At 38.5% G+C, this 115343-nt stretch carries 97 protein-coding genes, 2 tRNA genes, 5 pseudogenes and 1 riboswitch (1 of these 105 cut by a window edge); of the genes and pseudogenes, 83 read left to right on the forward strand and 21 right to left on the reverse strand.

The features are described 5' to 3' along the window. From ACVIJU_RS09105 to ACVIJU_RS09175, 15 genes are all read left to right on the forward strand, one after another. Nucleotides 1-906, forward strand: the 3' portion of a protein-coding gene (locus ACVIJU_RS09105; protein ID WP_066250280.1) for an MFS transporter. The gene continues 300 nt to the left of window position 1, outside the view; only the last 906 of its 1206 coding nucleotides appear in the window; its start codon lies beyond the left edge, outside the window; it ends in the stop codon at nucleotides 904-906. Between the two features lie 165 nt (nucleotides 907-1071). After that, a complete protein-coding gene (gene msrB, locus ACVIJU_RS09110) occupies nucleotides 1072-2043 on the forward strand; it encodes a peptide-methionine (R)-S-oxide reductase MsrB (RefSeq protein WP_063389685.1) in 972 nt (323 codons plus the stop codon). Between the two features lie 293 nt (nucleotides 2044-2336). Further along, nucleotides 2337-3275, forward strand: a complete 939-nt coding sequence (locus ACVIJU_RS09115; RefSeq protein WP_063389686.1) for a magnesium transporter CorA family protein — start codon at nucleotides 2337-2339, stop codon at nucleotides 3273-3275. A gap of 365 nt (nucleotides 3276-3640) precedes the next feature. Then, nucleotides 3641-3790 carry a YjcZ family sporulation protein gene (locus ACVIJU_RS09120; RefSeq protein WP_082829556.1) on the forward strand — a complete coding sequence of 50 codons (150 nt, stop codon included), beginning with the start codon at nucleotides 3641-3643 and terminating at the stop codon, nucleotides 3788-3790. A gap of 124 nt (nucleotides 3791-3914) precedes the next feature. Next, complete coding sequence (gene bioB / locus ACVIJU_RS09125; protein WP_063389687.1) at nucleotides 3915-4913, forward strand: biotin synthase BioB; 999 nt, start codon at nucleotides 3915-3917, stop codon at nucleotides 4911-4913. 218 nt (nucleotides 4914-5131) lie between these two features. Beyond that, nucleotides 5132-5359, forward strand: a complete 228-nt coding sequence (locus tag ACVIJU_RS09130) for a YozE family protein (protein ID WP_063389688.1) — start codon at nucleotides 5132-5134, stop codon at nucleotides 5357-5359. A gap of 148 nt (nucleotides 5360-5507) precedes the next feature. Beyond that, nucleotides 5508-6122, forward strand: a complete 615-nt coding sequence (locus ACVIJU_RS09135) for a hypothetical protein (protein WP_235600520.1) — start codon at nucleotides 5508-5510, stop codon at nucleotides 6120-6122. A gap of 175 nt (nucleotides 6123-6297) precedes the next feature. Next, entirely contained in the window at nucleotides 6298-6486 is a 189-nt protein-coding gene (locus ACVIJU_RS09140) for a hypothetical protein (protein WP_063389690.1), read from the forward strand. 2 nt (nucleotides 6487-6488) lie between these two features. Further along, complete coding sequence (locus ACVIJU_RS09145; RefSeq protein ID WP_165381931.1) at nucleotides 6489-7298, forward strand: serine/threonine protein kinase; 810 nt, start codon at nucleotides 6489-6491, stop codon at nucleotides 7296-7298. Then, nucleotides 7299-8069, forward strand: coding sequence for a sporulation protein (locus ACVIJU_RS09150; protein ID WP_063389692.1), 771 nt, complete (start codon nucleotides 7299-7301; stop codon nucleotides 8067-8069). 1012 nt (nucleotides 8070-9081) lie between these two features. Continuing rightward, entirely contained in the window at nucleotides 9082-9684 is a 603-nt protein-coding gene (locus ACVIJU_RS09155; RefSeq protein WP_063389693.1) for a phosphatase PAP2 family protein, read from the forward strand. 79 nt (nucleotides 9685-9763) lie between these two features. Then, nucleotides 9764-10072 carry a YodL domain-containing protein gene (locus ACVIJU_RS09160; RefSeq protein ID WP_082829560.1) on the forward strand — a complete coding sequence of 103 codons (309 nt, stop codon included), beginning with the start codon at nucleotides 9764-9766 and terminating at the stop codon, nucleotides 10070-10072. 97 nt (nucleotides 10073-10169) lie between these two features. Further along, nucleotides 10170-10874 (forward strand): purine-nucleoside phosphorylase, encoded by a 705-nt coding sequence (gene deoD, locus ACVIJU_RS09165; RefSeq protein WP_340806494.1) that lies wholly within the window; start codon nucleotides 10170-10172, stop codon nucleotides 10872-10874. Between the two features lie 236 nt (nucleotides 10875-11110). Continuing rightward, nucleotides 11111-11950, forward strand: a complete 840-nt coding sequence (locus ACVIJU_RS09170) for a M15 family metallopeptidase (protein ID WP_456687497.1) — start codon at nucleotides 11111-11113, stop codon at nucleotides 11948-11950. Nucleotides 11951-12133: 183 nt separating this feature from the next. Further along, nucleotides 12134-13519, forward strand: coding sequence for a S41 family peptidase (locus ACVIJU_RS09175; protein ID WP_456687931.1), 1386 nt, complete (start codon nucleotides 12134-12136; stop codon nucleotides 13517-13519). 537 nt (nucleotides 13520-14056) lie between these two features. On the opposite strand, the gene ACVIJU_RS09180 is transcribed toward ACVIJU_RS09175, so the two are convergent. Then, nucleotides 14057-14470 carry an Hsp20/alpha crystallin family protein gene (locus ACVIJU_RS09180; protein ID WP_063389698.1) on the reverse strand — a complete coding sequence of 138 codons (414 nt, stop codon included), beginning with the start codon at nucleotides 14468-14470 and terminating at the stop codon, nucleotides 14057-14059. A 138-nt stretch (nucleotides 14471-14608) separates the two neighbouring features. On the opposite strand from ACVIJU_RS09180, the gene rarD reads away from it, so the two are divergent. The 13 genes and pseudogenes from rarD (at nucleotide 14609) to ACVIJU_RS09245 (ending at nucleotide 31094) form a co-directional block, all read left to right on the forward strand. Beyond that, complete coding sequence (gene rarD / locus ACVIJU_RS09185) at nucleotides 14609-15508, forward strand: EamA family transporter RarD (RefSeq protein ID WP_063389699.1); 900 nt, start codon at nucleotides 14609-14611, stop codon at nucleotides 15506-15508. Nucleotides 15509-15542: 34 nt separating this feature from the next. Next, nucleotides 15543-15809: a hypothetical protein gene (locus ACVIJU_RS09190; protein ID WP_063389700.1), complete on the forward strand. Its 267-nt coding sequence runs from the start codon at nucleotides 15543-15545 to the stop codon at nucleotides 15807-15809. Between the two features lie 14 nt (nucleotides 15810-15823). Continuing rightward, complete coding sequence (locus ACVIJU_RS09195) at nucleotides 15824-16171, forward strand: YojF family protein (protein WP_063389701.1); 348 nt, start codon at nucleotides 15824-15826, stop codon at nucleotides 16169-16171. A gap of 17 nt (nucleotides 16172-16188) precedes the next feature. Continuing rightward, nucleotides 16189-16857 (forward strand): bacillithiol biosynthesis deacetylase BshB2, encoded by a 669-nt coding sequence (gene bshB2 / locus ACVIJU_RS09200; protein ID WP_063389702.1) that lies wholly within the window; start codon nucleotides 16189-16191, stop codon nucleotides 16855-16857. A 183-nt stretch (nucleotides 16858-17040) separates the two neighbouring features. Beyond that, nucleotides 17041-18123 (forward strand): LysM peptidoglycan-binding domain-containing protein, encoded by a 1083-nt coding sequence (locus ACVIJU_RS09205; RefSeq protein ID WP_456687498.1) that lies wholly within the window; start codon nucleotides 17041-17043, stop codon nucleotides 18121-18123. Nucleotides 18124-19097: 974 nt separating this feature from the next. Further along, nucleotides 19098-19290, forward strand: a riboswitch (Lysine riboswitch). A gap of 138 nt (nucleotides 19291-19428) precedes the next feature. Next, nucleotides 19429-19732, forward strand: a pseudogene (locus ACVIJU_RS09210) (group II intron maturase-specific domain-containing protein); the annotation flags it as partial. 119 nt (nucleotides 19733-19851) lie between these two features. After that, nucleotides 19852-21318 (forward strand): amino acid permease, encoded by a 1467-nt coding sequence (locus tag ACVIJU_RS09215; RefSeq protein WP_066250317.1) that lies wholly within the window; start codon nucleotides 19852-19854, stop codon nucleotides 21316-21318. An 800-nt stretch (nucleotides 21319-22118) separates the two neighbouring features. Continuing rightward, nucleotides 22119-23024, forward strand: coding sequence for an ATP-binding protein (locus tag ACVIJU_RS09220; RefSeq protein WP_130157580.1), 906 nt, complete (start codon nucleotides 22119-22121; stop codon nucleotides 23022-23024). A gap of 10 nt (nucleotides 23025-23034) precedes the next feature. Then, entirely contained in the window at nucleotides 23035-24951 is a 1917-nt protein-coding gene (locus ACVIJU_RS09225; protein WP_456687499.1) for a vWA domain-containing protein, read from the forward strand. Between the two features lie 250 nt (nucleotides 24952-25201). Continuing rightward, nucleotides 25202-28045, forward strand: a complete 2844-nt coding sequence (sucA, locus tag ACVIJU_RS09230) for a 2-oxoglutarate dehydrogenase E1 component (RefSeq protein ID WP_063389707.1) — start codon at nucleotides 25202-25204, stop codon at nucleotides 28043-28045. Nucleotides 28046-28061: 16 nt separating this feature from the next. Beyond that, nucleotides 28062-29321, forward strand: a complete 1260-nt coding sequence (odhB, locus tag ACVIJU_RS09235) for a 2-oxoglutarate dehydrogenase complex dihydrolipoyllysine-residue succinyltransferase (protein WP_063389708.1) — start codon at nucleotides 28062-28064, stop codon at nucleotides 29319-29321. A gap of 74 nt (nucleotides 29322-29395) precedes the next feature. After that, nucleotides 29396-29602 carry a DUF6501 family protein gene (locus ACVIJU_RS09240; protein ID WP_063389709.1) on the forward strand — a complete coding sequence of 69 codons (207 nt, stop codon included), beginning with the start codon at nucleotides 29396-29398 and terminating at the stop codon, nucleotides 29600-29602. A 49-nt stretch (nucleotides 29603-29651) separates the two neighbouring features. Next, nucleotides 29652-31094, forward strand: coding sequence for an NAD(P)H-hydrate dehydratase (locus tag ACVIJU_RS09245; protein ID WP_311067247.1), 1443 nt, complete (start codon nucleotides 29652-29654; stop codon nucleotides 31092-31094). 5 nt (nucleotides 31095-31099) lie between these two features. Here ACVIJU_RS09245 and ACVIJU_RS09250 read toward each other — a convergent pair whose 3' ends face one another. Both ACVIJU_RS09250 and ACVIJU_RS09255 read right to left on the reverse strand, forming a co-directional pair. Continuing rightward, the gene (locus ACVIJU_RS09250; RefSeq protein ID WP_082830427.1) at nucleotides 31100-31951 is read right to left on the reverse strand and encodes a superoxide dismutase; all 852 of its coding nucleotides are present in this window, start codon (nucleotides 31949-31951) and stop codon (nucleotides 31100-31102) included. Between the two features lie 1459 nt (nucleotides 31952-33410). Continuing rightward, nucleotides 33411-34895, reverse strand: a complete 1485-nt coding sequence (locus ACVIJU_RS09255; protein ID WP_063389712.1) for an aldehyde dehydrogenase family protein — start codon at nucleotides 34893-34895, stop codon at nucleotides 33411-33413. Nucleotides 34896-35135: 240 nt separating this feature from the next. Here ACVIJU_RS09255 and ACVIJU_RS09260 point away from each other — a divergent pair, with 240 nt between their 5' ends. The 4 genes and pseudogenes from ACVIJU_RS09260 to ACVIJU_RS09275 all read left to right on the forward strand — a co-directional run. Then, a complete protein-coding gene (locus ACVIJU_RS09260) occupies nucleotides 35136-35375 on the forward strand; it encodes a spore coat associated protein CotJA (protein WP_063389713.1) in 240 nt (79 codons plus the stop codon). Nucleotides 35376-35380: 5 nt separating this feature from the next. After that, entirely contained in the window at nucleotides 35381-35641 is a 261-nt protein-coding gene (locus ACVIJU_RS09265; RefSeq protein ID WP_063389714.1) for a spore coat protein CotJB, read from the forward strand. A gap of 45 nt (nucleotides 35642-35686) precedes the next feature. Next, a complete protein-coding gene (gene cotJC, locus ACVIJU_RS09270) occupies nucleotides 35687-36256 on the forward strand; it encodes a spore coat protein CotJC (protein WP_063389715.1) in 570 nt (189 codons plus the stop codon). 831 nt (nucleotides 36257-37087) lie between these two features. Next, nucleotides 37088-37441: pseudogene (locus tag ACVIJU_RS09275) on the forward strand (IS110 family transposase); the annotation flags it as partial. Between the two features lie 347 nt (nucleotides 37442-37788). Here the strand turns inward: ACVIJU_RS09275 and ACVIJU_RS09280 are convergent. The 3 genes from ACVIJU_RS09280 to ACVIJU_RS09290 all read right to left on the reverse strand — a co-directional run bounded on the left by ACVIJU_RS09280 (nucleotide 37789) and on the right by ACVIJU_RS09290 (nucleotide 40449). Continuing rightward, entirely contained in the window at nucleotides 37789-38460 is a 672-nt protein-coding gene (locus ACVIJU_RS09280) for an ABC transporter ATP-binding protein (protein WP_063389717.1), read from the reverse strand. 3 nt (nucleotides 38461-38463) lie between these two features. After that, nucleotides 38464-39753, reverse strand: coding sequence for a hypothetical protein (locus ACVIJU_RS09285; protein ID WP_063389718.1), 1290 nt, complete (start codon nucleotides 39751-39753; stop codon nucleotides 38464-38466). 138 nt (nucleotides 39754-39891) lie between these two features. Further along, complete coding sequence (locus ACVIJU_RS09290; protein ID WP_063389719.1) at nucleotides 39892-40449, reverse strand: hypothetical protein; 558 nt, start codon at nucleotides 40447-40449, stop codon at nucleotides 39892-39894. A gap of 919 nt (nucleotides 40450-41368) precedes the next feature. Between ACVIJU_RS09290 and ACVIJU_RS09295 the strand changes: the two genes are divergently transcribed. Beyond that, nucleotides 41369-41737 carry a helix-turn-helix transcriptional regulator gene (locus ACVIJU_RS09295; RefSeq protein WP_063389720.1) on the forward strand — a complete coding sequence of 123 codons (369 nt, stop codon included), beginning with the start codon at nucleotides 41369-41371 and terminating at the stop codon, nucleotides 41735-41737. Between the two features lie 15 nt (nucleotides 41738-41752). Then, a complete protein-coding gene (locus tag ACVIJU_RS09300; protein WP_327856842.1) occupies nucleotides 41753-43450 on the forward strand; it encodes an ABC-ATPase domain-containing protein in 1698 nt (565 codons plus the stop codon). Nucleotides 43451-43634: 184 nt separating this feature from the next. Here ACVIJU_RS09300 and ACVIJU_RS09305 read toward each other — a convergent pair whose 3' ends face one another. Together ACVIJU_RS09305 and ACVIJU_RS09310 are read right to left on the reverse strand one after the other, a co-directional pair. Beyond that, nucleotides 43635-44870 carry an MFS transporter gene (locus tag ACVIJU_RS09305; RefSeq protein WP_339195475.1) on the reverse strand — a complete coding sequence of 412 codons (1236 nt, stop codon included), beginning with the start codon at nucleotides 44868-44870 and terminating at the stop codon, nucleotides 43635-43637. 260 nt (nucleotides 44871-45130) lie between these two features. Next, nucleotides 45131-45349, reverse strand: a complete 219-nt coding sequence (locus ACVIJU_RS09310; protein WP_066246604.1) for a hypothetical protein — start codon at nucleotides 45347-45349, stop codon at nucleotides 45131-45133. A gap of 164 nt (nucleotides 45350-45513) precedes the next feature. On the opposite strand from ACVIJU_RS09310, the gene yunB reads away from it, so the two are divergent. From yunB to ilvD, 12 genes are all read left to right on the forward strand, one after another. Further along, on the forward strand, nucleotides 45514-46260 hold the full coding sequence (gene yunB / locus ACVIJU_RS09315; RefSeq protein ID WP_063389724.1) for a sporulation protein YunB: 747 nt from the start codon (nucleotides 45514-45516) through the stop codon (nucleotides 46258-46260). 100 nt (nucleotides 46261-46360) lie between these two features. Beyond that, nucleotides 46361-46567 (forward strand): DUF1657 domain-containing protein, encoded by a 207-nt coding sequence (locus tag ACVIJU_RS09320; RefSeq protein ID WP_063389725.1) that lies wholly within the window; start codon nucleotides 46361-46363, stop codon nucleotides 46565-46567. A gap of 56 nt (nucleotides 46568-46623) precedes the next feature. Continuing rightward, nucleotides 46624-46938, forward strand: a complete 315-nt coding sequence (locus tag ACVIJU_RS09325) for a YhcN/YlaJ family sporulation lipoprotein (RefSeq protein WP_456687500.1) — start codon at nucleotides 46624-46626, stop codon at nucleotides 46936-46938. Then, the gene (locus ACVIJU_RS09330; protein WP_456687501.1) at nucleotides 46901-47071 is read left to right on the forward strand and encodes a hypothetical protein; all 171 of its coding nucleotides are present in this window, start codon (nucleotides 46901-46903) and stop codon (nucleotides 47069-47071) included. The genes ACVIJU_RS09325 and ACVIJU_RS09330 overlap by 38 nt, the downstream gene beginning before the upstream one ends. A gap of 13 nt (nucleotides 47072-47084) precedes the next feature. After that, nucleotides 47085-47564: a stage V sporulation protein AC gene (gene spoVAC / locus ACVIJU_RS09335; protein ID WP_063389727.1), complete on the forward strand. Its 480-nt coding sequence runs from the start codon at nucleotides 47085-47087 to the stop codon at nucleotides 47562-47564. Nucleotide 47565: 1 nt separating this feature from the next. After that, a complete protein-coding gene (gene spoVAD, locus ACVIJU_RS09340) occupies nucleotides 47566-48573 on the forward strand; it encodes a stage V sporulation protein AD (RefSeq protein ID WP_063389728.1) in 1008 nt (335 codons plus the stop codon). A gap of 5 nt (nucleotides 48574-48578) precedes the next feature. After that, a complete protein-coding gene (gene spoVAE / locus ACVIJU_RS09345; RefSeq protein ID WP_063389729.1) occupies nucleotides 48579-48935 on the forward strand; it encodes a stage V sporulation protein AE in 357 nt (118 codons plus the stop codon). A gap of 5 nt (nucleotides 48936-48940) precedes the next feature. Beyond that, nucleotides 48941-49147 carry a DUF1657 domain-containing protein gene (locus ACVIJU_RS09350; protein ID WP_063389730.1) on the forward strand — a complete coding sequence of 69 codons (207 nt, stop codon included), beginning with the start codon at nucleotides 48941-48943 and terminating at the stop codon, nucleotides 49145-49147. 14 nt (nucleotides 49148-49161) lie between these two features. Further along, nucleotides 49162-50022, forward strand: coding sequence for a DUF421 domain-containing protein (locus tag ACVIJU_RS09355; protein WP_456687502.1), 861 nt, complete (start codon nucleotides 49162-49164; stop codon nucleotides 50020-50022). 16 nt (nucleotides 50023-50038) lie between these two features. Next, nucleotides 50039-50950: an NAD(P)/FAD-dependent oxidoreductase gene (locus tag ACVIJU_RS09360; RefSeq protein WP_456687503.1), complete on the forward strand. Its 912-nt coding sequence runs from the start codon at nucleotides 50039-50041 to the stop codon at nucleotides 50948-50950. Between the two features lie 1197 nt (nucleotides 50951-52147). After that, a complete protein-coding gene (locus tag ACVIJU_RS09365; protein ID WP_063389744.1) occupies nucleotides 52148-52927 on the forward strand; it encodes a TIGR00266 family protein in 780 nt (259 codons plus the stop codon). Nucleotides 52928-53090: 163 nt separating this feature from the next. Then, nucleotides 53091-54767, forward strand: coding sequence for a dihydroxy-acid dehydratase (ilvD, locus tag ACVIJU_RS09370; RefSeq protein ID WP_063389594.1), 1677 nt, complete (start codon nucleotides 53091-53093; stop codon nucleotides 54765-54767). 481 nt (nucleotides 54768-55248) lie between these two features. On the opposite strand, the gene ACVIJU_RS09375 is transcribed toward ilvD, so the two are convergent. From ACVIJU_RS09375 to ACVIJU_RS09390, 4 genes are all read right to left on the reverse strand, one after another. Next, entirely contained in the window at nucleotides 55249-56787 is a 1539-nt protein-coding gene (locus tag ACVIJU_RS09375; protein ID WP_094245693.1) for a solute symporter family protein, read from the reverse strand. 55 nt (nucleotides 56788-56842) lie between these two features. After that, nucleotides 56843-57136 (reverse strand): DUF485 domain-containing protein, encoded by a 294-nt coding sequence (locus ACVIJU_RS09380; RefSeq protein ID WP_456687504.1) that lies wholly within the window; start codon nucleotides 57134-57136, stop codon nucleotides 56843-56845. Nucleotides 57137-57412: 276 nt separating this feature from the next. Further along, a complete protein-coding gene (msrA, locus tag ACVIJU_RS09385) occupies nucleotides 57413-57940 on the reverse strand; it encodes a peptide-methionine (S)-S-oxide reductase MsrA (RefSeq protein WP_094245694.1) in 528 nt (175 codons plus the stop codon). A gap of 54 nt (nucleotides 57941-57994) precedes the next feature. Further along, the gene (locus tag ACVIJU_RS09390; RefSeq protein WP_456687505.1) at nucleotides 57995-58315 is read right to left on the reverse strand and encodes a hypothetical protein; all 321 of its coding nucleotides are present in this window, start codon (nucleotides 58313-58315) and stop codon (nucleotides 57995-57997) included. 551 nt (nucleotides 58316-58866) lie between these two features. Between ACVIJU_RS09390 and ACVIJU_RS09395 the strand changes: the two genes are divergently transcribed. Continuing rightward, nucleotides 58867-59601: an SDR family NAD(P)-dependent oxidoreductase gene (locus ACVIJU_RS09395; RefSeq protein WP_066246619.1), complete on the forward strand. Its 735-nt coding sequence runs from the start codon at nucleotides 58867-58869 to the stop codon at nucleotides 59599-59601. 147 nt (nucleotides 59602-59748) lie between these two features. Then, on the forward strand, nucleotides 59749-61089 hold the full coding sequence (locus ACVIJU_RS09400; protein WP_311067339.1) for an MATE family efflux transporter: 1341 nt from the start codon (nucleotides 59749-59751) through the stop codon (nucleotides 61087-61089). 21 nt (nucleotides 61090-61110) lie between these two features. Here the strand turns inward: ACVIJU_RS09400 and ACVIJU_RS09405 are convergent, their stop codons facing one another. Further along, entirely contained in the window at nucleotides 61111-61743 is a 633-nt protein-coding gene (locus ACVIJU_RS09405) for an NUDIX hydrolase (RefSeq protein WP_456687506.1), read from the reverse strand. Nucleotides 61744-61894: 151 nt separating this feature from the next. On the opposite strand from ACVIJU_RS09405, the gene ACVIJU_RS09410 reads away from it, so the two are divergent. Together ACVIJU_RS09410 and ACVIJU_RS09415 are read left to right on the forward strand one after the other, a co-directional pair. Continuing rightward, the gene (locus ACVIJU_RS09410; protein ID WP_158640157.1) at nucleotides 61895-62038 is read left to right on the forward strand and encodes a hypothetical protein; all 144 of its coding nucleotides are present in this window, start codon (nucleotides 61895-61897) and stop codon (nucleotides 62036-62038) included. 317 nt (nucleotides 62039-62355) lie between these two features. Continuing rightward, the gene (locus ACVIJU_RS09415; protein WP_063389587.1) at nucleotides 62356-63546 is read left to right on the forward strand and encodes an MFS transporter; all 1191 of its coding nucleotides are present in this window, start codon (nucleotides 62356-62358) and stop codon (nucleotides 63544-63546) included. Nucleotides 63547-63583: 37 nt separating this feature from the next. Here ACVIJU_RS09415 and ACVIJU_RS09420 read toward each other — a convergent pair whose 3' ends face one another. Beyond that, nucleotides 63584-64441, reverse strand: coding sequence for a TetR/AcrR family transcriptional regulator (locus tag ACVIJU_RS09420; RefSeq protein WP_063389586.1), 858 nt, complete (start codon nucleotides 64439-64441; stop codon nucleotides 63584-63586). A 149-nt stretch (nucleotides 64442-64590) separates the two neighbouring features. Here ACVIJU_RS09420 and ACVIJU_RS09425 point away from each other — a divergent pair, with 149 nt between their 5' ends. Next, nucleotides 64591-67737 (forward strand): efflux RND transporter permease subunit, encoded by a 3147-nt coding sequence (locus ACVIJU_RS09425; RefSeq protein WP_456687507.1) that lies wholly within the window; start codon nucleotides 64591-64593, stop codon nucleotides 67735-67737. 169 nt (nucleotides 67738-67906) lie between these two features. Here ACVIJU_RS09425 and ACVIJU_RS09430 read toward each other — a convergent pair. Together ACVIJU_RS09430 and ACVIJU_RS09435 are read right to left on the reverse strand one after the other, a co-directional pair. Next, nucleotides 67907-67994 (reverse strand) — tRNA-Ser (locus ACVIJU_RS09430). Nucleotide 67995: 1 nt separating this feature from the next. After that, a tRNA-Pro gene (locus ACVIJU_RS09435) sits at nucleotides 67996-68072 on the reverse strand. Nucleotides 68073-68213: 141 nt separating this feature from the next. Between ACVIJU_RS09435 and ACVIJU_RS09440 the strand changes: the two genes are divergently transcribed. The 3 genes and pseudogenes from ACVIJU_RS09440 (at nucleotide 68214) to ACVIJU_RS09450 (ending at nucleotide 71640) form a co-directional block, all read left to right on the forward strand. Next, nucleotides 68214-69182: an MBL fold metallo-hydrolase gene (locus ACVIJU_RS09440; protein ID WP_456687932.1), complete on the forward strand. Its 969-nt coding sequence runs from the start codon at nucleotides 68214-68216 to the stop codon at nucleotides 69180-69182. A 10-nt stretch (nucleotides 69183-69192) separates the two neighbouring features. Beyond that, nucleotides 69193-70007 (forward strand): annotated as a pseudogene (locus ACVIJU_RS09445) (pirin family protein). Nucleotides 70008-70260: 253 nt separating this feature from the next. Next, entirely contained in the window at nucleotides 70261-71640 is a 1380-nt protein-coding gene (locus ACVIJU_RS09450) for a methyl-accepting chemotaxis protein (protein WP_456687508.1), read from the forward strand. Between the two features lie 606 nt (nucleotides 71641-72246). On the opposite strand, the gene ACVIJU_RS09455 is transcribed toward ACVIJU_RS09450, so the two are convergent. Then, nucleotides 72247-72522 (reverse strand): hypothetical protein, encoded by a 276-nt coding sequence (locus tag ACVIJU_RS09455; protein WP_327856835.1) that lies wholly within the window; start codon nucleotides 72520-72522, stop codon nucleotides 72247-72249. A gap of 137 nt (nucleotides 72523-72659) precedes the next feature. Here ACVIJU_RS09455 and ACVIJU_RS09460 point away from each other — a divergent pair, with 137 nt between their 5' ends. The 24 genes and pseudogenes from ACVIJU_RS09460 to ACVIJU_RS09575 all read left to right on the forward strand — a co-directional run bounded on the left by ACVIJU_RS09460 (nucleotide 72660) and on the right by ACVIJU_RS09575 (nucleotide 100596). Continuing rightward, nucleotides 72660-72977 (forward strand): helix-turn-helix domain-containing protein, encoded by a 318-nt coding sequence (locus ACVIJU_RS09460; RefSeq protein ID WP_063389580.1) that lies wholly within the window; start codon nucleotides 72660-72662, stop codon nucleotides 72975-72977. A 651-nt stretch (nucleotides 72978-73628) separates the two neighbouring features. After that, nucleotides 73629-75089, forward strand: coding sequence for an aldehyde dehydrogenase family protein (locus tag ACVIJU_RS09465; protein ID WP_066246629.1), 1461 nt, complete (start codon nucleotides 73629-73631; stop codon nucleotides 75087-75089). Between the two features lie 400 nt (nucleotides 75090-75489). Continuing rightward, the gene (locus ACVIJU_RS09470) at nucleotides 75490-75765 is read left to right on the forward strand and encodes a metal-sensing transcriptional repressor (RefSeq protein WP_063389602.1); all 276 of its coding nucleotides are present in this window, start codon (nucleotides 75490-75492) and stop codon (nucleotides 75763-75765) included. Nucleotides 75766-75777: 12 nt separating this feature from the next. After that, on the forward strand, nucleotides 75778-78174 hold the full coding sequence (locus tag ACVIJU_RS09475; RefSeq protein ID WP_063389578.1) for a heavy metal translocating P-type ATPase: 2397 nt from the start codon (nucleotides 75778-75780) through the stop codon (nucleotides 78172-78174). A 57-nt stretch (nucleotides 78175-78231) separates the two neighbouring features. Next, nucleotides 78232-78435 carry a copper chaperone CopZ gene (copZ, locus tag ACVIJU_RS09480; RefSeq protein WP_066246633.1) on the forward strand — a complete coding sequence of 68 codons (204 nt, stop codon included), beginning with the start codon at nucleotides 78232-78234 and terminating at the stop codon, nucleotides 78433-78435. Nucleotides 78436-79136: 701 nt separating this feature from the next. After that, entirely contained in the window at nucleotides 79137-79586 is a 450-nt protein-coding gene (locus tag ACVIJU_RS09485) for a DinB family protein (protein ID WP_063389576.1), read from the forward strand. A 67-nt stretch (nucleotides 79587-79653) separates the two neighbouring features. Beyond that, entirely contained in the window at nucleotides 79654-80019 is a 366-nt protein-coding gene (locus ACVIJU_RS09490; RefSeq protein ID WP_063389575.1) for a PH domain-containing protein, read from the forward strand. A 444-nt stretch (nucleotides 80020-80463) separates the two neighbouring features. After that, nucleotides 80464-83049: a PAS domain S-box protein gene (locus ACVIJU_RS09495; RefSeq protein WP_456687509.1), complete on the forward strand. Its 2586-nt coding sequence runs from the start codon at nucleotides 80464-80466 to the stop codon at nucleotides 83047-83049. A 738-nt stretch (nucleotides 83050-83787) separates the two neighbouring features. Continuing rightward, the gene (locus ACVIJU_RS09500; protein WP_066246638.1) at nucleotides 83788-84516 is read left to right on the forward strand and encodes an EAL domain-containing protein; all 729 of its coding nucleotides are present in this window, start codon (nucleotides 83788-83790) and stop codon (nucleotides 84514-84516) included. A 60-nt stretch (nucleotides 84517-84576) separates the two neighbouring features. After that, nucleotides 84577-85576 (forward strand): annotated as a pseudogene (locus tag ACVIJU_RS09505) (flagellar assembly protein A); the annotation flags it as partial. Nucleotides 85577-85663: 87 nt separating this feature from the next. Then, on the forward strand, nucleotides 85664-86617 hold the full coding sequence (locus ACVIJU_RS09510; protein WP_456687933.1) for a FapA family protein: 954 nt from the start codon (nucleotides 85664-85666) through the stop codon (nucleotides 86615-86617). 91 nt (nucleotides 86618-86708) lie between these two features. Next, nucleotides 86709-87026 carry an STAS domain-containing protein gene (locus tag ACVIJU_RS09515; RefSeq protein WP_066246640.1) on the forward strand — a complete coding sequence of 106 codons (318 nt, stop codon included), beginning with the start codon at nucleotides 86709-86711 and terminating at the stop codon, nucleotides 87024-87026. A 602-nt stretch (nucleotides 87027-87628) separates the two neighbouring features. Continuing rightward, nucleotides 87629-88360, forward strand: coding sequence for a LytR/AlgR family response regulator transcription factor (locus ACVIJU_RS09520; RefSeq protein WP_063389570.1), 732 nt, complete (start codon nucleotides 87629-87631; stop codon nucleotides 88358-88360). 135 nt (nucleotides 88361-88495) lie between these two features. Beyond that, nucleotides 88496-90595, forward strand: a complete 2100-nt coding sequence (locus ACVIJU_RS09525; RefSeq protein WP_066246645.1) for an HD domain-containing phosphohydrolase — start codon at nucleotides 88496-88498, stop codon at nucleotides 90593-90595. 53 nt (nucleotides 90596-90648) lie between these two features. Further along, nucleotides 90649-92268, forward strand: coding sequence for a HAMP domain-containing protein (locus ACVIJU_RS09530; protein ID WP_456687510.1), 1620 nt, complete (start codon nucleotides 90649-90651; stop codon nucleotides 92266-92268). 53 nt (nucleotides 92269-92321) lie between these two features. Next, nucleotides 92322-92639 (forward strand): STAS domain-containing protein, encoded by a 318-nt coding sequence (locus ACVIJU_RS09535; protein ID WP_063389567.1) that lies wholly within the window; start codon nucleotides 92322-92324, stop codon nucleotides 92637-92639. A gap of 68 nt (nucleotides 92640-92707) precedes the next feature. Then, nucleotides 92708-93478 carry a PP2C family protein-serine/threonine phosphatase gene (locus ACVIJU_RS09540; protein ID WP_242009281.1) on the forward strand — a complete coding sequence of 257 codons (771 nt, stop codon included), beginning with the start codon at nucleotides 92708-92710 and terminating at the stop codon, nucleotides 93476-93478. Nucleotides 93479-93903: 425 nt separating this feature from the next. Beyond that, a complete protein-coding gene (locus ACVIJU_RS09545) occupies nucleotides 93904-94548 on the forward strand; it encodes an HlyD family secretion protein (protein WP_063389565.1) in 645 nt (214 codons plus the stop codon). Nucleotides 94549-94634: 86 nt separating this feature from the next. Then, nucleotides 94635-96266 (forward strand): DHA2 family efflux MFS transporter permease subunit, encoded by a 1632-nt coding sequence (locus tag ACVIJU_RS09550; protein WP_375338809.1) that lies wholly within the window; start codon nucleotides 94635-94637, stop codon nucleotides 96264-96266. Nucleotides 96267-96345: 79 nt separating this feature from the next. Beyond that, on the forward strand, nucleotides 96346-96762 hold the full coding sequence (locus ACVIJU_RS09555; RefSeq protein WP_082829330.1) for a MarR family winged helix-turn-helix transcriptional regulator: 417 nt from the start codon (nucleotides 96346-96348) through the stop codon (nucleotides 96760-96762). A gap of 202 nt (nucleotides 96763-96964) precedes the next feature. Then, nucleotides 96965-97885 (forward strand): malate dehydrogenase, encoded by a 921-nt coding sequence (locus ACVIJU_RS09560; RefSeq protein ID WP_063389563.1) that lies wholly within the window; start codon nucleotides 96965-96967, stop codon nucleotides 97883-97885. A gap of 266 nt (nucleotides 97886-98151) precedes the next feature. After that, nucleotides 98152-98805, forward strand: a complete 654-nt coding sequence (locus ACVIJU_RS09565; RefSeq protein WP_063389562.1) for an MOSC domain-containing protein — start codon at nucleotides 98152-98154, stop codon at nucleotides 98803-98805. Between the two features lie 371 nt (nucleotides 98806-99176). After that, the gene (locus ACVIJU_RS09570) at nucleotides 99177-99752 is read left to right on the forward strand and encodes an RNA polymerase sigma factor (RefSeq protein WP_063389561.1); all 576 of its coding nucleotides are present in this window, start codon (nucleotides 99177-99179) and stop codon (nucleotides 99750-99752) included. Beyond that, nucleotides 99724-100596: a hypothetical protein gene (locus ACVIJU_RS09575; RefSeq protein ID WP_066246656.1), complete on the forward strand. Its 873-nt coding sequence runs from the start codon at nucleotides 99724-99726 to the stop codon at nucleotides 100594-100596. Before ACVIJU_RS09570 ends, ACVIJU_RS09575 begins: the two co-directional genes overlap by 29 nt. 84 nt (nucleotides 100597-100680) lie before the next feature. On the opposite strand, the gene prpB is transcribed toward ACVIJU_RS09575, so the two are convergent. The 3 genes and pseudogenes from prpB to mmgD all read right to left on the reverse strand — a co-directional run bounded on the left by prpB (nucleotide 100681) and on the right by mmgD (nucleotide 104579). Next, nucleotides 100681-101586: a methylisocitrate lyase gene (prpB, locus tag ACVIJU_RS09580; protein WP_066246659.1), complete on the reverse strand. Its 906-nt coding sequence runs from the start codon at nucleotides 101584-101586 to the stop codon at nucleotides 100681-100683. A gap of 409 nt (nucleotides 101587-101995) precedes the next feature. Continuing rightward, a pseudogene (locus ACVIJU_RS09585) lies at nucleotides 101996-103445 on the reverse strand (bifunctional 2-methylcitrate dehydratase/aconitate hydratase). A 24-nt stretch (nucleotides 103446-103469) separates the two neighbouring features. After that, nucleotides 103470-104579: a citrate synthase gene (gene mmgD / locus ACVIJU_RS09590; RefSeq protein WP_063389557.1), complete on the reverse strand. Its 1110-nt coding sequence runs from the start codon at nucleotides 104577-104579 to the stop codon at nucleotides 103470-103472. Between the two features lie 514 nt (nucleotides 104580-105093). On the opposite strand from mmgD, the gene ppx reads away from it, so the two are divergent. The 3 genes from ppx to ACVIJU_RS09605 all read left to right on the forward strand — a co-directional run bounded on the left by ppx (nucleotide 105094) and on the right by ACVIJU_RS09605 (nucleotide 109898). Beyond that, complete coding sequence (gene ppx, locus ACVIJU_RS09595) at nucleotides 105094-106626, forward strand: exopolyphosphatase (RefSeq protein WP_063389556.1); 1533 nt, start codon at nucleotides 105094-105096, stop codon at nucleotides 106624-106626. A gap of 33 nt (nucleotides 106627-106659) precedes the next feature. Further along, on the forward strand, nucleotides 106660-108771 hold the full coding sequence (locus ACVIJU_RS09600; protein WP_066246664.1) for an RNA degradosome polyphosphate kinase: 2112 nt from the start codon (nucleotides 106660-106662) through the stop codon (nucleotides 108769-108771). Nucleotides 108772-108950: 179 nt separating this feature from the next. After that, nucleotides 108951-109898, forward strand: a complete 948-nt coding sequence (locus ACVIJU_RS09605; protein ID WP_066246666.1) for an aldo/keto reductase family protein — start codon at nucleotides 108951-108953, stop codon at nucleotides 109896-109898. 127 nt (nucleotides 109899-110025) lie between these two features. Here ACVIJU_RS09605 and ACVIJU_RS09610 read toward each other — a convergent pair whose 3' ends face one another. Continuing rightward, nucleotides 110026-111558 (reverse strand): FAD-dependent oxidoreductase, encoded by a 1533-nt coding sequence (locus ACVIJU_RS09610; RefSeq protein ID WP_066246668.1) that lies wholly within the window; start codon nucleotides 111556-111558, stop codon nucleotides 110026-110028. A 1178-nt stretch (nucleotides 111559-112736) separates the two neighbouring features. Between ACVIJU_RS09610 and ACVIJU_RS09615 the strand changes: the two genes are divergently transcribed. Beyond that, the gene (locus ACVIJU_RS09615; RefSeq protein WP_094245720.1) at nucleotides 112737-114488 is read left to right on the forward strand and encodes a sensor histidine kinase; all 1752 of its coding nucleotides are present in this window, start codon (nucleotides 112737-112739) and stop codon (nucleotides 114486-114488) included. Continuing rightward, nucleotides 114485-115216, forward strand: a complete 732-nt coding sequence (locus tag ACVIJU_RS09620) for a LytR/AlgR family response regulator transcription factor (RefSeq protein ID WP_063389552.1) — start codon at nucleotides 114485-114487, stop codon at nucleotides 115214-115216. Before ACVIJU_RS09615 ends, ACVIJU_RS09620 begins: the two co-directional genes overlap by 4 nt. Nucleotides 115217-115343: the final 127 nt, after the last annotated feature.

Here is a 115343-nt window from a genome sequence, read left to right on the forward strand (position 1 = left end):
TTGATTTCAAGAATAATTGGCGGAATCAGCGCGGCATGTATTATGCCCGCTGTTACTGCGTTTATTACAGATATCACCACTTTAGAGGACAGGCCGAAAGCGCTTGGATATTTGTCTGCCAGCATTAACGCAGGTTTTATTATCGGGCCCGGCATCGGAGGATTTGCGGCAGAATTCGGCATTCGGGTGCCGTTTTTTCTTGCGGCATTTATTGCGCTTGTCGCAGCCGTTTTTTCCATTCTCCTTTTAAAAGAACCGCTTCCAAATGATAACATTCAACAATTAGATGAAAAACAAACTCGTCTTCAATTTTTCAGCGAATTAAGCAAATCGATCAAACCTCCGTATGTTGTACCGCTATTGATCGTGTTTGTTTTAGCATTTGGTCTTTCCGCATATGAAACGATGTTCGGTTTGTTTGTCGATAAAAAATTCGGTTTTTCGCCGAAAGATATTTCCATCGTCATAACAACAGGAACGATTTTTGGACTCATCGCCCAAATCGTTTTCTTTGACAAGCTAGTGAAGTATCTTGGCGAGAAAAGGTTGATTGAAATTTGTTTATTAGGCGCTTCCGTCTTTATTTTTCTGTCAACCTTAGTTGACGGTTACTTTTTCATTATGGCTGTAACGTTTGCTGTATTTTTAGCATGCGATCTTCTTCGACCAGCTGTCACCACTCTATTATCCAATATGGCAGGAGATGAACAAGGGTTTATTGCCGGCATGAACTCTACTTATACAAGTTTAGGAAACATTGTCGGTCCTGCGATTGCAGGAATTTTGTTTGATATCGACGTCGATTTTCCATACGTTTTAGCTTCCATCGTTTTGCTTTTAGCCTTCATGATGGCAGCGTTATGGCCATTTCGTGATAACATGGAGCAAAAAAGGAAAAATTCTTAATGGAACGAATATACTAGTTTTTGCACTTCGCTATGCTTGAGTTGCAAATCAATTGTTTTGTTCTTTTTAATCGTTTTATAATGTATTGTAGGAAGAACAAGTTGATCTTTACTTTTGCGATGAGAATGAGCTGGCAGGAAAATTAGCTAAAGGGAGGGAAAAATGATGAGCAATGAAAAATATGAATTGGCTACTTTTGCGGGTGGCTGCTTCTGGTGCATGGTCCAGCCTTTTGATGAGCTTCCGGGAATTATTAAGGTTGTTTCCGGATATACGGGAGGACATAAGGAAAATCCGACATATGAAGAAGTGTGCTCGCACACGACGGGTCATGTGGAAGCCGTGCAAATTACCTTTGATCCGAACGTGTTTCCATATAAAAAGCTTCTGGATATATTTTGGCAGCAAATTGATCCGACTGATCCGGGCGGACAATTTTATGACAGGGGAGAATCTTACAAAACGGCTATTTTTTATCATTCGGAGGAACAGCGCGAGCTCGCGGAACAATCGAAAGAGCTTTTAGAAAAAAGCGGACGTTTTGAAAAACCGATTGCGACCGAAATATTGCCGGCAAAACCTTTTTACCCAGCCGAAGACTATCATCAAGATTACTACAAAAAAAATCCTTTTCACTACAAACGGTATCGTCAAGCGTCTGGACGGGATGAATTTATACGCAAGCATTGGAGCGACTGGGATAAAGAAGAGCTGAAGAAACGATTGACTCCGATGCAATATGAGGTGACGCAAAACAACGGGACGGAGCCTCCATTTCAAAATGAATATTGGGATCATAAAGAAGAAGGGATTTATGTCGACATCGTCTCGGGAAAACCGCTTTTCAGCTCGCTCGATAAATTTGATTCAGGCTGCGGATGGCCAAGTTTTACAAAACCGCTTCATCAGCATGAGATCGTCGAAAAATTAGATACATCTTACGGCATGATCCGTACAGAGGTTAGAAGCAAAACGGCGGATTCGCACCTTGGACATGTTTTCCCTGACGGTCCAGAACCGACAGGCCTTCGCTACTGCATTAACTCGGCTGCGCTTCGCTTTATCCCGAAAGATCAGCTCGAACAAGAAGGCTATGGTGAATATAAAAAACTGTTTGAAGACGATCAAACAGAGTAAAGATTATATGTAAACGAATGGGCACAAAAACATGTGCCCTTTTTTTATTAAATGTTCAAATTTATGTAAAATTCCGTTAAAACCTATATACATCGTAAAACAAAATTAGTATCATATATTAGGTTGAATTTTTATGGATGAAGGAGGGTGAAAATCGTTTATGAATAGCGGTTCTTTTTTAGATCCGGACGGACCCGAGATAGGTAAGGCAGTATGTATGCGGAAAGAGGCGCTGTTCGTAAGCGATGACACTCTTGCGCGTGCAGACTGCCTCTAGCAAAGGAGGTTAAAGCATGCTGAACATTTATATGTCAAGCGCGAACGGCCAATTGAAGGAAATTGAAGATATTCAAAACGGTTGTTGGATCAACATGGTGGCACCGACTGAGGAAGAAGTTCATTTCGTGTCAGAACGGCTGCAAATTCCAATAGACTTTTTTAAAGATGCACTGGATGATGAGGAAAGATCCCGGATTGAAAAAGAGGACCACAATGTGTTGATTATTGTTGACATTCCGGTTATCACGGTAGATGACATCGGGCAAACGTTTTATGAAACGATCCCGATCGGAATGATCATTACTGACAGTTGTTTTATTACAGTATGTTTGCAAGGAAACCCAATCTTTGAACAGTTTGCCAGAAACAAAGTTAAAGGTTTTTATACGTTTATGAAAACGCGTTTTGCTTTTCAAATTTTATATTTAACTTCAACATATTATTTGCGATATCTGAAACAAATTAATCGCAAAACGAGCGAAGTAGAAAAAGAGCTTCATCAATCGATGAAAAATAAAGAATTTTTTTCATTGCTCAGTCTGGAAAAAAGCTTAGTTTATTTTACGACATCGCTGAAATCCAATAATATTGTCATGGAAAGGCTGCTGCGATTAAATTACTTGAAAATGTATGAGGAAGATCAAGATCTTTTGCAAGATGTCATTATCGAAAACAAACAAGCAATTGAAATGACAGAGGTATATTTAAGTATTTTAAGCGGAATGATGGACGCATTTGCATCAGTCATTTCCAACAATGTCAATATTGTCATGAAATTTTTGACGGCAATTACGATCGTCATCTCTATTCCGACATTAGTAGCGAGCTTGTATGGGATGAATGTGCCGATACCGTTTCAAAATCATCATTTTGCGTTTTTTATTCCCATTTCCATTTCATTGCTCATGTCAAGCTTAACAGCTTATATTTTTTGGAAAAAAAGATATTTTTAAACTTGTACAACCATAACTGGTCAGATGACTCTGAACTAATACTAGCAGCTTATGTCGGAAAAAGACGAATTTGCCCACTCCTTTTCTTTCGTTGACCGCTGCCATGTCTATAGTAATCTCAAATAATCTAAAATTTGTAAAATTGATTTTTTAAGACAATCACAATGCGGTCGCAGATGAAGTTCCTCCTCATGTTTCTTATAGGACGATATCATCTGCCCGCTTGCACAACTGGTGTTTCCAATTTCCAACTGCAGGGCGTTTGTTCCAAAGAATTTGGAAAAATAGGCATGTGCACATACCTGAAAGTCCAAAAAAACATAATGTAAACTGAAACCTAGATTAAAAAATGAGGAGTGGGGCAAATGCATTTTCACCATCACGATTTTCACCATTGTGGACATGGATACGGTTATCCGGTACATGGTGCCGGATATGGCTGCGGATCTTCATTCGTTTTGATCGTAGTATTATTTATACTTTTGATCATTGTCGGCTGCGCTTATGTAAAATAAAAAAATCCTGCCTGTTCGGGCAGGATTTTTATCTGTATTTTATGTAAACTTAATCTAAAAAATAGTTGACATATATCCTTTCTTTTTTTACCATTTAAGTATTACAGAAAAGGGGGATTACGAAATGAGAATCGATTGGGTTGAATTAGCCGAAAACGTACTATTTGGACATAAAATAACTTATGAGGAAGCTGCTGCAATTTTGGACTGTCCTGATGAAGAATTGCTGCTTCTTCTGCATGGTGCTTACAAGATTCGAAAAGCATTTTACGGGAATAAAGTGAAGTTAAATATGATCATGAATGTAAAATCAGGATATTGTCCAGAAAACTGTTCCTACTGTTCCCAATCTTCCGTATCAACGGCTCCGATCAACAAATACCCGCTGCTTTCAAAAGAAGCCATTTTAGAGGGGGCCAAACGGGCACAAGAGTTGAAAGCTGGAACTTTCTGCATCGTTGCAAGCGGAAGAGGGCCGACAAACCATGAGTTAGAAAAAATATGCGAATCTGTACGCGAAATAAAAGATACATACAACTTGACGGTTTGCGCATGTTTAGGAATTTTAAAAGACGAACAGGCGGAACGATTGAAGGAAGCTGGTGTCAATCGATACAATCATAACTTGAACACATCAGAAAGATATCATGAACATATAGTCACTAGTCATACATATGAAGATCGCGTAAACACAGTTGACAAAGTCAAACGTGCAGGGATTTCTCCTTGCTCCGGTGTGATTATCGGGATGGGTGAATCGAAACAAGATGTTATTGAAATGGCTGCTGCTTTAAAGAAGATCGACGCAGATTCTATTCCGGTTAATTTTCTTCATCCTATTGAAGGAACTCCGTTGCAAGGAGAAAATAATCTTAATCCTCGATATTGTTTAAAGGTGCTTGCCTTATTCCGCTACATGCTGCCGACAAAAGAAATACGCATTTCCGGAGGAAGGGAAGTAAACTTGCGCTCGCTACAGCCTTTTGGGTTATATGCGGCTAATTCTATTTTTATCGGAGACTATTTAACAACTGAAGGACAGGAAATGTCAAAAGATCACGAAATGTTAAAAGATTTAGGCTTTGAGATTGACTTAAATCCGCTTCCAGAAACCGTTCAATAAGGAAACGGTGTCTTGGCATAATGGATCGTTGTTTTTTAATCAGTGGAGAATAAATATGGTCCATTCTATAAAACAATAAAAAATCTTTTTCCAGCTGCAGCTGAAGAAAGAGCATTTTTTCTCTTTAAAACCGCTCCATAAAAAGGCGGTTTTTTTATTTTCGAAAATTTATCAAAACGTTATAATGAAACAAGCAAATTTTTTAGGAAGGTGGAAATATGAGTTCTTTTTATCATTATTTGATGACGTTCAGACATCCTAAACCGAAGGACAAAATCAGCAAGTTTGCAAACGATGCTTATCTTGACCACAGCTTTCCGAAAAATTCAACTGATTATGATGAACTCAGCAATTACTTGGAATTAAATGGATCATATTTGGAAAACATGTCTGTTTTTGATGAAGCTTGGGAAAAATATGTTCAATTGATTGAACAAAAACATTGACTGAGCCTTCAAAATAGTCCGCCCAACTCAAACAAGTTGATGATGCATATAATGTGATAATCGAAAGAGTGATGGCATTAAAGGGGGTGCCTTCATACTGAAAAGAAAAAAACCGAAGTTCAATATTGGCGATCAAGTCGTTATTACTTTGTACGGTACTTTGGGGACGATTACAAACATCCATACGATGGACGAAGAGTTTTTATATGAAATCAATTACAGTGAAATTTTATATTTTGAACATTCATTACAGTTTTTATCAGAATATGATGGGACTGTGTTTGAGTCAGAAACGGTTGAAGTGGAACTGATGTTTGGAATTGGCGATCTTGTTTATGTGAAAGGCTACGGTGATGAAATTTTCAAAATTGTCGGGTACCGGACGGAATTGTGGAGGTATAAAGACGATGCGTGGGAGGAAGTGATTTATGAATTAGTGCGGGTGCGCGACGGGGAATGGATGGAATCATCTGCGGATGAATTAAAGCTGGCCGTTTCGAAAAAAGAAGCAGATCAACATTTGCAAAATATTCATATTATCCAACATATTGCTGGGATGGGCGCACAGAAAAATGCTTCTGCTCCGATGAACAGCCAAAAAAACGAAAAGAAAACAAAGCCTATGCAGCAGGAAATCATTGATTCCCTCCTTGATCTGTATAATGATTACAAAGGTCTTTACGATTTATTTGGTGATAAAAAATATAAGGAAATGATGGACGTTGTCATTCAATATTTGAAAAAAATGAGCCGCTTACCATGATCTTTTTTTGAAAAATTTTCTAATGAAAAAACTGCAATGGATGACAAGTAATAGAAATAGAGGAATGGAAGATTACCAGGTCTTCCAATCTTTTTATTCAAAAAATTTTTTAAACTGAAACCAATACAGATTTTTTTCGTAAAAACAAGTAATACAAGAAGGAGGGAAAAGGTGTATGTTGAGAAAATTCATCAAATCGTTTTTAGGTCATCGCCCTTACCATTATTCCAGCAGCAGCCACTACCACAAAAAGCATTATCCTAAGTCAAAATACAAACATGATCCAACTTCTTACGGCCATCATTATTATAAAAGAAAACATCGCTCTGGGTTTGGATTCTTTTCCGGTTCGTATAGCAGCTGATGATGGAAGTATGGAAAAAGTTTTGGAAGCCGTTTCCGCTTTGGGGTGAGCGGCTGCATAAACCAGGATCTGTTATCGAACGATACGTAGTCCAAAAATTTTTAGGAGTAGGGAGCTACGGAATCACGTATCTTGTAGAAGATTTGTCCACACATCAAAAAGTCGTTTTGAAGCAGCTCCGAAAGCGAAGAAAAACAACGGGTGAACGGCCTTTTCAAAAAGAAAGGGAAATATTGCAAAAATTAAGTCATCCTGCCGTTCCAGCTTTATACGCTGAAATCAATGACGGTAGTCATCAATATCTTGTCATGGAATACAAAGAAGGGCTAACATTTGAGCAATTAATCTTTCAATTTGGAAAAAAATATTCCGAAAAAGATGCTTTTCATTATTTAACAAAAATTCTCGAAGTTGTCCAGTATATACATGATCAAAACGTTGTCCACCGTGATTTAAGAATACCGAACATTCTTCTTTACAACGACAGTATTTCCATCATTGATTTTGGCTTGTCCCGTTTGATTACAGATGAAGAAGAGGAGAGTTTTCATAAATGGGAGCCGGAAAAGCAAAGGATGCGTAAAATTAGCTTTCAGACGGATTTTTATGCGCTGGGGCATTTCGTATTGTTTTTGCTTTATTCATCATTTGATCAAAAGGGAAAAAAAGAAAAAAGTTGGGAAGAGGAGCTAGATATTTCCGTAGAATCAAAGAATATTATAAAAAAGCTGTTTGGAATGGATGGTTCATACAGATCAGCAGAGGAGATTCTAGAGGATATTCAGAAAAATTCCGAAATAGGGGGAGAATAAATGTCTCTATTTAATAAAATTTTCGCGGGCATTGGGATTGGAGCGGCAAAAGTAGATACGAAGCTTACCTCCTCAACGTTCTATCCCGGCGAAGAGGTGAAAGGCATTGTTGTCATTAATGGAGGAAACGTTGAACAAAAAATTGACGAAATTTACTTGTCCGTTCTTACGCATTATATAAAAGAAGTAGATGATCGTAGAGAGAAGAGGCAAGCAGAAATCGCTAAAATACAAATCAATAAACCTTTCGTCATACTGCCGAATGAAACGAAAGAAATTCCGTTTTCATTTCAGCTTCCGCTTGATACTCCAATTACTATCGGAGCATCCAAAGTATGGATTCATACCGGATTGGATATTAAAGGAGCGATCGATCCGAAAGATACGGACTATATCGACGTTGTTCCCGGTGGCTTAATGAAGGAAGTATTAAACAGTATAAACCGAATCGGATTTAAGCTCCTTCAAGTTGAAAATGAAGCAGCGCCATATCGTTTAAGAAAAAGGCTACCGTTCATTCAAGAGTTTGAATTTTATCCGACTTCCGGTCCATTTAGAGGCCGTTTAAAGGAGCTTGAAATTGTTTTCTATTCGATAGGCGAACACGATATTGAAATGATTATGGAAATTGACCGAAGAGCAAGAGGACTTTCCGGGTTTCTCGCCGAAGCGCTAGATTTGGATGAAAGCTACGTTCGAGTTCGTGTAAGCAGGCAGGACGTGCCGAATCTTGATAGCAAGCTTATCAATATCATTCGCCAATATAGCTGATAAACAAGGAAAGCCTAGTTTTTTTGTATGAAAATTTTACAATCATGTCCAATTTAAATGGCGTTGTCATAAAATCCGACGGGGAATAGAATCAGTCGGTTATGGCGTAAGTCGGTGTATAACAAAGCTCTCATATTAGCGACAACGGAGAAGACTATTCCGTTTAGAAAAGCTGTCAAAGTAGCTGTGCAGTCAAATTACGCGGCATTTTTAACTAGCTAAATTCGATAAAATCGGACCAACCCAAAATGGGAGGAAGAGGGCACATTAAGGCTGCGAAAATGGAAGGGGTGTTGGACAGCACATATCGTCACCCCTCTGCTTTTGCTGCTCAGAAATAGAAGCCAGCTATCAAAAATTTATGGCGATGAAGGACTTAAAAATCAAAGCTCTCTCTATATATAAAGACGGAAGGAAAGTATCCAGTTCACACACTCTCTTGAAAAGATGAATGAACGGATTTATCAATGCGCGGCAACGAACGTAATTAAGTAAACTTCTTAACTTGAATAAGAAAATACCAGCAGCACGCAAAGGAAATTCTCCTCCACCTTATTAAAAGGCGGCCATCACTACTATTTAACATCAAAAAGAAGCATCATTCTTTTATTGCTTTGCTCGGTTAATTTTACTATTTTTCATGAACCCATAAATAGTTAAGAAAACAAAAAATATACATAAGACTGTAAAAGTGATGCTATAACTTATATTATGTTCGCTGTATTTGTCATAAGCAAACATCCCCAACACGATCGAATTGATCAACAGATTTAATAGTATGAATGGATGTATTTTTTTATCCACTGTTTTCCGCCACCTCCCCAACTATCATTCTATCATAGGTTTCAGCAAAAATTGTTTCGAATATCAGCGATAAAAAGAATAAGACGTTTTAAACGATTTGCGTTTTTCCTATTTTTTACTATACTAAGAAATACAACGAAACGAAGGGAGGAAAAAGCGATTACCTTTCCCACTTTCGCTAAAAAGTGGCATATCTTCGCTGCCTTAGATGAATAAAACATATATATTTTTCATCCTGCTTTTTTATTTGATAACGAGTTCCTTTGCGATTAAAAATGAGACAGTTCGCCATGTTGACGATACAATTGTTCAATCAATCGAAGGGGTTCGAAATGATCCATTCACTTCCATTATGTTCTTTTTCACAGAAATTGGTTCATATCATATTCTTCTCCCTGTCACTATTTTCATAAGTATTTATTATATATTTCGAAAAAAATGGATCACGTTTATTATTCTTTACATAAATTTATACGGCGTTCGTTGGATGAATGAAATGATAAAAGAAATGGTGAAAAGAGAGCGCCCTGATTTTGATCGACTGACCGATATTTCCGGCTACAGTTTTCCAAGCGGTCATACGATGAATTCAACAGCTGTCTACGGTTTGATCGCTTATTTAATCAGCACCCGCATAAAAAAAGGAAAGCGGGTCGTTTTTGCCGTTTCCAGTATTTTATGTCTGTTGATTGGATTAAGCAGAATTTATTTGGGAGTTCACTATTTAACAGATGTTTTGGCGGGATTTGCGGTTGGATTATGCTGGCTTATGTTTATCTTGACAATATCAGAAAAGGTTCGACAAAAGTAGTTGACATTCGCAGCAGGAATTCCCTCCATTGACAGCAAATAAGTTTGGAAAATTGTATTTGGAGGGGACAAGGTTGGCACTGAATCTTCTTAAATTGTCTAATCCATCGACCGATTATGATGTGACGATCTTTCAAACACCAAACATCGGGGAGAAAAAAGGGTATCGACCCGTATACCGCTTAACTGTCCGTGCAAAAAATCATCAGGAAGTGCTCAAAAAAATTTTTCGGAAATTTAATATTTCGGAAGCGATCCCTCCGGATTATAACGGACGTTATATTTGGACAGGAGACATTGTTTTTATTGATGAAGGAAAAAATGGAACAAAGTATTATAAATTAGTGACCGGCGGGTGGGAAAAAATTCACCGCATTCACGTCCGGTGATTGGAGGATGCAAAATATGCTGCACGGATTCTCATGAAAAATCTGCTATGTTATGATAATATTACTTCAATTATTTTAAATGAAGGGGCTTGATAACATGAGCATTCATATTGGTGCGAAAAAAGACGAGATTGCTGACAAAATATTGCTTCCCGGTGATCCCCTTCGGGCCAAATATATTGCGGAAACCTTTTTGGAAAATGCTGTATGCTACAACAAAGTTCGAGGAATGTACGGTTTTACCGGAACTTACAAAGGAAAGCGCATCTCTGTCCAAGGAACAGGAATGGGGGTTCCATCGATTTCGATTTACATTCATGAACTCATGCAAGAGTACGATGTGCAAACGCTTATTCGCGTTGGCTCCTGCGGTTCCATTCAAAAAGACGTCCGCATCAGAGACTGCATTTTAGCTATGAGCGCATCAACGAATTCCCAAATGAACCGCATAACGTTTGGCTCTGTTGATTATGCGCCTACCGCTAATTTTGATTTGTTGAAAAAAGCTTATGATGCTGCAGTATCAAAAGGAATCGACGTCAAAGTCGGAAGCGTGTTCACGACGGATTTATTCTATAATGATCAAGCGGAGCACGAAAAATGGGCTGAATACGGAATTTTGGCAATTGAAATGGAAACGGCTGCTCTTTATACACTTGCTGCGAAATTCGGCAGAAGAGCATTATCTGTTTTAACGGTCAGCGACCATGTCCTGACTGGGGAAGAAACATCTGCTGCCGAAAGGGAATCGACCTTTAACGAAATGGTTGAAATCGCTCTTGAAGCTGCTATACAGGAATAAAACGGCATGTGCGGAGTCATGCCGCTTTTTATTTTTTAAAACATGTTCATAAAAATTGAAGGAAACGGCTTAGCTCCATTTATTACATTCACTCTCTTGTTTTAGTTTTTGAAAGATCGTCATCTGCTCCTTTCTTTTATTGAACGTTATGATAAGTTATAATGTAAGAACCGTTTTTCTTCTGTTTGGACAAGTGTTAAAATAGGAGTGAGAGATTATACAAGGTGGGAATTTTTATGCATAAAATCATCGCAGTCACGATTCTTGCAGCTTTGATGCTTGCCGGATGCTCAATGCCATTTGATAAGCTTCCCTTTTTTCATGGAAGCGACTATGTTGAAGAGAATGAACCGCAAGCAAAAACAGTAGAAAACAAAGAACTCGTCCAAACTACGGAAAAAACCGTCCAAACAGAACAAATTGATCCGGAATTTTTGCTTGAGGAGCAATATTTTAATGTCGTACAAACGGTTAACGGTCAACCCGTTATTCAAAATCCTGACAATATTTTAGTTCTTGTCAATAAAGATTTTTTCCTTCCTGTCGACTATAAACCAAATGATTTGACAGTGCCAAACATACAGTTTTCATTCGGGGACGCGGATGTTCCGAAGCGTTATTTGCGCAAGGAAGCAGCTGCGGCACTTGAACAGCTTTTTGCAGCTGCGAAAAAAGACGGCGTGATTCTTTTCGGAGCCTCAGGCTTTCGTTCGTACGAGCGGCAGGTTGAGCTGTTTGAAGCAGAAAAAAAACAAAAAGGGGAGCAAAAAGCAGTTCAAGCAGTAGCAAAGCCTGGTCAAAGTGAGCATCAGACAGGGTTATCTATTGATGTGACGAGTGAAAGTGTAGATTTTCAAATTACTGAAAAATTTGGGGAAACGAAGGAAGGAAAATGGCTTCAACAAAACGCCCATAAATTTGGCTATATTATCCGCTATCCGAAAGGGAAAGAAGCGATCACAAAATATAAGTATGAGCCTTGGCATATTCGCTACGTTGGAAAGAAAGCTGCAAAAGTCATATATGAAAATAATTTAACACTTGAAGAATATTTCCAAAAAGTAAAGAAAATTTAACCGAAGCTCTCCCGCTGATGCGGGATTGATTTTTTCATAAACAAGAGATGAAGGATGAAAGAGCGTTGATTTAACGTTTTGACTTGTCATTTCTTTGCCGACAGAAACACATAGACCGTTTGACGATATTGTAATTGTCGGACATAATGAAATGGGTGGATTAAAGGGGGAGTTGTGTTGTATATTAAAAAACGAAATTTTTTCATCGCTATTGTACTGACGGTCATAATAACTTGCGGTTTTACGCTCACATTACTCAACTTTACGTCAGCATCTGAAAAAGAAAATGATAGTTTTGAGAAGCTTTATTCAGCATATGATACGTTAAAGCAAGAATATTATAAAAAAATAGATGATGAAAAATTGGTAGAAGGTGCTGTCAAAGGGATGGTAGAATCTCTCGACGACCCGTATACGTCATATATGGATTTGAAAGAATCAGAAGGATTTGAAGAAAATATATCTTCAAGCTTTGAAGGAATCGGTGCAGAAGTAACAGAGACGAACGGCTATATCATGATCGTCTCACCGATAAAAGGCTCGCCCGCCGAGAAAGCAGGGTTGAAGCCGAGAGATAAAATTTTAAAAGTTGACAATAAAAGTGTTGAAGGAATGTCTGTGAATGAAGCGGTATCTCTTATTCGTGGCGAAAAAGGAACGAAAGTAAGCCTTGAAATTGAACGGGATGGCGTCGGCACGCTGACCTTTACGATTACAAGAGATACGATTCCGATTGAAACAGTTTATAGTGAAGTAGTAGAAAATAAAATTGGAAAAATACAAATCACAAAATTTTCCGAGAACACGGGAAAAGAATTGGCAGATGCATTGACAGAGCTGAAGGAGAAAAACGTAAAAGGAATTGTCCTCGATTTAAGACAAAATCCTGGGGGATTGATGGACCAAGCCATAACGATGTCAAATATGTTTGTAGACAAAGGCAAAAAGATTTTGCAAGTTGAAGCAAAAGACGGATCAAAGGATATTTATAAAGCGGAAAATCAACCAATCGTTGATGTTCCGGTCGTGGTCATCACAGATAATGGAACAGCCAGCGCAGCCGAAATTATGGCCGCGGCTTTGAACGAATCGGAGGGAATTCCGATTGTAGGAGAAAAAACGTTCGGAAAAGGAACCGTTCAAAGCGCTAAAACGTTTGAAGACGGTTCGTCGATGAAATATACGATTGCCAAATGGCTGACACCTTCAGGCAAATGGATTCACGAAAAAGGAATAGAACCTCAATATAAAGTGACTTTGCCTGAATATGCTCATTTACCATATTTAAATCCGGAAAAAACGTTGCAGGAAGGCGACGTTTCAACAGAAGTGAAAACAGCTGAGAAAATGCTTCAAGCTTTAGGCTATAAAACAGATGTGGACGGATATTTTGATAAAGCATTAAAAAATACTGTTGTTGCTTTCCAAAGAGACCATCAATTAAAACAAACGGGGAAAATCTCACAAGATACGACAATCAAACTGATGGATTTAGTAAGAGAAAAAATTGAAAAAAATGATACCCAAATGAAAAAAGCAATTGAAGTATTGAAATCGAAGATGGAATAAAATTGACAGCAGCGGCTTGGTCTTCCGGCCGCCTTCTTTATTTTCAGATTTGTTCAAGCATATTGTTGACATTGAAAGGACTTTATTTAAGGAAAGTCCTGTTGCAAAAGCTTTACTTAACTGATTTTTTCTATACGATAAAGCAAGAGGGAATGATTGCTAATACAACTAAGGCATCCAAATATATGTAAAGTGATCGCAAATAAAAAAGGGCAAGTGACAAATATTTTGCTTTTAAATTCTTGCCTACCTTCTCCACTTTTCATTTCATTTTAAAAAATTTAATAATCATAGACCTCCCTATCGTTCTGCCATTTTCATTTCATTTTTGTTGAGCTTTCATATAATGCGGCGAACGTTCGCTTCGATATTTTTGAATTGGTGTTAAGAAAAGGGATTAAAGTAAAATGCGGAATCGGATTTGTCTGCATTTCATCTTCAGTTTCAGGAATATGTTGAAGATCCCTTTTGGCAGTGCGGAGTTTATCCATACGAAAATTGGATGAGTGGAGGCTGGTTAACAAAACCGGCCTCATTTTACTCAGATGGGAAAAGATCAATTTCCGTATAATGATGATCTTTTAATTTCACGAATTTAATTTCAAGAATTCCGTCAGAAAAAACGGCTTTTGTCCCTTTTCTTTTCACAGGTGCAGGAAATACAAATTTTTTTTGTTGATTTTTTTCCGGATAATTCATAAGATGCAAATGGTGTTGGTTATGTTGGATTTTTATCATTTTTTTTAAATCATCATTCATCGGAAGTTTAATATAGATAAATTCATCTGTCTCATAAAATTCAGGTGAAGGAGGAGCTTCTTTATGATTCATAATAGGAAAAGGACTGGTGAATGGGAATTGCTCCGTATAGTGTGAACCAAACGCTTGCTTCATTACTTCCTGAATATATTGTTCAACATGTCCGGCATTCATGTTTTTCCAAAGATTCATTGCTCACACATCCCTCTTCGACCCTAATTGTTACATTGTAATATATGACTGCTGCGGAAAGATCGTTCAAAACAATTTCTTGGAAAAAGCGATCGAAACAGAATATAATGTGTGATATGGGAAGGAAGATGATCTAGCATGAGATCAGGAATCATGTATATTAGTCTATCTTATATTTTATGGGGGATATTCCCTATTTATTGGAAAGTATTAGACCATGTGTCATCTGAGGAAATTTTGGCTCATCGAATCATATGGTCTTTTGTTTTTGTGTTGCTGTTGCTTTTGTTCCAAAAACGATTTGCTGATTTTTTATATGAGTGCACAAAAATCGTTAAATCACCCAAGATTTTGTTAACGTTGGCTCTTTCATCCTTCTTAATCAGCGCCAATTGGTTTGTTTATATTTGGGCGGTGAATCATGACCGTGTACTTGAGACAAGTCTTGGTTATTACATAAATCCATTGGTGAGCGTACTATTAGGAATGATCTTTTTGCATGAAAAATTAAACAAAGGGCAGCAGACCGCGTTTTTGTTTGCGGCTTTCGGAGTGCTCATATCAACTGTCCATTATGGCCATGTCCCGTGGACATCGCTTATTCTTGCGAGTACATTCGGGTTTTATGGACTGGCTAAAAAAGTGATAAAATTAGATTCTGCTTTTGGTCTGGCGCTTGAAACGTTTGTTGTGTTTCCAATTGGAATCATTTATGTGCTATACTTAGAATCGTTAGGAAGCAGTGTTTTTTTTGAATGGGATGCATCGACCAACTTTCTTCTAATGGGAACAGGCGTCATTACGGCGATCCCTTTATTGCTGTTTGCGAAAGGTACGCCTAAAATTCCGATGTATTTTCTCGGAGTCTTGCAATATATTGCGCCAACGATCACTTTTTTTCTCGGCGTTTTTCTTTACCACGAGCCGTTTACTGTTGTAGAATTGATCACCTTTGTTTGCATTTGGACAGGCATCATCATTTTTACAATGAGTGAACCTTCTTTCAAAACGATATGGAAGACTAGACTCTCAAAGTAACCTCATGCAAGCAGGTTCCTCGAGGTGAATAAATGTGAATGATAACGAACTTCTTCATGCATACAGAAAACTTTGGTCAAACCGAACTCTTTCAGTAGGGTCAGATGAGAAAAAAACGTTGGAAGAGGCGATTAAAAAAGAACTCCTCGATGAAATGACTCACCCTAGAGTAAGAAAAAGTCCAGATAAAAAATTACTAGATGCGCTGAAACGCATTATAGCAGCCGACATTTCACCGGAAGAGAAGCTTGAATTAATCAGCAAGCATATGGAGATGTATGAGAAAATCTTAACAAAATAAAGAAGGTGGAAGCTTTGAAACCGATTGATCCGATAAGGGTTCAAAAAATCATTGATTCTTTTTTACATAAAGAGGTGTATATTCATCTTGAAACGACAACCGGTGCTTATACTTCACACCACAATCAAAACAGCATGACTATTGTCGCGTTTGTCCGAAATGCAAAAATTACATTTTCACAAGGTAAAATAAAAGGAACAGGACCATACCGTGTCGGATTAAAAACAGAGGAAGGCTGGGTGTATGCTGAAGGTCTTACCGATTATACCGTTGATGAACAAAATCGCCTGCTCATGGCCGGCCACGATCGAGATGGAAAGCTTGCCATTGCATTACAAATTAGTGAAACTCCATTTTCTTAAAAAGGAGAGAGGAATAAATGGAAGAGAGGTTATTAGTGATCCTGCCTCATCCCGACGATGAATCGTTCGGAGCAGCAGGACTGATCGCTTTAAAACGGAAAGCAAACGTACCTGTCACGTATGCTTGCTGCACTTTAGGCGAAATGGGCCGCAGCATGGGAAAGCCTTTAATCGCCAATAGGGAGACATTAAAAGATATTCGAAAAAAAGAATTGGAGCAGGTCGCAAAAATTTTAAATATAAACGATTTACGAATGCTCGGCTATCGGGATAAAACATTGGAATTTGAAGATGAAGAAAAATTGGCAGACCATTTTGAACAGATCATCCGGGAAGTCAAACCGACCCTTCTTGTCACGTTTTATCCCGGTTATGCTGTTCATCCAGATCACAACGCTTGCGGCGAGGCGGTTATTCGTGCGGTGAAACGCTTGAAAAGGGAGGAGCGTCCAACCGTTTATTGCATAGCTTTTTCAAACGATCGATTTGAACATATAGGCGAGCCGGATGTAGAAATCGATATATCTGAAGTTGCAGATATAAAAATACAGGCATTGAAGGCTCATCGATCGCAAACCTATTCAATCGTAGAAAAAATAGAAGAAGGAGGAAAAGACCTCCCTCAATTTCAACAATTTTTTCATAAAGAAACGTTCTGGATTTACCCATTTGATGATGAAAAATAAACGATCGAATAGGCTGCTTTGAAAATATTTACAATACAGGTCTATCATCCTCTTTTTTGAAAAAATGATGAATTTTATCTTATAATATAGTAAAATATGAAGAAAGTTGTCGATATAATAAGTAAGAAATTTTATTGTACGATAAACGAACATAGGATGTCTCATATGAGGAGGAAAGGCTGTATGAAGAAAAAAGTGTTGGGATTAACGACATCCGCGGTTCTTGGATCTTCGGTTTTCGCAGGAGTCGCCTCCGCTGAAACGATTCGAGTAGAAGCCGGGGATACTCTTTGGGGAATCTCGCAAAGATATAATACTACTGTTGTAAAGTTAAAAGAAGCAAATAGACTTACAAGCGATACAATATACATAGGTCAGGTTTTAAATATTCCTTCAGAAGCATCGTCTTCTCCGAAAGCGAAAGTAACTGCTAATAATAAAACAGAGGCGGCTCCTAAACAAACTGGTTCGACATACACAGTGAAAAAAGGTGATACGTTATGGGGCATTGCCAAAAACAACGGAACGTCTGTCAGCGAATTAAAAAGGCTGAACGGATTAACCAGCGATTTAATTTATCCTGGCCAAGTGTTAAAACTATCTGGATCCAGCCAAACTGTATCTAGCGAAAAGGTTAGCGCCAAAGAACAGGTGCAGGCGCCCAAACAAACCTCACAAACTTCAAATAAAGCAAGTTCACAAAATACATATACTGTCCAAAAAGGCGACTCTCTATGGAAAATTGCTGTAAAATTTAAATTAACCGTCAATCAATTAAAAGCTGCGAATAACCTTTCATCTGACGTTATTTATCCCGGCCAAGTATTGAAGCTGTCAGGCTCTTCAGCTGATAGTGCACGTCAAGTGAATTCCGGTACAAAAACGAATTCTGATTCATCTACTCAAAACGGCAAAGTTTTAGTTATGATTCAAGAAGCCAAAAAATTAGTTGGAGTTCCGTACAGATGGGGCGGAAATACGCCATCTGGTTTTGACTGCAGCGGATTTGTTTACTATGTATTAAACAAAGTGACATCCGTTTCTCGGTTAAGTACAGCCGGTTATTGGAACATGATGAAACCAGTAAGTTCACCAGATGTCGGAGATTTTGTATATTTTTCAACATATAAAGAAGGTCCTTCCCATATGGGAATCTATCTTGGAAATGGAGATTTCATTCATGCCGGATCAAGTGGCGTGCAAATATCGAATTTAAACCAAAAATATTGGAACGATCGATATTTAGGAGCCAGATCTTATTTTTAAAATTATATTTTGCGAGAATGAGAAACATGAAGCAATCAGCCGTTTGTTGGCTGATTGCTTTTTTAATCGGAAGAATGATAGAATCGTCTAATTTGCCGATACATCCATCTTACTGGAGATTGTGTATATGTATGAAATTTAGGGTTGTTAAAAATTTTCCGACATTATTGACAAGAAATACAATTGTATATAAAAATTTATATTTTGCAACGAATTCAGCAAATGACATGGAATAATTTTAGAAAATAAGGCATACTCTGTTGATCTGAAGGAGGTGCTATAGGTATTGATTAGGAGTACGGTCATACAGGATATTACAGATATTGTAAATCTGTTCGGTGGGACGGACTCTACCATGTAAATATATTCAATTAATATCTACTAACATGAGGTGAAGAAGCTATTGGAAGTTAGTGAAATTTAAAGAAAACGTGAGAATTTTGAAGAAAATTAAAGTTTATAGAGGGAGGGTGAAATGATCCCGACACCATTTTATTATTATGCTTTTAGGCTGAGAAGTGATATCCAAGCTGTAAAGAATGCTTTACTTCCCCTAAAACATCGGTCTGCTTGAGGGTCAAATCAATCGCTTACAAATAATAAAACGAGTGACTTGCGGACGACTGGATTATTTTTGTTAGAGAAACAGGTACTTTATCGATTGTGATAACTATTGCGAAATAACAAATATAAACTTGTTTTCAACCCTTACTCGTTTTCATAAAAAATTTCGTAAGAACCATATTTAAAATCATTTCTAAACAAAAGATCGAAGTCATCACGAGAAACCATGTCTTCTATCTACAACAATCATCTGGTAGACCGATTGATCATCTTTTGAAAGCAATGGTTGGATTTTAAAAAATCCTATACGAAAAAATCTTGTCTCAATCGAGGTGCAAATAGATATTGTTTTTGCACAAAAATTGTTTTATAATCATTATGGAATTAAATAAATAGCATCCTCATTCACCCGATGAGGTAGAGGTTGCGGCTTTTATGAGTACTGCGAACGAGATGCAGAGAACATTGAAGACTTCGCTGGAAAGGGAAAGCCGCCGAAGTTCGCACATTTCTCTGGATGTGCGGACTGGGGTTGCCACCGAACAGGGGCAGCACTGTCACGGTTTGCCTGAAGAAAAGCAGCCGTGGAGCGCTATCTTCACGGAAGGGTTGATACGGGTAATGTTTGTATTGCCGCCGAATCACCTTCGGCGGCTTTTTTGGTGCGCCCAGCATGGGTGTAATCTCTAGGGTGAAAGTCCCGAGCTGCAAAGGCAGAAGAGCAGTTAGCTTAACGCAAGAGGATGGTGCGGCTATTTTGCCTTGTCAGGTACGCCAAGTAAGTTCAAAGAATTTGGCGAATGGATCAGGCGAAGACTTCGAATGTGTTTATGGAAAGAGTGGAAAACGCCGAAAACAAGAATTCGGAAACTCAGAGGATTAAGTGTTCCAACGCATAAGCCATTCGAGTGGGGTAATACGCAAGAAATACTGTCGGATTGCCTGCAGTCCCATTCTACACAAAACCCTCGACAACTCCTACTGGAGTCGACAAGGGTTAAGAAGTCTATTCGAAAGATATCAATTTCTGCGTCATCTTAATTGAACCGCCGTATACTGAACGGTACGTACGGTGGTGTGAGAGGTCGGGGGTTAGTCACCCACTCCTACTCGATTATCACCCGGCTCCTTTCCATGACAAAGAAAAAAGGAGCGATGAAAACAATGGAAAGCGTTATTAAAAAGAAGGAAACAGCTACGACCGCCCATTCTTCGCCTAACCAGCTTCGACGCAAGCTAAAAACAAGGCATTTAACGATGATTTCTCTTGGTGGGACGATTGGCACTGGATTGTTTTTAGCCAGCGGTGGAGCAATTCATACTGCTGGGCCGGGCGGAGCGCTGGTAGCGTATATTGCAATTGGTATAATGGTGTATTTTTTGATGACCAGTCTTGCAGAAATGGCAGCTTATATGCCAGTTACTGGAACGTTTAGTACGTATGCAACTAAGTTTGTCGATCCTGCGCTCGGATTTGCTCTAGGATGGAATTACTGGTACAACTGGGCCATTACGATTGCCGCAGAGCTCTCTGCTGTGACTATAATTATGAAATTTTGGTTTCCTGATAGTCCTTCACTTTTATGGAGCGCTTTATGCTTAGTGGTTATGTTTCTGCTTAATTATTTATCCGTAAAAGGATTTGGCGAAGCAGAATATTGGTTTTCGCTCATTAAAGTAGTAACAGTCATTATTTTTCTTATTGTCAGCTTTTTAATAATTGTAGGTATTATGGGTGGTGAAGCGGTTGGATTTAAAAACTTCACCATCGGCGACGCTCCATTCCATGGTGGTTTCATGGCGACTCTCGGCATTTTTATGGCGGCGGGTTTTTCTTTCCAAGGAACAGAGCTGCTTGGAGTTGCAGCAGGTGAAAGCGAGGATCCGAAACGTAACATTCCTCGCGCCATTCGGCAAGTATTTTGGCGCATTTTGCTATTTTATATATTGGCTATTTTAGCAATCGGACTTCTTATTCCATATACGAATGAAAATCTAGCGAATAGCGATGTTACGGTCAGCCCGTTTACTCTCGTTTTTGACAAAGCTGGCATTGCGTTCGCTGCATCCGTTATGAATGCTGTCATTTTAACAGCGGTTTTATCAGCTGGAAACTCTGGTATGTATGCGTCTACTCGGATGCTTTGGGGGCTAGCAAAAGAGGGGAAAGCGCCAAAATTTCTGGCTAAGTTGAATCGCCGGGGAGTCCCTGTTAATGCATTACTGGTTACTGCTTCATTAGGAACACTTGCTTTCTTGGCTTCGTTTTTTGGGGATGGGATCGTCTATGTATGGTTATTAAATGCTTCTGGTATGTCGGGGTTCATTGCATGGCTTGGCATTGCAATCAGTCACTATCGTTTCCGCAAAGCGTATGTTGCGCAAGGGAGAGATCTCCGTGATCTTCCTTACAAAGCAAAATGGTTTCCATTCGGACCGCTGTTTGCTCTGGTACTTTGCGCGGTCGTCATTTTGGGACAGAACTACAGGGCCTTTATGGGAGAATCAATCGACTGGTACGGTATTCTCGTTTCTTACATTGGATTGCCATTGTTTTTAGCAGTTTGGTTTGGCTATAAAATCGTGAAAAAGACAAAGGTCGTTCCTCTCGATGAATGTGAATTAGACTAAAAAGCCGCTTGAAAAGACGCATTAGTATCCAAAATCTGCACGCTCGGTGTTCAATGGATTTTGTATGCCATCACAACGACGAAAACGCTCGTATGGTGCAGGACAAGTGTAAACGAATGATGGTCCAATCAGAAAAGCCGCTCTTTCTTGATACGGAGCGGCATTCATCAGTTAAAGGGAAAGCTTCAACTTTTCCATCAAATGATTTGTTCTTTTTATTCCGATAATTAAGATTGTCTGTTCAGAGCTCCCAACATTCAGAGATGGGGGAATGGCGGAAAGGCGTCTTTCATTTGGTAAGATAGAAAACGATTGGATTGAATCCATTCCTCCCTATATAGATGTAACTTGACATGTTAACATCTGTATGGATATGTAGCTTGGACCGTTTTTCGACGGTCTGAAAATAGGTGTCTTTTCTTAATGTTGCCAAAATGTTAAATGATACATTTGAATTACAAGATCTATATATATAATTTTAACTAAGCTACTGGTATGCGAAAGTTGAGTTCAATATAAATAAATTTCTATATAATTTATTGATTTATAGGGGGCTGTCTAATAAGTCGATTTTTGGGCTTATAGACGCCCCTTTAACTTTTTTTAAAACGTTGATATATTCATGCTTATGATTTGATGGATTTTGACTTTCTGGACAATCCCAGTAGTACAAACCACGTCTATGGTTTGTGCTGTCTGTAAAAATTACAATATTTTAAATTCAAAAGAATCTTAAAAATTAATGTGTTAAAAAAGGATATGATATAGTTATGTAGTGAAACAATATAAAAAAGAACGTGATGATTAGAAAGGAAATTTTTATGATGTCTTTAGAGCTTCATTTGCCAAAAGAAATAATAAATGTAATTGAATCTCGCAAAAAGCGGGTGCATTCTGATCAAGATCAAAGATTAATTGGACAAGGCGGTTTTTTGTCTGACGATCCAGTCATTTTGTATGATGCGCTGGTGGCATTGGCCCTTGGAAAAAATGTTTTGTTAAAAGGACCGACCGGTGCTGGGAAAACGAAACTTGCTGAAACGCTGTCATCATTTTTTTCTCAGCCGATGCACAGCATTAACTGTTCAGTTGATCTTGATGCCGAAGCATTGCTTGGATATAAAACGATTGTCAATTCCAGCAATCAAACAGCCATTGAGTTTGTCGAAGGACCTGTTATTCAGGCGATGAAAAAAGGGCATTTTTTATATATAGATGAAATCAATATGGCGAAACCTGAGACATTGCCAATTTTAAATGGGGTGCTAGATTACCGGAGGCGGATCACGAATCCATTTACACAAGAGGTTGTGGCGGCGAAAGAGGGATTTGGTGTCATCGCAGCTATTAACGAAGGGTATGTAGGGACGGTTCCGTTAAACGAAGCGTTGAAAAACCGATTCGTCGTGATTGATGTTCCATATGTACAAAATGAAAAGTTAAAACAAGTGCTCACTGAGCAGTCTTCTTTAAAAGATGAAAAGCTGATAGAAAAGTTTCTCACATTATCCAGCGACATTATTACACAAGTAAAAATCGGGAAGGTTTCGGAAGAAGCAGCTTCCATCCGGGCTTTGATCGATGCCTGCGATTTGTCGGTTTATTTGCCCCCTTTAAGAGCGATTGAACGGGCCATTGCAGCAAAATTGGATGATGAGCTGGAAAAAAGAGCGATCATGAACATTGCAGAAACCGTTTTTGAGTGAGGGAAATCCGATGCATTATATAAAATTTAATGATGAAATCATAGATTCAATGTTAATGATGGAGCTGTCCGATTTAGCGCAAACATTGACAAAACGAAGAGATATCGATATCGCTTTTGCCGTTCAGTCTTACTTTCATCCAGCAGAACAAAAAATTTATATCAGCCATTTTTGGAACGATCGTGCGGAAGAAGACAAGCTTGCAGGATTTAAATCAGACATTTATTTGCGCGCAATTGGCAGCTATTATTATACGGATTTTCATCAAATTGCTGCATTTCATGATCTCGTTCGGACATTACATCATCAAAAATTTGCAAAACAGCTGTTGATGCTGCTTGAAGATGTCCGGATTGTAGAACTGGTTAAACGCGATCGTCCCGGGACAAAGCGCTATTTCCGCAAGCGGCTGAATATTTATAAAAAATATTACCGTGATCAGATGAAAGCAAGCCTTGATCGGGGATTTGCAACCGATGCGCTCTTTGCGGCCCTGTATGAAATGGCTACGGCCACATCACCTGTTTTGAATGTACCAGAAATAAGCGTCCAAATAGATGAACTGCTACCTTTCGTGAAGGAACAAGTGATGAACGTATACGATGCAAATAGCACGAAAGAAGTTTCCGATATTGTCCTGAAAACGATGAGGCTGTTGGATGAAGTGTTGAAAAAAGATTTGATCCATACTTATTTCATTTTGCCTGATTTATCGGAAAAAGATCTCCATACCTTGACTTTTGACGACATGAAACGAAAAGACCGGCTTCAAAATCAGGATGCACTGGATAATGTAAAAAAGGGTGATGAAGATCTTCATGATGAAAAAATGGCCGTATGGCATCGTGAAACATCCACACCGACGAAAAGCTTTTTGCAATTTGATTTAGAACAAGGAACGCAAACGAATTTAATAGATGAACATGCAAGGCAAACTGAGACGGGAGATCAGGCGCTTGTGATTGTAGAAGGTTCAGCTAGACAGACTCAAAACAATTATTATGACGAAGTAAATGCTGATGAAAAGCTGCAAAAAGAAGCAGAGCAAGAAATACAACAACAACTCGGGAAGGAAAACAAGCATGCAAAAGCATATTTCCTGACGGCAAACATGCCAAAGGAAGCAGAAAAATCTGCGTATGAAAAGGAATTGCAGCAATTGATCGTGTACAAAAAACGTTTGCAGCGAATCATTCAAAAAACGCTTGAACATAAAAAGACATATCCAAAACAAGATGAACATTTCGGCAGATTGAATAAAAAGCTGTTGCGTCTATGGACGGATGAAAACCCGAAGCTTTTTTTCAAAAAAAGGAATCCTGCGAATGATCTTGACGGGGTGTTTACACTGCTCGTCGACTGCTCTGCATCCATGCACGACAAAATGGAAGAAACAAAACGAGGCATCATTTTGTTTCATGAAACGTTAAAGTCCGTTCGGGTTCCACATCAAATTGTCGGTTTTTGGGAAGACTCGGCAAACAGTACAGAAAACAACCAGCCGAACTATTTCAAAAAAGTAATCAACTTCGAAACTTCACTTAGCTCCAGCTCAGGACCAGAAATCATGCAGCTTTTGCCTGAAGAAGATAACCGTGACGGTTTTGCGATCCGGCATATGACAAACGAACTGCTTGCAAGAAAAGAGAAGCAAAAATTTCTTCTTGTTTTTTCAGACGGTGAGCCTGCTGCCTACGGATATGATCAAAACGGAATTGTCGATACACATGAAGCCGTAATGAATGCTCGAAAGCACGGTATAGAGGTGCTGAACATATTTTTATCCGCCGGAGCAGTTGAAGAAAGCAAAAGAAAGGTAATGAAAACGATTTATGGAAAACACAGCATCATGGTGCAAAATATCACAGAACTCCCGGACGTCTTGTTCCCGCTTTTGAAAAAATTGCTGCAAAAAACAATCGAATAAACCGCCAAAACATGGCAGAATACAACATGTATTCAAAAAATCAAGAAAATTATTATATAAAGATGCTAATTTTTAAGTAAATACTATTGGTCAATCTGATGAATAGTGTTAAAATAGCGGTGGAAGCGGTTATTTAAAAAAATATAGCTTGCTTCTTGTGGGATGGTGATGAGAATTTAAAAAAATTTTTTGTGGGGAAACAAAGCAGAAGAATTCTAATGATTAGTGATCATTGGGGGTTTTTAAGAAAATGGAAGAAACTTCGTCAAATTTAAAAATCGCATGGCGTGATTTTCACGGACCTAATTTAGGGTATGTCATGGACTTATATGAACAATATTTAGAAGATCCGAATTCTGTTGATGAAGAATTAAGAAACATGTTTGATGCTTGGGGGGCTCCTGAGGCTCTAACTGAACAATCTTATGTAAACTCCTCATCCACTGTAAGCAGAAATTTGTCTTATACGTTTGAAAAGCTGCAAAAAGTAGCAGCTGCTGTAAGGTTTGCAGAGGATATTCGGACATTTGGACATTTGGATGCTTCTATTTATCCTATGGGGATAAAACATAACGAAGAAGATGTTTTGAATGAATCAAGATACGGTCTGACGAAAGAGGACTTAATTGAAATACCGGCCAAATTGTTGAGTCCGTATACTCCTGATCATGTACACAACGGGTACGAAGCGATCCAATATTTAAAAGATGTTTATTCAAAATCGATTGCATTTGAATTTCAGCATGTCCACAATTTTGAAGAGCATGAATGGCTCAACGAAATGGTGGAATCTGGGAAAATTTTCAAAACACTTTCAAAAGAGAAACGCATTTCTCTTTTGAAGCGATTAACAGAAGTCGAAGGATTTGAATCTTTTCTCCATAAAACATTTGTCGGCCAAAAGAGATTCTCCATTGAAGGTGTTGATATGCTCGTTCCGATGCTTGATGAGCTGATTTCTGAAGCTGTGAAAAGCGGAACGACAAATATAAACATCGGAATGGCGCATCGGGGCCGACTAAGCGTGTTGGCTCATGTGTTAGGAAAGCCATTTGAGCTTATTTTCTCTGAGTTCCAGCATGCACCGAACAAAGAATTGGTTCCGTCTGAAGGTTCAATCGGAATCAACTACGGCTGGACCGGAGATGTGAAATATCATTTAGGTGCGGACAGAAAAATTAAAGATCATAATGTTGTTCGTGCACGGCTCACGCTAGCGAACAACCCTAGCCATCTAGAGTTTGTGGATCCGATTGTGGAAGGGTATACACGTGCAGCCCAAGATAATCGTAATGTGCGCGGATATCCTGAACAAGATATTCACAAATCCATGGCTGTGCTGATTCACGGCGATGCAGCATTCCCTGGCGAGGGAGTCGTGGCAGAGACTCTTAACCTTAGTCAGTTAAACGGTTACAAAACCGGAGGAACAATCCACATTATCGCCAATAATATGATCGGATTTACGACGGAAAGCCATGATTCTCGATCAACAAAATATGCCAGCGACCTAGCCAAGGGCTTCGAAATTCCGATCGTTCATGTGAATGCGGATGATCCAGAAGCATGTTTGGCAGCTGTTTATATTGCCATTTTGTATCGCAATAAATTCCATAAAGATTTCTTAATTGATTTAATCGGATACCGCCGTTACGGGCATAACGAAATGGATGAGCCGATGGCGACAAATCCGTTGCTTTATGAAAAAATTAAGAAACATGAAACAATTTGCAAATTATATGCTAAACAGCTTGAAAGCGATGGAATTATTTCCTTAGAAGACGCAAGAAAGTTTGAACAAGAAGTGCAGGATCGGCTGAAAAAAGCATACGATAAAGTTCCAAAAAACGAACATCAAGAAGAGGAAATTCATATTCCAGAAACGGTCAGCCATGGTCTGCCCAAAATCGACACGACTGTGCCGGTGGATGTCCTTGACAAAATTAACAAGGAATTAATTACGTTCCCAGAAGGATTCACCGTTTTTAATAAATTGCAAAAAATTCTAGAACGCAGGGCAAAAGTATATGAAGAAGAAAGAAAAGTAGATTGGTCGCTTGCAGAAGCGTTCGCTTTTGCGACAATCTTGAGAGATGGAACTCCGCTTAGAATTACTGGACAAGATTCGGAACGCGGAACTTTTGCTCATAGACATTTAGTCTTGCACGATGTGAAAACAGGCAAAACCTTCTCGCCACTGCATCGTTTGTCGGATGTTCAAGCATCGTTTGCGATTCATAACAGCCCGTTGTCTGAAGTTTCTGTATTGGGATTTGAATACGGATATAACGTATTTTCTCCGGAAACGCTTGTTATTTGGGAAGCACAATTCGGTGATTTTGCAAACGTTGCACAAGTCATATTCGATCAATTTATTTCAGCCGGCAGGGCAAAATGGGGACAAAAATCTGGACTCGTCATGTTGCTGCCGCATGGATATGAAGGCCAGGGACCGGAACATTCCAGCGGGCGTTTGGAACGGTACTTGACCCTTGCTGCAGAAAACAATTGGACGGTGGCAAATGTAACGACTGCTGCTCAATATTTTCATTTGCTAAGAAGACAAGCAGCGATTTTAACAAAAGAAGAAGTGCGTCCGCTCATCATTATGACGCCAAAAAGCTTGCTGCGTAATCCAAATACGGTTTCCGACGTTACAGAGCTGACTGAAGGTCAATTTCAACCGGTTATTGAACAGCCTGGTTTAGGTCAAAATAAAGAAAAAGTAAAACGTTTAATTTTGTGCACTGGCAAAATATCGATAGAATTGGCGAATGGTCTGCAAAAATTAGATCAAAAAGATTTTCTTCATATTGTACGGGTGGAGGAAATTTATCCGTTCCCTGAAGAAGAAATTAAAGAGATTATAGAAAGATACCCTAACTTGCAGGAAATCGTCTGGGTGCAAGAAGAGCCGAAGAATATGGGATCGTGGATTTTCACATATCCGCAATTAAAATCTATTGTGGGTGATAAGCTCGCTGTTAAATATATTGGACGTCCAAGACGGTCAAGCCCTGCAGAAGGAGACCCGACAATTCACAAAAAAGAGCAGAGCCGAATCATAACAGAAGCGCTTACATGGAATGAATGAGGAGGAAATTTAAAAAATGGCTGAAATTAAAGTTCCAGAACTAGCAGAATCCATTTTAGAAGGTACAATTTCTCAATGGTTGAAAAAACCTGGCGATAAAATTGAAAAAGGCGAATACATTCTTGAGCTGGAAACCGATAAGGTCAATGTTGAAATTACTGCTGAACATGCTGGTGTTTTAAAAGAAGTATTTAAAAATGAGGGCGATGTTGTCGAAGTTGGCGAAGTCATCGGAATCATCGATGAAGGCGCAAGTGAAGCTCCACAGGCAAGCAGCCCTCAGCCAGAACAAAAAGTAGAAGCCGCTCCAGAGCAAAATCGAGAGGAGCAAACAGTTCAAGTGGAATCGGAAGAACAGTCTGCAGGCAAACCGCGCCCAATCGCAACGCCTGCAGCAAGAAAGCTTGCACGTGAAAAAGGAATCGACTTATCGGCCGTGCCGACGGCTGATCCGCTCGGTCGTGTTCGCAAACAAGATATTGCATATTATGAAGCGCCAAAAGCGGAAGAAAAAGCCCCTAATAAACCAAAACCAGAACCGCAAGAAACACAAAAGGCAACGGTTGCAGATCAGAAGCCTGTGGAACGGATCAGAATGTCCCGCAGAAGACAAACCATTGCCAAACGTCTAAAAGAAGTTCAAAATACAGCAGCTATGCTGACAACCTTTAATGAAGTGGATATGACAGCAGTTATGAACATCCGCAAACGGAGAAAAGATCAATTTTTTGAGGAGCATGATGTTCGTTTAGGCTTTATGTCCTTCTTTACAAAAGCAGTTGTCGCAGCCTTGAAAAAATTCCCTCTACTGAATGCGGAAATTCAAGGCGATGAAATTGTGTTGAAAAAATATTATGATATTGGAGTAGCTGTTTCTACAGATGAAGGTTTGGTTGTTCCTGTTGTAAGAGATGCAGATCGCTTAACATTTGCTCAAATCGAGCAAGAAATTGCCGATCTTGCAGCAAAAGCGAGAGCAAATAAACTTGCGCTTTCGGATCTGCAAGGAGGAACATTTACGATAACTAACGGCGGTATTTTCGGATCTTTATTGTCAACACCGATCTTAAATGGACCTCAAGTCGGTATTTTAGGGATGCATAAAATCCAGCTTCGCCCAGTTGCGATTGACGAAGAGCGCATTGAAAACCGTCCGATGATGTATATTGCTTTATCATATGACCACCGTATTATTGACGGAAAAGAAGCTGTCAGCTTCTTGGCAACTGTCAAAAAGCTGTTGGAGGATCCAGAGCAGCTCTTGCTGGAAGGGTAAATCACTAATGAAGGAAGAACGCATTCCGCGTTCTTCTTTTCATATGAAAACGAACGAATGAAGGAGTGGCAAACATGAATCATCTATCATGGAAAAACAAAAAAGCGAATAAAAAAGTTGTATGTTTACATACAAATGCAAAAAAGTATATGGTAAATAATGTATTGACACCTGGACAAACTTATGATGTCTTGAACGAAACGGAAGAGTATTATTTTATTATCGACAATTCCGGAAAAGTAGGCGGATTTTACAAGGAATATTTTGAAGAGGCAAAATAGCTAATCATCCCTTTATTTTTTCTTTCCTTTTTGAGAGGAGGTGTTGTTCGTGTTCGTTTATACTGAAGAGGATATTCGCAACATTGACAATCTGGCAGAAAAAAATGGCCTTTCTTCTATTGTGTTGATGGAAAACGCCGGGCGCTCTTTATTTCAAAAGCTTGTTTCGTATGTAAAAAAAGATGATCGCATTTTAATATTGTCCGGTAAAGGCAACAACGGCGGAGATGGAATTGTTTTGGCCAGATATTTAAAACAAAACGGCTACCATGCCGATCTTTCTTTTCCGCTTGGGGCACCGAAAAGTGAAGCAGCGAAGCATCATTTCGCTTTTTATAAAAACAGCGGTTTTCTCGAAACAGCCGAATATGAACAAAATCATTACCAAGTCATCGTTGACGCTTTGCTGGGGGTCGGTGCAAGGCATCCGCTAAGAGATGATGTGAAAAACATCATTGAATGGATTAATGGACAAAACGCTTTTGTCGTTTCCGTTGATGTTCCTTCAGGAGTTTTATCCGACTCCGGAGAAGCGCCAATAGCGGTTAAAGCAAACGTCACCATCAGCATCCACGGATATAAGCGATCAGCCTTTTTGCTGCCTTCTTCATCTTTTTACGGAAAAAAGGAAGTTGTGTCCATCGGCCTGAAGGAAGAAGGGAAATGGAAGGTCTGGACAGAAAAAGATGTGAAGCAAACATGGCCGAACCATCCGTCTTTTTCCCATAAAGGCACTTTTGGAACAGGCTATTTAATTGCTGGCTCCGACGAAATGCCGGGAAGTGTGCTTCTTGCTGCGAAGGGAGCTATGAGGGCAGGAATTGGCAAGCTTGTGATCGGCACAACACCATTTGTAGCCGGTGCCATCGCCGGGCAAATTCCTGAAGCAACTTATTTTTTTGAAGGTCTTATAAAAGCAGGAGATGGTGAATTCCCGGAAAAGCTGTCAGTATGTGCAATTGGACCAGGTATCGTTCCTGGAGAAGAGACCGAAAAAGCCATTCAATCCATCTTACAAAACGATTGGCCTGTTGTGCTGGATGCCGGTGCGTTACATAAACGCACATATCCGAAAAATAGACAACATCCTATTGTGTTAACACCGCATCCGGGTGAATTTAGCCGTTTAATCGATCAGCCGATCAGCTATATACAAAAGAACAGAATCGAAGCTGCTTCTAAATTTGCCGTTGAAGAAAATGTCATTGTTGTTTTAAAAGGCCAATATACAGTGATTGCATTTCCGGATGGAACAGGAATGATCAATCCAACTGGAAACATTGCTTTGGGCAAAGGCGGGAGCGGAGATGCATTAACGGGAATCATCGCTGCTTTTTTGTCCTATTATGAGAACAAAAAAGCAGCTGTGGCAAATGCAGTCTATTTACACGGTTTATGTGCAGATCTGTTTGTAAAAACGAAAGGTGTAAGATCAATGCTTGCGGGCGATATTCCAGACATTTTGCCGGAAGTGATGAAACGATTCGAATAGCCTTATCAATATGGCTTCCAAATGACTTTTTTTGCAGTTTGAAATCTTTGTTCCACTTCTGGCCAGTTGACGATTTTCCAAAAATTATCGATATATTTTTGCCGATCGTTTTTATATTGCAAGTAGTATGCATGCTCCCAAACATCTAATACAAGAAGAGGAATGACATCCCATTGGCTTAAGTTTTGATGCTTTTCCGCCTGCAATATTTCCAATCTTCTTGAACGGGGGGACCATACTAATATCGCCCAGCCTCCGCCTTCGACTGCTTTTGCAGCTTCGCTGAAATGCTTTTTAAATGCTTGAAAGCTTCCAAATGAATTTTTGATCGCTTCCTTTAATTCACCTTTTGGCTCGCCCCCGCCTTTTGGGTTCATGACATTCCAAAAAATTGTATGCAAATAGTGGCCTGCCCCATTGAAAGCTGCTTCCCGTTCCCAATGTTTAATCAATGAAAAATCTCCTGTTCTCCGTGCTTTTTCCATTTCGATTTCCGCCTTGTTTAAACCGTCTACATAGCTTTGATGGTGTTTCAAGTGGTGAAGCCTCATGATTTCTTCTGAAATATACGGCTCAAGCGCATTGTATCGATAGGGAAGAGGAGGGAGCTTATGTTGTCCTATCGGCACAGCCAAAGACCGGTCATCTTCACCTTCAATAAATGATCTGAATTCATCATACAATTGATTCGCCTGTTCATAAAGTTCGCTTTCTGAAACGGACTCGGCTTTGTCCAGCTCTGTTTTGAAACGGATTATTTTTTCCTCGAATTCGCTTGCAAAAGGGTGTTCTGAAATGATGTTTCCATAAAGATCATCACACCATTTTTTTAATTCATTAATATACGATTCACTCAAGACAACAAAATCCTCCTTTTCATTCAATCGTCCAGAATACTATATGAAGCAATTTGAAAAAGGGTGAACTAAAAGAAGCGCGTCTTTTTTTAGATGGAAGAGGGGAGCTCCTTAAAGCGGTTTTTCACCAATTAAAAACGGATGATTTTTTGAAGACGTGCATTTTTTATATGAGAGGAGAGGCTGGATGGGAAGAAATTTGTTTGTAAATTGTTATTAAAAAAGAGCAGCTGCCTGAATTATGTATGAAAAATGCCATGCATATCAATGCAAAATAAAATCAGGGGATTGTCCCAAAAGGATACATCCATTGGAATTCAATAATCAAGAAATGCTGATATATCAGCATTACTGAACATGAAAAGGGGATCCAATACCGTGAAATCAACTATTGGACAGCCCCTTAAGTCAATCTGCCCAAACATCGTTCATTTAACAGTATACTTTTCATCTTTTCAAATAAGCACGTCAGCTTCTTTAGCTTTTTTGGGAACTAATAGACAAACTCTATTTTAATGACAGAAGTAAGTACATTCAAATTTCATTTTAACAGCAAATACTACTTCTTGATTAGATCTGCCATCATAACAAAAATTTTATCATCATACGCATTTTCATCCTGCTTTAAAATGTCGTCTATATATCTTGGTATTCCTTTACAAAAGCTTTAACAAAGTCCGTGAAATGACAATCCAGTACTTTTTGTTTGCTTGAATCATAATACAACAATCAATAAACAGACGATTTTGGGATTTTTTTAATGTAATATTTTAAAGCATTCTCATGAGTTTCTACGGTCCCTTGAACTATTTTTCATTACTGAATTTGATCAAGTAATCTCCGATATCTAATAAAAGACCATCACGGAATGTTGTTTTTGTCCATTTTCAACAATATACATATATAATCTTTTGTAGAAATAAAAGGATAGCTCAAAAGGAGCATCTTTTGTATCCTCATATTCTTCAATCTCAAATAATAGCTTCATCTGTCTATACACCATTTAAATTCATTTTGTTTACTATTTTTACAGATTTCATATATGATAAATTACTTGATTTATCCCGTTACTTGGTTTTCCTTTAAAGATTTCATAATCCTCTTCATTTCTGTTTTTGAAAGATTTTTAGAAACAATGTTCATTTTATATCGCGATTTTCCCTGTAATTCCTTTTTGATGCTGTGCGTCCTTTCATTTATGTAAAAAGCAGAGAAGACAACGCTTTTTTCAATTTAAAGCCGAACAGGGAAGGGGGGTTCTGCTGTATTATGGACAATTACTGTTTCTGTTGTTTTTCACAGAGGAAATGCCCGAGCTTTTCTCAATGCAGAAAGTACTAAAGCAGGCGGAACTCAACCTTTTAGGAGAAGTTCTCGACAACTGGAAAGCCCCACAGAAATCATTTCTGTGGGGCTTAGATATTGTTTTTTAGACAGGCGCTATTCTGAATTATATATTTTAATTTAAGCTAATCCACACGCTTTTTACTTCTGTATAGTTGTTCAAAGCATATGAACCCATTTCGCGACCGATACCTGATTGTTTGTATCCGCCAAACGGAGAGGCTGCGTCAAATACATTATAACAGTTGACCCAAACAGTTCCTGCTCTCAAGCGATTGGCGACATAGTGAGCGTTGGCCACATCTCTCGTCCATAAACCGGCCGCTAAGCCGTATTCGCTGTTGTTTGCCCGATCAATAACTTCATCTAAATCTTCAAAAGGCAATGCAGCAATGACCGGACCGAATATTTCCTCTTTGGCAATTGTCATTTTATCTTCAACATCAGCAAAAATTGTAGGAGTGACAAAATACCCTTTTTCAGATGGCGTAGATCCGCCGGTCACAACTTCTGCGCCTTCTTCAATTCCTTTTTCAATATAATTCAACACTCTTGACTGCTGCTCTTCAGATACGAGCGGCCCCATTTCCGTTTCCGGATTCAGGCCAAAGCCTTGGCGGATATTTTTGGCATGGGAGGCCATATCTGCTAATACATTATCGTAATGTTTTTTCTGAATAAACACACGAGAACCTGCACAGCATACTTGACCTTGATTAAACATTACACCGTTTAATGCACCTGGAATCGCTTTTGACAGATCAGCATCCGGCAAAATAATATTCGGCGATTTGCCTCCTAATTCCAGCGTAACTCGCTTCAGTGAACGTGCGGCATTTTTCATTATCAGCTTGCCGACTTCCGTCGATCCGGTAAAAGCAATTTTATCTACCAGAGGATGATCAACAATCGCTTGCCCAGCTGTTTCCCCAAAGCCCGGTACTATGTTGATAACCCCAGGTGGGAAACCTGCTTCTTCAATAAGCTCTGCTAAATAAAGGGCTGAAAGTGGAGTTTGTTCTGCAGGCTTCAAAACGACTGTACAACCAGTTGCAAGAGCGGCACCAAGTTTCCACATTGCCATTAGAAGCGGGAAGTTCCATGGAATAATCTGGCCGACAACACCAACAGGTTCATGTCTTGTATAATTGAAAAATGGTCCGTTGACAGGAATGGTCTGCCCGACTATTTTTGTAGACCATCCGGCATAGTAACGCAAGTGTTCAATGGCTAATGGAATATCTGCATTTCTAGTTTCCCGGATCGGTTTTCCGTTATCCAGCGTTTCCAGCTGAGCTAGTTCTTCTTTGTTTTCTTCCAGCAAATCCGCCAGTTTGTACAATAATCGGCTTCGTTCAGCAGCTGATATTTTGGACCATGGCCCGCTGTCAAAAGCAGCTCTTGCCGCACGGACAGCACGGTCAATATCTTCTTTGTCCGCTTCATAAACCGTTGCAAGAGTTTCTCCAGTTGCTGGATTAGGAGTGTCGAACGTTTTGCCGGAAACGCTTTCGACAAATTCACCATTAATGTACAACTTTTTTTTCCCTTTTAGAAACTCCGCTACTTTCCCTTCAACATTAGCGATTAATTGACTCATCGATCATCCTCCTAATTTTTTTTTTCGTTGTGTAAACTCTGGATGAACGAAATACAGTTTTATAATAAAGGAAAATTCAGAATATTTCAACCCATTTTTTAAAAATTACCAAAAATCTCCTGACCAACAACTGCTGGATGGCCGCAGAAAACTTAAGAAAACAACTTTATTTCAGTCATCAAGACAAACTATTTAAGAATAATCGTATAAAGAGAAATGAACTTCAAAGAGGTGATGACAATGAATGAGAAGCATCAAAAATCTTTTACGACCGTAAAATCATATCGTCCTTTTCATAGCAGATATGATCCATGTAAACCAATCGGTGTCAAATACTATTCCACACCGCCAAACCTTTTCCTCGGTTTTCAGCCGCCGAACTTGCAGCAATTTTCCGCAAAAGAAGCATTAAAAAAAGGGACTCTTTGGCGATTTTTTTATGACTATTACGAAAATCCGTATGAGAAAAAAGGGAGGTAGCCAAAATGAAGGAGCTTCCTCAAGAGTACTATCAGCTCCTTGAAGAAATTCAAGCGGCTGATTTCGTGCTTGTTGAATTATCGCTTTATCTAGACACTCATCCAAATGATATAGAAGCAATCCAGCAATTTAACCAATATGCCCAATACTCAAAACAATTGAAGCAAATGTTTGAATCAAAATTCGGTGCGCTGCAGCAATTTGGAAACAGCTTTTCAGACGCGAACTGGAGCTGGGGAACGATGCCGTGGCCATGGCAAGTATAGCTTTAATCCGTTTAACTATACTCATACGATGAAAGGAGAAAGAACATGTGGTTTTATGAAAAAAAACTACAATATCCTGTCAGGGTGAGTACGTGCAACCCAAAACTTGCAAAATATTTAATTGAACAATACGGCGGAGCAGATGGAGAACTTGCTGCCGCCCTTCGCTATTTGAATCAAAGATACACGATCCCCGACAAAGTAGTAGGACTTTTAACGGATATTGGAACAGAAGAATTTGCTCATTTGGAGATGATCGCAACAATGGTGTATAAATTGACGAAAGATGCGACACCGGAACAATTAAAGGAAGCAGGACTAGGCGAGCATTATGTCAATCATGACAGCGCCTTGTTTTATAACAACGCTGCTGGAACTCCGTGGACTGCGACTTATATTCAAGCAAAAGGGGATCCGATAGCTGATTTGTATGAGGATATAGCTGCCGAGGAAAAAGCAAGAGCTACTTATCAATGGATTATCGATATGTCAGATGATCCAGACTTAAATGACGGATTAAGATTTTTGCGCCAAAGAGAAATTGTTCATTCGCAACGTTTTCGAGAGGCGGTGGAAATTTTAAAAGAAGAACGTGATCGTAAAAAGTTTTTTTAAGAAGTTCAAGGAGCATCCAATCAGACGTACTTTCATCTATTGGATGCTCCTTTTATGTTTCAGGCAGAACATTGTTGGTAATATCCAAGATTGACAGCATTGATCGAATTTTTTTACTCTCTTTCTTTTAAAATAATACAAACAGCTGTACAATCGATCAATTGAAGCTGTTCACGTACAAAAATAGTGTATTTTGCATTACTTAATCCATTTTCTTTAGCCCATGAATAAAATTCAAAATCATATCCTCCTCCTTAATATTTATGAAGACATAGTATTTTCTACTTCTACTATGTCTATCCCAATTTTATCCTTGATATATCATCTAGGTTAGAAAAGAATGGCACACCCTAAAAATAAAAATGCAACAAAAAAGGATAAAAGTAACTCTCCTCCTTGAAAAATGGACACATTACTTAAATGGTTATTTATAACATACTGTATGGAAAATACACAGCTATCTATGCAAAAGAAAACTCAAAAATGTAAGTGATCCAGTTAGGTATTATGAGCGATGCTGCGAGTCCTTTAATAATTACCATAAATCTGAGCATATAAACGAGTGCTACTGCACTTACCAATAAAGAAAAATGTATAAGTCTGACCGAGAGCTATAATTTACATAGTCTCCTAAGAAATGATTAACTCCTAAAGAAACAAAGTAAATGATTAGGCTAGGAACAGCCATAGCAAAGAATAAACAAAAGCCTATAAGGAACATTCCTGTTAGAAGTTTTTTCGGGGACTTGAATAAAAAAGCCCTCTTGGTATGATTCGGGGGTGTCAATCGGATTAATTGCCCCCTAATTTGGATACCAAGGAGGACTATACATGAGTTCTATCTCAAACAAGAAGATTAATCAAGTCACCGATCAAACGCTCATCGTTGGCATGGATATCGCGAAAAAGAAGCATTATGCCTGCTTTGTGGATGAGCGAGGGAGGGTGTTAAAAAAGCCGTTTCCCGTTCTGCAATCGAAAGAAGGATTGGAATGGTTGTACCAGTGCATCGTGAAAGCGATGGAGGAAGTTGAAAAAACGGAAGTGATCGTTGGCATCGAGCCAACGGGACATTATTGGCTCAATCTCGCTTACTTTCTTGACGAGAAGGGCATTCCTCTCGTGATGACAAACCCGATGCACGTGAAGCGCTCCAAAGAGCTAGACAACAATCTTCCAACCAAGGCTTTATAAGTCCAAGACACTGCCCCTTGAGTTTGAAAATCTCCATTAACATTAGCGACTGTTCTAGCAGGGTCAATTTTTATAGAGATTGATTGGTTTTGAATAGCTTTTGGACTCCTTTATGAACTGTTTCATCAGGCTTTGACTACTATTTACTCGAGCTATCCTCGTAAATGCTGTTTTTTTAGGAATTTTTTTGTTTTTCATTCTGCTATATGAAAGAATGATTCAAACAGTATTTGTATGTTAGTAAAATCGCGGAAAAAGAAGGCTGGAAATCAAGGTGAAACTGTTCCTTAGAAAGCCCAAAAAGAAAAATGAACTTCCTATAACCGAGCATACAAAATTTATGCTTCACGGCTGCCGCACTCTAAAACTACTGTATTCAGTTGTTCATTCCTTTTTAAAATGATCTTTTGATTTGAAAAATCAGTTAAATCAGCATCCGTTGAATGAGTGGCATAAATTAAAATTGCCTTGTTTTGCATGACGTAATTTTTCAAATAATCGAGAATAACTTTTCTTGACCTAATATCGAAATTGACAAAAGGTTCATCAAGGAGAATCAAATTAGGCGAAGATAGAAGTGCTAAAATTAAAGATAGTTTTTGTTTCGTTCCTAAAGACAGTTCGCGTGTAAGGGTATTTTTATATTTGTAGAGTCCAATTTTTTCTATAAGACCTTCTAGAGACGAATCTAATCTTTCCCCATTCAGGAAGGATAAGATCATATCAATTGTTTCAGCCGGTGTTAAATAATCGTATAAAAATGGTGTATTGCCAATTAAGGAGACTTCTTTTATATACTTTTGAAAATCGTCCTTTAATGAAATATTGTTTAACTTGATGTCCCCATCGAATGTTGTCATTCCACCGATGATATTCAACAACGTTGATTTGCCTATTCCATTTTCACCAAGTAATTCAACAATGCTCATGTTATCTATTTTTAAGTTAATCCCGTCAAAAATGTAGGCTGATTCACCATATCTTTTTTTTATATTGATCAATTCAAGCATGTTTTACCTCTCTTTTGTCAGAAAATTATATAATAATAAAAAATGTGAATAAACAATAAAGAAAAAGAGTATAGGATATATACTGCTGAATTTCATTGAATAAAAAGCTACAGCGCTGCATGTAATAGAAGGCAATCCTAAAACGAATAAATCTTCTAAAGGATTAAAAAAATATACAAAAAAATTGTTTTTAATATCTTCTATTGATAATTTTTGAAAGCGATAGACTCTTTTTGAAATGATTTTTATTGTGTAGAAGTAAATGATTGTTGAACATAAAACAGTGACAGCTGAAAATAATGAAAATCCATAAAGGAGGAATACACCAGCATAATAACTGATTAGGATTACGATGAGCCTTCTTGACAGAAATTTAGAAAGCGAATTCTCATAATAAGTTTTTTGATCAAACTTCTTTATATAATAAAAATCGCTTAAATTACAGTCGTTTAACAGTTTTGAGCTATTTATGATTCCTTGAGATATCATACTAATCATTGCGCTTTCAATTCCTAAATAAACCGAAATGATAATCAATTTATGAATATTAAAATAAAAATGAATCATACATATCAGAACTAAAGAAGCAGCTGCAAACAAATAAGTATACAATATATATAAGTAGTAAGTTCTATTTTGACAAGATCGGGATAAAGCCGCTTGATACTGATCTAAATGCAGGTCATTTTTATACCGGATGAAATGTTCTTTCTTTTTCGTAGCGTTCGGCCCGTGAATAAATAAAAAGACAATCTGAGGATTGCTCCATAAAAATTTTACAATAATAGTAAAAAAAACAGCTATTAAGACGAAAATCTCGTATAAAAGGATGGTTATGTAACTAAAATGAAATTCTCTCATAAAAATCAACATAAAAAAACAATAAGACAAAATGTTTGTTCCAAATGTTAACAGCAATTTTTTAATAATCAGTAATTGAAATTTAATTTTGTGAGCTTTATACATCCATTGAGAAATATTCTCCAGTTCCACATGATCGTAATCATCATTATTAATATCAGTGAACAAAAGCGTTATAAAAAAATAGATAGTGGCGATATAAAAAGGATTTATATTTATTATAAAGAAATGAAAAAAATAAATGAGCAAATAGACAAAAATCGGTGCTAACATCGAAGCGAAAGTAATGACTGCATTTACGTTATAGAGAAAGACCAGCAGCAATTTTTTATCGCCGCCAGCAAACTTATTTAGAAAATTCCCAAATAAAATCTCGAAATTTGCTAATGCTTTTCTTTTTTTCATTAACCGCTTGTATTTGAAGTATTTCATCTTCTTCAATTCCCCAACATTTTCGCAACAATTTTTACCAGATTAAAAATTCCTACTAAAAAAACGATTATCGAGATTACGAACAATATTCTCATTTTAGCCTTAAATTTTTTTTCCATATTATGCACCTTCCTAAGATCATTGAAATTGCACAACAGTCATGAACGTTTGAATGATAAGCGTCAAACCATAAGTGGTCGAAAATATTATTGTACACAGTCTTATTTTTAGGCTGATGGAAGTGGAACTGTCTAAATATGATAAATATAAGTAGAAAAAAACAACCAATAGGATTTGCGAACCTGGAAACCAGCCCAGCCATTGAATATCTTGCAGTTGATTAAAGCCAGCCAGTGAAATGATCGTCATATTTAATAAAATGGAAACAAGATTCGCAAAAATGATGGCTGATAAAAAGTTACTAAATGTAAACTTTTTATTCGTCATGACATTTGTAATATAAGTAACAAATATTGTTTCGATTATGATCACGGTAATTCCCGCAATCAATTGTATTAAAATTAACAAAGCAGCAACAAACGAATGTGCAAACAATGGAAAGCTCGCTTGCAGTTTATCAAATTGCTCAATCACTTGAAACTGTTTAATGGAAAAAAATGAATTCGCCACAACTGCTAGCACTAACAGGCAAAAAGAAAGTAAATTTATTATTCTTTCATTTTTTAATTTGAGCATATTTATCCCCTTTATAAGAAAAGGTGTTCCGCCTTATTACAAAAATTAAAACAGCAGGAGGCTAAAGGCTATTACAGTTAGAGTCAATCACCATGAAACATAAGAAATTTCATTGAGAGAGACCATCAAGAATAATTCCGGCAGCAGTCAGATTAAATTCATAACTTATCCTCTCAAAATTGCTTTAATTTCACACAAATAATATTCTTTCCTCGTTTAAAATTGCAACTGAATGGGCTGTACTTAGTTGGTCAAAAATTTTTAGTTCAAGTAGACTATAAACAACAAATCATGCAATTGTACTAAAGCGGGAAGCCAAATTGTAATCAACCGAACTTGCATAGCTAAGCAGCCCGTGAATTCTTATGTGATGAAACCCGAAAACAAAGTCATGTAATTTCTTTTAAACTAGTATTTCCGAATGAGGATTTTGGAAATTTATAGAAATATTATAATGAAGGTTGGATCCCTTGGTCAAGCTGCTCCTAAATTTTTCTAATGGTTTTCAAAAGGTGGCATGTTAGGAATAATGATTTTAAGTAATCCATCCCATTAATCTACGTTTTTTCAGACAGAATCATCTTGTTTGTAACACTCATTATTGCGTGAATAAAAAATGTTCATGCCCGATGCTTCCGAGAAGCAATCGAAATTTTAAAAAGGTCAACATTCGGTGGTAGAGGAAAAGACTTTCGGATTGACCAACAGCCGAATGCCATTCCACTTTATGCTAAAACAAATATTTTAACAAATAGCATGGAGATCTTGTCATATTATGTGACAATTCATTTTGCAAACAATGTTCTAAATGAAAAAAAGGTATATTTTTATATGAACTTATATTATGATTAAAATAAAAGGATCGGAAAACTATAAGTTTACATAATTATATTATTGTAAAAAGGAGATGGATGGAGAGATGACGGAAAAAAGAAAACCTAGCGGCTTTTTATTGAAGCAGCGAGCTTTTTTAAAATTATATTTAATCACGATGACGGAAAAGAAGCGGCTGTATGGTTTTAAAATATTGGATGAACTGCGGGAAGAGTTTCGCCCGTATGGCTACCGTCCGAATCATTCTGAGCTGTACAAAGCGCTTCATGATTTAATAAAAGACGGCATTTTAAAACAAATTAAACGAAAAAAAGAAGGAGCCGAGTTTCAAGAGGTTGTCTATTATCAGTTTGTCGATTATGAAAAAGCAAAACAATATAAAAGACAACTAAAAGCAGAGCTGGACCGCTCAAAAGCAATTATTGAAAAAGCTATACGAGACAATTTTGCATAAATATGGAGGAGTATTATGATCAATCTTGCAAAAAAGCTGGAACAAATCGATGGCAAAGGATATAAAGCGTACAAACAGATTCAAGGCTCGTACAAGTTTCCTGATTTTGAATTGTTGATCGATTATGTACAGGGCGATCCGTTTGCAAGTCCTTCGAAAATCAGAATATTGATCGCTAGAAGCAAAACGGCTTTTTTACAAAAATGGACAAACAGCCGGCAAAGAAAGATAAGATGTGAAGATATGATTGTCCGCGAAGTATTTCAAGCAATTTCTAATATGAAAAATAACGTACGCGGCTCTGGAAAAAGCGGGCTGATCATGATTGACAAACCGGGGCAGAAGGTGTTAGAACGGACAGCTGTTCAGATAGGAGAAAACGATATTACAGTTTGTCTTTCAATCGGTCTTCCGGCTCAAGGGAGAACAATATTAGGCAAGGAAGCCAAAAAAATATTTTTTCAACTACTTCCCGAAATTTTGCGGCATTCTGTCTTTTCTGTGAAGGGGAAAGATATTGAGGGCGCGATTCAACTTTGCGACCAGCAAATGGCGATCCGCTCCTATATGAAAGAGAGAGGAATAATAGCGTTTATTGCAAATAATTCAATTTTGCCGCGTGCAAGCGGCGTAAGTGATCAGCCGTTGAAGGGCGCTGTTCCTTTTCAAAGTCCAAAGGAAATGGAAGTCTCAATTCCTGTTCCGCATCGGCAAGAACCGTTGAAGGGCATGGCTATATACAAAGGCATCACCTTGATCGTTGGAGGAGGTTATCATGGAAAAAGCACTTTATTAAAGGCGCTCGAGCATGGTGTTTATGACCATATTGAAGGGGACGGCCGTGAATTTGTTTTGACGGACCGTTCAGCATGCAAAATACGTGCCGAAGATGGCCGCAGTATAAAGAAGGTGGATATTTCCGCTTTTATTAACAATCTGCCGTTTCAAAAAAGCACAAAATCCTTCTCTACTGAAAATGCAAGCGGCAGTACATCGCAGGCAGCCAATATAATGGAAATGCTAGAAGCAGGAGCAAAAACATTATTGATCGACGAGGATACAAGTGCAACAAACTTTATGATCCGGGACGCCAGAATGCAAGCATTAATTCATAAAGAGCATGAACCCATTACTCCATTTATCGATAAAGTTTTACAATTGAAGCAGGATTTTGATGTCTCAACAATTTTAGTTATGGGAGGATCGGGAGATTACTTTTCCGTTGCGGATCGCGTAATTAAAATGGATCATTATAAGCCTTATGACGTCACACATGAAGCAAAACAGATTGCCTGTCAAATTAAAACCGGAAGAAAGCATGAAGGAGGGGAGAAATTTGGAGAATGGAAGCTTCGTATTCCGGAATCAGGCAGCTTGAACAGCAGAAAAGGGAAAAAATCTAAAATTGCTTGCCGGCTTTCTGAAATTCAATATGGACTAGAAAAAATTGATTTATCTTATGTAGAACAGCTGGTCGACGAAAGCCAGACAAGAATGATTGGAGAAATATTATCGTATATCGAACGGACAAACCTTTTTGACAGACGCTTAACAGTATCACAATTGCTTGATTTCGTAGAAAATAAGATCAATCAGGACGGTCTCCAAAGTTTTTCGGCCCATCATGGTCATCAAGGTGAATTGGCGTATGTAAGAAGATTTGAATTAGCGGCAGCCTTGAACCGGATTAGGGCGTTAAAAATTCGGGAATGAAGAAAAGACTTTCTTCCATAAAAAATTTTTCTATCATCATCAACGAACTGACGGGTGCCCCAATTTTGAGGCGCAAAGAAAGCGAGAGACTCCGAGCATTTCTTTTGCTTAGACGGTCTCGACCGCAAGCTTGCCGGCGTGAAACGGGCGCGGGAGTAGCGAGCTTTGAATCTGTCAATGCTCGTTACGAAAACGATTTGGCATGAACTTGCTGGTTTTCCCGCTTGTCCGTTTTCTTTTTCTCTTTTAAATAATCAATTAAAACTAGCAGAATAACAATGAAAAAACAAATGCTTGATAATTGAAAAATCGTTCCTAAATCAACATAGGATGATAAGAAGCCTAGAAAAACCGCACTTATTCCTATTCCTCCATCCAATGCTGAATAATACATTCCGTTTGCGACTCCTCTCCGATCGGCAGGTGTTTTAGAAAGCACCCATGATTGCAAAACAGGAAGCAGTGACCCAAAACCGGCGCCAAATAAAATACCAGCTAAAACAAGCATTCCGACTGAGTATGTGAAAGATAAAACCCAAAAGGCGATAAATGTTAAGAATGAGCAAACAATGGCAAGAAGCCAAGGACCGCTTCGATCAAACCACTTTCCTGAAATTGGTCGTACAGCAGTTGCCGCCAACGCATTACATAAGTAGTATAGGAAGATTTGATCGATCCCTCTTTCTTGTCCGAATATGACGATAAACGTGACAATTCCCCCATAACCGAAAGCTGATAATAATGTAATCAGTGCAGGAAACGCCCCATGTTTATCAATGAGTGAGCGAAAAAAAGAAAAATCCTTTACATGCATTGATTTTTCTAAAACAGACTTTGGCGTTTTGTATTGAACTAATGAAAGGGCGATAATCGATATGACACCGAAAATGGCGGAACCGATGATGAGCGGCTGGAATCCTAAATGTTGAAAAAGCAAAATGCCAAAACTAGGAGCGATGATCATCCCAATGGTGATAGATAAACCATAATAGCCCATTCCTTCTCCGAGGCGTTTCGTTGGAACCAATTCAACAGCTGCCGTTCCATTTGCTGTTGTTGACCATCCCCAGGCAAAACCGTGAAGGAGGCGGACAATTAAAAATAAAAAAACAATCGATGTAAGCGAGTATGAAAGGGTTAAAAAGAGTAAGCCTACAGCTCCAGTTATAACGAGCCATTTTCGTTTTGCCGATTCAAGAAGAAAACCAATGAGCGGTCGAATGACAACAGCAGCGATGGAAAAAAGGGTTGTAACAAGCCCGATTTCAATGTCCGATGCTCCAATTGCTTTCGCTTGCGGCGGCAAAGTAGGCAAAAGCATTTGAAAGCTCATAAAAACAAATAAATTTCCGATAATTAACAAAATGAATGATTTTGTCCAAAGCGGCGGCTTGGCGGTATAAACGGCAGATTCCTTCATGGATTTGATGGCACCTCCTGCATCGTAAAAACAAAAATATTTAGATACTCGAACAATTACCAACTACTCTATTATACAAATTTTTCAAAGGAACTCAATGGATTGGTTGCCTTTTCTTTTTAATAGAAGCTGGAGAAGAAAATTCACAAATCGATGGAAAATCTAGAACAGCGATGGGGTGAAAAAGTTTCAACTGAAACATATTACAAAAAAAAGCCGATTTTCTTTCAAACATGAGAAAGAAAATCGGCCGTTTTCTTTTATCGGTTTGGCATGATTTGTTGAATTTGACTGTTTGCAAATTTTTGTTGCAGCGGTTTGATGATGTTAGCGAATAAGTTTTGTCGTCTGCCAAATCCGTATAATGCTGCAGCCCCCAAACCGACTAAAGAAATCCACATCATGCTGTTTCTTTGCCGGTTCTTAGGAAACATGGAGCGTTTTTTTCCCATTTTGAAGAGGGACCCCATTTTTCTCATTATAAAAGCACCTCTTCCTAAGTTGTGTTTGGAAGAACATCTTCCAACAGTTATAGTATTGTTTTTTCACGATTCTTTATTAGTTACAGTTGATTCCAATTTTATTTTAGCTTCTAATCAGCTTTCTTTTCTACATATATTGGTACAAAGGGAGGGAAATTCTTTTGTACCGAAAATTCAGAAGACGACGAAGACGCGGCCCTCTGCCGGCTAAATATGTTTTTTTAATTACATTTGTCATTTTCAATGTTTTGACAGCATACAGCCTATGGCTGATCAATGCCATTATTGAACCGACATTGGTCAGAATAGCGGAAACAAAGACGAGGCAAATTGCCGAACATGCAATTCATGATGCTGTTTCGAAAAAAATAGCGGAAAAACTTGATATGAAGGAATTGATCATTATTCATGAAAAGAAATCAGACGAAACGGCGACTTACAGCTTTAATTCCCAAATTTATAACCGTCTTATTTCAGATGCGACCGTTTATATTCAGCAATATTTAGATGGGAATGTGGAGGTTGAATCGGAAGACGGCATCCCCGTCAATCAAAACCCAGATGGAAAAGGCCTGGTTTATCATATTCCACTCGGATTAATAACGAACAATGCGCTCATCTCCCATTTAGGTCCCGAAGTTCCCGTACGCTTTGAACTTATTGGTTCAGTTAATTCAGAAATTAGCACAAAATATAAGGAAATTGGCATTAATAACGCTTATTTAGAAATTTATATGGACATTTTAGTTAAAATTAACGTCATTATTCCTTCGATTTCAAAAGATATGGAAATAGAAAATTCAGTGAAAATTGGTGATTTATTTATTGAAGGAAAAGTTCCGCAGTTTTACAACAGCGGCGGGACTGGTTCGGCACCTGCTGTCATTATGCCTGAAAAATCAAAATAATAATGCGGAATAAAATGGATATAAGGGAAGAACATACCTTTTTTACTTTTGGGCATTTAGGAAATATTAAACTTGTAACAACAAAAAGGAGGAATTGACATTGACAGTTTCAACTCAAGTTCAACAAACATTAGCAGGATTAAAAAGTGCTCAAGCAAGCTTTGAAACGTTTGCACTGCAAACGGAAAACAAGCAAGCAAAACAGATTTATCAACAGGCTGCGCAGCAAACACAGTCAATCGTTGATTTGATTAATACTCGCTTGCAGCAAATCCAGAATGAAGAGCCTCAATATAGGCAACAGTAAAGGTTGGTATTTACCAACCTTTTCAACACATCACAAATAAGAGTGAGCTGGTCAGGATGAAACATTTTATATTCTTTTTCACTTTCCTTTTTGTTTTCTCAGCATGCCAACAGAACGATATGGTCGATCCGACTTTAGAACAACCGACAAAAATCAATTATTCGACGAAGAACGCTCCTTTTAATCAAAAGGTCGCGAAAAAGGCGGAGGAAATAGCGGAAAGCTATGATGGAGTTCCCAAAGCCATAAGCGTCAATACAGACCGCAAGCTATTGCTTGCTTTTCAATTAGATCATATGAAACGGTTTCAATTAAAACAAAAGGAAAAAACAATTGAAAAAAAAATTAAAAAAATCTTTCCGAGATTATGATGTCACCGTTTCAAGCGATATGAAAATTTATTGGGAAACAGAAAAATTAATTAACAAACTGGAAAATCTGGACAAGCGTGAAATGAACAAGAAAGTGGAAAACATTATTCAATTGAGCAGAGAAGAAACATAAGAAGGTGTTTTCGATGGCGAATGAGCAAAGAAAACTTCAAACGAAAATCATGCAGGAATACTATCAATTGGAGAAAAAAAATGAAACGAAAAGACCTGTTGTCCAAAACTGTTTACGAGCCTTTTTAGTCGGTGGAATTATTTGCTCCATCGGACAAGCGATACAGTTTTTTTACATGTACTTTTTTCATTTTACTCAACAAACCGCTGGAAATCCGACTGTTGCCACGATGATTTTTTTATCTATGCTTTTGACCGGATTTGGTGTTTACGACCGGATTGCTCAATTTGGCGGTGCCGGAAGCGCTGTACCAGTCACAGGGTTCGGAAATGCTGTTATTTCTGCAGCGATTGAGCATCGAACAGAAGGATTTGTCCTCGGTGTAGGCGGGAACATGTTTAAATTGGCCGGATCTGTTATTTTATTTGGAACATTTTCTGCATTTGTAGTTGCTTTAATCAAAACGATTTTAATCAAATGGGGTGGTTTTTGAAATGCTGAAAGGACATCGCACTTGGGTATTTCATAATCAACCCGTGATCATTTCAACCGCTACCGTTGGCGGGCCGTTTGAAGCAAATGGCAGACTAGCCGACGATTTTGATCTTCTTCACGAAGATTTGTGGTTGGGTGAGGACTCTTATGAAAAAGCTCATAAAGTGCTTTTTGAAGAAGCGTTTTACAAAGCAATAGAAAAAGGAAACATTGAAAAAGAACAGGTGGAATTTATTATTTCCGGAGATTTAGTGAATCAAATCACCCCTTCCAGCTTTGCAGCAAGAACGTTCGGCGTTCCTTATCTCGGCATTTTCGGCGCTTGTTCTACGTCGATGGAAGGGCTGGCATTAAGCGCATTTATCGTCAATTACGGCGGAGCAAAATATTTACTGACTGGTGCGGCCAGCCATAATACGGCAATCGAAAAACAATTTCGCTATCCGACCGAGTACGGTGGGCAAAAGCCACCGACTGCACAGTGGACAGTCACGGGTGCAGGAGCTGCTTTGTTAAGCAATGAAGGGAAAGGACCTGCCGTGACCTCGGCAACGATTGGCAGAGTGGTCGATTTAGGCATGTCTGATCCGTTTAATATGGGCGGTGCGATGGCGCCGGCAGCAGTTGATACGATAGAAGCGCATTTCCGCGATTTAAATATTGATGCGGACTACTATGATTTAATTGTAACAGGCGACTTAGGAAAAATCGGACGCAACGTCGCTCTTGAATTATTTGAAAAAAATGGAGTTCAAATGGATGAGGAAAAATTTCAGGATTGCGGTTTAATGATTTATCGGGAAGGACAACCAGTTTTATCCGGTGCAAGCGGGGCTGGCTGCTCGGCAATTGTCGTATACGGCCATTTATTAAATCGGATGAAAAAAGGCGAGCTGAAGCGAATTCTCGCTGTCGCAACTGGGGCGCTGCTTTCTCCGCTAACGTTCCAGCAAAATGAAACCATTCCGTGCATTGCACACGCTGTGTCCATTGAATTCAGGGGGTGAAACATTTGGTTGCGTCATTTTTTTGGGCGTTTGTCATAGGCGGATTAATTTGTGTAATTGGACAGATCATGTTTGATGTGTTTCATTTAACACCTGCTCATACATTAAGTACGTTTGTCGTGATTGGAGCCATCTTGGACGGTTTCGGGCTTTATGAACCATTTATCGATTTTGCGGGTGCAGGTGCAACCATTCCGATTACAAGCTTCGGAAATTCTCTCGTTCATGGAGCGTTGCAAGAAGCAGAAAAACATGGATTGATAGGAGTTTTAACAGGTATGTTTGAAGTGACTAGCTCCGGTATTTCAGCAGCTATTATTTTTGGTTTTATCGGAGCGCTTTTATTTAAACCAAAGGGGTGATTGGATTGACAGTAGCATCACAGGTCAAGCAAACGCTGGCCAGTTTAAAAAGCATTCATGCGGGATTGCAAAACTTGGCCATTACGTCAACTGATGAAGAAACGAAACGAGTTTTTCACGAAAACATGTTAATATCTGAAGAAATTATCAATGATGTAAAGTCTCGAATTGGAGAGCTGGAGTTTGAGGAACCTGAGTATAAAGGCTTTTGAAAAGAGGGATGAACATGCCAGAGTGGGTTGAAGTCATTATTCGTTCACTTGCCATAATAGCTGGATTATTTTTCATTTCCAAACTATTGGGAAAAAAACAGCTTTCCAAGCTTTCCTTTTTTGAATACGTCGTCGGCATTACCATTGGTGACATCGCCGGGACACTGTCAATGGATACGAATTTAAATTTAACAAACGGTATTATCAGCATTGCCATATGGGTGATGATTCCGGTTATTATTTCATTCATTTCCATGAAAAGTCCGTCGTTTCAGCAATTTATTGAAGGAAAACCGACCGTTTTTATTAAAAACGGAAAAATCATGGAGGAAAATTTAAAGAAAGAAAAATATCCTTTGGCCGCTTTGTTGGAACAATTGAGGAAAAATAATGTCCATCATGCCAGTGATGTGGAATTTGCTATTTTGGAAACTACTGGTGAACTGAGTATTTTGTTAAAAAAAGAAAAACAGCCTATAACGGTAGGAGATATCAAATCGAACGTTGCCCCTGTTAAAGAACCGCAAACCGTCATAATGGACGGAAAAATTATGGACGAAGCTCTTTCAACGACCGGTTTGAATCGAAGATGGCTGAAAGAAAAACTCGATCAATTAGGAGTCGCCGTCGAGAATGTTTTTTTAGCCCAAGTCGATTCATATGGACAACTCACTGTTGATTTATATGATGATAAAGTAAAAGTGCCTGAACCTGTTGAAAAACAGCTTCTTCTTTCATCCCTTAAAAAAGTGGAGACAGATTTTGAATTATACGCTCTGCAAACTGAAAATACCGAAGCGAAAAACATGTATATAAAAAATAGAAAAAAAATAGCTGAAATGATCAAAACATTAACGCCTTTTTTGCAAGGTTGACTGAAAGGGTGGAAAAGTGAAAACATACGATTGCATCATTGTTGGCGGCGGGATCGCCGGTTTATCTGCAGCCATTATGCTTGGAAGGTATAAACATGATGTTTTAGTCATCGACAAGATGAACGGAAGATCGATGCTATGCAGAAGCTATCATAATTTGTTAGGATGGCCTGACGGGGTAAGCGGACAGACACTGCGTACTCTTGGAAGAGAACATGCAGAAAAATACGGAGTAAAATTTTTGAAAAAGCTGGCAGCAAAAGTCGAAAAGCAAGGAAAAGATTTCCTTATCGAAACGGACGATCGCAGCATATACAAAACAAAAAAATTGCTGATTGCAACAGGGGTTACCGACCGCATACCAGAAGTGCTGTCAGAAATAAAGCATTGTTTAGGCATTTCGGTATATGTTTGCCCTGATTGCGATGGATATGAAGTAGATGGGAAATCGGTCATTGTAATGGGGGCAGGAAAAGCAGGAGCAAAGCTGGCTCTCTCACTAACGTACTGGACGAAAGACATTCAGTACGTGAATCATGATGGAGAAGAAATTAATGATGCATTAAAAAATGAACTTTCTAATAAAAATATCGAATACATAAAAGAACGGTTAACGAAAGTGATGAGAGACGGTGAATGGTTTAAGGGAGTTGAATTGGAAAGCGGAAGACGCCTTTTCGCGGATAGAGGCTTCCTCGGATTTGGCGGCAATCGCGTTCATTCAGATCTTGCCGCTCAGCTCGGCGCCGAGCGATTAGAAAATAAGCATCTAGTCATCCATGCACGGACGAAAGAAACGAGCGTCCAAAATGTTTGGGCAGCCGGAGACGTTGCGGCTCACTCGGAACAAGCTGCAATCGCAATGGGGGATGGAATCCAAGCAGCGATTTGGATTCATAAACGGCTTTTAGAGGAACAACGGACTTGATGTTGATTGATAGATCTGAAAATTCCGAGCTGTTCAGGGCTCCATTATTTTGCCGATTTTACGACCGTAAAAGTTATCGACAAAGAATGACGAGCAATTTAGGAGCGAATGCTCGGATTTGTCTTGAATTAGTATTGGAAAAAGTTTACTGAACATAAAGCTAGGAGGGGGAGGACATCAATTGTTTTGAGCGCTGGAAGTTTCGATGCCCTCCTTTGTGTTGACATGAAGATATTTATGATTACAGCCTTTCACGGCTGCAGAGAAAGTAAATGTGATCAAATAAGTGAGAATCCGAAAATGGAAGTTCTGCACATGATAGGGATTGAGCATTTGTTTTTGGCGAAAAAGCTCTCTTCAATCTTTAATTTTTTACGATGAAGGCTCAGATGTTTTCAACTAAAGCCCCGAATTGTTGAAGTGTATGTTTCACATACTATTCTCCAGCTTTACATAGGAATTTTTATCAAAGACAAGAAATCATTCTATATTATTTGCACGATAAGATTCATTTGCAGCTGCTTTCCTTTGTTGAAGTAAAAATAAAAATACACCTAATAAAAGGTATTATCTATAATTTCTCAAATTGCTTCTGCGAAATTATTTCAGCAGCGATCCAGAACGAATATTCCATATCCAGTGATGTTAGTTTATTCGAAAATCTATTACTCAGATAATTTCATCAATTAACTTTTTATATTATCTTTATAAACTGGTCAGCCCTGTATGAACTGTTCGAGCTGTACCAATACCTCGTTAGTTTTTTCGGATTTAGAGGCTGATTTTCTCGCTCCTAAATCGATTAAATTCGATCAAATTCTGTTTTGCTTTTTTAAAGGATAAATTCTAAATAAACAGGATTTTTGATCAAACTTTCAATTTTATATAAGACGATTATTTATCAAACTTTATTTTACATCTGCATTTTGCAAATGAAGTAGATATATCGTTTAACTGAGCAGCCGTTAATCCTTTGGCTTTTTTGCTGCAAGCAATTCTTTTTCCTTGCCTAGGACAAAACATTCATATTGCACCGAAGCCCGATTGAAAAAGAAATCGAACGGATTGCTCAAAGTGGTATTATGCACTGGTTCTATGGTCATAGAGATTCTTAAAAAAATTATGGCAATATGGATGAAAAAGAGCTATGATGAGTATATTACATATTCAAAAAATTACAATTATTGGGGTGAAACTATGGTCGCTCATGAAATTGAATACAAACTTCATGGAGACGATATGCAATTTGTCGAAATTGAACTTGATCCTGGCGAAAGCGCCATAGCAGAAGCCGGCGCCATGATGATGATGGACGATGGTATTGAAATGGAAACAGTATTTGGTGACGGAAGTAATCAATCAAAAGGTTTATTAGGTAAACTTGTTGGCGCAGGGAAGCGTTTGATTACTGGAGAAAGCTTATTTATGACAGTGTTTACAAATCATCAGATGGAAAAAAAACATGTTTCCTTTGCCGCTCCGTATCCCGGAAAAATTATTCCGCTTGATTTAAAGGAATTCGGCGGGAAGGTCATTTGTCAAAAGGATTCATTTCTTTGCGCTGCAAAAGGGGTTTCCGTCGGAGTTGAATTTCAACGGAAATTAGGGACAGGATTTTTCGGCGGTGAAGGGTTTATTATGCAGAAGCTTGAGGGAGATGGATTAGCTTTTCTTCATGCAGGCGGAACGATTATCCAGAAGGATTTGCTCCCAGGAGAAAAACTTAAAATTGATACAGGCTGTTTAGTAGCAATGACAAAAGATGTTGATTACAATATCGAATTTGTCGGCAAAGTGAAAACGGCATTCTTTGGCGGCGAAGGTCTGTTTTTCGCAACCGTACGTGGACCGGGTTCTGTTTGGGTGCAATCATTGCCCTTCAGCCGTTTAGCTGACAGAGTTTTGGCCGCGCAAAGTGGAGGCAAAGATGAAGGCAGCATTTTAGGCGGAATTGGGGATTTGTTTGATGGAGATTGATTATTTGCAATGACAAGAGGAAGCGGCGCATACGATTCCTCTTTTTTTTAATGAAAAAGGCCATAATAAAAACCTTTGTGAAAAAAATAAAATAGTAGTATAATATTTAAATATTAAAATTAATTGAAAATTAAAAAAGGAATTAAAAGCGGGGGGATTTATTTTGGCGCAATTACGCAGCAACATGATCAAGAAAGGGTTTGACCGTGCACCGCATCGAAGCTTGTTGCGCGCAGCTGGTGTAAAAGAAGAAGATTTTGATAAACCGTTTATTGCGGTTGTTAATTCATATGTGGACATTATTCCAGGCCATGTTCACTTACAAGAATTTGGAAAGCTTGTAAAAGAAGCGATTCGCGAAGCTGGAGGCGTGCCATTTGAATTTAATACGATCGGTGTCGATGACGGAATTGCAATGGGGCATATCGGCATGCGCTATTCACTGCCAAGCCGAGAAATTATTGCTGATTCTGTTGAAACAGTCGTCAATGCACACTGGTTTGACGGCATGGTCTGCATTCCGAACTGCGACAAAATTACGCCTGGTATGTTGATGGCAGCTATGAGGATTAACATTCCGACGATTTTTGTCAGCGGAGGACCGATGGCTGCCGGAAGAACAAGCGACGGCCGGAAAATTTCCCTATCTTCAGTTTTTGAAGGAGTAGGAGCTTATCAATCAGGAAAAATAGATGAAAACGGATTAAAAGAACTTGAAATGTACGGCTGTCCGACTTGCGGATCTTGTTCAGGCATGTTTACAGCAAACTCAATGAACTGTTTGTCTGAAGCATTAGGTTTGGCCCTGCCAGGGAACGGAACGATTTTAGCTGTTTCGCCTGAACGGAAAGAACTTGTCAAACAAACGGCAAAACAATTAATGAAATTGATCGAAATGGATTTAAAACCTCGTGATATTGTGACGGAAAAAGCAATTGATAACGCATTTGCTTTAGATATGGCGTTAGGTGGTTCGACCAACACGGTCTTGCATACTTTAGCCCTTGCCAATGAAGCAGGCGTTGATTATCCGCTTGAACGGATCAATGAAGTGGCGGAAAGAGTGCCTCATTTAGCAAAGCTTGCGCCGGCATCTGATGTTCATATTGAAGATTTACATGCAGCTGGGGGAGTTTCCGCCGTATTAAATGAGTTGACGAAAAAAGAAGGAACTCTTCATTTAGACTGCATGACGGTAACAGGAAAAACGCTCGGTGAAAATATTGCCGGATGCGAAGTAAAAGATTACAACGTTATTCGCCCAATTGATAATCCGTTTTCTGAAAAAGGCGGACTTGCCGTATTATTTGGAAGCCTAGCTCCAGATGGCGCTATCATTAAAACAGGCGGCGTTCAAGGAGGAATCACTCATTTTGACGGCCCTGCCGTAATTTTTGATTCTCAAGAGGAAGCGCTTGAAGGAATTGCGAAAGGAAAAGTAAAAGAAGGGGATGTTGTCATCATTCGCTACGAAGGTCCTAAAGGAGGCCCGGGAATGCCTGAAATGCTTGCGCCGACATCACAAATTGTTGGGATGGGTCTTGGACCGAAAGTTGCTCTCATCACGGATGGACGTTTCTCCGGTGCATCCCGCGGTTTATCGATTGGTCACGTATCACCTGAAGCTGCGGAAGGCGGACCGATTGCCTTTGTAAAAGAAGGAGACCGTATTGTGATCGATATTGAAAAACGGACGATTGATGTGCATGTTAAAGAAGAGGAATGGAACAAACGAAAAGCGGAATGGAAAGGCTTTGAGCCAAAAGTGAAAACCGGTTACTTAGCTCGCTATTCCAAACTGGTTACATCTGCTAGCACAGGCGGCATTATGAAAATTTGACGTCACTAACCGCCCCCTTTTTCAAAAAATTAAAAATTGGACAGATTTTCCTATATTATTCATAGCTGCACATATTTCTAGAAAGACGCGACTGCCGCGTCTTTCTAGCATTTTTCAGATGATCTCACTTGATTTGGCGAATTTTTCTGATCCAATACTGCTGGAAAGATGAGGGGAAGCAACATACAGAAAGTGTGAAACAAAGATCTGCTCATCTCGTTTTGACGCATATAAAACAGAGAAAGGATTCAGAAGAAGCACGAGAACGGATTGTTTTTTTCATTATGAAATTATGAAAGCCCATTTTTTAATGATTTCAAATGGGCTTTTTCATGTTTTAAAGTTGAAGGGGGCTGTCCAGAAAGTCAAATCGCCATTGAAAACAACACCGATATATCAACGTTTCTAAAACATTAATGGGGGCGTCAATAAGCCGTAAAAACGACTTATCAGACACCCCCTTCATCTATTTTTCAAGCGCTTACATTTCGGCTTCTTTATATCCAGTATTGGCTTTAAACGTCACTTCAGCATATTTTTTCTCATCCCGCTTGGCGGAAACAAGCGTACCAATCAAACCACCGATAAAACCTGCTGGTACTGATATGAGCGCTGGGTTTGTCAGCGGGAAAATAGGATCGCCGACAAAAAAGGCTTTTCCAGCTTCAGGATGAATGACATTTGGGCTGATTGACACTAATACAATCGCTGTAATTAAACCAGCCAGCATGGCAGTGACCGCTCCGGCAGTGTTAAATTTTTTCCAATAAATCGTATAAACAATGACGGGCAAATTAGCGCTTGCCGCTACACAAAACGCAAGAGACACAAGAAATGCAACATTTAATGATTGAGCGCCAAGGGCTAGCAGGATTGAAAATGCGGCAACGCCTACAGAAGCCCATCTTGCAGCTAACACTTGCTGTCTTTCCGTAGCTTTTCCTTTTTTAATGATCTGTCCATAAATGTCGTGCGCGAATGCGGACGCACCAGACAAAACTAAACCTGCAACAACAGCTAATATTGTTGCAAAAGCTACTGCAGAAACAAAGGACATTAAGAAATCTCCTCCAAGCGCTTTCGCAAGCAGCGGCGCCGCCATATTTCCAGCAGGATTTTCGGCTATAATCGTTTCTGAACCGACAAATTTGGCTGCACCGAATCCTAAGAAGATTGTCATGACATAAAAGATTCCGACAACCCAAGTTGCATTAACTACTGACGCACGTGCAGTTTGTGCATCTTTAACGGTAAAAAAGCGCATTAATATGTGAGGAAGCCCTGCCGTTCCCAACACTAAGGCAAGCATCATTGAAAGTAAATCGAGCGGATTTTTAAATACAATTCCTGAATGTAAATAGTTTTCGCCGTGTGGAGTCGCTTGTGACATCTCGTTAAACATGCCAACGATATTAAAGTTAAATTTCAATAAAACAAGGAATGAAATAATGACCGTTCCTGCCATAAGCAATACAGCCTTTATGATTTGCACCCAGCTAGTTGCAGTCATTCCACCAAATAATACGTAAATGGTCATCATGACTCCAACGATCAATACGGCGATCCAATACTCAATCCCCAATAACAATTTAATGAGTGCACCTGCACCAACAAGCTGTGCGATCATATAAAATATAACAATTGTGATGGAACTAAGAGCAGCTGTTGCACGGACTTTTCTTTCACTGAATCTTGAGTTGATCATATCTGCGAGTGTATATTTTCCTAAATTTCTGAGAGGCTCTGCAACGATGAATAGAACGAAGAGATATGCGGTTAAATAGCCGATGCTGTAGTAGAAACCATCAAATCCATTCAATGCGATGGCGCCTGCGATACCAAGAAATGATGCGGCTGATAAATAGTCTCCAGCTATCGCAAGTCCATTTTGCCACCCAGTCAAGCCTCCGCCGGCTGTATAAAATTCGTTTGCGGTTTTTGTTCTTTTTGCAGCCCAATACGTGATATATAACGTGACTAAAAGAATGATTAAAAACAGAATAAATGCTGGTACACTCATGAAAGTGCAGCCCCCTTATTTTATATTTTCTTCAATAATTTCTTCCGCCAATTGGTCAAATGTTTCCGCTTTTTTTTACATACATCGTAGCGAACACCCAAACCATGACAAAAAGACCAAGCGAATAGAGCCATGTCCATGTAATCCATCCGATTGCTTTATGCTCCAAGATGGATGTATAACCCGTGAGAATCGGCAATAAAAAGTAAGTGATGAGAAAAACGATTATAATGGGTACAATAAAATTCCGCTTTTTTTGAATCAACTGTTGAAATTTGCTCGTTGCAACAATTTTCTCATAATCGAGAATGCGCTCCCCCTGTTCTTTTTCCTTTCCGAATGTTTCCATTGTACCATCCCCTTTCTTTGGTAATATTCGTAATTTTTTGTCAATTACAATAATAAGTTATGCTAAAAAAATAGTCAATCATTTTTGTAAAACGTTTTCAAAATTTCGTTTGTAACATTTTGGAAGTGAGAGGCTGCATTGACACACAAAATGGAATCGTTTACACAAATGCGTTTGGATGTCCGGAAATCAGGAAGCTGAATGAATGCATAATCAGTGATGGCCATTCAAAAAAACAGTAAAATCTATTGTAAGATTTTACTGTTTCGATCATTTTTATTTCCAATGCTTTCGCAAAAATTCATCCCGTCCGGATATTTCCCGATCTTTTTTGTATGCTTCTGGATTTTTTTGATAAAAATTTTGATGATATTCTTCTGCTGGGTAAAATGGCGCAGCCGGTAAAATTTTGGTTACGATCGGTTTATTGAATTTTCCGCTTTTGGCTAAGGCGAGTTTAGATTGTTCTGCCAGCGTTTTTTGCTCATTTGAATGATAGAAAATGGCTGTCCTGTACTGACTGCCTCTGTCGTGGAATTGTCCGCCGTCATCGGTCGGATCGATTTGCTGCCAATAAATTTCAAGGAGCTTATCATATGGGAACACCGTTGGGTCAAATTCGATTTGTACCGCTTCATAATGCCCAGTTGTCCCTGTTTTGACCTGTTCATAAGTAGGATTTTCAACATGCCCGCCCGTATAACCAGAAATGACTTTCTCAATGCCGTCCCACTGGTCAAAAGGTTTTACCATGCACCAAAAACAGCCTCCGGCGAATGTTGCTTTCTCTAGCTTCTTCTCCAATTTCTTCACTCCTGGTCCAGTTAGAATGAGTTAAAGTTTAATAATATCATAAAGTTAATGGCAAATCCCGAGATTAAACAGTAAAATTTTAAATTGCCCAGCGATAATAGCTATCCATAAAATGGAGGCTATAGAATAGATCGCGGTTCGTTTTCTAAAATTTTTATATTTCAAGATAAAAAATGCCGCTACTGATACGATGGAAAAGAAAACAGTTAAACCTAACATTCCGACAAATGGAGTAGACCAATAATAATTGTTAAAAATCGGGATGAAGATTGTTGGTGTGTAAAACTTTGACAGCGAATAGATGCCAAACAGCCATGAGATAATCATGAAAACAAAGATGGAAACAGTTGTCAATTTAATTGCCAAAGGTATCTCCTTTCTGACTTTTATTCCGATCTGTTTAATTGTATTTTATGTATGCTGCACGTTGTTGTCAATTGATTAAGTTTATAAATGATATAATAAATGAGTGAGCTATCTAAAAGCGACTAAATTGAAGAAATGTAAAATCTGCAGCCGAAAAAAGGCAATACAAAAAAATTAATTCGCTTCCGTTTAGGCGAGTAGAGTGGATCTTTTTATATCAGGCTGCGTGTCTTCTGAGCTAACAGTCAATCTTTTTCAAGGGGGACTCTTTTTTCGATTTAGGGGAGGGGAAGGTTGCAAGCTTCCAGCTTTGCAGCCAGATTGAACTAGTAGCTCGAACACAAGATGGTGAAACCAACCTTTTAAGCAGCCGAAGCGAAAAGGAGGAAAAAAGCTTGCATAAAAGATCTTTAGACGGTTTCTGCGTTCAACGAAAAAAGTCTATCTTTAAATGAAAATTTTCAATATTGTGGGGCTGACCCTGTTATTTCCAACGGAAGTAATCGAAAACAAGAGCAGGATTTTAAAAAACGATAAGAGGAGGAATCGACATGGTCTTTGCAGGAAAAACAGTCATTATAACCGGCGGTGCACAAGGGATCGGGAAAGCGATCGTTTCCGCCTATGCAAAAGAAGGAGCAACAGTTGTGATAGCGGATGTGAATGAACAAAAAGGAAAGGAAACAGCTGAGGAATATGGAGCGACGTTTATCAAAACGGATGTCAAAAATCATAAGGACGTCATCAAATTAATAGAAACGGTCAAACATACAACGGGAAGAATCGATATTGTGATTAACAATGCAGGTGTTTCAAGATTTAAATCTCTTTATGAGCTAACGGTTGAAGAATGGGATGACATATTACAAACAAATCTTCGCAGCGTATTTTTATTTGCAAAGGAATCTGCAAAATATATGCGAGAAAATGAAAGGGGAGGTTCGATCATTAATATTGCTTCAACAAGAGCGTTCATGTCTGAAAAAGATTCGGAAGCGTACGCTGCGTCTAAAGGCGGCATCGTTGCTTTAACACACGCTTTAGCTATTTCATTGGGGGAAGACAAAATCAGAGTCAATTGTATAAGCCCCGGCTGGATTGAAACGAACAACTATGAACTGCTTACTGAGCGCGATCATCTACAGCATCCTGCAAAGCGAGTCGGAAAACCGGATGATATTGCCAGAGCGTGTTTGTTTTTAACTCATCCCGACAACGATTTTATTACGGGAGAAAATATTATTATTGACGGCGGCATGACGAAAAAAATGATATATGAAGAATAAATCTTGATAAAAGGTAAGGAAGCAAGAGAGCCCCATTCGTTCAAAAAAAGCTCTCAGCAGGACGTGGTCGTAAATCCTTCACCGAGTGGCACTTTGCTTATTCGAAGGCTGCGTCAATGTAAGATGAAAGAAAAAGGTGATTCTTGGATGAAACAGACGGATTACTCAGAAGGAAATATTTTAAAGCAGCTCATCACTTTTTCCTCGCCTATTTTATTAACGAACTTGCTTCAAGTTTCGTATCAAATAATTGACAGTTTATGGGTTGGAAACTTGCTGGGGGCTCGTGCATTAGGGGTGGTGTCTCTCTCTGGAACTGTCATTTTCACAATTCTTTCTTTCATTATCGGGATCAACCAAGCAACATTAACGATTTTGTCCCAATTAAAAGGAAAACGCGATGAACAAGGGTTGAAACGGTATGTGAATGCCTTTGTTGTCACGCTGTTTATATTATCGATTTTGCTTGGAGTTTTTGGATTTATTTTTGCTGAACGGATTTTATTTTTGCTTGGAACACCTGACAGTTTAATTGCAGATGCATCCTTATACTTGCGAATTAATTTTCTTGGAATTATTTTCTTATTCGGCTACAATTTTGTGGCGACATTGATGCGTGCGCTTGGAGAAAGCAAAGCCCCGGTTTATTTTGTTGTTTTGGCTGTTCTTTTAAATGCCGCTTTAGATCCATTATTTATTTCTGGATTTCAATTCGGCATAGCCGGAGCGGCTTATGCAACAGTGATTTCCCAAGGGATCGCCTTTTTATTCGGAATATATTTGGCGATTCATTACAAATTAGTTCCTTTTACATGGCCGCGTATGCCGAAAAAAGAAGAAGTTTCTCTTATTTTAAAAATCGGGGTTCCGTCCGGCATGCAAATGATGGTCATTTCCGCTGGAGTGACGGCGATCATGAGCGTTGTAGCTAGTTTTGGCGAAGACGCGCTGGCCGGATTCGGCGCTGCTCAGAGGCTCGATAATATTATCTTGCTTCCCGCAATGGCCCTCGGAACTGCTGTCAACAGCTTGGCAGGCATAAACATCGGTGCCAATCGATGGGATCGAGTTTATAAAATTGCTCAATATGGATTGATGTATAATTTAGCTATTATGGTTTTGATATCATTGCTAATTCTCTTTTTCGCCCGTTTTGGTGTGGAATTATTTATCCAGGAGGAAGAAGCGGTGCAATTTGGTGTGAATTATTTAAAAATCGTCGCTTTCTTCTATCCGTTTCTTGGCATCAATTTTGTGTTAAACGGTGTTGTTCGTGGATCTGGTGCGATGATGCAAGTCTTAATTTTAAACATCATCTCGTTTTGGGTGCTGCGTTACCCGCTCACATACCTTTTTTCCAATTGGATCGGCGAAGACGGCATCGGTGTCGGAATGGGCGTCAGCTTTGTTATTTCCAGCTTATTCGCCTTTTTATATTTTAGGCTCGGCGGGTGGAGGAAAAAAGAATTGTTTCACGGTACAGCTTAAATAAACAGCCATCCCATAAAACTATTTTAGGGATGGCTCGCTCTCCAGCATATCGATAAAATAGTAGATCATCCGGGCTGTCAGCCCCCAAATCACTTTATCTTTATAATAATAAAAATGTTCTTCTATTTTCGGTGAATTCCATTTATATTTTTTTCCCCCGATGATGCTTTCATAAGGAAAATTTTCTTCAGGTTCTGCCCGAAAATGAACTTCATAAATTTCTGGCTTCGTTTCTAAAAAGAATTGAAAAGGAACTGTAAATACTTCGCCGACTTCGTCTTTGTTTGGCTCTAACGAAGCGTCAGGATCGATCATGCCAACAAAAGGATAAACAACCGTTCCGTAGGCAGTCATCACATAATCAAGCGGATATACATGCTGAATCATATCGGCTGAAATACCTAGCTCTTCTGATGTTTCGCGAATAGCTGTATGTTTTGCATCGTGATCGGTCGGCTCAACTTTCCCACCTGGAAAACAAATCTCGCCGGGCTGCCTTTTTAATTTTTTGGCGCGTACTTCAAACAACAAATGAACTTCATCATTTATTCGCATAAACGGAAGCAATACCGCAAATTTTACTAAACGATCCATCCCAATTATCGTCGGAGTATGATTTTTAACCTTCTTTATAATATCTTCGATCTCCATACTGTCACCTTCAATCTAACATAATCGATTAATTTCATTATAAATGAAAAAAAGAACTGGTTGGCGAATGGCATGCATATTTTCGAATAAACGTAAAAAATTTCGCAACAATAAATAAGAAGATGATGATATATATGAGAGGTGAGCAAAAATGAAGTGGTTTAAAAACAAAAAACGTACACATGAACAAACGGAACTCGAAAGAAGAACGGATGTACATGACTTATATGAACCGTCCCGTGAAGCATATGGTCAAGCCTATAACGTAGAAGATGGGACAAAAAACAAAAAATAAAAATTTTATAGACAAAATGCTGTCTCCTATTCCTTTTTAAATGGCGAAGATCTACAGAATATATAAATGATTTCTGTGGATCTTTTTTAGTTGTTAAGGATTTTTCTGAAAGTAGAAATTTCAAGGAATTGTACCTTTTGCAATAAATGAAACGCTGCAAAGATGGTCTGAAATTGCGATTATAGGATTCATATGCCGGTGGCACAATATTATGTTTCGTTTATAAAACAAAAAACATGACAATTATGTAAAATATGATATAGTTTACATATAACAAAACATATGTAAAGACATCAGAAAGAGGTGAAGTTGACAAGATGAAAGAGATGTCAACAAAAAAGCTATTAGGCATTGCGGGACTCGCATGGCTTTTTGATGCAATGGATGTCGGCATTTTATCTTTTATCATTGCCGCGTTAAAAGAAGATTGGAATTTGACGGCAGAACAAATGAGCTGGATCGGGAGCATCAACTCGATCGGCATGGCTGTAGGGGCATTTTTCTTCGGTCTCTTGTCAGACAAAATTGGCAGAAAAACTGTCTTTATTATCACATTATTGTTATTTTCGATCGGCAGCGGCCTGTCGGCTTTTACAACCACATTAGCAGTATTTTTGCTGTTAAGATTTTTTATCGGCATGGGGCTGGGGGGTGAATTGCCAGTAGCATCAACGCTAGTATCAGAAAGCTCGCCGACAAAGGATCGGGGAAGAATGGTCGTGCTGCTTGAAAGTTTTTGGGCTGCAGGATGGTTGATCGCGGCAATTATATCTTATTTTGTTATCCCTCAATTTGGCTGGCGTCTCGCCCTTATTTTAACAGCTCTTCCGGCTTTTTATGCGATTTATTTGCGCATGAAGCTTCCGGATTCAAAAAAATTCAAATCGATACAAACAAAATCAAATGTATGGAAAAATATCGCAGCTGTCTGGTCAAAAAAATATGTGAAACAAACAGCTGTACTTTGGGTGTTGTGGTTTTCTGTTGTTTTTTCTTATTACGGGATGTTTTTATGGCTTCCAAGCGTTGTGATGATGAAAGGCTACAGTTTAGTGCAAAGCTTTGAGTATGTTCTTATTATGACGATTGCACAGCTTCCGGGATACTTTAGTGCGGCGTGGCTCATTGAACGAATCGGTAGAAAATTTGTTCTTTCTCTTTATTTATTTGGCACTGCACTGAGCGCATTCTTTTTCGGATTTTCCGATACAACGGCAGAGCTTTTAATATCTGGAATCTTTTTATCATTTTTTAACTTAGGGGCTTGGGGAGCGCTTTATGCTTATACACCTGAGCTTTATCCAACAGAAATTCGCGGGACAGGTGCGGGAATGGCCGCATCGTTTGGAAGAATTGGTGGCATTTTCGGGCCTTTATTAGTTGGTTATTTAGCCGCTCTCAAAGTTTCCATGGTAGCCATTTTTTCAATTTTTTGCGCTGCCATTATTATTGGAGCATTAGCTGTTCTATTGTTTGGACAAGAAACAAAAGCGTTGGAGCTGGAGTAAAAATACAGCCTCTAAAGGAATTAAACCCTTTAGAGGCTCATTTAATTTGAAAATAATCAGCTAGTTGATTGGCCAAGTAGCGTAGTTCAGGATATTCATGGAGATTTGACAACATTCCTTTAATGACCGGAGTTCTTGGCTTTTCAGCCGTTATTTCAGCTTCTAACACTTCAATCGTAATGTTTAACTGTCCATCATCGATTATAGAACGGCTCATTTCTTTTATCTCATTTAAAATGTTCAACGGATGGCTAGGGGATTGAGGATGATTGAACATTTTGGTCATGATCTCAGCTGGAATGATGGGGTCATTTTGTTTTGCCAGCATTCCTTTGACTAAATCATCTGCTGTTTGCAAAATGTATTTTGCCAATTTTTCCTCATCTACTCTCACCCTATTTTCAAATATGAGGAACTGAATGAATGAAAAAAAGATTCCTTGAACGATAATGTTTACATCTGCTATATACTTATCAATTGACTTGCCGTAAATGTTTTTCAGATTGTTTGTTAAAAAATGAAAAAAATCGTTTCTTAGGTTTTGTAACAACGAATCAATTTTTTCATTATTTTCTTTTAAATTTTCATGCATCTGCGTAATAAATATTTCTTTATGCGCCAAAAATTCTTTTAATTGAACAGACAATTGTTTAATAAACCGCTCTTTTGGATCTTCGTAATTTGCCCCGATTTGCTCCGTTTTTTTCTTTAACTGACTAAAAAACTGCTCCAATAATTTAATTAACAGCTCGTCTTTTGACTTGAAATAAAAATAAAACGAACCTTTCGGAATGCCACATGCATTGGTAATTTCTTGGATGGAGGTGGAAGAAACGCCTTTTCGAGCAAACAGCTTCATCGCAGCTTCAATGATTAAACGTTCTTTTTCTTTCACATGAACATCCCCTTATTGTCGGAAAAAATTTTATTAGTTTAGTTGACTACTAGTTAACCGGTCAATTATAATGACTATATAGTCAACTTACTATAAGTATGTATAAAAAAAGGAGAATTGTCAAATCTTCATGAAAGGAATGGGACTTGGTGGAGAACATTATTAAATTTTCGCTCCGTAATAAACTGGCTATTTGGATTTTAACTATCATTGCAATTTTTGCGGGACTATTTTCTGGATTTAATATGAAGCTGGAGACGATCCCGGACATAAACACTCCCATCATAAGTGTTACGACTACATATCCAGGTGCAACCCCTGAAGAAGTACAAGAGAAAGTGACGGTTCCTATTGAAGAAGCTGTTCGCAATTTGAACGGGGTGGAAATCGTCAGCTCTAATTCGTTTGAAAATGCATCTTCTATTCAAATCGAATACAAATTTGAAAAAGATATGGAACGAGCAGAAGAGGAAGCTGAAAAGGCAATCGAACAAGTCGAACTTCCTGATGGAGCAGGAGAGCCTAAAATTGCAAGATTTAGCATGAACGCTTTCCCTGTTTATACAGTGAGCTTTTTTGATGAAGGAAAAACACTTCCTGAATTAACTGAACTGGTTGAAGACATCATTGTTCCTGAATTGAAAGGAATTGATGGAGTAGAAAGCATTGTAACTTCTGGACAGCAGGTAGAAGAGGGGCGGCTTGTTTTTCATCAAGACAAATTAAAAGAGCTCGGGCTAAATGAGGAAACAATAAAAAATTATATTCAAGGTGCGGATCTCCGTGCGCCATTAGGTCTTTATACATTTAAAGACACGGAAAAGTCTGTTGTCGTTGACGGAAATATTACGACAATTGACGATTTGAAAAAGCTTAAAATCCCAGTCACAGGATCAGCACAAGGGCAGCAAGCCGGAGAGGCGCAAATGAGCCAAGTGCCAAACGGTTTGTCTGGAGCAAATGGTGCAGCGCCAAATCAGGCGATCCAGCAGCAAAGCATTGAATTGCCAACAGTCGAATTAGGAGAAATTGCCGATATCGAAATCGTCGGAAAAGCTGAATCCGTATCAAGAACGAACGGAAAAGAAGCAATCGGACTGCAAATTGTAAAAGCTACTGATGCGAATACAGTTGAAGTCGTAAATAAAGTAAAAGAAAAATTGGATGAATTAAAAGACGAATATAAAGGCCTCGGAGTCGTTTCAACGCTGGACCAAGCAGAACCGATTGAAAAATCTGTTGAAACAATGCTGAATAAAGCTCTGTTCGGTTCGATTTTTGCAGTTATTGTCATTTTGCTGTTTTTGCGCAACATTCGTTCAACGTTGATTTCCGTGGTGTCAATTCCGCTTTCCATATTAATTGCATTAATCATTTTGCGTGAAATGGACATCACGTTGAACATGATGACGCTTGGAGCTATCACAATGGCGATCGGCCGCGTCATTGACGATTCGATTGTCGTCATTGAAAATATTTACAGACGGATGACATTAAAAGGGGAGCCGTTAAAAGGGAAAGAGCTGATTATTGCAGCGACAAAAGAAATGTTTATTCCTATTATGTCCTCAACCATTGTGACGATAGCGGTTTTCTTGCCGCTCGCATTTGTCGAAGGGATGGTCGGACAGCTATTTATGCCGTTTGCCCTTACGATTGTATTCTCGCTTTTAGCGTCCCTTTTAGTGGCGATTACTATTGTGCCGGCACTTGCTCACGTTTTATTTAAAAAAGGAGTAAAACGGAAAGGCGAAAAAGAAAAGGAAGCTGGCTTTTTGGTTACTAACTATAAAAAAATATTAAATTGGTCTTTGAACCATAAATGGATAACATCATTGATTGCGATTCTGCTTCTTGTCTCCAGTCTGTTTTTAATTCCTGTCATCGGTGTAAGCTTTTTGCCGAATGAACAAGAAAAGCAAGTTATCGTAACGTATGATCCGGATCCAGGGCAAACGCTGGAAGAAGTAGAAGATATCGCATTGAAGGCAGAAGATTTCCTTGTCGACCGTGATCATGTAAAAACGATTCAATTGTCTGTCGGAAGCGAAAATCCGATGAATCCTGGAAATCGAAATCAGGCCATTTTCTTTATTATGTATGAAGATGACACACCGAATTTTGAAAAAGAAAAGGAGAAAATTGTTAAAGACTTAAATGAATTAACGAACGAAAAAGGCGATTGGGGCACCATTGACATGATGATGGCAAGCAATGAGTACACATTGTATGTGTTTGGCGATTCGATGGAAGATATTGAGCCTGTCGCCCAAAAAGTGCAAAAAATCTTGGAAGATGAAAAAAACTTGAAAAATGTCGAATCAGGTTTATCGAAAACTTATGATGAGTTCACGTTTGTTGTTGATCAAGAAAAGATGAGCAAGCTAGGATTGACCGCTGGGCAAATTGCGATGGCATTAAGCCAACACCATGAACGGCCGGTTTTAACAACAATCCAAAAAGAAGGTCAAGACATTGAAGTTTATATTGAAGGGGAAGAGCAAACATTTGATTCGATTGATGAGATGAAAAAGAAAACCATTCAGTCCCCACTTGGCATGAATGTGAAAATTGGAGATGTAGCGAAAGTAAAAGAAGGCGAAACATCCAATACGATTACTAGACGCGACGGAAAATTTGCAGTATCAGTCAGCGGAGAGATTACTACTAATGACGTTAGCCAAGTAAATGCAAACATTCAAAAGAAAATAGATGGTTTAGAATTGCCGCCTGGTGTGAACATTGAAACAGGTGGAGTGTCCGAACAGATCAATGAGTCGTTTTCACAATTAGGATTGGCTATGCTCGCTGCCATCGCTGTTGTCTACTTTGTGCTGGTGGTTACGTTTAGTCAAGGACTTGCGCCTTTTGCCATTCTATTTTCACTTCCATTTACCGTCATCGGCGGATTTGTAGCGCTATGGCTTGGGGGAGAAACATTGAGCGTTTCAGCTTTGATCGGTGCGCTCATGTTAATCGGTATTGTTGTGACGAATGCGATTGTGTTAATTGACCGTGTCATTCATAAAGAGCGTGAAGGACTTTCTACAAGAGATGCGCTCATTGAAGCAGGGGCAACTCGTCTAAGACCGATTTTAATGACTGCGCTGGCAACAGTTGGAGCATTGCTTCCTCTCGCATTAGGTTATGAAGGAGATGGAGGCATGATCTCGAGAGGACTTGGTTTAACCGTCATCGGCGGATTGACCAGCTCGACTTTGCTGACTCTCATCATTGTTCCAATCGTCTATGAAGTATTAAGCAAATTTAGAAGAAAAGCTCCAATCGAGGAATGATAAGCAAAAAACCTGAAAAGCACTAAATAGGCTTTTCAGGTTTTTTGCATAACTTGCTGAAACAGTTTTTATGAAAATAAGAATATCAATTGTTTTGAAAAATTTTTAAAAGGGTCAATTATTCAAATTCCGGCAATAAAAAAACGCGCTAAAAAGCGCGTTTTTTAAACGGAGAAGGTGAGATTCGAACTCACGCGGCGGTTGCCCGCCCTAACGCATTTCGAGTGCGTCCCCTTCAACCACTTGGGTACTTCTCCATGGTCGGGAAGACAGGATTTGAACCTGCGACCCCCACGTCCCGAACGTGGTGCTCTGCCAAGCTGAGCTACTTCCCGAAAAACGTCAGCATTGATATTATATATTAAAATAAAAAATTTGTCATCAAAAAATTTTAACCAATCAACAAAAAGTTTGGAAAAGGAAATTAATCTTTTTTTGTTGAATTATGTAGTAGGCAAATAAAAGAAAGGAGTCACATAACATTGAAGGTACAAAACATTGGCGATGACATCACATTAATTGATCTTTTTGACTTAGGATTAGAAAACAGAACAGGGGCTTACGTTCTTCACGAAAAAGAGCTGACCATCATCGAAACAAGCGCGAGCCCGTCTGTCCCATATTTATTAAAAGGTCTTGATAGTTTAGGAATTGATCCGAAGGATGTTCAAAACATCATTGTTACGCACATTCATTTAGATCATTCGGGAGGTGTCGGGCTTTTCCTTAAACATTGCCCAAAAGCAAAAGTGTTCGTCCATCCCCGCGGGAAACGTCATTTGCAAGATCCATCCAGATTAATTGCCAGCGCCAAAATGGTGTATGGAGAGGAGCAATTTCAAAAATTGTTTGATCCGATTTTGCCCGTGCCAGAAGACCAGCTAGTTGTAAAAGAAGATTTGGAAACGCTTCAAGTAGGCGATGATCGCGTGCTGACGTTTTATCACACACCAGGTCATGCGAATCACCATTTTTGTATACATGATTCCAAAAGCAACGGCATCTTTACCGGCGACACGATCGGAGTTTTTTATTCAATGCTCTTAGATTCAGACTTAGAGTTTTATTTGCCGTCTACTTCTCCTAACCAGTTTGATCCGGATAAAATGCTTGAATCATGCGAAAGAATCGAAGCATTAAACGTTTCAAAAATATTTTTCGGTCATTTTGGCATGAGCGAGCATCCAGAGGAAGTTTATAAACAGCTAAAATATTGGCTGGACATTTTTGTAGATCAAGGCAAAGCGGTTGTAAAAGAGCATGGAAGCTTGCCATTTGAAGAAAAATCAAAGCTTCTATCTGATAGATTGTACAGCACGTTGCAAGATTACTTAAAGAAAAAACATATTTCCGAAGATCATCAAGTGCACGAGTATATAAAAATCGATATGGGCATTTGTGCGCAAGGGATTATTGATTACTTGCAAAAAGCAGAAAATAGATAAGGAGGCTTGTATGGAAAGAGATATACGCAAAATTAAAAATGTTGCGTTCCAAACGAATAATCCGATGGGTTTATGTTAGAACCTGGTAATTGGGAGGAATATGATCGATTTTAATGCTTGCGGAGGATATTTTTCAGCAAGGGACGTTTGACCTTCATCCCCATCGGGGAATCGAAACTGTCACATATGTAATTGACGGGATTTTAGAGCATTTTGATAACAAAAATGGATATGGCAAGCTAAAGCCGGGTGATGTTCAATGGATGACTGCTGGAAGAGGAGTAATCCATCAAGAAGATCCTGCACCTGGATCTACTGTTCACAGTCTGCAACTGTGGGTTAATTTGCCGAGTTCAAAAAAACTGACCGCTCCCCGCTATCAAAATTTGAAAAGTGCTGACATGCCAGTTAGAAAAGAAAAAGGAGCGTTGATTCGGATTTTTTCTGGATCGTCAAAAGGTATTCAAGCGCCGACTAAAAAATTACGTTCCTGTCATGATGGTAGAAATGATTCTGGAACCTGATGCGTTCGTTCATCAAGATCTTCCGGGAAGCTATAATGGTTTTCTTTATATATTGGAAGGAAAAGGCTTGTTTGGTGCGTCCAAAACAAAAGGGGAAAAAGGGCAAGTGCTGTTTTTAACAAAGGGTGCTGAGGGAGAGGAAAGCTTCATAACCGTCACAGCGACAGACAAACTCCGGCTGCTTCTATATGCGGGAGAACCTCTCCATGAACCTGTCACAGCTTACGGTCCGTTTGTTATGAACACGAAAGAAGAAATACGGCAAGCAATCGTCGACTATCAAACAGGAAAGTTTGAATGAAAGAGAATAACAGCTTGATAAACTCTCCGCCTTTTATGCACGGAAGGAGAGTATTTTTTTGTAAATAAAAATTATTTCTCGGGAAAGCGCAAAATTCAACAATGATAAAGAAAAAACGAGAAAAAAGGTAGCATCTGTCGAATGGTTGTATATTGAAATGTTTTGTGTCAGATTATGTGACATAAATCATGTTTCGTTCTTGTTCGGCTTGTTACAATAAAGAGTAAATTAGTGGAGACAGTAGGTGATAAATATGCTGTTTTTAAAAAAATGGAATCGAGCAGCGGATCATGAAGAAGATAGACAAAAAAAACAGATGGAGGATTCGTTTGCGGCACAGGTGGAAGTTGCTGCGGATCAATTAAAAGGCGTCATTGAGCAAATGAAATTAACCGCTGTTTCCCTTGATGAACGATCTTCCTCGAGTAAAAAAAGCACGTTTCAGCTATTAGAGCATATTGAGCAGACCGCGCAAGACACAAATAACGTTTCAGAAAAGATGCGTAAAATTGAAGAGGTAGCTGTGAAAATCACAGCATCTTCCCAAGAGATACATTCCTCAAGTATATTATTTTATGAACAGCTCGTAAAATCGAAATCGCAGCTGCAAAAAATACAAGAAGAAACGGAACAGCTGCGGCAAAATCATTTGAAAATTCTTGATCAAATGGATCGGCTCGTTTCTTTTTCCAAACAAATGGATCACATTCTTTCTTCGATTGGAGCGATTTCCCAAAAAACAAAAATACTTGCATTAAATGCAAATATCGAATCGGCAAGAGCCGGAATACATGGGAAAAGCTTCTCGGTCGTTGCAAATGAAATTGGAAATTTGGCAAACCAAACGCATGATGCGGTTGAAGAAACACATCAAATTCTTTCTTCGATTCAATCAGAAATTGAGTTTTCGACCAAAATGGTAAAATCGGAAAACGATCAGATGAAAAAGAATGTGGCTGAATTACTATCTTTAATTGATGTTATCCATTCTTTTCAAACATCGTTGGGCAAAATCACATCAATGGTATCGGATTCGAAAGACGCTGTCGAATTGCAGTGTGATCATGTACAGGAAATTACTACGGTGCTCAAGCAAATATCAGATATGGCTCATGAAAATAAAACATATGCACTGAGAGTTTCAGAAGATATGGATAAGCAGCACCAGCATATTGAAGAGATGATTGCCATCAGCGAGACATTGGATCAAACCTCTAAAGAGCTGCAAACGTTAGTCAAAAGGGATCAGCTTCAACAAATTACAGAAATAGATTTGGCAAAAATCAATGAAATGAAAGAAAAAGTGATGAATCTTTTATCACAATTTCCATTGTATGAACTAGATGCGGATGTTCATAAAAAAGCATTGGATCAATTTTTTGAGGAGAACGCGCATATCGAAGCTATTTGGTCGAATCGACTGGACGGTACATTCGTTTATTCCAACCCTCCTGCAGGCTTAATAAATGCAAAAGCCCGTCCTTGGTTTATCGAAGCTAGTAAAAATAAAATCTTTATATCAAGCATCTATACATCTGCTGTTACAAAAAAACCGTGCATCACCATTTCCTTCCCCATTCATAAGAACGTAGACATCGTCGGGGTTATCGGTGTCGATTTAATAGTAAAATAAGCAGATGGTTTCAATCCTTTTTGAAACGATATAATTTTCGCCCTTTTATTTAAAAATGCGGTTTCACAACCGCGTTTTTCTTTTCTCTCAAACAAGAAAATTGAAAAAAAGAGAATGAATACTCAAAAAATTTTCAGAAAGATTAGCCTGTTTTTCTGCTCGATCCATCCGCTTCTCTTTAACTCCGCAACACAATGCTTAAAGCATTTTTTTAATGACGGATAAGAACATGTCTTTTTTCTCGCTTCCATTACGAGCTGCAAAATTTCCCCTTCGCTAAAGCCGTTTCTCTTGTTTATATGGAGCAAATAAAAACAAGTCAATAAAATCCAGACACACACTTCAGACAAATTTCCTTTGGAAAATTCTTCAAAAACGAATTCCGGGACTTGAAAATACCTATTTTTTACATTTTTATGTAGATGCTGTTCAATAATTGATTCATGATGGTCTTTTTTATACTCATTATTAAATATGTAGAGAGGCAGTGAAAAATATTGTGCGTTACGATGTTCATAGAAAGAAGGATTTAATTCATTTGTCAACATCTTGACCCCCAAAAACCCTTTTGATCAGCATGAACGGGAAATATTTTCGTAGAATTGTTTATTTTTGGCTGGTGCCCGCTTTTGTTTCTTCCAGTTTGATAAGAAAGGAAATGACATCTGCAAGTGCTTGCCTATAAACTAGCAAATTTTGAGTATCCATCAAACAATAGATGGTTCCTTTTAAATCATCGCAATCGTTTTTGGCTATGCCCAGCTTTTTAAGCTTTTCTTCAAGCTCGTTGTATAGAGCTTTGAGCTCACGGTTTTGTCGATTTAACAAAGCTTGCTCAATTCGATTATAAGCGAATTCATTGAAAGCTTGCTCAAAGTTCATCTATGCTCACCCAACCCTTTGAAGATAAAAATGAATAAAAAATATTCATTTTTATAGTAATACAAAACGAATTGAAAGTAAAATAGGAAAACGTTAAACTATATTATAGATGAAGTAGCAAAGAAGGAATGTAACAGATGGAAATCAATAAAAAAATCGGAGAACAAATAAGAGAAGTGCGAAAAAAGTATAATATATCGATGGTTCAACTGGCCGAGGATTTGGAAATTTCTCAGCCAAGGCTTTCCAGAATCGAAAATGGTGAACAAGAAATTCCTATTAGCCTCATTCAAAAATTTTGCCAAAGATTTAATATACCGATGGGAAGCTTTTTTAAAATGATCGATAACGAGGACATATCCCTTGTTGATGATCAAGTAGAACATATTCTTTCTACTTTAAATGATGAGCAAAAGAAAGCATTATATGTTTTTTTATCTTCTTTTCAAAAATAACCCTCCATCCCTTGATCCCTTCATGAATTCGTGACGAAAGGCAGACCGAAAATAAACGAACAAATGTTCCTTTTTATTTTACCATGTTTTGATAGTTTTTGGAAGCGGTGAGAATCCTCTTTATTTTATTTTTATGGAGAGTTGAATCACCGCTTTTTAGATCCAGGCAAGTAACTGCCGTATCATATGCACAGTAAAAATGGAAAATGCTGATGCATCGGCTTAAAATATTTTGCTAGAATGTAAGAAGCCAAAAAGTATGTTTGAACAAAACTATATACAGTTGATCTACTTTTCAAAAGCACAATCAAATGGAACTTCTGAACCATTTCAATAAAAATGACTCGAAAATCATTTAAACATTGCCGTAATATAGCGAGAAATATTTGGGATTTGAGTTGGAATGGAAGTCGGCAGCGAAACATATTTATCTATAAAACGGAGCATAACTGCTATGTTGATGCAGCTTACTGAAAATCTTACAGTTCTCAATGAAAGGTTTTTTAGAAGCTTGCCAATTTCATGGCGGACCAAGCAAATTGATACAATGACAGCAGGACGAAAAATATGAAATGATGTTTAATGATTGACAGCCGCTCCATAAACTAATAAAATTGGATTGAAAATTCGGAATTTTTAGGAGGGGACCAAATGGAGAAATTTGAGAACTACAATAAAAGCTATATTAACGGACAATGGGTTGAAGGAAAAAGCGAAAGCATATTTGAAGATGTTAATCCTTACGATAATTCCCTCATCACAAAAGTGCGTTTAGCAACAAGAGAACAAGTGCAAGAAGCATTTGAAATCGCTCAACAGGCACAAAAAAAATGGGCGAAATCGTCTGTTGAAGAAAGAAAGGAAGTTATTCGAAAAGCAGCAGAATATTTAAAGTCTCATCAGGATGAAATTGTAAGCGTTATCACTCGTGAGACAGGCGGAACTGTTTTAAAGGCGAATGTAGAATTGCACTTGACGCTGGAGGTTCTCGAAGAAGCCTTGAACTATGCAGGAGCCATACATGAAGTCAGGGAAGTCCCAAGTGCAATTGAAGGGAAAGTGAACAAAATTTACCGTCTTCCGCTCGGAGTGATTTCATCAATATCACCGTTCAATTTCCCGATGAATTTATCGATGAGAACAATCGCTCCTGCGATTGCATTAGGAAACAGCGTTGTCCATAAACCGGATATACAGGTAGGTCTTGTTGGAGGCTCGATCATTGCGAAAGCATTTGAATATGCCGGACTTCCAAAAGGAGTCTTCAACATGATTTTAACCGATATTCCTGAAATCGGTGATGAAATGCTGACAAATCCGATTCCGCGCTTAATTAGTTTTACCGGCTCCACCGCCGTTGGCAGACATATCGGTGAAATTGCTGGCCGCAATTTGAAACGGGTTGCGCTGGAGCTTGGAGGCAACAGTCCGTTTGTCGTGCTGTCGGATGCCAACGTAGACCAGGCAGTGAACGCCGCTGTTTTCGGCAAGTTTATCCACCAAGGACAAATTTGTATGATCGTCAATCGCTTTATCGTTCATAAAGATCATTACGATGAATTTGTGGAAAAATTTGTTTCCAGAGCAAAATCTCTTCCTTATGGGAACCCTTCCGATCCCAATACGGTCATTGGACCATTAATCAATGAAACGCAGCTGAAAAAAGCTTTAAGCTACATTGAAGAAGCTAAGAAGGAAGGCGCAACACTTGTCTTAGAAGGGAAAAGAGAAGGAAACGTCCTCACTCCATTTGTCTTTACGAATGTCAAAAATTCAAGCAAGCTCGCGCAAACAGAAGTTTTTGCGCCCATCGCGACAATCATTAAGGCTGAATCAGATGAAGAAGCGATTGAAATGGCAAATGACACCGAATATGGTTTAAGTTCTTCTATTTTCACCAGCGACTTGAATAGAGGGGAACAGCTTGCGTTGTCCATTGATTCAGGCATGACCCATATCAATGACCAAACAGTCAATGATGCTCCAAATATTCCATTCGGCGGAAACAAAGGAAGCGGTTTAGGACGTTTCGGAAATCCATGGGTTGTCGACGAATTTACCGTGACAAAATGGGTTTCAGTTCAAGAAAAAGAGCGTCAATTTCCGTTTTAATGATGACAACTCCCTATACATTGTGTAGGGAGTGATTTATTGTAAGAGGAATTTTGGACGAGGAAATTCCTTTTGGGGAATAAGCGATAGTTCTAGAGAAAAATATAAAAATACATCCTCTTTATAAACGAAAACAATTTCATGAAGGCACCTCTCATGCTATCTGATTTTTTATTAAAACGAATCTTACCAATTTTTGAATTTTATTGTCCACTCTTAAGTATGCGGTCAGCTTTTGCAGAAAATTGTGTTTCACGACTTGATAGAGTTGAATCTTTGTAAAAAAAACTAGAAAGATGAATCATTTGCTTTTTATACCTGTAACGGGTATAATGTATACAAACGAAAGAGGGGAGGGGTGTCAGTGACAGAAAATGAAAAACATGATCACGAGAAAATAATGGTTCCTAGAACTTCTGATGAAATAGACAAGCTTTTAAAGAGGCTGAAACGGATTGAAGGGCAGGTTCGTGGGGTACAAAAAATGATTGAGGACAATCGTTATTGCATTGATATTTTAGTCCAAATTTCAGCCATTCAAGCTGCGCTGCAAAAAGTAGGTTTCAACCTGTTGGAGCGGCATGCCAGCCATTGTGTTGCGAAAGCGATCAAAGAAGGAAGCGGTGATGAGTCGATTCGCGAGCTGATGGATGTGATCAAACAGTTTTCTAAATAAGAGGTGGAACAAATGAGCGAACAGAAGCTTGTCACATTAAACATTACCGGCATGACATGTGCTGCATGTTCCGCGCGCATTGAGAAAGTGCTGAATAAAATGGACGGGGTAGAGGCAACTGTCAATTTAGCGATGGAAAAAGCAACTATTCATTATAACCCTTCGAAACAAAATCTTTTAGACATCCAGCGGAAAATTGAACAGTTAGGTTACGGCGTCGAATCGGAAAAAGTAACATTGGATATTGAAGGCATGACGTGTGCCGCATGCAGCGCACGTATTGAAAAAGGGCTGAAAAGAACGGAAGGCGTTGTAAATGCGACTGTCAATTTAGCGACAAACAGCGCTGTTGTGGAATATAGGGAAGGCGTTGTTTCGGTTGAAGATCTTTTAGAGAAAATAAAAAAGCTTGGTTATAAAGGACAAGTTCGGGACGAGACTACCCATCAATCGGATCGAAAAAAAGAACAATTGCATCATAAAAGAAGAAAGCTTATTGTTTCTATTTTATTATCGCTTCCTTTATTGTATACAATGATCGCCCATTTACCGTTTGAAACGGGGCTTGCGGTGCCGGATCTGTTTATGAATCCGTGGTTTCAGCTGTTGCTGGCAACACCTGTTCAATTTTATATCGGCGGCTCATTTTACACAGGAGCTTACCGGGCTTTAAGAAACAAAAGCGCAAACATGGACGTGCTCGTGGCGCTCGGCACATCAGCAGCCTACTTTTATAGTTTGTACGAAGCGATCAAATCAATCGGCCGTTCCGATCATATGCCGCATCTATATTTTGAAACGAGCGCAATCTTGATCACCCTAGTGCTCGTTGGAAAATATTTTGAAGCGATTGCAAAAGGTAGAACGACAGAAGCTATTTCCAAGTTGTTAAGCCTGCAAGCGAAGGACGCGCTGGTCATCCGCGACGGGAAGGAAGAATGGATCCCGCTGGAGCAAGTAAAAGTAGGGGATGAGATAATCGTAAAGCCAGGAGAAAAAATTCCAGTCGACGGAACGGTCATTTCTGGAATGTCTTCTGTCGATGAATCGATGATCACAGGTGAATCTATCCCGGTTGAGAAAAAAGTCGGGGATGCAGTAATTGGCTCCACAATCAATACAAACGGCCTTTTAACAATACGGGCAGAAAAGGTTGGGAAGGATACCGCTCTTGCCAACATCATTAAAATTGTTGAAGAAGCGCAAGGATCGAAAGCGCCAATACAGCGAATGGCCGATGTCATATCCGGTATATTCGTTCCTATTGTTGTAGGCGTTGCGATCGTGATGTTTGCTGTTTGGTATTTGTTCATAACGCCATATGATATGGCAAGAGCGTTAGAAGTAGCGATTTCTATTCTTGTCATCGCCTGTCCTTGTGCACTCGGATTGGCGACGCCGACATCCATCATGGTCGGATCAGGAAAAGGGGCAGAAAACGGGATTTTATTTAAAGGGGGAGAGCATCTAGAAGAAACACATAAAATCAATGCGGTCCTCCTTGACAAAACGGGAACGGTAACAAAAGGAAAACCGGAAGTGACCGATTGTATTGAATTAAAAACAGGCATGCTTTATTATGCCGCTTCTGCGGAGAGCGCTTCTGAACATCCGCTTGCCCAAGCAATTGTGGAATTCGGTAAAGCACGTTCCATCAACATACAAAAGCCGGAGCATTTTAAAGCCGTGACTGGACATGGCATCGAAGCCAAAGTAGATGGAAAACATATACTTGTTGGCACAAGAAAGCTGATGAAAGAACGGTCGATTGCAACTTCAGCCCATGAGGAGAAAATGGTGAAGCTTGAATCAGAAGGAAAAACAGCTATGCTAGTTGCAATTGATGGGGAGCTTTCCGGCATCATCGCTGTCGCTGATACTATTAAAGAAAGCTCAAAAAAAGCCATTCAAACATTGAAGGAAATGGGAATCAACATATTTATGGCAACGGGAGACAATAAAAGAACAGCGGAAACAGTAGCGAAGGAAGCGGGGATCGGGCAAGTATATGCTGAAGTGCTTCCGGAGGAAAAAGCGAAAATCGTGGAGGATCTACAAAAGCAAGGATATCGTGTAGCGATGGTTGGAGACGGAATGAATGACGCACCCGCTCTAGCAGTTGCCGACATCGGCATGGCGATCGGAACCGGGACAGATGTCGCCATCGAAACGGCTGACGTCACCTTGGTCGGAGGAGATTTAACACACATTCCAAAAGCGATTTCCTTGAGCCAAAAAACGATGAAAAACATTCGGCAAAACTTATTTTGGGCTCTTTTCTACAATTCAATCGGCATACCAGTTGCCGCCCTTGGCCTCTTGGAGCCTTGGATCGCCGGAGCAGCGATGGCACTCAGTTCAGTTTCCGTTGTCACAAACGCGCTGCGTCTAAAACGAATTAAACTGTAAAGTATTTGCAACGATTTAATCTGAATATCTTAAAATCATACTAAGGAGGAAATGAAAATGAATCTTACATTTCAAGTAGAAGGAATGTCTTGCAATCACTGCAAAATGGCTGTTACAAACGCTCTAAAAGAGCTGGACGGAGTCGAAAAGGTCGAAGTATCACTTGAAAAAGGAACTGTTGAGGTAGAATATGACGACAAAAAAGTAACAGTTGAAAAAATGAAAAACGCCATTGAAGATCAAGGCTACGATGTCAAGTAACCATCCTCTCCTAAAAGGGGATGGTTTTCCTTTTGCTAGTTCTATATGAAGAGCTTCAATGCCTCAAAAGGTTGAATAAAAGAGTCAGGCTATTACAACCTCTTTCCTTCTATAGATATAAATATTAACTATTTGTCGTTTGATGTCAGCATGCCCCTTTCCTTCTTCTATTATTAAATACTAACTGAAAGCAAGTAAACTATTGATTGCTTGATCTGTCCAGCAAGCATATGATCTATCCGATTTTTAAAGTTTGCGAAATGATTGAACGAATCAACGAGAAAATCGGCTGTCAAGCAGGTATATTGAATATGTAATTTTGCATTATATTTGACAGAAGTTGGATTAATAATAGAGAGCTTTATTATGCTCACAGACCGAAAAAATGTTTAAATTTTTAAGCGAACTCATGTTATAATTGTTTCAACACTTGTTATTTTGCGAGGCAGAATGCAAAACTCTGAACAATCTTTGGAGTGGCTTCCCAAAAAGTTTTAAAAGGTTGGATATTTCTCAATTTGATAAAACAGTCCAAACAGGAATTCATAATCAGGAGCTTGTCAACAATAAATTATTAGAATATTCGAAAACTACACCGTGTATTTGACGAACTTTTGCGCGATAAAACCTAATCATTGTCAGTTCACTCAAAGGAACAGCATTTGCTGCATACATAGTAAAGTAAAGAAGGAGGATTTTTATTGGAAACGATTCAAAAGATGTTTGAGCACTTGCATTGGGCGAACGAGCGTATATTAGACACTTTGCAAAAGATTGAAGGGGAAAATAATGGGGCGCTGCGCTTGTTTTCGCATATTCTTTTAACTGAAAAACTATGGTTTACAAGATTACAAGGATTGGACAGCTCACACATTGCGATTTGGGAGGATGTACATATAGATGCCTGTGCAGAACTTGCAAAACAAAATGAACAGAGCATTACATCGTTTTTGAAAAATTTGACGAATCGTGATTTAGACAACATTGTCACTTACAAAAACAGTAAAGGAATCGAGTTTCAAAATACATTAAGGGAAATTTTAACTCATGTCGCTTTGCACGGACATTACCATCGAGGACAGATCAACTTGAGACTGCGATCTGAACGGCATGAACCAGTGAACGTTGATTTTATCACATTTGTAAGATAAGCTCCAAGACAGTTTGCCAAAATTATGTTTTGTTCATAAATGAAGCAAATAGGGGATGAAATTAGGTATGGCAAATGTAGGTTCTATTATGACTTGGACGTTTTATGAAGAGACAGATGTTCCAAAAGAAGTGGAGGAAATTTTAATTGAAGGGGAAACTGCGGAAGCTGCGTATAAAACGGTTCGAGATGTTGCGGTCGTGACGAACAAAAGAATAATCATTGCCGATCGTCAAGGAATTACAGGTAAAAAAGTGGAAATCTACACCATTCCATTTAAATCGATTGTCATGTATTCTTCTGAAAATGGAGGAAAGATTGACCTTAATGCAGAACTCGAACTATGGACTAGGGCAGGGAAATTCAAATTATTATTAAATAAAAAAGTGAATATTCGGAAGCTTGATCGAATCATTGCAAGTCATATTCTGTAGTTGTACTCTTTAAATCAAAAGAATTTTTATATTTTACAAAAATAAATAAATATAACATTTACAATGCTGCACTAAGAGATTTTTGAATCAATAGGTGCAATAAAATGCAAAGATTGTTAAGAACATTTAAAATTGCTTCTATGAAATTTTTCATATAGAATGATTGTTTGAGAGCAATAGCACCTATAAAATTTCTTAAATCTCGGTGCTTTTTTTGTTTTTTCAATACTAGGATGACGCTTTAAATTCCGCTTTTTAATAAAAGTATCCCGCTTATCTGCAAAGTTCTTTGGCATATTACTCCACCGTCTTCAAAAAACAGTTTTAATATTTTACTAAAAAAACTGTTCCGTTCTGTTCAAAATGGTTCCACAGAGTAAAAATAATTGTCTAACCTTCTTTATTTGTTTATGATGTAAGCAAATAAGATAAGGTGTGTGAAACATGGAAGCTTTGTTTAATTGGGAGTTAGTGATTTCATCTGTCGTCATGGCAATCATTGCTTCTTTTTTTTCTGTTCACATGATTCAGAACATACAGGTGTCTACTGAAAAGGATAAGTGGTTATACATAATGTTAGGAACGATATGGGTAGGGTTAGGAATTTGGTCGATGCAATTTATTGACATGCTCGGTGATGATTTATATTTGATTGCAACGTATTACACCGTCTATACGTTATTATCTTTTTTGCTAGGGATCATTGCATCATTCGCTGCTTTTTCCATGAAAGATAAACAAAAAAATGTTTCTAATGCAGCGGCGATTTCGATTGTAGTGGGTTTAAGTATTTTTGTAATATATTATATTGGTATAAAATCATTGAAAGGGAATGAATATGACGGATTTTATTCCGTTCTTTCTAACTTAATCGCTTTTGTTTTAGCGGGAGCAGTGATTGCCTTTTTCCATCACAATAAGCGATCTCAAAAGCTTCAAATGAAAGCGATCATAATACTTTCAATTGTTTTGGGATTGGGTATTTTCATTTTTCAATACACGGTAATGAATGAAACAAAAAAAGCTGGATTATTCATATATGAGCAGATTTATTCGGTTTCTACATTGCTGGCAAATCAACTTCTCCTTTCAATCATCATGATTTTTATGATTTTTGCATTTGTTCAAAAAGAAAAAAACAAGCTAGAAAGAAAGTTTGAAACAACAAATCTATATTACGAGTCATTGATTTCGTATAATCCGTATATCGTTTTCATCATTAATATCGACGGAATGATTACGAATATAAATCCTAAAGGATTAGAAATCTTAAAAGCAAAAAAAGAACAAATGATTCATCAATCGATTTTTTCGTTTTTGCCTCAAGACGATGCCGAAAGGGTAAAACAGAAAATGAATCGTTTGTTGGAGCATAACGAAAATGAAATGGAAGTTTCGTTTAAAAATAGTAAAGGTGAATGGATTCCTTTACTTTTAACGTTTGTCCCTATGATCGTTGAAGGAAAAAATGAAGGTTTTTTCGTCATCGCCAAAGATATGAAAGAATTAAAACAATATCAAAAACGACTTCGAAAAATGCAGAAAGATTTAATGAATACATTAGAACGCCAGCAAGGAATGACATTTAAGTTCGTCAAAATAAACGATCAGTTTATCCATACGTTATGTGCAGGGGAATTGCTCTATAAACTTGGCTATTCTCCCCATGAGATTATTGGAAAGGATTTGCGGGATTTTTTGCCGAAAGAAGTCGCTGAAGGGCAGCTTCGAGCTTATCAGAAAGCCTGGAATGGCGAGATTGTCCATTTTGAGGGAAAGCTGAACGGATATGATTACTTGGCTGTGTTAAGTCCGGTTATAGAAAATGGAAAAGTTGTTGAAGTCATCGGTTCTTGTGTAGACATAACCGTCAGAAAAGAGCAGGAAATGAAATTAAATGAGTCGAATGCACTAAGACGGACGATTATTGACAATCTGCCAATCGGAATTGTTGTGATTGATCATGAAATGAAGATTATCGCCTTAAATAAGACGATATTGAAAATTTTTCAAATCAATGAGCCAATAAAACAGCTGATTGGGAAAAACATCACCAATTATTTTCCAGCCGTTGGCCGAAAGGTTGAAGAGAACACAGGGGAAGTATCAAAGATTTTCACGCCCTATAAGCATTTCTCTGATGAAGTGAACATCAAAAATAGTAAAATCTTGAAAAGAAGTTATTTTCCTTTTTATATGGACGGGAAACTGAAAGGCCATTTATGGACGTTTGAAGATATAACAGAACAAAAGAAGATGGAAAACAGCATTATTCAGGCGAAAGAAGAAGCCGTCAAAGCCAATATGGCGAAATCGGAATTTTTATCGAAAATGAGTCATGAATTAAGAACGCCGTTAAATGGAATCCTTGGTTTTTCTCATTTGTTGGAACTAGATAAAACGTTAACGGAGCAGCAGCAAGCATTTGTGGAAGAAATTTTAAAAGGAGGCCGCCATTTATTAAATTTGATTAATGAAATTTTAGATCTTTCCAGAATTGAAACAGGAAAAATAAAAATTTCAAATGACGAAGTACAAATTGATTCGGTCATATGTGAATGTATAGCATTGATGAAGCCAGCGGCAAACAAAAAAAGGATCAAAATCATCAAAAGCATTGATCAGTGTGTGGATCAAATGATCCACATTGACTCGTTAAGATTAAAACAAGTCATTTTAAATTTGTTAGATAACGCGATTAAATATAATGTTGAAGGTGGACAGATCCATATAACCTGTAAATGTCAAAACGGATTTCTAGTTATTCACATAATTGATACCGGAATCGGGATATGCGAAGAAGAATTGAAAAAAATATATGAACCTTTTTATCGTATTCAACATGTGCAAGTTGAAGGAACCGGTCTCGGACTTTCACTTGTAAAGCAACTGATAGAGCTGATGAACGGGGAATTTGGGGTTGTTAGCAAAATAGGAGAAGGAAGTGACTTTTGGATTAAACTGCCTATGTTGAATCGAGAAACGAATCAGGCTGTTAAGAAAGATCTAGAACACAGGCAGCACCATTAATATATATATAAACTGTTTTCTATGTTTACGGAAAATGCCGCATGAGTTATGGGAAAAATGTTATTTTGTTCAAATAGGTTAAAAGAGTTCCGTTTAATGTTGGAATTTAATGACTGACCGTTCAGTTGCCTTGTTACAAAGTGTTTTGCAATATTCAATATGCAAAAGTAAAAGGTTTGATGAAAATCAAAGCTTTTTTCATTCCAGTGATAATGAAAACCTTTTCTTAAGCAAAAGATACCATCTTGTGGAAATACAGGGAATGAGAATTATAAAAAACTTTATTAGACGAACACGTCAAACTTGCCGGCAATGTCGATAAAAGCAGAAGAATTTCATACTTAAACAGGAGGCTTGCTAATCATAGCAGCTTCTTTTTTTTCATAAATACAATTTCCTAGTTACAAAATCATGAATACAAGACAATGACGATTCTGAAGCTTTTCCTTCTGGATTCAAACTTCTGCTAAAGAAAATGAAATAATTTTAGTATGATTATTTAGTCATAGGTCTTTTTTGCTATTGTTTTTAGTTCAAAAGAACTATTTGGGCAATATTTGTAAGTTTGAATAAAAAAGTCGTAAAATGTCGGATTTTTGACATATTCTGTCCTCTATCATTTTTCTTAAGTCAAAATACGTTCCTCTCATGCTGGAGGCTGGTTAGACAATAAGTTGGAATACAGTTACATTGAACATAGAACAAAAATATCATAAAACATGGCAAGGGAGGGAAAAGATGAGAAACAGTGCAGCCAATAAAATGGAATCAGTTTATCAACCGATTTGGGATTTAAATAATTGGAATGTATTTGGATATGAGGCATTTTTAACCTTTCCAGATGGCCAAATGGACATAGAAAAAATATATGAACTGGCACGGGGAAAAGGATGTCTTTATGAACTGAACATAAAGGCGATATTAAATGCGATTACGTGTTTTCCGATTGAACGTTTGGATGATTCATTAATATTCGTCAATCTTTTCCCTTCCACACTCATTCATCATCAATTCGAAAAATTTGTCGAGCGGTTATTGAAACAATATCCTCAAATACAAGAAAAAGTTGTATTTCAAATAAATCATACACCAAGTGAAAAGCATATATGGGACTTGCCAGATTTAAAAGATAAAATAAACATGTTAAAGAAAAACGGTTTTGATGTAGCATTATATGGCGTTGGAAATGGAACGGCTGTTTTACAACAAATTGTTGATTTTTCAGCAAGCTATATTAAACTTGATCGGCATTTTACTAAAGAATTATATCGTTCTAAAGAAAAACAGCACATTGTCTCGCTTTTAGTGCAATATGCAAAACAACAAATCACTATTATCTTGGAAGGAATCGAAAAGGAGATGGACTTAGCTAAGGCAAAATTGTTAAAAGTTCCTGTTGGCCAAGGAAATTTATTAGGAAAACCAGAAAAATCAGCCGTCCACACCATTGAAGATATTTTTCGATAAGCACTCCGACAGATGAATGAACATGTTTCTCCTGAATTTTATATGGAGAGGTAGATGCAAATGAATCAGTCAGTTTTAGCGAAAGGAAAAAACATACAGGAAGCGATCGAACTAGGTTTGAGTATTTTAGGGACTGATAAGGAGAAAGTTTCGATTGAAATCATCGAAAAAGGCGGCAAAGGATTTTGGAAAATTGGTTCTAAACAGGCGATCGTCAGATTAACAAAGCTGGATGATCAGGAAACATCTTCTAAGCAAAGCTCTATAAAACAGGATCCCTTAGAACAGATCATTGATTCGTTAGAAATCGAATCATTTGCAAGCTCTGAACCAATAAAAGAAAATTCATTAGAAGGTAAAGTGTGGATAAAAGATGGAAAATTATATTGCCAGCCAGCTTCAAATAAATACCCGACCGTTACTGTTGGAAAAGGAATAAAGTTGTATAAAAATGGTCAACTCATTACCGGAACAACCATCGTAACAGAAATGGATGAGTATAAAATTCAAACGGATGAAGTTGTAACGGAAGGTAAATGGGATATTACGATCGACTCTGACAAGCTGCATGTTTTTTTACAAATAGAACCAGGGTATCGAAAAACGTATAAAGTGAAAGATATCGAACCTAGTGAGCATATTGTATTAGAAGGAGAAGAAATTGTTGAAACGATTCCAGCAGTTGATTACAATCAAATTTTAAAAAAACTAGAAGAGCTGCGAGTTATTCATGGATTTAACCATAATGAGATTATTAAAGCAATTCATACGGACCGGCCAGGAAAATTTACAATTGCATCTGGCATGAAACCAAAAGAAGGGGAAAATGGAAAAATCGAGCTTCTCGTTGATTTAAATAAAGGAGCAAAAGTGAAAGAAAAAGAAGACGGAACCCGTCGATTTTCGTGAAAAACAGGAGTTCCCTTCAGTTGAAAAAGGACAGGTCATTGCTATTGTACATCCTCCTGTCCCTGGAATACCTGGAATTACGGTTACGAACGAACCTTTACCACCTAAACCGACATATCCGCTTACGATTCAGCCGGGAAAGGGAATCGCTCTTATCGAGCAAGGTAAAAAAATTTTAGCTACAGAAACGGGGCGTCCTCTCATTGAACAAAGGGGATTAATCGTCAGAGTATCTATATTGCCAAAACTTGTACATTCTCATGATGTGAATTTATTATCAGGAAACATTCGTTTTAAGGGTGATCTGGACGTTCTTGGCAATGTGGAAGAGGGAATGGTTGTAGAGGCGGATGGAAACATTTTGATTCAAAAAAATGTATATGGAGCTACAATTTCATCGAAAAATGCCATTGCCGTTCATGGAAGCTTTATTAAAAGCACAATCTCAGCAGGAAAACAAAATATTTATTCATCCGAGCTCATTCGATTATTAACAAGCATTCAAGAACAAATGGATCAATTGATCAAATCCATTTATCAAGTCATTAAGCTCCCTGCATATAAAATGTCAGACTATTCATCAAAAGGATTACAACCGTTAATAAAAATTTTGCTTGAAAAAAAGTTCAATAATTTGCTTACGCTTGTAAAGCAATATATTGCGACCTGCAATAATGGGAGTCATATTTTAGAGCTGGAATGGCTAACAATTAGCGAACAGTTAAGACTATGTTTCCTTTCACCTGCTGTAAATGAATACCATACGATCGAAAAAATCAATCAGCTCATGCAAAAAATAACTGAACTATTAGAACGGCAAAAAAATGAACAGGATGATCACTGTTTTGTCAAACTAAAGTATGCTCAAAATAGCACCATTTATTCCCGAGGGGACATTTTTATAACTGGACAAGGCTGTTTTAACAGCAAAGTGTATGCTGGTGGAACGATCGCCATAAAAAATGTCCTCAGAGGCGGGGAAATATTTTCCGAAAAAGAGGTCATGGTGAGAGAGAGTGGTTCGGAAAGCGGGGTTATGACAAAAATCAGCGTGCCAAGCAATGGAAAAATTATCATTGATCATGCCAATGAAGGGACAATCATCGAAATAGGAAAAATGAAGCATGTGTTTCATGAAGGGAAAAGAAACATAATAGCGAAATTAGATAAAAATGGAAATCTTGTATTTTAGCGACAGTTGACGTTTGAAAAAGGACGTGCCGTTTATAAAAAGATTTTTCAGCAAAACGAACAGGCATGATTTAGAAAGGAAGAATTTTTGTATGTTTTCTTATAGCCTTGATGAATTGAACGAAAAAGCATACGTCCGGTTTGTCGGAGATTTAGATATTGAAGTCGCAGAATTAATGGAAACAGAAATTATTCCGGCTCTGCAAACCTATACAAATATTGAGTTTGATTTTCAAGAAGTTCCTTTCGTTGATTCCACCGGGATTGGACTGCTATTAAATTTAATCGAGACAGTCAAAAAGAATGGGTTGGATGTTCAAGTGAAAATAAAAAACGTTCAACCTTTAGTGAAAGATGTATTTGATATGCTCCAATTAGATAAAATTTTAGGAGAAAATGTATTTGTATAGGTATTACGATAATGAAGTGGGATGAGCGCTATTTTAGAAGCAGAAAACATCATGTAGACGATGCAGTATTGGTAGAAATCAGCAAAACAGCCGATTTCTACCTTTTGATATGTAAAAAAATACTAATATTAGCATTTTATGTATTTTACAGATTGTTGAGACTGAGTTGGGAGCCCGGGGAAAAATCAAATTTTTACTATAATGTTTTTTGTTAAAAAAATTTTTATTTCAAATTGGCATCCCGGCGGTTTTATATCGGGAAAAGATTTGAATTGCAGAACGATCCTTGCAGAAATCGACGCATTTCAACTTTTTCGCAGCTTGCAAGCATCTTTTCGGCGACAAAATTTGATTATAATGAAAAACTTATTTTATGAAAATATTTATGTGAAATTCATAAAGCAAAACGGTTTTTCAGCATTTTAAGTACTTGGATAAACATCGAAGACGCTGTCTGCATCATGGAGACATCCAACAAGGAAAGATGCCGGTTTCATCCGTAATTCATGCTTTCCTTTTGAAAAGGAACATCATCATCCATGCAGAATACACAATAAACTCAAAAAGACGGCACGCAAACTAGAGCAACGAGGTGGAGATTTATGGAGAAATACAAACTGATTATTGCAGATGATGATCACCCTTCAAGACTGATTTTATCCCATTTTATTCAATTGTTCCCCCAATATGAAATCGTCTGTGAGGCAGCTGACGGAGAAGAATTAATTCAACGATTTATGAAGAAAATTCCTGATATTGTTTTAGTTGATGTCGATATGCCGAAAATTAACGGAATGGAAGCTATGAAAATATGTAAAGAAATCCATCCGTCCTTGCAAGTCATCTTTACAACTGGGTATGATGAATTTGCTGTTGAGGCATTTAATCTGTCTGCTACAGATTATATCGTAAAGCCAATTGAACGGACTCGATTATTTACGGCGCTTGAAAAGGCGAAAAAAGCGATTGAAATAGAGAAAAAATTATTAAACAAGCATCCATTTAAAGAGATTAAAAAGCTTTCGATTAAATCGAATCAAACCTTTCATTACATCTCATCGGACGACATCCTTTTTATTGAGAAGAACGGAAGAAAAACGGTGTTTCATACTGCAGAACATCAACACGAAACAAACGAATCCCTGCAAGAAATAGAAGGGAAATTGCCTTGTAATTTCTATAAAACTCATCGTTCCTATATTGTTAATTTGAAAAAGATCATAAAAATTGAACCACAAGGCGAAACGTATGCCGCCCATTTTTCTGGAAGCGATAAAGTTGCCTACATTTCGAAATTGAAAATACAAGAGGTGCACGGATTGTTAAGGGCATGATATTTGCAAGGGAGAAGTTCTAAAATGGATTTTTTCTTTTTTATATTGAAAAAGCTTTAAAAATTATTCGGGGATTTTTCATTCAATTCGTAAAATATGTCTGACCCGAGTTTTTAAAAGAAAGGTGTATCATACATGCCGATCTTGTTGAAAGAAAAAGGGTTCATGCTTATTGTCATCGGCTTTGGCCTGCCCATTATTCTAATACAATTATGGAGTTTAGAGAAAACTCATATACCATTTGCCATTTTAATAGCGATTGTTGCAGGGATATTAGAAATATTTCCTATCGAACTCCGCAATGGTAAGAAGCTTTCTTGTTCAAGCATTTTTAACATTGTGGTTCTTGTTCAAATGGGAATTTCGGAAGCTGTGATTGTTGTTTTCATCGCTTCTTTATTCTTATTTTACAATAGCAAATTAAGCTTTATTTCTTGGTTATTTCAGGCTAGTCAATGTGCGGTTGCTGTTTTTTTATCAGGATTTGTATTTGAGTATTTTTTTGGCAAACTCGGCGTTTTTACATATATAACCTCCGTTTTCGCATTTGCATGCACAACGTTTATATATTTTTTCATCTTTTTTGCCATTACAGTGAGCTATAAGAGTCTCGTTTTCTCTCAAAATTTTTCGGATGTTTTGAAAACAGAGATGAATGATACATTGCTAGCATTTGCTGTGACATTTATTTTAGGATTTCGGCTTGCTGCTATTGATTACGATCAACAGCCTTTTCCATTTTGGTTTGAAACGATCTTTGCCGTCGCTGTTTTTCTATTCGCTCGATCCATTGCTCAAGTACTAGTTCGTCATAGAAAAAACCATTTGACCACCTTAGAAAATATTACACAGTATATGGAACAAAAAGTTCATTTGCCGAAGGGGCATTCTAAAAGGGTAGGAGATTTAGCACGCCGCATCGCAGAAGAGTTAAAGTTAAGCCCCAAACATGTTGATGCTGTTCATTACGCTGCCTTGTTGCATGATATTGGAAAAATACAAATGGAGCATGAAATTTTTCAGAAGCGAGGGGCTCTTACGCTTGAAGAAGAAAAGCTTTATAAACAACATTCCGAGTTAGGGGCAAAGATGGTTTCAGCAATATCGGGAATCGAAAAAGCTGCCCAGTATGTCCGTTTTCATCACGAACAATGGGATGGAAAAGGCTATCCGGATGGAAAAAAAGGAGAAGAAATTCCATTGGGAGCCCGCATTATTGCTGCGGCAAATGAGTATGACAAATTGATGCATTCTTCTGGAATTATCAATCAAAAGAAAGCTTTTCAAAATTTAAAGAATACAAAACTTGATCCAAAATTAGTAGAAATTGTTTTAAAAATAGCTGATTTCAAAAAGGCAGGCAAAGATCATCATCCGGGATTGATTCAGGCTCAAAATCAGCAGCACTTTCACGATATAAAATATAAAGGCTCGAAGCTTCTGAAAGATTTTGCTGTTGTACAAGCTGTATTTTATCAAAATGGCAGTTTCTATCATATAAATGGCGAAAAAGTTCAGATTCCTTGTGAACAACAAATCAAAAGCCTGATTACGAATCATCCTATTCAAAATGGATATGCACATGAATTTATTGAAGATGTTCCAAGTCGGAAAATGTATAACGTTCATTGGATCTGTTTGGAAAAGAAAATATTATGTCTATTGTTTGATGTAAGTCATTTACGAGAATATGAGAGAAAACAAGAATTGAGGATTCGTACAATTTACCGTGATTGTTTATACGCCGTCACACAAGGAAAATTGACTCTGATTGAACGGGAAGAATTAAAAAGCTTTAATCAAGGTGAGAAAATTGCAGAATTTCCTGTTTCTGAAAAAAATGATGTTGCGGCATGTAGAACATTTATTGACCAGTTGTTAAAAGATCGGCATATTTCAGAAAAGAAAAGATATAATGTGCTCTTATCTATTTCTGAAGCTGTAACAAATGTATTAAAGCATGCGGTTGAAGGAAAAATGAAAGTTTATTTGAACCATGATTGGTTAAAAGTGATTGTAGAAGATAAAGGAAATGGCATCAAATTAAGCGAACTGCCGAAATCAATATTGTTAGAAGGTTATTCCAGCAAACGGTCATTTGGGCACGGTTTCAGCATTATGTTAAAAATGATGGATAAAATTTCAATATATACAAGTACAGAAGGAACGACGATTATTTTAGAAGTAGATTTAAAGGATCGACTCATAGAGAGAAGAAAAAACATTCCATTATGATAAAGATCATTTTGCAATCAAGTACTTGATCCTTTCGTTCGGAGTGAATGCGGATGAATTTCTTAAAGAATAAAACGATCATTGGTCAAATTATTACAATGATTGCGCTTATTCCGATTATTATTTGTTCTATTTTCATCTTTATTTTTGTCAGGCAGATGGAGAAAGAATTTGATCATTTTCATAAAAATGATGTGTTACGAACAGCAAGCATTTTAAAAAGCGCGATAGAAATCAGCGAAAATTCCAAAAAAACGGTTGAACGTTTAATTGACGAAAAGCTGCACTTAATTTCAAAAGAGATTGCAAAAGAATTGCGCGGGAAAACGATCGAGGAAGTGACTCAGCAAGATTTAATTGCATTGCGCAATAAATATGATGTGTACAATATTTCTTTATTGGTAAGAAGAAATGATGATATAATCATTGCCCAATCTTCAGACCCCAATGAAATTGGTTTAAGCACAAAAGAGTGGGGGTATTGGTATGATGCTTTTCAACAACTGATGTCAGGTAAGCCTGTAACAGTAGGAAAAGGTTATTATCAAGAACATTATTGGGTTGGTCCGATCTCCAAATCAGACTGGGAAAACAAATATTTTAAATATGCCTATTATTATGACGGAACAACTGAATTTATGATTAATCCGTATATTCTTGATTCTGAAATTTATCATGCAACGAAGCATTCGGATCCTGAAGCGCTTATTCATTCCATTTTAAAATTTAAAGAAAGTGAAATAGAAGAAATTGCGGTTATAAATGCCAATGTACTGCTTCGGAGCGAAAATCGAGATATTATTGAACCGGAAAGAGATGCGCCGATATTATATGGAAAAAATTCATATAAGCATGAAAAAGATCATTTTTATATTCAAAAAGTTTTGAAAGAAAATCAAATGGAGTCGGTGAAACTCGGGGAAAACTATCGGAAATATTATCTGCCAATTCCAAATGACAGGGTTATTACGATTGTCACCGACTTAAGCGCTGGCACAAAGTTTTTTCATAATATCATTTTTTTGTTTGTCCTGTCATTTGTTGCTGCCTTTGTCATTATATTTTTCGTTTTGCAGGTCATTACGAAAAAATATTTAACTCCGATCCCTACTATTCACCGTTATATTAATAAAATTGCAGCAGGCGATTTGACCGAAGAAATTCATGTCGATCAGAAAAATGAATTCGGTGATATTGCTGCCCATTTAAATGAAATGACTAACCGCATCAGCCAATTAATTGTCGATATTAAAAACGATATTGAAACATTAAGGCTCGTTTCAAACGTTTTATCAGAGACAGTGCACTCTTACTTTCATGTCATGGACGAAGTTTCAACAACCATGACGAAGGAATCGCGGGAAATTTTTCATGAAATAGAATTAGAGGTGAAAGAAATACGACAAAACTATGAAAATATCAATCAACAATTTGAAAAACTAAAAGAAGCGAATCATTTTGAATTCCATCATGTCTCTAATTTTATTATTCAATCAAGTCATCAACTCATAAGACTGAATGATTTGATGAAACAAAATGTCAAAAAAGTTACGGAAATGAATTTATCTTCTTTTGATGCGATACAGCAATTGAATGAAATTATTATTCAATTAGACAACCTTTCAAAGGATTTAGAAAATAAAATAAATAAATTTAAAGTTCAAGAATCATGAAACACATAAAGGTGAAAATGAATTGCTCAGTTTTTCTGCTAAGGAGGGTATGTATGGGTCTTACGGTTCAAAAGGAAATTCAAGATCAAAGCCTCACATTATACATTAAAGGAGTTTTAGATATTTCAACGGCTCATGTGTTTCATGCACATTTTAATGAAATCGGCAATTTTCAAGTATTGACGATTGATTTTAGCTATTTGGAATTCATTGATTCATCCGGAATTGGTGAAATCATCGATTTAATTTATTTATCTCAAGAAAAAAACATAAAATTAGTTTTTAAAGGTATGAATGATTTCACAAACCATTTATTTGAAACAGTTGGATTATACGAAATTTTAAAATCGATTCAAGGGGAGGTTGTTTGATGCAAAGAGACTTTTTAACGTATCAGCAATCTTCCTATACGATAGAAGATGTTAAGAGAAAGGAACAAATGCTGCAAAGGGAAATAAACTTGGCACGGACGATACAAACAACGTTGTTGAACGGGCATGCTCCATCGATCGAAGGGGGAGAGGTATTTGGCTATTCTATACCTGCCCGATTAATTGGCGGGGATTATTACGACTTTTATCCGCTTGTCAACGGAAAAGTGCGCATCGTTATTGGGGATGTGATGGGAAAAGGGATTCCTGCTGCGATGCTCATGATCTTAACGCGCGGCGCCTTTCGGACAGCCGCTGAAAGCACGCAAAGCCCCGGAAAGACGCTGACTGCAATGAACAAAGCGTTATACAATGATTTGAGAAAGTTAAAATCTTTTGTTACCGTTTTCTGTGCCGATTGGGATCCGCTGTCGGGAACGTTTACATATGCAAATGCCGGCCATCATCTTCCGCTGTTTATAAGAGGCGATGCGGTACATGAGCTTCCAAAAGTGAAAGGGATTATGATTGGCGGTCTTCCTAATCAAATTTACCATGAAGAATCGATCCAATTATTTGAACATGATTCAATTTTCTTTTATACAGACGGAATCATTGAGGCGCAGAATAAACGCGGCGAGCAATTTACATTGGCACGGCTGATCGAAACGTTAAAACAAAATCAGGATAAAAATGCTGGGGAGATTGAAAAAAAAGTGCTGGAATCGATTCATAAATTTACAGAAGGCGTTCCGCAAAAAGATGATATGACTATGGTATTCTTAAAAGTAGGGAAACAAAAAGTCGATATTTCAAGTTTAAATTCGCCTGTCATGTAACGTTTATTTGAAAACGTGATTGTTTGGAGGAATTGAAATAAAAAATTTTACACTAGTTGGAAAAATAAATCTTGGGCTGGGAATCGCTTTTATCATAGCTGCTCTTTTCCTATTCATGCAGCATTTTTACAATGTGATTTATTTAAACCGTTTTCTTTTTGAGATTTCGTTCGTTTGTCTTGGACTTTCATGAATGTTTTCAGCAGCTTTTTATCAAAAATCGAATGGAACATGATTATGCTTTTTGGACAAAATGACCCAAACAGTCCATTGTACTGTCTGGGTCATTTTTATATATATATTTCGGTACACGAAAAACATTGACTCGGATAAACGATTGTCATATGATAAATAATGCAGTTTATAAATATTTCACAAAATGAAATATTTATTTAATGAATATTTTTTTGTAAGGGGGATAAAAAATGAATGTGAAAAAGTTGGTCATATTAAATATTGTTGTTCTCGTTGTTTTGGTTTTAGGAGGTTTTGCCGGATTCTATTATTACAATGAGTCGGTCAACTATATTAAAACAGATTACGCAAAAGTGGACGGACAGCAATTAGTGATCGCCGCCCCTGCTTCCGGAGTCTTGACAAAATTTGATGGAAAGGTTGGAGCACAATTTCAGAAAGATAAAGTCATTGGAAAATTAGCCGTACCTGGGGAGGATGAACCTGTCAGCATTCAAATGCCCCAGTCCGGAACGATTGTCCAAACAAATGCGGTAGAAAATTCATTTGTGGCAGCTGGTACCCCTTTGGCATATGCATATGATTTCGATCATTTATGGATCACTGCCAATATTAAAGAAACCATTATTGGGGATGTAAAAGTTGGTCAAGATGTTGATATTTACATCGACGGGTACAGCGAGTCTAAACTTTCGGGAAAAGTAGAGCAAATCGGAAAAGCAACAGCTAGCGTCTTCTCATTGCTTCCAAGTGAAAATGCGGACGCAAACTATACGAAAGTAACACAGGTGATTCCTGTGAAAATATCTATTGCGGATGCAAAAGGGCTAGGAATTATGCCGGGAATGAATGCAAAAGTACGCATCCATAAATAAATGATTTAACCATATAAACTGAAGGAGGTGGAAGCATGCCGTTTATCATCAGTTATACGTTTTTCACTCTGATTGTGCTGATCGTCATGAATGTTTTCCTTGTCAGAAAGAAAAACTGGCATACAAAAAAAGAGGAAGCACTTGATAAGGAAGTGCCGGTTGGAAAAGTGCTGTTCGTGTTAATGTTTGGAATGTTCATTGCGATTTTGAACCAAACAATTTTAAATGTAGCGCTTCCGGTCATGATGACGGATTTAAATGTCAATGCGACAACAGCACAATGGCTGATGACAGGCTTTATGCTTGCAAACGGAATTTTAATACCGATCAGCGCATTTTTAGTTGAAAATTTCGGTTTTCGCAAGCTGTTTATTACAGCGATGATCTCGTTTACAATTGGATCGCTCGTTTGTGCCGTATCAGCAACATTTCCATTGGTGATGATTGGCAGAATTATTCAGGCGATTGGTGCAGGAATTTTAATGCCGCTTGGCATGAACATTTTTTTGACTGTTTTTCCTCCTGAAAAAAGAGGAACAGCCATGGGGACGATGGGGATTGCCATGATTCTGGCTCCTGCAATTGGTCCGACACTCTCAGGATGGGTTGTGCAAAATTATGATTGGCATTTTTTGTTCTACGCGATGGCTTTGATCGGTTTAATTGATATCTTTTTCGCCTTTATTTGGTTCCGTTTAGAAAAAGAATTAACTCGCCCGACGTTTGATATCCAAGGGATTGTTTATTCAAGTATTGGATTCGGCGGCATTTTATACGGGTTTAGCGAGGCTGGAAGCAAAGGATGGTCAAGCGCGGAAGTTATCATCAGCTTAATGGTCGGAGTTGTTTTTTTAATTTTCTTTGCCGTAAGACAATTGAATGTGGAAAAACCTCTGCTTGAACTAAGAGTATTTAAGTACAACCTCTTTACGTTCACATTAATTATCAACTCGATTGTTACTATGGCATTATTTGGAGGAATGCTGCTTCTCCCGATTTATTTACAAAATATTCGCGGTTTTACACCGATTGAATCGGGTTTATTATTGCTTCCAGGAGCAATGATCATGGGATTAATGGGGCCGATAGCAGGAAAAATTTTCGATCGATATGGTGTAAGAGGATTAGCAATTGTCGGTTTGGCCATTACAACATATGGAACATATGAATTCACGCAGCTGACGGCCGATACGCCCTACACAACCTTATTAGGAATATATATGCTGCGGTCTTTCGGAATGTCATTGATCATGATGCCGATCATGACTGCCGGTATGAATCAGCTGCCATTAAAGATGATTTCCCATGGAACAGCCATGTCGAATACGATACGCCAAGTGGCTGGATCTATTGGAACCGCATTATTAGTAACGGTTATGACACAGCAATCAACAAATCATTTATCAGATTATACGAATCTTGTGTCAAAAACTGATCCAATGTTGATGAATCAGCTGCAAGCACTTGGCAGCAGTATGGCTCAATCAGCCGGACTTTCTGCACATGCTGGTCAAACTATTGGTGCTCAGGCACTTTTAGGGCAGGCATTGCAGCAATCAACCATCGAAGGGATCAACGATGCATTTTACATTGCGACCGTTTTGGCATTCATCGCGCTAGTTCTTTCCTTTTTCTTAAAAACACCAAAGAAAACGCTCCAGGAAAGCTCGTTCGAAGCAGCAAAAGTTAAAACCGAAGCATCTTCCCAAGAGTTATAAACAAAGATATAATGAATGAAACGGGGATGTCCGGCAGAGGACACCCTTTATATATGTGAAAGGAAGGGAAAGAAATATTATGAATCCGACATCCTCCTCCATGACGGAATTAGAGAACGAATTTATAAGGATTTTTCGTGATTTGCGAAATTTTTATACAATGGGGAAAAAATATGGCTTGTCAAGAAATGAATTTTTTATTATGAAGTTTTTGCTGAAAAACGGCCCTCAAAAACTATCTACCATTTCCCAAGAATCTGATATATCTCCCAGTTTCCTCACAGGTATTACTGATCAGCTAATCGAAAAAGGCTACATCGAACGGAATAGATCAAAGAAGGACCGCCGAATTGTCCAAATCTCTTTAACAAAAAAAGGAGAAGAAACCATCATAGCGGTTCAACAGGACTTGATTCAATATATGCGTTCCAAATTCAACGCATTTACAGAAGAAGAAATTCAAGATTTAATTCGACTTTTGCGGAAAATACCATAATATCGTCCGTGGTCTTCAAAATCAGTAGTGCCTGACTTTGTAATTTTAGTCAAAAAGAGACGAGCTTGTTTTAAAACGGTGCACTTTTTCAGAGATGATCCATTGACAAGACGGGGAAATTTGTGTATTCAATGTCAAAACGGGTCATGCTGCCTGTTTGACGTGGAGAGGAATCTTAACGGCTGCAAAGGGGGAAAAGAAAATGTGCAAAATTACGATCATTGGCGGAGCAGGAACTCTTGGAGCCGCCATCGCTTTCAAATTAGCAGGGAAAAAAGCGATCGATGAAATTTGTCTCATCGATCAAAATGAAAAGCTGCTGCTCAATCATTTAATGGATTTGGAAAATGCTTATCCGTCCAAAACGATTTATAAAGGGACTTTTCACGATTTAAAGCACTCTAATATCGTCATCATTACGGCAGCCATCCCAAACCGAACCGATATTTCTTCTAGAGATGAGTTTTTAGAAGGAAACTTGCAATTGTTTCGTCAAATCGGAGAAGCCGTCGCAAAACATGCCCCAAACGCTTTGATTATCACCGCTTCCAATCCAGTCGATGTTCTGAATTACTATTTAGTTCATACGTTTCAATTTGATAAGAAAAAATTAATCGGATACACCATGAATGACTCCTACAGGTTTGAATGGGCGCTTCGCCGAGTTCTAAAGCTACACGAGAATGATAAAGTATCAAGCCCTGTTATAGGTGAGCACGGAGAAACACAAGTTCCGCTTTTCAGCCAAGTCAAAGTAAACTATAAGCCGCTGCTTTTATCAGAAGATCAGAAAATTCAAGTTAAAGAAAAGCTGACAAATTGGTTTCGAAACTTCAATGACCTAGGCATAAACCGAACAACCGGGTGGACGTCTGCCGTCGGTATGGAAAGGCTGATTGATCAGCTGCTTCAACCAAAAACGTCGACAGCAATCGGTTCTGCGGTATTAAACGGAGAATACGACGTTTCTGGCATTAGTTTAGGTGTACCTCTAGCAGTGAATCATACAGGCATCCAAAGCATCCTTGAATGGGAAATCGAACAAAAGGAAAAAGAGTTATTTCAACAATCTGCTGAAAAAGTGAAGCGTCTCATCAACGAGTTTATTATGAATAAAAAATAGACAAAATGGAAGTTTCTTCAAAAAGAGCGCATCAATCTATCTAGTAGACAATAAAAAAGCTCACTATAAACTATGCTAGTTTTTGTTTTGTTGTTCCCAATTCAGCTTTTTAACCATTTTAGGAGGTTACAGCACTGGAATAGATTTTTTTATCCTGTATGATTTTTTGAAAATCATACAAACTGCAGACTTGCCGCTTAACGATAATCTATTGCTGCTCCCAAACGAAGTTGGAAGATCTTAAAGAATTAATGGAGTTGATCAAAATGGAAGCAAAAACTTATGAAATTATTTCTATAAATGTAGGAAAACCGAAAAATTTCATATATAACGGCAAAGAATTCGTCACTGGAATTCAAAAGCAGCCTGTTGATGGACCGGTTTTTTTGTCATTTCTTAATTTTTCAGGCGATGGTCAGGCAGATCTTGTTCATCATGGCGGTAGAGATAAAGCGGTATGCGTTTATCCGTATGATCATTATGCCTATTGGGAGCATGAGCTTGAAAGAAAGCTGGATGTGGTGGCATTTGGTGAAAATTTGACAGTAAAAGGCTTGTTGGAAACAGAAGTTTGCATCGGGGATACGTTCCAATTAGGGGAAGCGGTTGTGCAAGTTAGCCAGCCTCGGCAGCCATGCCATAAGATTGCCAAAAAGCACAGGGTGAATGACTTGCCGCTTCGTGTTCAAAATACTGGTTATACCGGTTTTTATTTTCGGGTGCTGAAAGAAGGCTGGGTGGAGACACAATCAAGCTTGCAGCTCATTGAAAAACATCCGCTAAACATAACGGTTTCTTTTGCGAATCAAATCATGTTTCATGATAAAACAAATAAAGAAGGAATTGAACAAATTCTTCGTGTGGACGAACTATCGGAAAGCTTTCGGGATTCATTGATGAAACGCTTACAATCCATTTAGGAACATCTACCAAAAGAAGGGGTTGGAAAATCGGCTTGTATATAAATTAGAAATGCAAGAGAGATCATTAAAATTTCAATGATCGTTGTTTTTAGATTACTATTTTCAAAGGTTGAGCTTCTGTGGAGAAAGCGTCTTACATTTCAGCTACTTCCCATATAATAAGCCAACGATCCACTGATGCAGGGCAGATCGTTGGCTTGTTTTACAAAACTTTGCCATCTAAAAAGCTCCAAAATTTGAGTTCTTGCTTTTTGTGAGAAAATGGGAATTCCTCCAATCTATTTCTGCAACTAGAATCTGATGATTCGATACTTTTTCTCCAGCATTTCGTCTAATTGATTGTACGAGAAAGAGAGGTGCACCTCGGCATGCGAGATGAAGATTTGGTTCAAAAGGCTTTAGAGGGGGACGATTCAGCCTTCCGTGAGCTTCATGACCGCTACATTGGCCAAGTGCTCCGCTATGCATATATGCAGACGGGGGATTATCATCGGTCAGAAGAAATTGCTCAAGATGTCATGTATAAAATGGCGGTTCATTTAGCGAACTTTCAAGGAAGATCAAGCTTTAAAACTTGGCTGTTTACAATTGGAAGGCGGGTTGTTATCGATTACCATCGCAAGTATAAAAAAGAAAATAACACAGTCTATTTAAGCCCCGAGGACTTAGGGCATAAACAGGATAAACATTTAGTAGAACAAAATATTCTGGAATATTCGCTCAGAGAACAGATCATGGCCAGTATGGAAAAATTGTCCCCGGATGAAAAGACGGTCCTTTATTTAAGATTTTTTGAAGGAATGTCTATAAAAGAAACAGCCAAGGTAATGTCGAAAACGGTTATGGCGGTTAAATCGCTGCAAACAAGGGCTAAAAAGAAATTGTCAGCCCATTTAAAAAGCGAGGTGAATGATCATGAAAAAACAACTCGTACCGCCGAATAGCGAAAAGCGTGAAGAGTCAATAAAACAGCTTTTTCATCACTTTTATATAGAACCGACAGATGAATTTAAAGAAAAAAGTTTTCAAAAAGCTTTAGCCGGAATTGAATTAGCTAGAAATAAAGAGAGAAGGAAAAAAGCCGCTAGCAAGCTTCAGCTTGTATTCTCATTTGCGGCCGCAGCAGCTGTATGCATCCTTCTAATGATTTTTCCTCCTTTTCAAACAAATGAGACGAAAGAAGGCGGCCAGCATTCAGATCAACAAAGCATACTAATGTCTCCCCAACAATCTCAAAATGCAGAAAAGGAAGAAGAAAAAGGAGATATCAACCGACCTGAATCGATCGAAATGACAATTTCATTGGAAGGAATGGAAGAAAAGGAGCTGTATCACCTCGTAAACATAAAGCAACTACCTTTTACCACATATATTCCGGATCGTTGGCAGGCAGAATATATTGAAGAAAAAAATTTGATCGGAGCAAAGCTGATAGCGGTGAATGAAAAATATGGGGAAGTTGATGTCATGTTTTTTCCAAAAGGGACATCTTTAGGAGAGGCGGAAAATTACATTACAGATGAATTGCTGGGAAATGTTTCTTATAAAGTTTTATCAGCGGAAGAAGAAGAGAAAAGAAATATACCTGATTGGTCTCTCCGTTCCTTTCATTATGAAAATGTAGAGCAGACGAGAACGGGCGAGATTTATTTAAGCGAGCATAACAGACAGTACTTTTATATACAGAGAGAGTTTGCTAATGAAGCATTGGAAGGATGGGGTTCAAGAACAACAACGATTTTGGAGCAATGGGAATGGAAGGACACGAAAAAAGGATTGTGGGATTAAAAAGTTTTATGAATCAGAAATGTGAGCAGCTACTATTTTTTCCGGTAAATACTTTTTCATCCACGGGGCAAACCCCGTGGATGGTTAATCTTCAGGCAATACTGTTTTTGCAATCGTTTGGTCGAGCGCTTCGAAATCATCGTAATGAATCACTTCATAAAGTTCCTTGCGAGTTTGCATATTCTCGAGCTCGCTTTTTTGAGTTCCAGACGATTTAATGGTTTGGAATAGGCGTTCATACGCTTTAGCGGCGGCGCGAAGAGATGAAACAGGATAAATCACCATTGAATAGCCGAGTTCCGAAAATTCTTCTGCTGTATAGTAAGGAGTTTTTCCAAACTCTGTCATGTTTGCGAGAAGAGGAGCTGAAATTGCCCGGCTCACCTTTAAAAAGTCTTCTTTTGTTGAAAGAGCCTCAGGAAAAATAGCGTCTGCTCCCGCTTCAACATATCTTTTGGCGCGTTCAATGGCGCTTTCAATTCCTTCAACTGCATAGGCATCCGTTCTGGCAACAACGACAAGAGTCGGCGCTGCCTGTTTAATAGCTTTAATTTTTTGCATCATCTCTTCTACAGACACAAGCTTTTTGCCGTTTAAATGTCCGCATTTTTTCGGAAGATCTTGATCTTCGATTTGGACAGCAGCTACTCGTGCTTCTGCCATTTCTTTAGCTGTTCGGGCGGCATTCAAAACACCGCCGAAACCGGTATCAATGTCAACGAGAAGCGGCAGATCAGCCGCCCGCACGATTTCCCGCGCCCGGCGGGCAACCTCTTCTGACGAGACGATGCCCAAGTCAGGAAGCCCTTGGCTCGCGGTATAGGCGGCGCCTGACAAATAAAGCGCTTGAAATCCTGCTTTTCTCGCTATAAGTGCAGCCATTCCATCATGGGCTCCAGGAATTTGAAGGATTTCCGGTGCGTTCATTAACGTTCGAAACCGATCGGCCAACTCCTCTTGTGTCGATTCTTTTTCAACGATCCAAACCATGGAATCACCTTCTTTTCTGTCATTTCATCTTAGCTTTACAGAACCATTAATTACGTTTCTAGAGGCAAGCCGCGTTTTTCATTAAACGAGCGCTGCCCTCGCTGAGCTCGTCAAGTCTACTCGAGGGTGCCGCCCTGTATCCAAGCTTCGCTTACGGTCTGTTTTGTACCCTGATCTTTTGTCTGTTAACTTCCGTCATTTGGTACAAAATCGATTCTTTCGTTCTTTTTGCCTGCCCAAAAAATTTTCGCTTTACAGAACATTTTTCGGTGTGGCCGATTGCCACACCAGCTCGATATAGTTATCTCAAATGTTCTTACAAGGTTTATATGTTTTTTCTTGCCAAACAATGAAATTGCGCCAAAGTAACATGCATCTGATGCAAAACAACGTGTGATCTGCCCCGGATTTATATAACAAATAAGTTTACAAACTCATGTACAAACGTCTCTTCCAGCACGTTCTGGTCAAGCGAAACGTCTAAGATTTGCTTGAGCTGCTTGTTTGGGAACCGTGTTGCCAAATTGTTTTCATATTTTTGGATCAGCTTAGGCAGACCTTCTTGACGGCGGAATCTGTGGCCGATTGGATATTCCCGCACAACTTGGCGCGTTTCCGTTCCGTCTTTAAACCGTATTTGAACTGCGTTGGCAATTGACCGTTTGTCCGGATCGAGATAATCTTTGCTGAACTGTTTATTTTCCACAACTGTCATTTTTTCACGAAGCGCATCGATTCTAGGGTCTTGTGCGATTTCATCTTCGTAATGATCTGCTGTTAAATCGCCATAAATAAGACCGATGGCAGTAATATATTGAAGGCAATGATCACGATCAGCCGGGTTGAGAAGAGGTCCCGTTTTGTCGATGATGCGAATGGCTGATTCATGCGTCGTGATCGTGATTTCTTCGATCTCATCAAGGCGATCTTTTACTTCAGGATGAAGCTCAATGGCGCATTCAGCAGCTGTTTGCCCATGAAACTCTGCTGGATATGATATTTTAAATAAAATATTCTCGATTACGTATGATTCCAAAGGACGGGCGAGCTTCAGTTTCTGTCCTCGGAACAGCACGTCTTCAAATCCCCAGTTCGGAGCCGATAGGGCAGAAGGATATCCCATTTCACCTTTTATGGCCATAAATGCAAGACGTACAGCGCGGCTTGTTGCATCGCCAGCCGCCCACGACTTGCGAGAACCAGTATTTGGAGCATGTCGATATGTCCGAAGACTTGAATTGTCAATCCAGGCATTGGAAAGGGCGTTGATGATTTCATCTTTTCCCCCGCCAAGAAGCTTCGTAACGACAGCAGTTGAAGCAACCTTTACGAACAGCACGTGGTCAAGCCCGACTCTGTTCAGGCTGTTTTCAAGTGCCAGCACCCCTTGAATTTCGTGGGCTTTTATGATCGCTTCAAGAACTGTCCTCATATTGAGCGGCTTTTTCCCTTCTGCCACATTCGTTCGGCTTATGTAGTCGGCCGCAGCTAAAATTCCCCCCAAGTTATCAGAAGGGTGACCCCATTCCGCTGCAAGCCAAGTGTCATTATAATCGAGCCAGCGAATCATGCAGCCGATGTTAAATGCACCGTGCACGGGGTCTAATACATATGAAGTGCCAGGGACGCGGCACCCGTTTGGAACAACCGTCCCCGGAACGATCGGACCTAAAAGCTTTGTGCATTCAGGGTAGCGAAGAGCAAGTATGCCGCAGCCCAGCGTGTCTAACAACACATAGCGGGCGGTTTCAAACGCTTCTTTACTTTGAATTTCTTTATTTAGAACATAATCGGCAATTTCTTCAAGCAGTTTGTCTGTTTTGTCGATTTTCATTATTTTTTACTAGTACTTCTGCCATTTTTACAACCTCCTAAGCTATCCATTACTGTTGTACTTTCAAAGAGCGTTTTCCTGTATATTTCACGCGCGGACGGAACAAACGGTTGTTATTATGCTGTTCGATCACATGGGCGCACAGGCCTGCTGTTCGAGCGCTGAAGAAAATAGGAGTATATAAATCAATCGGAATGCCAAGCATGTAATAGACAGGAGCCGCATAATAATCGAGGTTCGGATACAATCCTTTTTCCTCTCTCATAATGGTTTCCCCGGCTTCGCATATTTCAAGCAATCGAAAATCGCCCCGTTGTTCGGACAGCTGCTGCAATGCTTTTTTCATAAGCAATGCTCTTGGATCCATTTTTTTCATATAGACGCGATGGCCAAATCCCATGATCCGCTCTTTATTTGCTAATTTTTGTTTAATCAATCGTTCAAAATTTTCCTTTGTACCTGCTTCTTCAATTAAATACATCACCGCTTCATTGGCTCCGCCATGCAGGTGTCCTTTCAAAGAGGAAACCGCACCGGCGAGAGCACCATACAAATCTGCATGTGTAGACGATATGACGCGAGCGGCAAATGTAGAGTTTGGCATTTCATGTTCGATATAAGCGATGAGCGAGCGGTCGAATATTTTCGTTTCAAGTTCAGTTGGTTTTTTTCCTGTAATCATATATAAAAAATTTGCACTGTAGGAGAGATTTTCATCTGGTGGAATGACTTCTTGTTGATTGAGTAGATGATAACTGCTGGCAAGAATGGATGGCATCTGTCCTAGAAGATTGATAGATTTCGTTTTATTGGCCTGTTCAGATCTGTCATCAATGAGCGGGTCAAATCCTGCTAAAATGGAAATGCCTGTTCTCAGGGCGTCCATTGGATGAGTTGTCTTCGGCAGTTTGGAAAATACGTCGTAAAGCACGTCTGGAAGCTCTCTTTTCGCTAGAAGCTCGTTTTCAAATCTAGCTCTTTCTTGTTCAGACGGAAGCTTGCCTTCAAGCAGCAAAAACGCAACCTCGACATATGATTTTGTTTCGGCAAGTTCAATTAAATCGTATCCTCGAATGACAATTTCTTCATTTTCTACATCGAGAAACGAAATCGTTGTCTCAGCTGCCACTACGTTTTCTAATCCTGGTCTAAACTCCATCAAATATACCTCCTTCAAAAGTTTTCGAAAACGCTTTACTATTGATGCAAACAGGGAAAAATGAATATCGGGATGATCGATCGCTTTCACAAATTTTGTTATTGGGCAATTGCTGAGACAATAACATTGTTCATTTCTTAAAGCCTATTCATTTCTCCCAAATCTCAAAGCGATCTTGCTATAATTGACCGCCTCTCCTTGTCGAAGCTTAAATGGTTAGGAAACCATTTTTTTACTTCTGGAACAAATATAGCACATTTTTCAAAAAAAGAAAATGAATCTTCGGAATTTTCGTTTTTGTAAAACGACAGCTTTCACAAAATTCATTTGAAGAACTGACTTTAAAAATGGAAGTCAGCTTCCAGCAATCGGCGGCTTTGCGGTTTTAATGTCTTTTGGATGTTGACTGCTTATTTATATCTATTCAAATCTTTTAAATAGACTGGAAAAATAGTACGATATAAGTAAAAAATAACATACTTTCTTCATTGGATTTCATAAAAGGATGGGAAAAATGACAGAGAAAAAAATCGGCATAATAGATTTAGGATCGAACTCCATTCGCCTCGTTATTTTTCATATTGATCAAAATGGACAATATAAAGAGCTTTACAATTTTAAGATCAATGCCCGTTTAGCTACGTATATTGACGCCGAAGGAAATTTGTCCAACGAGGGGATCGAGGTTGTCATCGATTCTTTAAAAAAATTTGTTCCAATCGTTCAATTTCATCAAGTGGCAGAAACGAAAGGGGTTGCAACGGCAGCTATTAGATCTGCCAAAAACCGGAAAATGGTCTTAGAGGCTATAAAAAGAGAGACGAATTTCGATTTTCGCGTCCTTTCCGGCCAAGAAGAAGCCTATTACGGCTACTTAGCTGTTATACATTCCGTATATTTAACTGAAGGCATAACCATTGATATAGGCGGAGCAAGCACGGAAGTTGCGTATTTTAAAAATCGGGAGCTCGTCCATTCATACAGTTTTCCGTTTGGGGCCCTCACATTAAAGAAAAGGTTTATTGCCAACAGCGAACCGAAAGAATCGGAAATGAAAGAGCTGACAGCGTTTTTGCGAAATGAATTTTCTTCGCAAAAATGGCTTAAAAACAAAAATGTTCCGGTAATCGGGATAGGCGGCAGCGCCAGAAATCTAATACGGCTTCATCAAAATAAAACCAATTACCCGTTATTTGGTATTCATCAATATGAAATGGAACCGAATGAAATTAAAAAAATAAATCAATGGCTGATCGGAATGACTGTCTCGGAGCGTCAAAAATTAGATGGACTGTCGAAGGAACGCGCGGATATCATCATTCCTGCAATTGAAGCAATTTATACGCTGACGGAAATCGTATCAGCTCCATTTTTTACAATGAGCAGCAAAGGCTTAAGGGAAGGGGTCTTTTTTGAGGAGGTGTTTTCCAACTTAAACGTCCGGTCTTTTTCTCAAGTAGCGGACGAAACATTTTCCAAGCTGGCCAGTGATTATAAAATCAACTTGAAGAATACATCATTTCTCCTTCGTCTTGCTTACGTATTTGTCAGTGAATGTGAGGCAAAGAAAATTATATCTTTTACTCAAGAGGAAAAAGAAATTTTGTTTAAAAGCACAAAGCTGGTTCAATTCGGGGAATTTATCGATCATCATTCAAGCAGTCAGCATACGTTTTATATTTTGACAAATCGATCGCTTGACGGAATCAGTCATAAAATGCGGTTGAAACTCGCATGCGTCGCTTCCTTTAAGTCCAAAAAAACTTTGATGAAATATATCTCTCCTTACAAATCATTATTAACGGAAGAAGAAATTTTATCGCTGGAGCGATTAGGCGCGATTTTGAAATTCCTTTATTCCCTCAACACGACACACCGTTCAATCATTTCCGAGCTGGAGGTGAACAAAAAGGAGGGGGAAAAGATGGAAATATCTTTAGCCTGCAACAGTGATTATACTTTTGAAGAGCAGGAAGCAAATAAGCAAAAAAAGCATATGGAACGCGCTTTTAACTGCCAAGTCGAATTATCATTTACACTCGTCTAATGGACATACGAAAGGTAAAAGGTGGGCGAAATTATGCAAGATAAGAAAGAACAATTGATTCCAGATATAAGCCGTCCAGAATTTTATAATAACCGGGAATTAAGCTGGCTTGCATTTAATGAGCGTGTCATGCAAGAGGCCATTGACTTTGAAAATCCTTTGCTTGAGCGGATGAAGTTTTTAGCTATATTCAGCTCGAACTTAGATGAGTTCTTCATGGTGAGGGTTGCTGGTTTAAAAGATCAAGAAAAAGCTGGTTTTAATTTACCGGAAAATAAAGCCGGCATGACGCCAAAGCAGCAGCTTAACGCCATTTCGGCGAAATGCCACACATTGGTCAAACGCCAATATGCAATATTTAATGAATATGTACAGGGGGAATTAAAAGAGGAAGGGATTGAATTTCTCAAGCTTAATGAATTAACTGGCGAACAATTCCGCTTTTTGGAACAAAAGTTTGATGAGCAAATTTTCCCGGTTTTGACGCCTCTTGCGATCGATGCGTACAGACCGTTTCCAATGCTTTTAAATAAATCGTTGAACTTGGCCGTATTGCTTCAATATAAGAAAAAAGAGCGGAAAAACCCTTTTTTTGCGATCGTTCAAGTTCCTGCTGTTTTGCCTCGATTCATTGAAGTGCCGAATCAAGATGGAAAGAGGCAGTTTGTATTTCTTGAGGATTTGATCAGCAGTTTTATTTACAAACTGTTTCTCGGTTACAACATCATTTCGGTCTCACCGTTTCGCATTACGAGGAATGCAGATTTGACCATTGATGAAGAAGGGGCGCGGGATTTGCTGGAAGTGATTGAGAAGGAGCTGAAAAAGCGGAAGTGGGGTGCGGCGGTCAGGCTTGAAATTCAAAAAGGAACGATAGATGAACGTGTTTTAAATTATTTAATGGATGTGCTGGAAATTCAAAAAATGGATGTTTATGAAGTGGACGGCCCGATCGATTTAACGTTTTTATTTCCATTTTATACCCATTTGCTGACCGATTTTGAGCACCTTGTTCATGATTCGTTCATTCCACCACCCCCGCTCGACTTGCCGAACGGAAATTTGTTCGAAGCTATATTAAAACGGGACTTATTATTACACCATCCGTACGAGTCCTTTCAGCCTGTTGTTGAATTTATTGAAAGTGCAGCGGATGACCCTCAAGTGTTGGCAATCAAGCAGACGCTGTATCGTGTAAGCGGAAATTCGCCGATTGTTCAAGCATTGGCAAAAGCGGCGGAAAACGGGAAGCAGGTGACGGTTTTAGTTGAATTAAAGGCAAGATTTGATGAAGAGAACAACATCCATTGGGCAAAAATGCTTGAACAGCACGGAGTTCACGTTATTTACGGCTTTCACCATTTAAAAACGCACAGCAAAATTACCCTTGTCGTCCGGCAGGAAGAAGGAACGGGTAAAATTCAACGCTTCGTTCATCTGAGCACGGGAAATTACAATGACGTCACGGCGAAACTGTATACGGATATCGGCTTTTTTACAAGCGAAGAAACATTTGGGATCGATGCAACCAACTTTTTTAATTATTTGAGCGGTTATGCGGAAAAACCGGATTGGAATCATTTTTCTGTATCGCCATATGATATGCGGGAGACCTTTATCAAACTCATCAATCAAGAAATCGAATGGCACCAGAAAAGCGGCAAAGGCCGGATTATTGCCAAAATGAATTCTTTAACAGATAAAACGATTATCATGAAGCTTTATGAAGCTTCGCAGGCTGGAGTCAAAATTGACTTGATCGTAAGGGGAATTTGCTGTTTGCGACCGCAAATAAAAGGCGTGAGCGAAAACATTCAAGTGCGAAGCATCGTCGGCCGCTTTTTGGAGCATAGCCGTATTTTTTACTTTCACCATTTTGGGGAGGAGAAAATTTTCTTATCCTCTGCTGACTGGATGACAAGAAACATGATTAAACGTGTTGAAATTCTTTTTCCGATTTATGATGTCCGTTTAAAAGAGCGTTTGAAAAACATCTTGGACATACAACTAAAGGACAACGTCAAAGCGCGTTTTCAGGATGCAAACGGCGATTATCATTATGTTGAACGGTCGGAAAACGAACCAGTCATTAACTCGCAAAAAATTTTTTATGAAGAAGTGGTTCGCTACCATGACGCTGACTGATCGGCAGCGCAAGTTTTATGAAAACTAGAGAATTTCTTCCGATGCGGAAATGATCATATCCGATTAAAATGATAGATTTTTGTCCCCTTCAAACAAATTGCTTTCAGATTCGAAATGTTTAGTATTATAATGAGTCTTGAATGAATTTTTTGCTATTTTTTGAAAAAGGGGATGAATAAATGAAATATCGCAAATTGGGAAGAACGGGGCTAAAGGTTAGCGAAATCAGCTTGGGAAGCTGGCTTACATACGGAAACTCCATCGAAAAAGAAACGGCCATTCGGACGATTGACAAAGCGTATGAGCTAGGCATCAATTCATTTGATACAGCGAACGTTTATGCAACTGGGGAAGCGGAAAAGGTTGTCGGTGAAGCATTGCGGAAATATCCGCGTGAATCATATGTTTTGGCAACGAAAGTATTTTGGCCGATGGGAGATGGCCCCAATGACAAAGGCTTATCGCGGAAGCATGTGTTTGAACAGCTCCATGCCAGTTTAAAACGCCTTCAATTAGATTACGTTGACATTTATTACTGCCACCGCTATGATCCGGAAACACCGGTCGATGAAACGCTGCGCACAATTGATGATCTTGTCCGGCAAGGAAAAGTGTTATATGTCGGCGTCAGTGAATGGACTGCTCAGCAAATACAAGAAGCTCTTGGCACAGCAGATCGATATTTGCTGGACCGCATCGTGGTCAACCAGCCGCAATATAATATGCTGAACCGTTATATTGAGAAGGAGATTATTCCAGTCTGCGAACATAACGGTATTAGCCAAATTGTTTTTTCGCCGCTTGCACAAGGTGTTCTGACGGGGAAATATAAGCGCAATGGAGACATCCCGGAAGGAAGCCGTGCGAGTGATCCAAAAGCAAATAAATATATCAATGATTTGCTGACAGATGAAAATTTATTGAAGGTAGAAAAATTAGGAAAAGTGGCGGATAAATTAGGAATTAAACTTTCCCAATTGGCGATTGCTTGGGTATTGCGGCAGCCGAATGTTGCCAGCGCTCTGATCGGATCCACCAAGCCGGAGCAAGTCGAAGAAAACGTCAAAGCAATTGATGTGGAATTAACGGAAGATGTGCTCGAGGAAATTGAGCAAATCCTGTCGTAGTTCTCCTTATGGCAGAATTTTGATTGAAGAACAGACGTTTCAATAAAAAAGGGGAGAAAGGATTGTTTTTGTTCAACAAGTCTTTCTCCCTTTTATTTTTCATTTTTTGGACTTGGAAGCGATGCAGTCACCCCTTTAATTTCTTAATTGATTTGAGTGCCGGACCTTCTACAACATCGCCGTCTATTGAAAATCTCGAACCATGGCATGGACAATCCCATGTTTTCTCGCCGCTGTTCCATTCTAATTCACAGCCTAAATGGGTGCAGGTAGTATCTACGATGTGGAGGCTGCCATTTTCATCTTTGTAGGCACCGGCTCTTTTTCCATTATAGGAAACGACTGCTCCTTCATCAGGGGCTAAATCTTCCGGCTTTCTTAGAGCAAACTCAAGCTTTCCTTCAATCAAATGCTTTGCAACATCCGTATTCGTTGAAATAAACTGCTTCACGCTTGGATCTGCTTGAAATCTTGCTGGGGTAAAAAGCTCGCGATATCGGTTTTCCTTCCCTTTAATTATATCGACAAGCAGTCGTGCGGCGGCTGTGCCGTTTGTCATTCCCCATTTTCGAAACCCTGTCGCAAACAGGATATTTGCTTTCTGTTCGTTTATATGTCCAATATAAGGAATTTTATCCAATGTTGTTAAGTCTTGAGTAGACCATCGGTAAGGAATTTTTTGTATGCCGAATGCTTGATCGCCAAAAGCTTGAAGGGACTCGTAATGCTGAATCATCGGGATTCCTTGTCCAGTTTTATGATTTTCACCTGCGATCAGCACAAGCTTTTCTCCATTGATCGTGACGGACCGAAGCGACCGAACCGGATTTTCGGCGCTGATGTACATGCCGCCGGGATACTCAATTTTTGTTTTGACAGCAATAATATACGATCTTTCTGCATACATTCTTGAAAAATAAAAGGCGGCATCATAGAAAGGAAAATGCGAACAAATGAATACATAGTTGCACAAAATGTGATAACCGTCTTTTGTCAAAATTTTCGGGTGTGGGCCGTGTTTTATATCGACAGCTGCTGTATTCTCATAGATGTCTATCCCTTTTTCCGACGCGTTTTCCACAAGCTTTTGCAAATATTTTAACGGATGAAATTGGGCTTGATTTTTCATCACAACTGCTGTTTTTGCCTGTACGGGAACAGGGATGTTTTCCACAAGCTCTCCTTGAATTCCAAGCTTTTCATATGCTTTATATTCGTTTTCGATTTTTTTTATGTATTGCTCTGAATTCGTATAAACATATGCATCCTCTTCTTTCCAATCGCATTCGATGTTGTGCTCCTGTATCGTTTGTTTGATAAACTCCATCGCATCGCTGGCTGCTTCATAATATAGCTTTGCATTACTTTCCCCAAAGTGCTGTATAAATTCATCATAAATCAGCCCGTGTTGTGCGGTGACTTTTGCGGTTGTATGCCCGGTCGTACCATTTAAAATACGATCCGATTCGATCAGCGCGGTTTTGATTCCTTCTTTCGCAAGCAGATAGGCGCTTGTGATGCCTGTGATCCCGCCGCCTACAATCGCTACATCAACAAAAATATCTTTGTCAAGCTTGTTGAAGGAGGGCAGCTGAACAGAATCTGGCCAAAACGGTTTTGAAAGCTTAGGAAGTTCATTTTTACTAACGGCTTCTTTCATAAAAAAGTTCCTCCTATTAGATCTGATGATGCTTTTATCTTTGCCTAATATTTGGGTTGTTATGTGCATCTGATAATTTTGAGCGACCTTTTTATTTCAATTAAGATATGCTACGTTTCAAAGAAATAAGTTTTTTGCTGATCCCAATCATTCCTTGCTTCTACTTAGGGTTGCTGTAGGAAAATGCAGATTGAGAACACTAAGTAAATTCCGAAATAAAAAGCCTAATTCTCTCATTTTAAATGATGAGAAATTAGGCTTTTTCCTTAATTAGACAATATAAATTATAATGGACAAACATTAAAGCATAAGTTTTTTACGACGAGCACTCGAATAGTTATTATATGACTACAACCGAAATAACTAAAATTACACATTTTTATTATCATTGTATTCTTTAAGTAATTTTTCACATAAATCCTTGCAAATTCCTTGAGAATGGTATCTACTCAATAATTCACTTAGGTTTATGAATATTTTATTTTCATTTAATACATTTTTAAAATCTTGATAAGTGCCCTTTCTATTAATTTTCACCTTTCTTTCAGGGAAAAGGCTATTTATTTTATTATTGACTTTGTTATTGATTCTTCACTCTCAGCCACTGGGTTTTATAATGTTGAAGCAAAAGTCAAAATTGTTTCGATAAAATGTATATCATCTTCATGTAAACCATTTTTTCATCCATTCACTTACAGCTAAAATCCCCACAAGTATCTCTCCTAAAAGAATAAGGCATCTGCCATACGAATAGCCCAGCTTACAGCTATTGCAATGTTCTCAGCGGTAGTTTTACTCATTCTAGTATTCTTTTTTAAGTAAACTGGAAGTCTTGTTCTAACCATAGCAGCTGCATCTGAACCAGCATTTTCAAATTGCGTTAACCAATTTCCGATTTTTTACTATTATTTTTAAACGTTCTGGCAGTAGCTGCGTCTATTATGTTAAAATGTCTTGCCGCATCAAATACCGCATCTCCACCCGCTCTAAGTTTCACTATAACACCCATATTATAATGAGTACTGCCTAAAAATCCATTTTGAGAAGCTTAAAATGTAATAGTAATGATAACCATTGTGAACATTAAACTTTATTCAGCACCCTTTAATAGGTACAATGAATATTGACACCGCGAGCGAACAAAAGCTGGAATATCGCTGTAAAGGAGTGTGTCTGTCTTGTTTGATTTAATGCCTTTAATGCTGGAGCGAGTGGGAATTTTAGTCATTTTAGCTTTTTTGTTATCAAGGATGAAGGCATTTCGGCGAATGATTCATCATGAGCATGGATTAAGCGAAAAGCTAATGCTGATTGCCGTATTTGGATCTTTTGGCATTATTAGTAATTATACTGGTGTCGAAATTGCTCAAGGCAATATCAGCTCACAAACATGGCAAATAGAAGTGGATGGAGATGCCGCAATTGCCAATACAAGAATTATGGGAGTAGTGATTGGGGGATTGCTTGGCGGTCCATTCGTCGGCATCGGCACTGGTCTAGTAGCAGGACTGCATCGGATGACATTAGGAGGATTTACCGCGTTTGCTTGCGGAGCATCTACTATTTTGGCTGGATTCGTGACCGGTTTCCTTTGGAAGCGTTTTAGAATAAAAGACAATTTTTCACCTTGGAAAGCTGTTTTGACCGGAATTTTTATGGAATGTACTCAAATGGGACTTATTCTCTTACTTGCCCGCCCGTTTGAATCCGCAGTTAAGCTTGTAGAATTAATCGCTCTTCCGATGATTACGATTAACGGATTTGGGACTCTTATTTTTATTTTAATTATTCATTCGATTCTAGTGGAGGAAGAGCGGACGAAGGCTCTTCAAACACATAAATCTTTTTACATCGCGCAGCAGACCTTGCCATTTTTCCGAAAAGGCTTAAATGAGCATTCGTGTAAAAAAGTGGCGGAAATTATTTTAAAATGGACGAAAGCAGATGCCATTTCCATTACCAATCGGGAAATTGTCCTCGCTCATATCGGTGCCGGTTCTGATCATCATAAGCAGGGGCAAACTTTAGTAACAAAGCTGACAAAAAAGGTTTTAGAGCAGGGTAAAATCATTAAAGCAAAATCGAAGGAGGAAATCCAATGCCCAAATTCTGATTGTCCGCTTCAGTCAGCGATTGTTATGCCGCTTCAAGTACACAACCAAACGGTTGGCACGTTAAAGCTTTATTTTTTAGACCCGAGTCTTATGGATAAAGTGGAGCAAGAGCTGGCGGAAGGACTTAGCAAGCTGTTTTCTACCCAATTGGAGCTTGCTGATGCAGAACTGCAGAGAAAACTGCTGAAAGATGCAGAAATTAAAGCTTTGCAGGCGCAAATTAATCCGCATTTCCTGTTCAATTCGTTAAACACGATTTCCAGCTTGATCAGAACTGATGCGGATAAAGCTAGAAAGCTTCTTTTAAAATTAAGCGTGTTCTTCCGAAGTAATTTACAGGGAGCTAGACAATTTGTCATTCCGCTTGAAAAAGAGCTTGAGCATGTTGAAGCGTACTTATCTATTGAACAGACAAGATTCCCTGATAAATATCATGTAAGTTTTGATATTGACCAAAGCTTAAAGAAAGTAATGGTTCCGCCGTTTACGCTTCAGCCTCTCGTCGAAAACGCCATCAAGCACGCTTTTGCCAATAAGGAGCATGGGAAAGTGTCCATTCGGGCGTATGCAGAAAATGATCAAATGATCTTAATCACCGAAGATAATGGCAGCGGCATTCCTGATCATTTATTGCGCCAATTGGGAAATCAGACCGTTCAATCGAATGATGGAACAGGAACAGCTCTTTGGAATATAAAAAAACGAATAGAAGAAATTTATGGTTCCGCCGGAGCCTTCCATATTAAAAGTGATGAAAATGGAACGAAAGTGACGATTAAGTTTCCATTAGAAATGAAAGGAGAAGTAGCCGTATGATCAAGGCTTTTATCGTGGAGGATGAACCGTTGGCAAGAGACGAACTTATTTACTTGCTTAAAAGGAGCAAGCAGGTAGAGATTGTTGGGGAAGCGGAACAAATGGATGAAGCGATTGAAAAAATCCGCCAGACCGACATGGATGTGATCTTTCTCGATATACAGCTGTCATCTCATGAACAAGGGATTAGACTTGCTGAAAAGCTAATGGAGATTGATCATAGACCTGAGATTGTTTTTGCAACCGCTTATGATGAGTACGCTTTAAAAGCATTTGAGCTGAATGCGGTTGATTACATTTTGAAGCCGTTTGATGAGGAAAGGATATTTCATACAATTGAAAAAATTTCAAAGCGGCTGGAAGCCCGCCAAGAAAAAAGACCGCAATATTTTCAAATGCAGGATGAAAAGATTCCTGTGTCATTAGACGACCGCATTCTGCTTATTAACGTGAAAGATATTCTTTATATTGAGTTTAATGACGGAAAAACCATTATCACTTGCCGCGATCAAAAATATGAAGTTAAAGAATCGCTTGTCACTTTTGAAAGAAAGCTGCAGCAAACGCACATCATGCGTGTTCATAGAGCTTATTTAGTCAACTTAAATGAAATAGTTGAAATTCAGCCGTGGTTCAACTCCACGTATCATGTAATCATGAAAAATGGCGAATCGATCCCGGTCAGCAGAACTTATACGAAGGAACTGAAAAAGCGATTGGGCATTTAAAAAAAGCTGAAAGCTTTAAGCAATATTTGTGACAAAATTGTTGCAATTCAATTTAAGAAATTGACGATTTATCCCCGGATTCTTGCATTTTGTTTTGAAAACCGATCATGAAGATGTTTATTTAATA

Source organism: Aeribacillus sp. SP014, from assembly GCF_054055575.1.

What these genes read in the sequence shown, in the direction of transcription:
- ACVIJU_RS09545 (WP_063389565.1), top strand. Translation starts at nt 93,904, where the DNA reads ATGAATGTGAAAAAGTTGGTCATATTAAATATTGTTGTTCTCGTTGTT.
- ACVIJU_RS09310 (WP_066246604.1), bottom strand. Translation starts at nt 45,349, where the DNA reads ATGAGAAAAATGGGGTCCCTCTTCAAAATGGGAAAAAAACGCTCCATG.
- ACVIJU_RS09380 (WP_456687504.1), bottom strand. Translation starts at nt 57,136, where the DNA reads ATGGAAACATTCGGAAAGGAAAAAGAACAGGGGGAGCGCATTCTCGAT.
- ACVIJU_RS09600 (WP_066246664.1), top strand. Translation starts at nt 106,660, where the DNA reads ATGCAAGATAAGAAAGAACAATTGATTCCAGATATAAGCCGTCCAGAA.
- ACVIJU_RS09400 (WP_311067339.1), top strand. Translation starts at nt 59,749, where the DNA reads ATGAAACAGACGGATTACTCAGAAGGAAATATTTTAAAGCAGCTCATC.
- rarD (WP_063389699.1), top strand. Translation starts at nt 14,609, where the DNA reads ATGAGATCAGGAATCATGTATATTAGTCTATCTTATATTTTATGGGGG.
- odhB (WP_063389708.1), top strand. Translation starts at nt 28,062, where the DNA reads ATGGCTGAAATTAAAGTTCCAGAACTAGCAGAATCCATTTTAGAAGGT.
- ACVIJU_RS09450 (WP_456687508.1), top strand. Translation starts at nt 70,261, where the DNA reads ATGCTGTTTTTAAAAAAATGGAATCGAGCAGCGGATCATGAAGAAGAT.
- ACVIJU_RS09500 (WP_066246638.1), top strand. Translation starts at nt 83,788, where the DNA reads ATGAGAAACAGTGCAGCCAATAAAATGGAATCAGTTTATCAACCGATT.
- ACVIJU_RS09365 (WP_063389744.1), top strand. Translation starts at nt 52,148, where the DNA reads ATGGTCGCTCATGAAATTGAATACAAACTTCATGGAGACGATATGCAA.
- deoD (WP_340806494.1), top strand. Translation starts at nt 10,170, where the DNA reads ATGAGCATTCATATTGGTGCGAAAAAAGACGAGATTGCTGACAAAATA.
- ACVIJU_RS09610 (WP_066246668.1), bottom strand. Translation starts at nt 111,558, where the DNA reads ATGAAAGAAGCCGTTAGTAAAAATGAACTTCCTAAGCTTTCAAAACCG.
- ACVIJU_RS09565 (WP_063389562.1), top strand. Translation starts at nt 98,152, where the DNA reads ATGGAAGCAAAAACTTATGAAATTATTTCTATAAATGTAGGAAAACCG.
- ACVIJU_RS09215 (WP_066250317.1), top strand. Translation starts at nt 19,852, where the DNA reads ATGGAAAGCGTTATTAAAAAGAAGGAAACAGCTACGACCGCCCATTCT.
- ACVIJU_RS09535 (WP_063389567.1), top strand. Translation starts at nt 92,322, where the DNA reads ATGGGTCTTACGGTTCAAAAGGAAATTCAAGATCAAAGCCTCACATTA.
- ACVIJU_RS09145 (WP_165381931.1), top strand. Translation starts at nt 6,489, where the DNA reads ATGGAAGTATGGAAAAAGTTTTGGAAGCCGTTTCCGCTTTGGGGTGAG.
- prpB (WP_066246659.1), bottom strand. Translation starts at nt 101,586, where the DNA reads ATGGTTTGGATCGTTGAAAAAGAATCGACACAAGAGGAGTTGGCCGAT.
- ACVIJU_RS09295 (WP_063389720.1), top strand. Translation starts at nt 41,369, where the DNA reads ATGACGGAAAAAAGAAAACCTAGCGGCTTTTTATTGAAGCAGCGAGCT.
- bshB2 (WP_063389702.1), top strand. Translation starts at nt 16,189, where the DNA reads ATGGAAGAGAGGTTATTAGTGATCCTGCCTCATCCCGACGATGAATCG.
- copZ (WP_066246633.1), top strand. Translation starts at nt 78,232, where the DNA reads ATGAATCTTACATTTCAAGTAGAAGGAATGTCTTGCAATCACTGCAAA.
- ACVIJU_RS09170 (WP_456687497.1), top strand. Translation starts at nt 11,111, where the DNA reads ATGCATAAAATCATCGCAGTCACGATTCTTGCAGCTTTGATGCTTGCC.
- ACVIJU_RS09285 (WP_063389718.1), bottom strand. Translation starts at nt 39,753, where the DNA reads ATGAAATACTTCAAATACAAGCGGTTAATGAAAAAAAGAAAAGCATTA.
- spoVAD (WP_063389728.1), top strand. Translation starts at nt 47,566, where the DNA reads ATGCTGAAAGGACATCGCACTTGGGTATTTCATAATCAACCCGTGATC.
- bioB (WP_063389687.1), top strand. Translation starts at nt 3,915, where the DNA reads ATGAGAATCGATTGGGTTGAATTAGCCGAAAACGTACTATTTGGACAT.
- ACVIJU_RS09455 (WP_327856835.1), bottom strand. Translation starts at nt 72,522, where the DNA reads ATGAACTTTGAGCAAGCTTTCAATGAATTCGCTTATAATCGAATTGAG.
- spoVAC (WP_063389727.1), top strand. Translation starts at nt 47,085, where the DNA reads ATGGCGAATGAGCAAAGAAAACTTCAAACGAAAATCATGCAGGAATAC.
- ACVIJU_RS09150 (WP_063389692.1), top strand. Translation starts at nt 7,299, where the DNA reads ATGTCTCTATTTAATAAAATTTTCGCGGGCATTGGGATTGGAGCGGCA.
- ACVIJU_RS09140 (WP_063389690.1), top strand. Translation starts at nt 6,298, where the DNA reads ATGTTGAGAAAATTCATCAAATCGTTTTTAGGTCATCGCCCTTACCAT.
- ACVIJU_RS09605 (WP_066246666.1), top strand. Translation starts at nt 108,951, where the DNA reads ATGAAATATCGCAAATTGGGAAGAACGGGGCTAAAGGTTAGCGAAATC.
- ACVIJU_RS09540 (WP_242009281.1), top strand. Translation starts at nt 92,708, where the DNA reads ATGCTGCAAAGGGAAATAAACTTGGCACGGACGATACAAACAACGTTG.
- ACVIJU_RS09290 (WP_063389719.1), bottom strand. Translation starts at nt 40,449, where the DNA reads ATGCTCAAATTAAAAAATGAAAGAATAATAAATTTACTTTCTTTTTGC.
- sucA (WP_063389707.1), top strand. Translation starts at nt 25,202, where the DNA reads ATGGAAGAAACTTCGTCAAATTTAAAAATCGCATGGCGTGATTTTCAC.
- ACVIJU_RS09305 (WP_339195475.1), bottom strand. Translation starts at nt 44,870, where the DNA reads ATGAAGGAATCTGCCGTTTATACCGCCAAGCCGCCGCTTTGGACAAAA.
- ACVIJU_RS09280 (WP_063389717.1), bottom strand. Translation starts at nt 38,460, where the DNA reads ATGCTTGAATTGATCAATATAAAAAAAAGATATGGTGAATCAGCCTAC.
- ACVIJU_RS09405 (WP_456687506.1), bottom strand. Translation starts at nt 61,743, where the DNA reads ATGGAGATCGAAGATATTATAAAGAAGGTTAAAAATCATACTCCGACG.
- ACVIJU_RS09155 (WP_063389693.1), top strand. Translation starts at nt 9,082, where the DNA reads ATGAATAAAACATATATATTTTTCATCCTGCTTTTTTATTTGATAACG.
- ACVIJU_RS09530 (WP_456687510.1), top strand. Translation starts at nt 90,649, where the DNA reads ATGAATTTCTTAAAGAATAAAACGATCATTGGTCAAATTATTACAATG.
- ACVIJU_RS09555 (WP_082829330.1), top strand. Translation starts at nt 96,346, where the DNA reads ATGAATCCGACATCCTCCTCCATGACGGAATTAGAGAACGAATTTATA.
- ACVIJU_RS09415 (WP_063389587.1), top strand. Translation starts at nt 62,356, where the DNA reads ATGAAAGAGATGTCAACAAAAAAGCTATTAGGCATTGCGGGACTCGCA.
- ACVIJU_RS09130 (WP_063389688.1), top strand. Translation starts at nt 5,132, where the DNA reads ATGAGTTCTTTTTATCATTATTTGATGACGTTCAGACATCCTAAACCG.
- ACVIJU_RS09525 (WP_066246645.1), top strand. Translation starts at nt 88,496, where the DNA reads ATGCCGATCTTGTTGAAAGAAAAAGGGTTCATGCTTATTGTCATCGGC.
- ACVIJU_RS09325 (WP_456687500.1), top strand. Translation starts at nt 46,624, where the DNA reads ATGAAACATTTTATATTCTTTTTCACTTTCCTTTTTGTTTTCTCAGCA.
- ACVIJU_RS09220 (WP_130157580.1), top strand. Translation starts at nt 22,119, where the DNA reads ATGATTAGAAAGGAAATTTTTATGATGTCTTTAGAGCTTCATTTGCCA.
- ACVIJU_RS09260 (WP_063389713.1), top strand. Translation starts at nt 35,136, where the DNA reads ATGAATGAGAAGCATCAAAAATCTTTTACGACCGTAAAATCATATCGT.
- ACVIJU_RS09120 (WP_082829556.1), top strand. Translation starts at nt 3,641, where the DNA reads ATGCATTTTCACCATCACGATTTTCACCATTGTGGACATGGATACGGT.
- ACVIJU_RS09465 (WP_066246629.1), top strand. Translation starts at nt 73,629, where the DNA reads ATGGAGAAATTTGAGAACTACAATAAAAGCTATATTAACGGACAATGG.
- ACVIJU_RS09490 (WP_063389575.1), top strand. Translation starts at nt 79,654, where the DNA reads ATGGCAAATGTAGGTTCTATTATGACTTGGACGTTTTATGAAGAGACA.
- ACVIJU_RS09300 (WP_327856842.1), top strand. Translation starts at nt 41,753, where the DNA reads ATGATCAATCTTGCAAAAAAGCTGGAACAAATCGATGGCAAAGGATAT.
- ACVIJU_RS09255 (WP_063389712.1), bottom strand. Translation starts at nt 34,895, where the DNA reads ATGAGTCAATTAATCGCTAATGTTGAAGGGAAAGTAGCGGAGTTTCTA.
- ppx (WP_063389556.1), top strand. Translation starts at nt 105,094, where the DNA reads ATGACAGAGAAAAAAATCGGCATAATAGATTTAGGATCGAACTCCATT.
- mmgD (WP_063389557.1), bottom strand. Translation starts at nt 104,579, where the DNA reads ATGGAGTTTAGACCAGGATTAGAAAACGTAGTGGCAGCTGAGACAACG.
- ACVIJU_RS09265 (WP_063389714.1), top strand. Translation starts at nt 35,381, where the DNA reads ATGAAGGAGCTTCCTCAAGAGTACTATCAGCTCCTTGAAGAAATTCAA.
- ACVIJU_RS09225 (WP_456687499.1), top strand. Translation starts at nt 23,035, where the DNA reads ATGCATTATATAAAATTTAATGATGAAATCATAGATTCAATGTTAATG.
- ACVIJU_RS09205 (WP_456687498.1), top strand. Translation starts at nt 17,041, where the DNA reads ATGAAGAAAAAAGTGTTGGGATTAACGACATCCGCGGTTCTTGGATCT.
- ACVIJU_RS09475 (WP_063389578.1), top strand. Translation starts at nt 75,778, where the DNA reads ATGAGCGAACAGAAGCTTGTCACATTAAACATTACCGGCATGACATGT.
- ACVIJU_RS09355 (WP_456687502.1), top strand. Translation starts at nt 49,162, where the DNA reads ATGCCAGAGTGGGTTGAAGTCATTATTCGTTCACTTGCCATAATAGCT.
- ACVIJU_RS09470 (WP_063389602.1), top strand. Translation starts at nt 75,490, where the DNA reads ATGGTTCCTAGAACTTCTGATGAAATAGACAAGCTTTTAAAGAGGCTG.
- ACVIJU_RS09375 (WP_094245693.1), bottom strand. Translation starts at nt 56,787, where the DNA reads ATGAGTGTACCAGCATTTATTCTGTTTTTAATCATTCTTTTAGTCACG.
- ACVIJU_RS09410 (WP_158640157.1), top strand. Translation starts at nt 61,895, where the DNA reads ATGAAGTGGTTTAAAAACAAAAAACGTACACATGAACAAACGGAACTC.
- ACVIJU_RS09575 (WP_066246656.1), top strand. Translation starts at nt 99,724, where the DNA reads ATGAAAAAACAACTCGTACCGCCGAATAGCGAAAAGCGTGAAGAGTCA.
- ACVIJU_RS09240 (WP_063389709.1), top strand. Translation starts at nt 29,396, where the DNA reads ATGAATCATCTATCATGGAAAAACAAAAAAGCGAATAAAAAAGTTGTA.
- ACVIJU_RS09515 (WP_066246640.1), top strand. Translation starts at nt 86,709, where the DNA reads ATGTTTTCTTATAGCCTTGATGAATTGAACGAAAAAGCATACGTCCGG.
- ACVIJU_RS09620 (WP_063389552.1), top strand. Translation starts at nt 114,485, where the DNA reads ATGATCAAGGCTTTTATCGTGGAGGATGAACCGTTGGCAAGAGACGAA.
- ACVIJU_RS09570 (WP_063389561.1), top strand. Translation starts at nt 99,177, where the DNA reads ATGCGAGATGAAGATTTGGTTCAAAAGGCTTTAGAGGGGGACGATTCA.
- ACVIJU_RS09550 (WP_375338809.1), top strand. Translation starts at nt 94,635, where the DNA reads ATGAATGTTTTCCTTGTCAGAAAGAAAAACTGGCATACAAAAAAAGAG.
- ACVIJU_RS09180 (WP_063389698.1), bottom strand. Translation starts at nt 14,470, where the DNA reads ATGAATCTTTGGAAAAACATGAATGCCGGACATGTTGAACAATATATT.
- ACVIJU_RS09520 (WP_063389570.1), top strand. Translation starts at nt 87,629, where the DNA reads ATGGAGAAATACAAACTGATTATTGCAGATGATGATCACCCTTCAAGA.
- ACVIJU_RS09115 (WP_063389686.1), top strand. Translation starts at nt 2,337, where the DNA reads ATGCTGAACATTTATATGTCAAGCGCGAACGGCCAATTGAAGGAAATT.
- cotJC (WP_063389715.1), top strand. Translation starts at nt 35,687, where the DNA reads ATGTGGTTTTATGAAAAAAAACTACAATATCCTGTCAGGGTGAGTACG.
- msrB (WP_063389685.1), top strand. Translation starts at nt 1,072, where the DNA reads ATGAGCAATGAAAAATATGAATTGGCTACTTTTGCGGGTGGCTGCTTC.
- ACVIJU_RS09460 (WP_063389580.1), top strand. Translation starts at nt 72,660, where the DNA reads ATGGAAATCAATAAAAAAATCGGAGAACAAATAAGAGAAGTGCGAAAA.
- ACVIJU_RS09495 (WP_456687509.1), top strand. Translation starts at nt 80,464, where the DNA reads ATGGAAGCTTTGTTTAATTGGGAGTTAGTGATTTCATCTGTCGTCATG.
- ACVIJU_RS09395 (WP_066246619.1), top strand. Translation starts at nt 58,867, where the DNA reads ATGGTCTTTGCAGGAAAAACAGTCATTATAACCGGCGGTGCACAAGGG.
- ACVIJU_RS09560 (WP_063389563.1), top strand. Translation starts at nt 96,965, where the DNA reads ATGTGCAAAATTACGATCATTGGCGGAGCAGGAACTCTTGGAGCCGCC.